This is a genomic window from Actinoplanes italicus, from assembly GCF_003001815.1.
Taxonomy (GTDB): domain Bacteria; phylum Actinomycetota; class Actinomycetes; order Mycobacteriales; family Micromonosporaceae; genus Actinoplanes; species Actinoplanes italicus.
In genome coordinates this window covers 168,992-280,903 of the sequence record NZ_PVMZ01000004.1, presented here as the reverse complement: position 1 = coordinate 280,903, position 111,912 = coordinate 168,992, and the positions used below count along the sequence as shown (strand labels likewise).

At 71.9% G+C, this 111,912-nt stretch carries 120 protein-coding genes, 1 pseudogene and 1 riboswitch (2 of these 122 only partly in view); of the genes and pseudogenes, 67 read left to right on the top strand and 54 right to left on the bottom strand.

The window, feature by feature from the left end; genetic code table 11:
- The 4 genes from CLV67_RS54215 to CLV67_RS12540 form a co-directional block, all read left to right on the top strand.
- On the top strand, positions 1-315 hold the end of the coding sequence (locus tag CLV67_RS54215) for a S8 family serine peptidase (protein WP_106317690.1). Its footprint begins 867 nt before the window's first position; only the last 315 of its 1,182 coding nucleotides appear in the window; its start codon lies off the left edge, out of view; it ends in the stop codon at positions 313-315.
- Positions 312-800, top strand: a complete 489-nt coding sequence (locus CLV67_RS12550; protein ID WP_106317688.1) for a suppressor of fused domain protein — start codon at positions 312-314, stop codon at positions 798-800. The genes CLV67_RS54215 and CLV67_RS12550 overlap by 4 nt, the downstream gene beginning before the upstream one ends.
- 64 nt (positions 801-864) lie before the next feature.
- On the top strand, positions 865-1,434 hold the full coding sequence (locus CLV67_RS12545; protein ID WP_106317686.1) for a TIGR03086 family metal-binding protein: 570 nt from the start codon (positions 865-867) through the stop codon (positions 1,432-1,434).
- A gap of 46 nt (positions 1,435-1,480) precedes the next feature.
- On the top strand, positions 1,481-2,272 hold the full coding sequence (locus CLV67_RS12540; protein WP_106317684.1) for a sugar nucleotide-binding protein: 792 nt from the start codon (positions 1,481-1,483) through the stop codon (positions 2,270-2,272).
- Here the strand turns inward: CLV67_RS12540 and CLV67_RS12535 are convergent.
- Positions 2,219-3,127, bottom strand: a complete 909-nt coding sequence (locus CLV67_RS12535; RefSeq protein ID WP_106317682.1) for a helix-turn-helix transcriptional regulator — start codon at positions 3,125-3,127, stop codon at positions 2,219-2,221. The two genes, CLV67_RS12540 and CLV67_RS12535, sit on opposite strands and share 54 nt — an antisense overlap.
- A gap of 55 nt (positions 3,128-3,182) precedes the next feature.
- On the opposite strand from CLV67_RS12535, the gene CLV67_RS12530 reads away from it, so the two are divergent.
- The gene (locus CLV67_RS12530) at positions 3,183-3,782 is read left to right on the top strand and encodes a class I SAM-dependent methyltransferase (RefSeq protein ID WP_106317680.1); all 600 of its coding nucleotides are present in this window, start codon (positions 3,183-3,185) and stop codon (positions 3,780-3,782) included.
- A gap of 24 nt (positions 3,783-3,806) precedes the next feature.
- Here CLV67_RS12530 and CLV67_RS12525 read toward each other — a convergent pair whose 3' ends face one another.
- The 4 genes from CLV67_RS12525 to CLV67_RS12510 form a co-directional block, all read right to left on the bottom strand.
- Positions 3,807-4,769, bottom strand: coding sequence for a hypothetical protein (locus CLV67_RS12525; protein WP_106317678.1), 963 nt, complete (start codon positions 4,767-4,769; stop codon positions 3,807-3,809).
- Positions 4,714-6,555: a glycosyltransferase family 2 protein gene (locus tag CLV67_RS12520; protein ID WP_106317676.1), complete on the bottom strand. Its 1,842-nt coding sequence runs from the start codon at positions 6,553-6,555 to the stop codon at positions 4,714-4,716. Before CLV67_RS12520 ends, CLV67_RS12525 begins: the two co-directional genes overlap by 56 nt.
- An 88-nt stretch (positions 6,556-6,643) precedes the next feature.
- A complete protein-coding gene (locus CLV67_RS12515; protein ID WP_106317674.1) occupies positions 6,644-7,516 on the bottom strand; it encodes a Vgb family protein in 873 nt (290 codons plus the stop codon).
- Positions 7,517-7,519: 3 nt separating this feature from the next.
- Positions 7,520-8,275 carry a phosphotransferase enzyme family protein gene (locus CLV67_RS12510; protein WP_106317672.1) on the bottom strand — a complete coding sequence of 252 codons (756 nt, stop codon included), beginning with the start codon at positions 8,273-8,275 and terminating at the stop codon, positions 7,520-7,522.
- Between the two features lie 251 nt (positions 8,276-8,526).
- Here CLV67_RS12510 and CLV67_RS12505 point away from each other — a divergent pair, with 251 nt between their 5' ends.
- Positions 8,527-10,626, top strand: coding sequence for a galactose oxidase-like domain-containing protein (locus tag CLV67_RS12505; protein ID WP_106317670.1), 2,100 nt, complete (start codon positions 8,527-8,529; stop codon positions 10,624-10,626).
- Here the strand turns inward: CLV67_RS12505 and CLV67_RS12500 are convergent.
- Both CLV67_RS12500 and CLV67_RS12495 read right to left on the bottom strand, forming a co-directional pair.
- Entirely contained in the window at positions 10,571-11,317 is a 747-nt protein-coding gene (locus tag CLV67_RS12500; RefSeq protein WP_106317668.1) for a GNAT family N-acetyltransferase, read from the bottom strand. The genes CLV67_RS12505 and CLV67_RS12500 overlap by 56 nt on opposite strands.
- 18 nt (positions 11,318-11,335) lie before the next feature.
- A complete protein-coding gene (locus tag CLV67_RS12495; protein WP_106317666.1) occupies positions 11,336-11,932 on the bottom strand; it encodes a TetR/AcrR family transcriptional regulator in 597 nt (198 codons plus the stop codon).
- A gap of 49 nt (positions 11,933-11,981) precedes the next feature.
- On the opposite strand from CLV67_RS12495, the gene CLV67_RS12490 reads away from it, so the two are divergent.
- Positions 11,982-12,968, top strand: coding sequence for a DUF2867 domain-containing protein (locus tag CLV67_RS12490; protein WP_106317664.1), 987 nt, complete (start codon positions 11,982-11,984; stop codon positions 12,966-12,968).
- Here the strand turns inward: CLV67_RS12490 and CLV67_RS12485 are convergent.
- Positions 12,935-13,525 carry a DinB family protein gene (locus CLV67_RS12485; protein WP_106317662.1) on the bottom strand — a complete coding sequence of 197 codons (591 nt, stop codon included), beginning with the start codon at positions 13,523-13,525 and terminating at the stop codon, positions 12,935-12,937. The genes CLV67_RS12490 and CLV67_RS12485 overlap by 34 nt on opposite strands.
- A 99-nt stretch (positions 13,526-13,624) precedes the next feature.
- Here CLV67_RS12485 and CLV67_RS12480 point away from each other — a divergent pair, with 99 nt between their 5' ends.
- Genes CLV67_RS12480 through CLV67_RS12470 form a run of 3 tightly spaced genes read left to right on the top strand, consistent with a single transcriptional unit; the run spans position 13,625 to position 16,661 of the window.
- Positions 13,625-14,560, top strand: coding sequence for an aminoglycoside phosphotransferase family protein (locus CLV67_RS12480; protein ID WP_170153823.1), 936 nt, complete (start codon positions 13,625-13,627; stop codon positions 14,558-14,560).
- Positions 14,557-16,182, top strand: coding sequence for a hypothetical protein (locus CLV67_RS12475; protein ID WP_106317660.1), 1,626 nt, complete (start codon positions 14,557-14,559; stop codon positions 16,180-16,182). The genes CLV67_RS12480 and CLV67_RS12475 overlap by 4 nt, the downstream gene beginning before the upstream one ends.
- On the top strand, positions 16,179-16,661 hold the full coding sequence (locus CLV67_RS12470; RefSeq protein ID WP_106317658.1) for an HAD domain-containing protein: 483 nt from the start codon (positions 16,179-16,181) through the stop codon (positions 16,659-16,661). Before CLV67_RS12475 ends, CLV67_RS12470 begins: the two co-directional genes overlap by 4 nt.
- Before the next feature lie 52 nt (positions 16,662-16,713).
- Here CLV67_RS12470 and CLV67_RS12465 read toward each other — a convergent pair whose 3' ends face one another.
- Positions 16,714-17,421 (bottom strand): hypothetical protein, encoded by a 708-nt coding sequence (locus CLV67_RS12465; protein WP_106317656.1) that lies wholly within the window; start codon positions 17,419-17,421, stop codon positions 16,714-16,716.
- A gap of 135 nt (positions 17,422-17,556) precedes the next feature.
- On the opposite strand from CLV67_RS12465, the gene CLV67_RS12460 reads away from it, so the two are divergent.
- The 4 genes from CLV67_RS12460 (at position 17,557) to CLV67_RS12445 (ending at position 21,523) form a co-directional block, all read left to right on the top strand.
- Positions 17,557-18,609, top strand: coding sequence for a sensor histidine kinase (locus tag CLV67_RS12460; RefSeq protein WP_106317654.1), 1,053 nt, complete (start codon positions 17,557-17,559; stop codon positions 18,607-18,609).
- A complete protein-coding gene (locus CLV67_RS12455; protein ID WP_106317652.1) occupies positions 18,606-19,271 on the top strand; it encodes a response regulator in 666 nt (221 codons plus the stop codon). The genes CLV67_RS12460 and CLV67_RS12455 overlap by 4 nt, the downstream gene beginning before the upstream one ends.
- A 139-nt stretch (positions 19,272-19,410) precedes the next feature.
- The gene (locus CLV67_RS12450) at positions 19,411-20,835 is read left to right on the top strand and encodes a sensor histidine kinase (RefSeq protein ID WP_170153822.1); all 1,425 of its coding nucleotides are present in this window, start codon (positions 19,411-19,413) and stop codon (positions 20,833-20,835) included.
- A gap of 7 nt (positions 20,836-20,842) precedes the next feature.
- Positions 20,843-21,523: a response regulator gene (locus tag CLV67_RS12445; RefSeq protein WP_106317650.1), complete on the top strand. Its 681-nt coding sequence runs from the start codon at positions 20,843-20,845 to the stop codon at positions 21,521-21,523.
- Between the two features lie 102 nt (positions 21,524-21,625).
- Here the strand turns inward: CLV67_RS12445 and CLV67_RS53295 are convergent.
- Positions 21,626-21,832, bottom strand: a pseudogene (locus CLV67_RS53295) (phosphatase PAP2 family protein); the annotation flags it as partial.
- Here CLV67_RS53295 and CLV67_RS53290 point away from each other — a divergent pair.
- The 7 genes from CLV67_RS53290 (at position 21,741) to CLV67_RS12410 (ending at position 33,303) form a co-directional block, all read left to right on the top strand.
- Positions 21,741-22,052 (top strand): hypothetical protein, encoded by a 312-nt coding sequence (locus CLV67_RS53290; protein ID WP_239166080.1) that lies wholly within the window; start codon positions 21,741-21,743, stop codon positions 22,050-22,052. The pseudogene CLV67_RS53295 and the gene CLV67_RS53290 overlap by 92 nt on opposite strands.
- A 314-nt stretch (positions 22,053-22,366) precedes the next feature.
- Positions 22,367-22,933, top strand: coding sequence for a sigma-70 family RNA polymerase sigma factor (locus CLV67_RS12435; protein ID WP_239166075.1), 567 nt, complete (start codon positions 22,367-22,369; stop codon positions 22,931-22,933).
- Positions 22,926-24,221 carry a sialidase family protein gene (locus CLV67_RS12430; protein WP_106317646.1) on the top strand — a complete coding sequence of 432 codons (1,296 nt, stop codon included), beginning with the start codon at positions 22,926-22,928 and terminating at the stop codon, positions 24,219-24,221. Before CLV67_RS12435 ends, CLV67_RS12430 begins: the two co-directional genes overlap by 8 nt.
- Before the next feature lie 91 nt (positions 24,222-24,312).
- The gene (locus CLV67_RS12425; protein WP_203736893.1) at positions 24,313-25,461 is read left to right on the top strand and encodes an acyltransferase family protein; all 1,149 of its coding nucleotides are present in this window, start codon (positions 24,313-24,315) and stop codon (positions 25,459-25,461) included.
- 98 nt (positions 25,462-25,559) lie between these two features.
- Positions 25,560-26,381, top strand: coding sequence for a hypothetical protein (locus CLV67_RS12420; protein WP_106317644.1), 822 nt, complete (start codon positions 25,560-25,562; stop codon positions 26,379-26,381).
- Positions 26,382-26,560: 179 nt separating this feature from the next.
- Entirely contained in the window at positions 26,561-30,259 is a 3,699-nt protein-coding gene (locus tag CLV67_RS12415; protein ID WP_106317642.1) for a fibronectin type III domain-containing protein, read from the top strand.
- Between the two features lie 110 nt (positions 30,260-30,369).
- Positions 30,370-33,303, top strand: coding sequence for an EAL domain-containing protein (locus CLV67_RS12410; protein ID WP_106317640.1), 2,934 nt, complete (start codon positions 30,370-30,372; stop codon positions 33,301-33,303).
- 126 nt (positions 33,304-33,429) lie between these two features.
- Here CLV67_RS12410 and CLV67_RS12405 read toward each other — a convergent pair whose 3' ends face one another.
- Positions 33,430-34,560 carry a tyrosine-type recombinase/integrase gene (locus tag CLV67_RS12405; RefSeq protein ID WP_106317638.1) on the bottom strand — a complete coding sequence of 377 codons (1,131 nt, stop codon included), beginning with the start codon at positions 34,558-34,560 and terminating at the stop codon, positions 33,430-33,432.
- 306 nt (positions 34,561-34,866) lie between these two features.
- Here CLV67_RS12405 and CLV67_RS12400 point away from each other — a divergent pair, with 306 nt between their 5' ends.
- On the top strand, positions 34,867-37,455 hold the full coding sequence (locus tag CLV67_RS12400; RefSeq protein WP_239166074.1) for a tetratricopeptide repeat protein: 2,589 nt from the start codon (positions 34,867-34,869) through the stop codon (positions 37,453-37,455).
- A 35-nt stretch (positions 37,456-37,490) separates the two neighbouring features.
- On the opposite strand, the gene CLV67_RS12395 is transcribed toward CLV67_RS12400, so the two are convergent.
- The 4 genes from CLV67_RS12395 to CLV67_RS12380 form a co-directional block, all read right to left on the bottom strand.
- Positions 37,491-38,633: a hypothetical protein gene (locus CLV67_RS12395; protein WP_106317635.1), complete on the bottom strand. Its 1,143-nt coding sequence runs from the start codon at positions 38,631-38,633 to the stop codon at positions 37,491-37,493.
- Positions 38,634-38,692: 59 nt separating this feature from the next.
- Positions 38,693-39,022, bottom strand: a complete 330-nt coding sequence (locus tag CLV67_RS12390; protein WP_106317633.1) for a hypothetical protein — start codon at positions 39,020-39,022, stop codon at positions 38,693-38,695.
- Between the two features lie 149 nt (positions 39,023-39,171).
- On the bottom strand, positions 39,172-40,029 hold the full coding sequence (locus CLV67_RS12385) for a hypothetical protein (RefSeq protein WP_106317631.1): 858 nt from the start codon (positions 40,027-40,029) through the stop codon (positions 39,172-39,174).
- Positions 40,030-40,045: 16 nt separating this feature from the next.
- Positions 40,046-40,219, bottom strand: a complete 174-nt coding sequence (locus CLV67_RS12380) for a DUF1877 family protein (protein WP_170153821.1) — start codon at positions 40,217-40,219, stop codon at positions 40,046-40,048.
- A 280-nt stretch (positions 40,220-40,499) separates the two neighbouring features.
- Between CLV67_RS12380 and CLV67_RS12375 the strand changes: the two genes are divergently transcribed.
- Complete coding sequence (locus CLV67_RS12375) at positions 40,500-41,642, top strand: DUF808 domain-containing protein (protein ID WP_170153820.1); 1,143 nt, start codon at positions 40,500-40,502, stop codon at positions 41,640-41,642.
- Between the two features lie 56 nt (positions 41,643-41,698).
- On the opposite strand, the gene CLV67_RS12370 is transcribed toward CLV67_RS12375, so the two are convergent.
- The 4 genes from CLV67_RS12370 to CLV67_RS12355 form a co-directional block, all read right to left on the bottom strand.
- Positions 41,699-42,448 carry a dienelactone hydrolase family protein gene (locus tag CLV67_RS12370; protein ID WP_106317626.1) on the bottom strand — a complete coding sequence of 250 codons (750 nt, stop codon included), beginning with the start codon at positions 42,446-42,448 and terminating at the stop codon, positions 41,699-41,701.
- Positions 42,449-42,587: 139 nt separating this feature from the next.
- Entirely contained in the window at positions 42,588-43,001 is a 414-nt protein-coding gene (locus tag CLV67_RS12365) for a hypothetical protein (protein ID WP_106317624.1), read from the bottom strand.
- Positions 42,998-43,177 (bottom strand): hypothetical protein, encoded by a 180-nt coding sequence (locus CLV67_RS12360; protein WP_106317622.1) that lies wholly within the window; start codon positions 43,175-43,177, stop codon positions 42,998-43,000. Before CLV67_RS12360 ends, CLV67_RS12365 begins: the two co-directional genes overlap by 4 nt.
- 10 nt (positions 43,178-43,187) lie before the next feature.
- Positions 43,188-43,712 carry a hypothetical protein gene (locus CLV67_RS12355; RefSeq protein ID WP_203736892.1) on the bottom strand — a complete coding sequence of 175 codons (525 nt, stop codon included), beginning with the start codon at positions 43,710-43,712 and terminating at the stop codon, positions 43,188-43,190.
- Between the two features lie 103 nt (positions 43,713-43,815).
- Here CLV67_RS12355 and CLV67_RS12350 point away from each other — a divergent pair, with 103 nt between their 5' ends.
- Positions 43,816-44,967 (top strand): hypothetical protein, encoded by a 1,152-nt coding sequence (locus tag CLV67_RS12350; protein WP_106317620.1) that lies wholly within the window; start codon positions 43,816-43,818, stop codon positions 44,965-44,967.
- Positions 44,968-44,988: 21 nt separating this feature from the next.
- Positions 44,989-46,137: a hypothetical protein gene (locus CLV67_RS12345; protein ID WP_106317618.1), complete on the top strand. Its 1,149-nt coding sequence runs from the start codon at positions 44,989-44,991 to the stop codon at positions 46,135-46,137.
- 82 nt (positions 46,138-46,219) lie between these two features.
- Here the strand turns inward: CLV67_RS12345 and CLV67_RS12340 are convergent, their stop codons facing one another.
- Complete coding sequence (locus tag CLV67_RS12340) at positions 46,220-47,068, bottom strand: RDD family protein (RefSeq protein WP_239166073.1); 849 nt, start codon at positions 47,066-47,068, stop codon at positions 46,220-46,222.
- Between the two features lie 23 nt (positions 47,069-47,091).
- Between CLV67_RS12340 and CLV67_RS12335 the strand changes: the two genes are divergently transcribed.
- A complete protein-coding gene (locus tag CLV67_RS12335) occupies positions 47,092-48,054 on the top strand; it encodes a stage II sporulation protein M (RefSeq protein ID WP_106317616.1) in 963 nt (320 codons plus the stop codon).
- On the opposite strand, the gene CLV67_RS12330 is transcribed toward CLV67_RS12335, so the two are convergent.
- The 5 genes from CLV67_RS12330 to CLV67_RS12310 are packed head-to-tail and all read right to left on the bottom strand — an operon-like array spanning position 48,021 to position 53,047.
- The gene (locus tag CLV67_RS12330) at positions 48,021-49,337 is read right to left on the bottom strand and encodes a DUF58 domain-containing protein (protein WP_106317614.1); all 1,317 of its coding nucleotides are present in this window, start codon (positions 49,335-49,337) and stop codon (positions 48,021-48,023) included. The two genes, CLV67_RS12335 and CLV67_RS12330, sit on opposite strands and share 34 nt — an antisense overlap.
- Positions 49,334-50,296 carry an AAA family ATPase gene (locus tag CLV67_RS12325; RefSeq protein ID WP_106317612.1) on the bottom strand — a complete coding sequence of 321 codons (963 nt, stop codon included), beginning with the start codon at positions 50,294-50,296 and terminating at the stop codon, positions 49,334-49,336. The genes CLV67_RS12330 and CLV67_RS12325 overlap by 4 nt, the downstream gene beginning before the upstream one ends.
- Positions 50,293-51,618, bottom strand: a complete 1,326-nt coding sequence (locus CLV67_RS12320; protein WP_106317610.1) for a DUF4350 domain-containing protein — start codon at positions 51,616-51,618, stop codon at positions 50,293-50,295. Before CLV67_RS12320 ends, CLV67_RS12325 begins: the two co-directional genes overlap by 4 nt.
- Entirely contained in the window at positions 51,615-52,196 is a 582-nt protein-coding gene (locus tag CLV67_RS12315; RefSeq protein WP_106317608.1) for a DUF4129 domain-containing protein, read from the bottom strand. The genes CLV67_RS12320 and CLV67_RS12315 overlap by 4 nt, the downstream gene beginning before the upstream one ends.
- Positions 52,193-53,047 (bottom strand): hypothetical protein, encoded by an 855-nt coding sequence (locus CLV67_RS12310; protein ID WP_106317606.1) that lies wholly within the window; start codon positions 53,045-53,047, stop codon positions 52,193-52,195. The genes CLV67_RS12315 and CLV67_RS12310 overlap by 4 nt, the downstream gene beginning before the upstream one ends.
- A 61-nt stretch (positions 53,048-53,108) precedes the next feature.
- On the opposite strand from CLV67_RS12310, the gene CLV67_RS12305 reads away from it, so the two are divergent.
- From CLV67_RS12305 to CLV67_RS12295, 3 genes are all read left to right on the top strand, one after another.
- Positions 53,109-53,993 carry a TIGR03560 family F420-dependent LLM class oxidoreductase gene (locus CLV67_RS12305; protein ID WP_106317604.1) on the top strand — a complete coding sequence of 295 codons (885 nt, stop codon included), beginning with the start codon at positions 53,109-53,111 and terminating at the stop codon, positions 53,991-53,993.
- Between the two features lie 239 nt (positions 53,994-54,232).
- Entirely contained in the window at positions 54,233-54,661 is a 429-nt protein-coding gene (locus CLV67_RS12300) for a hypothetical protein (RefSeq protein WP_146169071.1), read from the top strand.
- A 298-nt stretch (positions 54,662-54,959) separates the two neighbouring features.
- Positions 54,960-55,724 (top strand): DinB family protein, encoded by a 765-nt coding sequence (locus tag CLV67_RS12295; protein WP_106317600.1) that lies wholly within the window; start codon positions 54,960-54,962, stop codon positions 55,722-55,724.
- Between the two features lie 137 nt (positions 55,725-55,861).
- Here CLV67_RS12295 and CLV67_RS12290 read toward each other — a convergent pair whose 3' ends face one another.
- The 3 genes from CLV67_RS12290 to CLV67_RS12280 form a co-directional block, all read right to left on the bottom strand.
- Entirely contained in the window at positions 55,862-56,371 is a 510-nt protein-coding gene (locus CLV67_RS12290) for a GNAT family N-acetyltransferase (RefSeq protein ID WP_106317598.1), read from the bottom strand.
- Between the two features lie 168 nt (positions 56,372-56,539).
- Positions 56,540-58,702, bottom strand: coding sequence for an ATP-binding protein (locus CLV67_RS54210; protein WP_106317596.1), 2,163 nt, complete (start codon positions 58,700-58,702; stop codon positions 56,540-56,542).
- A 175-nt stretch (positions 58,703-58,877) separates the two neighbouring features.
- Positions 58,878-60,470: a methyl-accepting chemotaxis protein gene (locus CLV67_RS12280; RefSeq protein ID WP_106317594.1), complete on the bottom strand. Its 1,593-nt coding sequence runs from the start codon at positions 60,468-60,470 to the stop codon at positions 58,878-58,880.
- A gap of 90 nt (positions 60,471-60,560) precedes the next feature.
- Here CLV67_RS12280 and CLV67_RS12275 point away from each other — a divergent pair, with 90 nt between their 5' ends.
- From CLV67_RS12275 to CLV67_RS12245, 7 genes are all read left to right on the top strand, one after another.
- Complete coding sequence (locus tag CLV67_RS12275; RefSeq protein ID WP_106317592.1) at positions 60,561-60,929, top strand: GntR family transcriptional regulator; 369 nt, start codon at positions 60,561-60,563, stop codon at positions 60,927-60,929.
- Positions 60,926-61,792, top strand: a complete 867-nt coding sequence (locus CLV67_RS12270; RefSeq protein WP_106317590.1) for an ATP-binding cassette domain-containing protein — start codon at positions 60,926-60,928, stop codon at positions 61,790-61,792. The genes CLV67_RS12275 and CLV67_RS12270 overlap by 4 nt, the downstream gene beginning before the upstream one ends.
- Entirely contained in the window at positions 61,789-62,469 is a 681-nt protein-coding gene (locus tag CLV67_RS12265; RefSeq protein WP_106317588.1) for a hypothetical protein, read from the top strand. Before CLV67_RS12270 ends, CLV67_RS12265 begins: the two co-directional genes overlap by 4 nt.
- Positions 62,466-63,293: an SDR family oxidoreductase gene (locus CLV67_RS12260; protein WP_106317586.1), complete on the top strand. Its 828-nt coding sequence runs from the start codon at positions 62,466-62,468 to the stop codon at positions 63,291-63,293. The genes CLV67_RS12265 and CLV67_RS12260 overlap by 4 nt, the downstream gene beginning before the upstream one ends.
- Before the next feature lie 16 nt (positions 63,294-63,309).
- The gene (locus CLV67_RS12255) at positions 63,310-63,663 is read left to right on the top strand and encodes a DUF6204 family protein (RefSeq protein ID WP_106317584.1); all 354 of its coding nucleotides are present in this window, start codon (positions 63,310-63,312) and stop codon (positions 63,661-63,663) included.
- A gap of 52 nt (positions 63,664-63,715) precedes the next feature.
- Positions 63,716-64,375: a Clp protease N-terminal domain-containing protein gene (locus CLV67_RS12250; RefSeq protein ID WP_106317582.1), complete on the top strand. Its 660-nt coding sequence runs from the start codon at positions 63,716-63,718 to the stop codon at positions 64,373-64,375.
- Between the two features lie 121 nt (positions 64,376-64,496).
- A complete protein-coding gene (locus CLV67_RS12245) occupies positions 64,497-65,354 on the top strand; it encodes a sigma-70 family RNA polymerase sigma factor (RefSeq protein ID WP_106317580.1) in 858 nt (285 codons plus the stop codon).
- A gap of 40 nt (positions 65,355-65,394) precedes the next feature.
- Here the strand turns inward: CLV67_RS12245 and CLV67_RS12240 are convergent, their stop codons facing one another.
- Positions 65,395-65,898, bottom strand: a complete 504-nt coding sequence (locus CLV67_RS12240) for a GNAT family N-acetyltransferase (protein WP_106317578.1) — start codon at positions 65,896-65,898, stop codon at positions 65,395-65,397.
- Positions 65,899-65,977: 79 nt separating this feature from the next.
- Here CLV67_RS12240 and CLV67_RS12235 point away from each other — a divergent pair, with 79 nt between their 5' ends.
- Both CLV67_RS12235 and CLV67_RS12230 read left to right on the top strand, forming a co-directional pair.
- On the top strand, positions 65,978-66,406 hold the full coding sequence (locus tag CLV67_RS12235) for a MarR family winged helix-turn-helix transcriptional regulator (RefSeq protein ID WP_106317576.1): 429 nt from the start codon (positions 65,978-65,980) through the stop codon (positions 66,404-66,406).
- Positions 66,403-66,822: an organic hydroperoxide resistance protein gene (locus CLV67_RS12230; RefSeq protein WP_106317574.1), complete on the top strand. Its 420-nt coding sequence runs from the start codon at positions 66,403-66,405 to the stop codon at positions 66,820-66,822. The genes CLV67_RS12235 and CLV67_RS12230 overlap by 4 nt, the downstream gene beginning before the upstream one ends.
- Before the next feature lie 67 nt (positions 66,823-66,889).
- Here the strand turns inward: CLV67_RS12230 and CLV67_RS12225 are convergent, their stop codons facing one another.
- The gene (locus CLV67_RS12225; RefSeq protein WP_106317572.1) at positions 66,890-67,693 is read right to left on the bottom strand and encodes an AAC(3) family N-acetyltransferase; all 804 of its coding nucleotides are present in this window, start codon (positions 67,691-67,693) and stop codon (positions 66,890-66,892) included.
- A gap of 90 nt (positions 67,694-67,783) precedes the next feature.
- Here CLV67_RS12225 and CLV67_RS54205 point away from each other — a divergent pair, with 90 nt between their 5' ends.
- The 3 genes from CLV67_RS54205 to CLV67_RS12210 all read left to right on the top strand — a co-directional run bounded on the left by CLV67_RS54205 (position 67,784) and on the right by CLV67_RS12210 (position 69,832).
- Positions 67,784-68,656: an NAD(P)-dependent oxidoreductase gene (locus CLV67_RS54205; protein WP_170153819.1), complete on the top strand. Its 873-nt coding sequence runs from the start codon at positions 67,784-67,786 to the stop codon at positions 68,654-68,656.
- 73 nt (positions 68,657-68,729) lie between these two features.
- Entirely contained in the window at positions 68,730-69,056 is a 327-nt protein-coding gene (locus CLV67_RS12215; protein ID WP_106317568.1) for an ArsR/SmtB family transcription factor, read from the top strand.
- A complete protein-coding gene (locus CLV67_RS12210; protein ID WP_106317566.1) occupies positions 69,053-69,832 on the top strand; it encodes an SRPBCC domain-containing protein in 780 nt (259 codons plus the stop codon). Before CLV67_RS12215 ends, CLV67_RS12210 begins: the two co-directional genes overlap by 4 nt.
- Here CLV67_RS12210 and CLV67_RS12205 read toward each other — a convergent pair.
- The 5 genes from CLV67_RS12205 to CLV67_RS12190 all read right to left on the bottom strand — a co-directional run bounded on the left by CLV67_RS12205 (position 69,811) and on the right by CLV67_RS12190 (position 74,054).
- Positions 69,811-70,818: a hypothetical protein gene (locus CLV67_RS12205; RefSeq protein WP_170153818.1), complete on the bottom strand. Its 1,008-nt coding sequence runs from the start codon at positions 70,816-70,818 to the stop codon at positions 69,811-69,813. The two genes, CLV67_RS12210 and CLV67_RS12205, sit on opposite strands and share 22 nt — an antisense overlap.
- Before the next feature lie 169 nt (positions 70,819-70,987).
- On the bottom strand, positions 70,988-71,143 hold the full coding sequence (locus tag CLV67_RS51840) for a hypothetical protein (RefSeq protein WP_170153817.1): 156 nt from the start codon (positions 71,141-71,143) through the stop codon (positions 70,988-70,990).
- A gap of 24 nt (positions 71,144-71,167) precedes the next feature.
- The gene (locus CLV67_RS12200) at positions 71,168-72,115 is read right to left on the bottom strand and encodes a tyrosine-type recombinase/integrase (protein WP_106317562.1); all 948 of its coding nucleotides are present in this window, start codon (positions 72,113-72,115) and stop codon (positions 71,168-71,170) included.
- A 1,050-nt stretch (positions 72,116-73,165) separates the two neighbouring features.
- Complete coding sequence (locus CLV67_RS12195; RefSeq protein WP_106317560.1) at positions 73,166-73,465, bottom strand: hypothetical protein; 300 nt, start codon at positions 73,463-73,465, stop codon at positions 73,166-73,168.
- A gap of 55 nt (positions 73,466-73,520) precedes the next feature.
- Positions 73,521-74,054 carry a hypothetical protein gene (locus CLV67_RS12190; protein ID WP_106317558.1) on the bottom strand — a complete coding sequence of 178 codons (534 nt, stop codon included), beginning with the start codon at positions 74,052-74,054 and terminating at the stop codon, positions 73,521-73,523.
- A 71-nt stretch (positions 74,055-74,125) separates the two neighbouring features.
- On the opposite strand from CLV67_RS12190, the gene CLV67_RS12185 reads away from it, so the two are divergent.
- Positions 74,126-74,701, top strand: coding sequence for a hypothetical protein (locus CLV67_RS12185; RefSeq protein WP_106317556.1), 576 nt, complete (start codon positions 74,126-74,128; stop codon positions 74,699-74,701).
- Positions 74,702-74,721: 20 nt separating this feature from the next.
- Here the strand turns inward: CLV67_RS12185 and CLV67_RS12180 are convergent, their stop codons facing one another.
- Positions 74,722-75,384, bottom strand: coding sequence for a hypothetical protein (locus CLV67_RS12180; RefSeq protein WP_106317554.1), 663 nt, complete (start codon positions 75,382-75,384; stop codon positions 74,722-74,724).
- Positions 75,385-75,633: 249 nt separating this feature from the next.
- Between CLV67_RS12180 and CLV67_RS12175 the strand changes: the two genes are divergently transcribed.
- The 8 genes from CLV67_RS12175 to CLV67_RS12140 all read left to right on the top strand — a co-directional run bounded on the left by CLV67_RS12175 (position 75,634) and on the right by CLV67_RS12140 (position 80,929).
- The gene (locus CLV67_RS12175; protein WP_106317551.1) at positions 75,634-76,356 is read left to right on the top strand and encodes a fascin domain-containing protein; all 723 of its coding nucleotides are present in this window, start codon (positions 75,634-75,636) and stop codon (positions 76,354-76,356) included.
- Between the two features lie 72 nt (positions 76,357-76,428).
- Positions 76,429-76,998, top strand: a complete 570-nt coding sequence (locus CLV67_RS12170; protein ID WP_203736891.1) for a GrpB family protein — start codon at positions 76,429-76,431, stop codon at positions 76,996-76,998.
- Positions 76,998-77,192 carry a metallophosphoesterase gene (locus tag CLV67_RS12165; RefSeq protein ID WP_146169069.1) on the top strand — a complete coding sequence of 65 codons (195 nt, stop codon included), beginning with the start codon at positions 76,998-77,000 and terminating at the stop codon, positions 77,190-77,192. Before CLV67_RS12170 ends, CLV67_RS12165 begins: the two co-directional genes overlap by 1 nt.
- A gap of 177 nt (positions 77,193-77,369) precedes the next feature.
- Positions 77,370-77,999, top strand: coding sequence for a DUF998 domain-containing protein (locus CLV67_RS12160; protein WP_249037947.1), 630 nt, complete (start codon positions 77,370-77,372; stop codon positions 77,997-77,999).
- 75 nt (positions 78,000-78,074) lie between these two features.
- Entirely contained in the window at positions 78,075-78,671 is a 597-nt protein-coding gene (locus tag CLV67_RS12155; RefSeq protein WP_307833849.1) for an HD domain-containing protein, read from the top strand.
- A 12-nt stretch (positions 78,672-78,683) separates the two neighbouring features.
- Entirely contained in the window at positions 78,684-79,424 is a 741-nt protein-coding gene (locus CLV67_RS12150) for a metallophosphoesterase family protein (RefSeq protein WP_106317545.1), read from the top strand.
- Positions 79,425-79,438: 14 nt separating this feature from the next.
- Positions 79,439-80,128: a VOC family protein gene (locus CLV67_RS12145; RefSeq protein ID WP_239166072.1), complete on the top strand. Its 690-nt coding sequence runs from the start codon at positions 79,439-79,441 to the stop codon at positions 80,126-80,128.
- Between the two features lie 87 nt (positions 80,129-80,215).
- Positions 80,216-80,929 carry a hypothetical protein gene (locus CLV67_RS12140; protein ID WP_373873123.1) on the top strand — a complete coding sequence of 238 codons (714 nt, stop codon included), beginning with the start codon at positions 80,216-80,218 and terminating at the stop codon, positions 80,927-80,929.
- A 29-nt stretch (positions 80,930-80,958) separates the two neighbouring features.
- Here CLV67_RS12140 and CLV67_RS12135 read toward each other — a convergent pair whose 3' ends face one another.
- Positions 80,959-81,273 carry a DMT family transporter gene (locus tag CLV67_RS12135; RefSeq protein ID WP_106317541.1) on the bottom strand — a complete coding sequence of 105 codons (315 nt, stop codon included), beginning with the start codon at positions 81,271-81,273 and terminating at the stop codon, positions 80,959-80,961.
- A gap of 14 nt (positions 81,274-81,287) precedes the next feature.
- Positions 81,288-81,352: riboswitch (guanidine-III (ykkC-III) riboswitch) on the bottom strand.
- 63 nt (positions 81,353-81,415) lie between these two features.
- Between CLV67_RS12135 and CLV67_RS12130 the strand changes: the two genes are divergently transcribed.
- A complete protein-coding gene (locus tag CLV67_RS12130) occupies positions 81,416-82,162 on the top strand; it encodes a DinB family protein (RefSeq protein ID WP_146169067.1) in 747 nt (248 codons plus the stop codon).
- On the opposite strand, the gene CLV67_RS12125 is transcribed toward CLV67_RS12130, so the two are convergent.
- A complete protein-coding gene (locus CLV67_RS12125) occupies positions 82,149-82,742 on the bottom strand; it encodes a hypothetical protein (RefSeq protein WP_106317537.1) in 594 nt (197 codons plus the stop codon). The two genes, CLV67_RS12130 and CLV67_RS12125, sit on opposite strands and share 14 nt — an antisense overlap.
- 102 nt (positions 82,743-82,844) lie before the next feature.
- Here CLV67_RS12125 and CLV67_RS12120 point away from each other — a divergent pair, with 102 nt between their 5' ends.
- Positions 82,845-83,423 carry a cadmium resistance transporter gene (locus tag CLV67_RS12120; protein ID WP_106317535.1) on the top strand — a complete coding sequence of 193 codons (579 nt, stop codon included), beginning with the start codon at positions 82,845-82,847 and terminating at the stop codon, positions 83,421-83,423.
- Positions 83,424-83,793: 370 nt separating this feature from the next.
- A complete protein-coding gene (locus CLV67_RS12115; protein WP_239166071.1) occupies positions 83,794-84,744 on the top strand; it encodes a GNAT family N-acetyltransferase in 951 nt (316 codons plus the stop codon).
- Here CLV67_RS12115 and CLV67_RS12110 read toward each other — a convergent pair.
- Together CLV67_RS12110 and CLV67_RS12105 are read right to left on the bottom strand one after the other, a co-directional pair.
- Positions 84,638-85,408, bottom strand: coding sequence for a lysophospholipid acyltransferase family protein (locus CLV67_RS12110; protein ID WP_106318166.1), 771 nt, complete (start codon positions 85,406-85,408; stop codon positions 84,638-84,640). The genes CLV67_RS12115 and CLV67_RS12110 overlap by 107 nt on opposite strands.
- Before the next feature lie 89 nt (positions 85,409-85,497).
- Positions 85,498-86,097, bottom strand: a complete 600-nt coding sequence (locus CLV67_RS12105) for a DUF998 domain-containing protein (protein ID WP_203736890.1) — start codon at positions 86,095-86,097, stop codon at positions 85,498-85,500.
- 222 nt (positions 86,098-86,319) lie between these two features.
- Between CLV67_RS12105 and CLV67_RS12100 the strand changes: the two genes are divergently transcribed.
- Positions 86,320-87,555 carry an MFS transporter gene (locus CLV67_RS12100; protein WP_239166070.1) on the top strand — a complete coding sequence of 412 codons (1,236 nt, stop codon included), beginning with the start codon at positions 86,320-86,322 and terminating at the stop codon, positions 87,553-87,555.
- Between the two features lie 38 nt (positions 87,556-87,593).
- Here CLV67_RS12100 and CLV67_RS12095 read toward each other — a convergent pair whose 3' ends face one another.
- The 4 genes from CLV67_RS12095 to CLV67_RS54200 all read right to left on the bottom strand — a co-directional run bounded on the left by CLV67_RS12095 (position 87,594) and on the right by CLV67_RS54200 (position 92,136).
- Entirely contained in the window at positions 87,594-88,169 is a 576-nt protein-coding gene (locus CLV67_RS12095; protein WP_106317529.1) for a phosphotransferase-like protein, read from the bottom strand.
- A 38-nt stretch (positions 88,170-88,207) separates the two neighbouring features.
- A complete protein-coding gene (locus tag CLV67_RS12090; protein ID WP_146169066.1) occupies positions 88,208-88,879 on the bottom strand; it encodes a DUF998 domain-containing protein in 672 nt (223 codons plus the stop codon).
- A gap of 237 nt (positions 88,880-89,116) precedes the next feature.
- The gene (locus CLV67_RS12085; RefSeq protein ID WP_239166069.1) at positions 89,117-89,653 is read right to left on the bottom strand and encodes a LuxR family transcriptional regulator; all 537 of its coding nucleotides are present in this window, start codon (positions 89,651-89,653) and stop codon (positions 89,117-89,119) included.
- Entirely contained in the window at positions 89,650-92,136 is a 2,487-nt protein-coding gene (locus CLV67_RS54200) for a LuxR C-terminal-related transcriptional regulator (RefSeq protein WP_106317525.1), read from the bottom strand. Before CLV67_RS54200 ends, CLV67_RS12085 begins: the two co-directional genes overlap by 4 nt.
- 164 nt (positions 92,137-92,300) lie before the next feature.
- Here CLV67_RS54200 and CLV67_RS12075 point away from each other — a divergent pair, with 164 nt between their 5' ends.
- The 5 genes from CLV67_RS12075 (at position 92,301) to CLV67_RS12055 (ending at position 97,787) form a co-directional block, all read left to right on the top strand.
- Positions 92,301-93,773, top strand: coding sequence for a dynamin family protein (locus tag CLV67_RS12075; protein ID WP_106317523.1), 1,473 nt, complete (start codon positions 92,301-92,303; stop codon positions 93,771-93,773).
- Entirely contained in the window at positions 93,761-95,545 is a 1,785-nt protein-coding gene (locus CLV67_RS12070) for a dynamin family protein (protein ID WP_106317521.1), read from the top strand. The genes CLV67_RS12075 and CLV67_RS12070 overlap by 13 nt, the downstream gene beginning before the upstream one ends.
- Positions 95,542-95,979 carry a hypothetical protein gene (locus CLV67_RS12065; RefSeq protein ID WP_106317519.1) on the top strand — a complete coding sequence of 146 codons (438 nt, stop codon included), beginning with the start codon at positions 95,542-95,544 and terminating at the stop codon, positions 95,977-95,979. The genes CLV67_RS12070 and CLV67_RS12065 overlap by 4 nt, the downstream gene beginning before the upstream one ends.
- Before the next feature lie 72 nt (positions 95,980-96,051).
- On the top strand, positions 96,052-97,428 hold the full coding sequence (locus CLV67_RS12060) for an MFS transporter (protein WP_106318160.1): 1,377 nt from the start codon (positions 96,052-96,054) through the stop codon (positions 97,426-97,428).
- Positions 97,428-97,787, top strand: coding sequence for a GntR family transcriptional regulator (locus CLV67_RS12055; RefSeq protein ID WP_106317517.1), 360 nt, complete (start codon positions 97,428-97,430; stop codon positions 97,785-97,787). Before CLV67_RS12060 ends, CLV67_RS12055 begins: the two co-directional genes overlap by 1 nt.
- A gap of 55 nt (positions 97,788-97,842) precedes the next feature.
- On the opposite strand, the gene CLV67_RS12050 is transcribed toward CLV67_RS12055, so the two are convergent.
- Positions 97,843-98,304 carry a hypothetical protein gene (locus CLV67_RS12050; protein WP_146169065.1) on the bottom strand — a complete coding sequence of 154 codons (462 nt, stop codon included), beginning with the start codon at positions 98,302-98,304 and terminating at the stop codon, positions 97,843-97,845.
- 102 nt (positions 98,305-98,406) lie between these two features.
- On the opposite strand from CLV67_RS12050, the gene CLV67_RS12045 reads away from it, so the two are divergent.
- Positions 98,407-98,991, top strand: a complete 585-nt coding sequence (locus tag CLV67_RS12045; RefSeq protein ID WP_146169064.1) for a hypothetical protein — start codon at positions 98,407-98,409, stop codon at positions 98,989-98,991.
- 54 nt (positions 98,992-99,045) lie between these two features.
- On the opposite strand, the gene CLV67_RS12040 is transcribed toward CLV67_RS12045, so the two are convergent.
- The gene (locus CLV67_RS12040; RefSeq protein WP_106317511.1) at positions 99,046-99,513 is read right to left on the bottom strand and encodes a transcriptional regulator; all 468 of its coding nucleotides are present in this window, start codon (positions 99,511-99,513) and stop codon (positions 99,046-99,048) included.
- 62 nt (positions 99,514-99,575) lie between these two features.
- Between CLV67_RS12040 and CLV67_RS12035 the strand changes: the two genes are divergently transcribed.
- On the top strand, positions 99,576-100,061 hold the full coding sequence (locus tag CLV67_RS12035) for a hypothetical protein (RefSeq protein WP_106317509.1): 486 nt from the start codon (positions 99,576-99,578) through the stop codon (positions 100,059-100,061).
- 3 nt (positions 100,062-100,064) lie between these two features.
- A complete protein-coding gene (locus CLV67_RS12030; RefSeq protein ID WP_106317507.1) occupies positions 100,065-100,397 on the top strand; it encodes a hypothetical protein in 333 nt (110 codons plus the stop codon).
- Between the two features lie 111 nt (positions 100,398-100,508).
- On the opposite strand, the gene CLV67_RS12025 is transcribed toward CLV67_RS12030, so the two are convergent.
- Positions 100,509-101,222, bottom strand: coding sequence for a class I SAM-dependent methyltransferase (locus CLV67_RS12025; protein WP_106317505.1), 714 nt, complete (start codon positions 101,220-101,222; stop codon positions 100,509-100,511).
- Positions 101,223-101,288: 66 nt separating this feature from the next.
- Here CLV67_RS12025 and CLV67_RS12020 point away from each other — a divergent pair, with 66 nt between their 5' ends.
- Positions 101,289-101,777 (top strand): RBBP9/YdeN family alpha/beta hydrolase, encoded by a 489-nt coding sequence (locus tag CLV67_RS12020; RefSeq protein ID WP_170153815.1) that lies wholly within the window; start codon positions 101,289-101,291, stop codon positions 101,775-101,777.
- Between the two features lie 4 nt (positions 101,778-101,781).
- Here the strand turns inward: CLV67_RS12020 and CLV67_RS12015 are convergent, their stop codons facing one another.
- Positions 101,782-102,627, bottom strand: a complete 846-nt coding sequence (locus CLV67_RS12015; protein WP_106317501.1) for an undecaprenyl-diphosphate phosphatase — start codon at positions 102,625-102,627, stop codon at positions 101,782-101,784.
- 83 nt (positions 102,628-102,710) lie between these two features.
- Positions 102,711-104,297, bottom strand: coding sequence for an ABC-F family ATP-binding cassette domain-containing protein (locus tag CLV67_RS12010; protein ID WP_106318158.1), 1,587 nt, complete (start codon positions 104,295-104,297; stop codon positions 102,711-102,713).
- Positions 104,298-104,574: 277 nt separating this feature from the next.
- On the opposite strand from CLV67_RS12010, the gene CLV67_RS51835 reads away from it, so the two are divergent.
- Complete coding sequence (locus CLV67_RS51835; RefSeq protein WP_170153814.1) at positions 104,575-105,063, top strand: GNAT family N-acetyltransferase; 489 nt, start codon at positions 104,575-104,577, stop codon at positions 105,061-105,063.
- Between the two features lie 57 nt (positions 105,064-105,120).
- Here the strand turns inward: CLV67_RS51835 and CLV67_RS12000 are convergent, their stop codons facing one another.
- From CLV67_RS12000 to CLV67_RS11985, 4 genes are all read right to left on the bottom strand, one after another.
- On the bottom strand, positions 105,121-105,495 hold the full coding sequence (locus CLV67_RS12000; protein ID WP_106317499.1) for a VOC family protein: 375 nt from the start codon (positions 105,493-105,495) through the stop codon (positions 105,121-105,123).
- A 158-nt stretch (positions 105,496-105,653) separates the two neighbouring features.
- Positions 105,654-106,883 carry an MFS transporter gene (locus CLV67_RS11995; protein WP_106317496.1) on the bottom strand — a complete coding sequence of 410 codons (1,230 nt, stop codon included), beginning with the start codon at positions 106,881-106,883 and terminating at the stop codon, positions 105,654-105,656.
- A gap of 424 nt (positions 106,884-107,307) precedes the next feature.
- Positions 107,308-108,189, bottom strand: a complete 882-nt coding sequence (locus CLV67_RS11990; RefSeq protein WP_106317494.1) for a dihydrodipicolinate synthase family protein — start codon at positions 108,187-108,189, stop codon at positions 107,308-107,310.
- A 26-nt stretch (positions 108,190-108,215) separates the two neighbouring features.
- The gene (locus CLV67_RS11985) at positions 108,216-108,989 is read right to left on the bottom strand and encodes an endonuclease/exonuclease/phosphatase family protein (RefSeq protein WP_106317493.1); all 774 of its coding nucleotides are present in this window, start codon (positions 108,987-108,989) and stop codon (positions 108,216-108,218) included.
- Positions 108,990-109,139: 150 nt separating this feature from the next.
- Between CLV67_RS11985 and CLV67_RS11980 the strand changes: the two genes are divergently transcribed.
- From CLV67_RS11980 to CLV67_RS11970, 3 genes are all read left to right on the top strand, one after another.
- Positions 109,140-109,901: a sulfite exporter TauE/SafE family protein gene (locus tag CLV67_RS11980; protein WP_239166067.1), complete on the top strand. Its 762-nt coding sequence runs from the start codon at positions 109,140-109,142 to the stop codon at positions 109,899-109,901.
- Between the two features lie 52 nt (positions 109,902-109,953).
- On the top strand, positions 109,954-110,430 hold the full coding sequence (locus tag CLV67_RS11975) for a heme-degrading domain-containing protein (protein ID WP_106317488.1): 477 nt from the start codon (positions 109,954-109,956) through the stop codon (positions 110,428-110,430).
- A 65-nt stretch (positions 110,431-110,495) separates the two neighbouring features.
- Complete coding sequence (locus tag CLV67_RS11970) at positions 110,496-111,476, top strand: NAD-dependent epimerase/dehydratase family protein (protein WP_106317486.1); 981 nt, start codon at positions 110,496-110,498, stop codon at positions 111,474-111,476.
- Here CLV67_RS11970 and CLV67_RS11965 read toward each other — a convergent pair.
- Positions 111,473-111,912, bottom strand: partial view of an FAD-binding dehydrogenase gene (locus CLV67_RS11965; protein ID WP_106317484.1) — the end only. It continues 1,231 nt past the right edge of the window; the window shows 440 of its 1,671 coding nt (coding positions 1,232-1,671); its start codon lies off the right edge, out of view; its stop codon occupies positions 111,473-111,475. The genes CLV67_RS11970 and CLV67_RS11965 overlap by 4 nt on opposite strands.

The following is a 111,912-nucleotide window of genomic DNA, read 5'->3' as shown; positions in this document are numbered from 1 at the left end:
TCGCAGTTGACGCAGCGGTTGTTGCGGTCGGCGGATCCGGCGCCGGGTGGGATTCGCAGCAGCCAGTACGGGGCGGGGGTGCTGAATCCGTATCGGGCGTTGACGGAGGAGGCGGGTCCGGTGGCGGCGGGGGTGTCGCGGGTGTCGGCGGCGCCGGTGGCGGCGGCCGGTGGCGGGGAGTGGGCGCGGGCCGGGGTGTTCGCGGCCGGTGGTGCCGGGCTGGCGGTGCTGGCGGGTCTGGTCGCGGCGGTGGTGGCGCGGGGGCGGCGGCGGGGATGGCAGGCCGCCCACGGTCATGATCAAATGCCGGGATGATGTGGGACGCCGTTACCGAGGCAATGGGCCGGCTCTATCCGCGGGCACAGCCGTGGCACGTGTCGTATCCGGCCGAGGGGTTCACGTTGCAGGCGGCGTCGGCGTATCCGGCGGACGGGCACTGGCATTTCGTGACGTACGGGCTGGGTGAGCGCTGGGGTTTCGAGTTGACGTTCCGGCTGGCGCGTGGTGGTGAGCAGCAGCCTCCGCAGTGGCCGTTCGTGGTGCTGAACCAGGTGGCGGGGCTGGCGCAGGCGGCGGCCGAGCCGTTCGAGGAGGGTCAGTGGACGGATCTGGGGGCGCCGATCACCGGGTTTCCGCACACCGACGGCCCGCCGACCGGGTTGACGGTGCTGATCCTGACGGCCGACCCGCAGCTGGGGGATCGGTTCCTGCAGATGGTCGGGGTGACGGCGGCGGAGGCGGCGGCCGGCGACGTCGACAGTGACGACCCGCTGCTGGTGACCGATCCGGGCCGGGCCTGAACCGCCGGTCACCCGTCCGGGCCGGTGGTGGCCCGCGGTGGCCGGTGTTGCCTAGGGTGGACGGATGCCTACTGAGATCAGTGACCTGCTGCAGCGGGCGGTGCCGGCGGTGTCCGGCCTGGTCGCGGAGGTCCGTGACGAGCAGCTGCCGCAGGCCACCCCGTGCGCCGAGTTCCAGGTACGTGACCTGCTGAATCACCTGTTCCAGGTGGTCGCGAACTCCCGGCTGGTCGCTGCCCGCAAGGAGGTCGACTGGAGTGTCACCGCGGACGCGCTGACCGGTGACTGGCGGGCCGCGTTCGCCGCCGGCACCCGCGACATGATCGCCGCCTGGTCGGATCCGGGCGTGCTGGACGGGGTGTCGCCGGGCATGGGGCTGCCGCAGCGCACCCTGGGGCTGATGATGGTCGTCGACCTGGTGGTGCACGGCTGGGATCTGGCGCTGGCCACCGGGCAGCGCTACGAGGTGGACGAGACGCTGCTGGCGGCGACCGCCGAGTTCCTCGACACGATGGGCGACATGGGCCGGCAGATGGGCGCGTTCGGGCCGGTCGTGCCGGTCGGCGCGGACACCGGCCGGTTCGGTCAGCTGCTGGCGCTGACCGGCCGGGACCCGGACTGGCGGGCGGCCTGATGGCAATGGCGCTGACCGGCCGGGACCCGGGTCGGCGGGCGGGCTGATGGCGATGCTGGTGTTCGGCGGCACCGGCGGTCTGGGCCGGGAACTGGCCCGGCAAGCGCGCGCGGCGGGGGAGCGGGTGACGGCGGCCGGTAGCCGGGACGCCGACCTGCGCCGGTTCGGTGAGGTGGAGGCGCTGGTCGGCCGGGTCCGTCCGAAAGTGGTGATCAACGCCGGGTATCGGCAGGACGACTGGGCGGCCACCGCCGACGGGGCCGCGCACGTGGCGGTGGCCGCGGTGCGGGCCGGGGCCCGGCTGGTGCACGTGTCCAGCGATGCGGTGTTCTCCGGCGCGGACGGCACCTTCGACGAGGCGTGTGTGCCGGTGCCGGCGACGATGTACGGGGCGGCGAAGGCGGCCGCGGAGACGGCGGTACGGGCGGTCGATGCGGGTGCGGTCGTCGCCCGTACCTCGCTGATCGTCGGTGATGCGTCGACGGTGATCGTGGCGCGGGTCCATGCCCTGGCCGCGGGCACCGGTGACGGGCTGCTGTTCACCGACGACTTCCGCTGCCCGGTACATGTGCAGGATCTGGCGGCGGCGTTGCTGGAGCTGGCCGCGTCGCCGTATGCGGGGGTGCATCACGTGGCCGGGCCGGACGCGGTGAGCCGCTACGAGCTGGGGCTGCTGATCGCCGCCCGTGACGGCCTGGACGCGTCCCGGTTGCGGGCCGGGTCGCGGGCGGCGGCCGGGGTCGGCGGCGCCGGGGACATCCGCCTGGACGGGGTTCTCACCCGGTCACGGCTGTCGACCCGGCTGCGTGGCGCGGCCGAGTTCCTGTCCGCCGCCTGATGGCGGGGTTGCGGTGCGCCATTGGGCCGGGGTGAGCCCGTGTTCGGCGCGGAAACGTTTGATGAAGTACGAGGCGTCGGGGTAGCCGCAGCGGCGGGCGACGGCGGTGATCGGCAGGCCGGTGTCGGTGAGCAGGCGGCGGGCCTCCTGCAGGCGCCGCTGGGTGATCCACTGCTGGACGGTGCGGCCGGTCTTGCGGCGTACCACGGTGGTCAGGTGGCCGGGGGTCAGCGTGACCGCGGCGGCGACCCGCGACAGTGACAGATCGTCGGCGAAGCGGTCCTCGATGACGTCGAAGACCGCGGCGAGCAGCGGTTCGTCGGCGGAGCGCAGCTGGTCGGCGACGCCGGTGGACAGCCGCGCCAGGGCGACCAGCAGCAGGGTGAGGTGGGCCAGGGCGGCCTCGTGGTAGCCGTCGTGGCGGGCGGTAAGTTCGCTGTCGAGGTCGGTGAAGCGGCGCAGCCACCGGTCGCGGTCGGCGGTGGGGATGGTCAGGCGCTGGGCGCGGTCGGCGCCGCGGGCGAACGGGAACAGCAGCGGATGCGAACGCCAGGACGCGTACGCGCCGGAACGCACCACCTCGGCGGGAAACCACACCACCCAGCCCTCGGCGGGTGTGCCGTCGAACGCGACGACCTGGCCCGGGGCCACGACGAACAGGTCGCCGCCGGACACCGTCCACGGGCGGTCGTCGATCAGGGCGCTGCCGTCGGCGTGGTGGGCGTAGAACAGCACGATGAAGTCGTGGGCGTGCCTGCCCGCGTACAGCGGGTGGCCGGGCAGCCGCTCGGCGGAGATCCGCGGGGTGCCGGGCTGGTGGTCGAACCCGATCAGCGGAACCGAAGATCGTCGCATCGGTCCCGCAGAATCGCCGCTGACATCGGGCAGAGTCTGCATGAGGCTTGAGTGTATGCCCGAACTTCGTCATAGCCCCGATGGTGACTACCTGCCCGCGGCCGGGAAGGCCTGGCTGCTGCCGCTCTACGACCCGCTGAGCCTGCTGTTCGGTGTGCGCCGCCTGCACCGGGCACTGCTGGATCAGGCCGCGCCGGTGCCCGGCCAGCGGGTGCTCGAGATCGGCTGCGGGACCGGCAACCTGCTCGGTGTGCTGGCCCGCCGTACCCGCGGCCTGGACCTGACCGGTATCGACCCGGACCCGGACGCGCTGCGCCGGGCCCGCCGCAAAGCCGCCCGTGCCGGCCTGACGATCGACTACCGGCGGGGGTACGCCGGTGACCTGCCGTTCGACGACGCCAGCGTCGACGTGGTGCTGTCGTCGCTGATGCTGCACCACCTCGACGAGGCCGGCCGTGACCGGGCGCTGGCCGAGGCCCGGCGGGTGCTGCGGCCCGGCGGTGGCCTGCACGTCGTCGACATCGACGGTCACGGGCTGTCCACGTCGCTGGCGCCGCGGATGTTCACCGACGCCGGGTTCAGCCGGGCCGCGCAGACCGGCCGTGGCCGGCGCCGGCGGCTCGGCGAGTTCCGGTTCTTCACGGCCGTGCCGTAGCGGGGCAACCGGCGCGCCCACCGGTCAGGGCGGCCAGGCGACGACCAGGGCGGCCTGGGCCACGGCGACGGCGGTCAGCGCCGCCCACACCCGGCGCGGCAGCCGCGGCCGCACCGCGGTCACCGCCACCGCCGTGTACAGCAGGTTGACCACCAGGGGCGGCTGGGCGACGCCGACGGCGACCAGCAGCGCCACCATCACCGGCGGCAGCAGGTAGGCCGGCAACGCGGCCCGCGCCCGCAGCGCCACCCCGGCGGCGACCGCCAGGTACAGCGGGGCGTGCAGCAGCCCGGACCCGGCGGCGGCAGCGCCACGGGCCAGGTCCAGAGCGTCCGGTGCCGGGGCCACGGCCCCGCCGTCGAGGACGGTCGCGCCGAAACGCCACTGCACGTACAGCCAGCCCAGGTAGAGGGCGATGCTCGGAAAAGCCAGCACCGCCAGGATCGCGGTGGTCGCCGACACCTGCCGCGCCCACGCGCCGGCCACGAACGGCACCGCCGCCGCCAGCGCCGCGGCGTAACCCAGGGTCGCCAGGTCGCAGGCGGCGGCCAGGGCCAGGGTGATGCCGGCGACGAACCCGCCGAGGGTGTTGGCGTCGCGCACGAACCGCAGGTAGCCGCCGAGCGCGACGGTGACCAGCACCAGCCCGATGACCGTGGACAGGTCCCAGCGGTCGACCGGCACGGCCCAGAAGATCGCCAGGACGGGGGCGGCGACCAGCAGTGCCGCGGCGGGGCCGGGGACCTGGCGGCGGGTCAGCCGGCCGACCAGGACGTGGCACATCAGGCCGGCGGCGGCGGCGGCCAGCAGGTGCACCCAGCCGGTGCCGAACCGGTCCAGCAGCGGCCCGGCGACGTGCTGCTCGCGGGCCTGCACGACCAGCAGGAGCGGCAGCGGCAGGATCAGCAGCGCCCGCGGCCACCGCCAGCGGTCACTGGACAGCCGCAGGCGCGGGGTGGGCGCGAGCGGGAGCGACGCTGAGGCCATGGGTGGTCTTCTCCCAGTAGTGCGGCTTGGTGATCAGCTGCCAGACGGCCTTGTACGCGGCGATCGCGTGCAGCAGCCAGTACAGCGGATTGAGCAGCGCCCACAGCATCAGTCCGTAGCGGCGGCGGCGGAACGCGCCCATCATCGCCAGGTACACCATGGTCGCGTTGCCGACGATCAGGTTGAACACGCCGAACAGCAGCACCCAGTCGGGGAAGAACTGACCGATCGGCAGATCCGGTGACAGCAGCGACAACCCGAAGATCAGGTACAGGGGCGGGGTGAGCAGGAACGACGCCGGTGTCCCGCCGATCAGCAGGACGAACGACAGGCTCTGCTTCCAGCCGGCGCCGCGCACGATCGTGCCGGGCTGGCGCAGGTGCACCAGCAGGGTCTGCAGGTAGCCCTTGATCCAGCGGGAACGCTGGCGGATCCAGTTGCCGACGGCCCGGTTCGCCTCCTCGAAGGTGGTGCTGTTGATGACGGTGACCCGGTAGCCGAGCACGGCGGCGCGGATGCCGAGGTCGGCGTCCTCGGTGACGTTGAACGGGTCCCAGCCGCCCAGTTTGCGCAGCGCGCGTACCCGGAAATGGTTGGAGGTGCCGCCCAGCGGGATCGGCAGTCCCAGATCGTCGAGGCCGGGCAGCATGTAGTCGAACCAGAACGAGTACTCGAGCGTGAACATGCGGGTCAGGGCGTTGTCGTCGACGTTCCAGTAGTTGAGGGCGGCCTGCACGCAGGCGGTGTCCTCGCCGGCGCGGCGGAACGCGACGACGGCCTTCTTCAGCTGGTCGGGTTCGGGGCGGTCCTCGGCGTCGTAGATGACGACGTACTCGCCGCGGGCGAAGAACAGGCCCACGTTGCAGGCTTTCGGTTTCGTCTTCGGCAGCCGGTCGGGGACGATGACGAACCGGACGGTGGCCGGTGGTGCGGCGGCGCGGGCGGCGGCGATGGTCTCGGTGTCGTCCTCCTCCATCAGCAGCAGGATCTCGAGCCGGTCGCGGGGGTAGTCGAGGTCTTTGAGGTTGTTCATCAGGTCGGCGACGATGTTGGCCTCTTTGTAGACCGGCACGAGCACCGTGTAGACGGGCAGGTCGTGGTCGCCGAGCGCGGCGACCTCCTCGGCGGTGATCGTCTCGTGCTGTTCGTGCTGGGCGCCGCGCAGGCACACGACGAACTTGAACACCACACTGATCAGGAAGAACACGCTGATCAGCATCGAGGTGACGGTGAGGGTGGCGACCGGGTCGATGTTGATGCTGGCGACGAAGCCGGCGAGCAGCAGCCCGAGGACCCACGCCTGCCGGGCGTAGAGGACCTTGCGGGCCGACTGCGCGGCCGAGCGGCGCCACAGGCCGGTGGTCGCGTCGTCGACGAGGCGTTCGCGGAACGAGCGGTGCACGGCCTGGTCGATGTCCCAGTCGGTGGTGACGGCCTGGGTGATCCGCGCCCCGACGGCGGCCTCGATCGTGCGGGCCCGGTCGGGGGAGGGTTTCTCGGCGGTGGCGATGAGGATCCGGCCGTCGCTTTCGCGGCGCACCGGTACCCAGCCCGCCTGGACCAGGTCGGTCGGGTCGTGTTCGGTGAGCAGGCCGGGGTCCAGTTCGACGTCGGTCAGGTCGAGGAACGGCAGGCCCCACTGCTCGGCCAGCAACTCGTACAGGTCCAGGCGGCGCACCAGGCCGCTGGTGATCAGGATCGCGCCGAGGCGCGAGCCGGTGGCCTCCTGCACCTGCAGCGCTTCCGCCATCTGCCCTGGGGTGATGACCCCGCGGGAGACCAGCATGTCACCGAGCGTCGCCGGCGGCGCTTGTACTGATCGCACCACACCGTGAAGATCGGCCGGCCCGGCGGATCGCTTAGCCGGGCCGGGGTCAGACCGTGACGCGGGCCAGGAAGCCGTTCTCCAGCGCCACCCACACCGCGCCGTCCGGCCCGGCGGTCAGGCCGTGCGGCTCGCTGCCGGGAGTCGGCAGGTCGAAGGACTCCACGACACCGTCGGTGGTGATCGCGCTGATCCGGTTGCCGGCCCACTCGGTGAGCCACAGCCGGCCGCCGGGGCCGGTCGTGATCGCGTGCGGGCGCCCCGCCCGGTCCGGCAGCGGGAACTCGGTGATCTCACCGTCACCGGTGATCCGGCCGGCCTGCCCGGCGAGGATCTGCACGAACCAGACCGCCCCGTCGGGCCCGGCCGTGATACCGACCGGGCCGGACTGCGCGGTGGGCAGCTCGAACACGGTGATCTTGTGGTCGGGGCCGATCCGGCCGACCGCGTTGGCCTGGTTGAGGGTGAACCACAGCGACCCGTCACCGGCCGCGGTGATCGCCGAGGCGAACAGGCCCGCGCCGGGCAGCGGGAACTCGGTGATCTCCCCGCCGGTGGTGATCCGGCCGATCCGGTCGGCGGCCGACTCGGTGAACCACAGGGCGCCGTCCGCACCCGCGACGATCCCGAACGGTCCCGCCGCAGGTGCCGGCAACGCGAATCTGCTCACCCGGCCGGCCGTGGTGATCCGGCCGATCTCGTGCGAGCGGTAGCAGGTGAACCACAGGGCGCCGTCCGGGCCCGGTGCGATGATCGTCGGCCCGGCGCCCGGATCGACGTCGAAGGTCACCGGCTCGCCGCCCGGCGCGAGCCTGCCGATGCGGCCACTGTGCACGAGGGTGAACCACAACGCGCCGTCCGGGCCGGTCGTCACCGCGTACGGCCCGGCACCCACCGGATACTGCTCGATCGTCACAGACATGTACTACCTTTCGTCTTCTGTCAGCCGGCCGGTGTTCGCGCTGATCCACGCCGCGTCACACCGGTACAGGGCGACGTGGGGATGCAGATGTTCGTGGCCATCGGCGGCGCGGGCGGCGGTGAACGCGGCCAGATCGTGCAGGCGCGTCACCGCCACGGCCACCACCTGTGCCGGTGACGGCCCGCCACCGTAGGTGTCGCACAGCAGCCGCAGCCGCCGGGCCCGCTCGGTACGGCCACTGCGGATCGTCTCGGCGTTGGCCGGGTCGGTCAGCGGCACCAGCCGGTACGCCAGATAGGCCAGATCCCACACCCGCGGGCCGGGCGACGCCGTGTCCCAGTCGATCACCCCGGTCAGGTCGTGGCCGGTGAAGACCATGTTGTACGCAGCGAAGTCGTTGTGACAGATCACCTCGACCGGCTCGTGCACCGGAATCCGCCACACCGCGCCGCCGGTGCCGAACCCGGCGCTCGCGGCGTGCAGCCGGGCCAGCAGCCGGGCGGCCGCGACGAGGATGCCGTCGTGCCACACCCACGGCGGCAGGTCGCCGTCCAGGACGTCACCGGGCAGATAGGACGTGACGTCGCGGCCCGCGTCGTCGACGCCGAGCGGCTCGGGAACCTCGCTCACGCCGTGGGCGCGCAGGTGGGCCAGCAGCCGCTGGATCGTGGGCGTCCACGGCCCGGCCGGGCGGCGCACCGTGTCGCCGGCACGAACCGCGCCGCCCATGTTGCCCCCGGAAAGCGTCTGCTCGTGCATTGATCCATTATGAGCACTCCTGGCCGTTCGGCTGAACCGGGCGCGCCCTAAAGTGCCACCAATCAATATTGATGGTCCACTTAGTCAACGTTATGGTAAGCACACTGAACACTGACGGGGGCGGCACGAGATCAATTAACGGGGATGAGCCGGTTCGCATTTCGCGTGCGATATTTGCTTGATGCAGAAAATGTCCCGGACTCGCTGTCGCAAGCAACAGCTGCTTGAGATCGGTGAAGGGACGAAATCCCATGCGCCTGCGCCGCGCATTAGTCGCGTCATGCCTTTTATCCGCATCATTCCTGGTCGCCACTGCGAATACACCCGCGGCCGGCGCGCACGCCGGCCACCCGCACACCCACGAACACGCCGGCGCCCACGCGCACGGCGCCGAGGACGACGCCGAACACCGCGCCCAGGACCTGGTCGGCGTCCCGCTGCACGAGATCGAGAAGAGCACCGCCGACAACGCCGCGCGCATCGCGCGCCAGACCGGCCGGCAACCCGGCAAAGCCCAGTCCAAAGTGCAGGCCGACGCCGACCCGGGCGTCTCCGGGGCGTGGAGCGCGGTGCTGCCCACCGAGGTGGTGCCGGTGTTCACCGCCGTGCTGCCCAACGGCAAGGTGCTGATCTGGGACTCGGTCGGTGACAACCCCACCGAGAGCTACCCGGACCACAGCTTCACCCGGGTGATGGTGTGGAACCCGGCCGACGACAGCCACCGGCGCGTGGACCTGCAGGGCGCCAACCTGTTCTGCGCCGGATTCGCGCACCTGCCCAACGGCAACATCCTCATCGCCGGCGGCAACGCCAACGCGGCGATGGACGGTATCGTGCGCACCTACGTCTTCAACTGGCAGACCGAGACGTTCACCCGCGGCCAGGACATGGCCGGCGCCCGCTGGTACCCGTCGGTCGCCGAGACCGCCAACGGCGAGGAGGTGATCATCGGTGGTGGGCCGACGACCGCCGAGGTCTACCAGGCCAACGGCGCGATCCGGTCGCTGACCGGCTTCACCAGGTACGGCGCGCGGGTCTACCCGTTCCTGGTGTCACGCCCCGACACCCAGCTGGCGCTGATCGGGCCGACCAACCCCGGCTACACGATCAACACCGCCGGCACCGCGGCGATCACCGGCACCGCCGACCGCGACACCATCAACCGCCAGTACGGCAGCTTCGTCACCTACGACGTCGGCAAGACCCTGGTCGTCGGCGGCGGCGCGCTCACCGAGGGCGGCGTGGCCAACGTGCCGACCAAGACAGCGGTCGTCGTCGACACCAACGCCGGCCTCAACCCGACGGTCGCCGCGACCGGATCGATGTCGACCGGACGCCGCCAGCACAACGCCACCGTGCTGGCCGACGGATCGGTGCTGGTCACCGGCGGCTACAACAGCGGCGCCGGACTCGTCGACCTGGCCAAGGCCGTCTACGCCGCCGAACGCTGGGACCCGGTGACCGGGCAGTGGACCGCGCTGGCCGGCGCCGACCGGGCCCGGCAGTACCACTCGACGGCCGCGCTGCTGCCCGACGGGCGGGTGCTCACCGGCGGCGGCGGCATCTGCAGCGACTGCCAGAAGGTCGGCTACCTGGAGAAGAACATCGAGTACTACAGCCCGCCGTACCTGTTCAAGAAGGACGGCAGCGGCCAGCTCGCCGCCCGGCCGGTCATCTCCGCCGCACCCGCCGCCATCGGCATCAACCTGCCGTTCACCATGACCAGCCCGCAGGCCGCGAACATCCGCAAGGTCGCGCTGATCTCCTACGCCGACGTCACCCACAGCGTCGACCAAGGCCAGCGTTACATCCCGCTACGGTTCACCGTCTCCGGCACCACCCTCAACGTCACCGGCCCGCAGACCGGCGGCGTCGCCCCGCCCGGGCAGTACATGCTGGTCGTCACCGACAACGCCGGCGTGCCGTCGGTGGCCCGCAACATCGGAGTCAACAAGGGTTACATGCCGGTGATGAGCCCGATGAAGAACAGCACCGGCCGCTGCCTGGACCTGCCCGCCTCCAACCTGGCGCCGCGCACCTACGTGCAGACCTACAACTGCAACACCAGCAAGGCCCAGGCCATCACCCGGCTGTTGTACGACTCCTCGATCCGGATCCTGGGCAACTGCCTCGACATCCCGAACCAGAGTTTCGTCAACGGCACCCGGATCTGGATGTGGGGCTGCAACACCAGCGTCGCCCAGGACTGGGAGTACCGCATCGACGGCACGATCCGGCCGATCCGCAACACGGCCCTGTGCCTGACCGCGGCGTCCAGCGCCAACAGCGCCCAGATCAAGCTGGCCACCTGCTCGGCGCCACCGGCGGCGCTGCAGAAGTGGACCTGGTGACGGCGGTCAGGGTGTGCCACGTCGCCATGGTCCGCACCGTGAACCCCAGTGACTCGTAGAGAGCACGGCCCGCCTCGGTCGCCACGAGGGTGAACTCGTGATCGGGGCGGGCCGCGATCGCCGCCGACAGCACCGCCCGGCCCAGGCCCCTCGACCGGTGTGCGGACAGCGTGGCCAGCCAGTACAGGCCGGTGGCGTGGCCGTCGTCGTAGGTGTAGGCCGCGGCGGCCGGCTCGCCGTTGCGGTACGCCAGCCACACCCGCCAGCCCGGCAGGTCCAGCACCTGCGGCGGCAGCGCCTGTCCCCGTACCCAAGGCTGAAGCTGGGGGAAGGGAAAACCGTCGACCATGACCCGTTCCGCGTCGGCGAGCGCGGCCGGATCACGCACCTCGATCACCGGCACCGCCGGCGCACCGGGTGGCGGGCCGGGCGGCCGGTTCATCACCGGCATGCACATGGCACGCGCCGACGCGAACAGCGGCGAGGCGTCCGGGCTGGTGAACACGTCCTCGACGACGACCGTGCCGGCGCGGTCCAGCGCGGCGATCCCGGCGACGGTGGCCGCGTCCGGTGGCTCGAGCAGGATCACCCGGGTCGCGACCGGCCGGTCGACGCGCAGCAGGCGGTCGTCGAGGTGCGCCGCCGGGAACCGGGCTGTCCACATCGCCACCGCGTTACGCAGGTAGATCACGCCCGGCAGGTTAGCCGATCAGCGTGCCGTCAACAGGCCGATGATCCGGTCCACATACCTGCCGCGCTCAGCGTCGCTGCCCGGCACCACCTCCGGCGTGGCGTGCGCCAGCTGCGCATGCCCCAGATAGGCGCTGACGGCCAGCAACGCCCGGTGCCGGGCCTCCTCGGGCGGCAGGCCCAGACCTTCGAAGAGCTCGGCGGTGTACGCGACGCGCCGCGCCGTGACCCGGGCCAGCACCGGCGCCACGTGCGGATGGCCGGCGGTGGCCAGCATCGCCAGCTCGATGGAGTCGGCGCCCGGGATGGTCGTCGACCCGATCACCACGGCGATCAGCGCCCGCAGCTTCGACAGCGGGTCCGGCTGCGCCTCGACCTCGGCGATCACCGCCTCGGTGTGCTCGGCCTCCCAGCGCTGCAGGGCCGCGGCGATCAGCGCGTCCCGGCTGGCGAAATGCCAGTAGAAGCTGCCCTTGGTCGCGCCGAGGCCGGCGGCCAGCGGTTCCACGGCCACCGCCGCCAGCCCGCCGCGGCCGATCGCGGCGAGCGCGGCGGCGGTCCAGTCGCCGGCAGTGAGCCTGGTCGCTGTCTGTTTGCGGGTGCGGCGTCCAACCATTTCCATACGGTACGGTACGGACAAACATACGCCACCGTATGGAGGAGTCATGGCCGTCATCGACAACATCCACGAACGGATCCTCGCCACCCCGGCCGCCGACGCCGGGCGCCTGCTGGACCGCCTCGGCGCGCCCGGCGACCCGCTCTGGCCGTCACCGACCTGGATCCCGATGCGTTTCGACCGGCCCCTCGCGGTCGGCGCCGACGGCGGCCACGGCCCGGTCCGCTACCACGTCACCGCCTACGAGCCCGGCCGACGCATCGAATACACCTTCCACCCGCGCATCGGCCTGACCGGCACCCACACCGCCGAGATCCTCGACCACGGCCCCGGCAGCTGCGTGCTGCGCCACCGCCTGGTCGCCACCCCCACCGGCCGGATGCGGCTGCTGTGGCCGGCCCTGATCCGCGTCTGTCACGACACCGTCGTGGAACACCTGCTCGACAACGCCGAACACGCCGTCACCGGCACCGTCGCCCAGCCCGTGCGCTACGGCCGGCGCGCGCGGCTCGCGGTCGCGGCCGAAAGCGTGCGGCTGCGGACCGTACCCGTACCGGAAAACGCCCTTGCACTGCACGCCGCGCTGCCGCACCCCGACCTCGCCGACGCCTACGCCGCGCGCGTCCCGCCGGGCACCACCCCCGACCCGCAGGCCTGGGCCGACGCGATCTTCCGTGACCCGCCGGCCGCCGTGACCGCCCTGCTACGGCTGCGCAACGCCGTCGTCGCGCCGTTCGGCATCGAACGCGGCGACCGCAGCGCCTTCGACACCCTCACCCGCACCGACCGGGAAGTGCTGCTCGGCACCGACGCCGGCCACCTCGACTTCCGGGCGAGCGTCCTGGTCGAACCCGACGACGACGGCACCACGATCACCCTGTCCACCCACGCGACCGCCCGCAGCGCGAGCGGCCGCGCCTACCTCGCCCTCGTCAGGCTGTTGCACCCGGTCGTCGTCAGGGCCATGCTGCGCCGTGCCGCCCGCAACGCCGTCGCCCCTCAGACCTCGCGGAACGTCTCCGCGACCTTCTGAAGCCGATCCCGGTAACCCGACCACCAGGCCGCGTCACCCTCGGGAAGGTTGCCGATGTCGCGGCGCATCCCGGCGGCACCGTCGATGAGCTCCCGGACGATGTCGGCGTGCCCGGCGTGCCGGTGCGTCTCGGCGGTCACGTGCACCAGGATCTGATGCAACGTCACCTCGGCGTCGGCCTGCGGCCACCACGGCACCCGGCCGGTCGCGTCCAGCTCCAGTTGCTCGAACGTCTCGTCGGCGTGCGCCCACACCCGCCGGTAGAAGCCGACGACCTGATCCCGGGACTCCCCGGCGGTGGCCCACATGTCGGCGTTCGGCTCCGCGTCGTCCTCCCACCCGGGCAGCACATCGGCCAGCGGCCGGCCGAACGTGTCCCCGAAATAGCCGACCTCGACCAGCGCCGCGTGCTTGACCAGGCCCAGCAGATTCGTGCCGGTCGGCGTCAGCGGGCGCCGCAGGTCGTAGTCGCCGAGCCCGTCCAGCTTCCACAGCAACGCGTCCCGCGCCACCTGCAGATAGTGCCGCAGGTCAGACTTCGGATCCGAAACGGTCATGCGTCTTCCTCCCGTGGACGAACATGAAACACCACGACATCCTTGCCGGTACGGGAAAACGGGTTGCCGCGGGGGAGCAGGACCGGACAGATTGTCCCGGTGACCACCGAAGCGGACACCGTGCCCCTGCCCGATCGCCGCCTGATCGACGCAGACGTCGTGCGCCGCCTGATCGCCGCCCAGTTCCCGCAGTGGGCCGGCCTGCCCGTGCGTCCCGTGGCCGTCAGCGGCTGGGACAACCAGACCTTCCACCTCGGCGACACCATGTCCGTACGGCTACCGACCGCCCACGAGTACTCCCTGGCCGTCGCGAAGGAACACCGCTGGCTGCCGGTCATCGCCGCCCAGGTGCCGCTGCCGATCCCGGTCCCGATCGCCCAGGGCGAACCCGGCGAGGGTTTCCGGTTCGACTGGTCGGTCTACGAGTGGATCGACGGCAGCCCGGCCCGCCCCGGCACGATCACCGACCTCACCGCGTTCGCCACCGACGTGGCCGGCTTCCTCGTCGCGCTACGACAGGTCGACCCGGCCGGCGCTCCGCAACCGGGCCTGCACAACTGGTTCCGCGGCGGCCCGCTGGCCCGGTACGCGCCCGCCGCCCGCCACGCCGCCGGCACCCTCGGCGACCGGATCCCGGCAGCGGCCGTCGCCGCGGTCCTGGACTCCGCACTCGAACCGACCTGGGACGGGCGGCCGGTGTGGTTCCACGGCGACATCGCCCCCGGGAACCTGCTGGTCCGCGACGGTGCGCTGGCCGCGGTCATCGACTTCGGAACCTCCGGCGTCGGCGACCCGGCCTGCGACCTGGCGATCGCCTGGACGATGCTGACCGGTCAGAGCCGTACGGCGTTCCGCGACCGGCTCGGCGCCGACGCCGGCACGTGGGCCCGCGGCCGCGGCTGGGCCCTGTGGAAGGCCCTGATCCTGCTCGCCGACGCGGTCGAGGACGACGACCCGCGGGAGGCCGCCGAGCAGCACCGCATCATCACCGAGATCCTGCACGACCACGCCGTGACCGGATCACCGCCACGATGACCGTGCCCCCGGCCCGCATCGACCGGGTCCTCGGCGACGGACCGTTCCGCGAGATCGGCCTGCCCCGCGTCACCGCCACCTCACCCGACCGGACCCTGATCGCGGTCGGCGGCGCCCACGTCGCCGCGCAGTGGCACGGCCGGGCGGTCGGCAGCCGGTCCCGGCCGCGCCCCGGCCGGCATCCGGTCGCCGTGCACCGGACCGCCGACCTGGCCTGCCTCCACCACACCACCACCGGCTGGCCGGTCAACGCCCTGGCCTTCCACCCCACCCGGCCGCTGCTGGCCATCGGCGCCGGCGCCTACGACGGCGGCTACCTGCACGAGGGCGAACTGCTGCTGCTCGACCTGAGCACCGGCGACACCGTGTCGCTGCTGCAGTACCCCCGCGAGGTCCGGCAGATCACCTGGCGCGACCCGGACACCCTCGACCTGGTGCTGGCGATCCCCTGCGACGACGACCAGCACGAGGGCGGCAGCACCTCCCTGGCCTGCTCGCTGCGCCGCGACGACTGGGACCGGCCCGCCACCGGCATGCTGCGGGTGCCCTACGCAGAGGCACCCCACGCCGACCCGCCCGGCCCCGACCCGGCCGCCGCCGCCGACGCCGTGCGGCGGCTCAGCCCCGGCTGGGCGCCACGCCGCGCGGTCTGGGCGGTCGAAGGCCTCGCCGACGGCCGGATCCTCGCCGCGCACGAAGGCGTCGCCCTGGAATGCTGGGCACCGGCATCCGCAGACCCGGACTGGCAGGTCACGGCCGGCGGCACCGGCTACCAGGTCCACGTGGCTCCCGGCGGCCGCACCGCGCGCGTGCTGACTCAGGCATCCCGCGCCGGCCGGCGCACCCTCGCACCGAGCCTCGTCCAGGACGTCGACCTCGACGACGGGCGCGTCCTGTCGACCCGGCAGGCGGCCACACCCGCGATCATGGTCGGCCGGGCCGACGGCCGGTGGGCGCTGCGCGGCACCGGCTTCGACGCGGACGCCTGGGCCGGTGAGGTCACGCTGATCCAACCGGATGAGGTGACCGTCCGGGAGCTGGGCCGCTACGACCTGTTCAACCACTACTTCGACATCCGGTACGCCCCTGACCTGCTGTTCCTCAAAGGCCGGGGCGACAAGCCCTGGGCACGCAAAAGGGTCGTGGCCGTGGACACGCCGGCCGGGCAGATCCGCGAACTGTTCCCGCTCGAGTGGGACCCCGCCCGTGGCGGCCACCTGTCCGGCGGGTGCGGCGCCTACCTCGACGACCGGGACGGTCCGGCGATCGTGCACACCGGTGAGGTCCACAACGGCCGGGGACCGCTGCCCGGCAACGCGTTCGTGGTGCGCCGTGCCTACCCGAGCGGGCAGGCACGGTGGGTGTTCACCGCCGACAGCCAGGCCACCGCCCTCGACGCGGACGCCGAGCACGTCTACGTCACGTTCAACTCCGGTGAGCTGGTGATCCTGCGCACGGCCGACGGCACGGCCGTCTCCCGGCAGCATCTGCGCGTCGGCGGCCACCCGGTCGTGCCGCTGTCGCTGGCCCGCGCCGGCGCCGGCCGGCTCGCGATCGGCACCCTGGACGGCCGCGTCCTCGACTGCCGCGTCTGGCGCGAGCCGATACGGTGCCGGACATGACCGACCGCCCCCTGATCTTCCTCGACGTCGACGGGCCGCTGATCCCGTTGCGGGCCCGGCCCGGCACCCCGCCCGGACCACCCGCACCGGACGCGTCCGGGCACCCGCTGATCCACCGCCTCGACCCCGCCGACGGGCCACGGCTGCAGGCCCTCGGCGGTGACCTCGTGTGGGCGACCACCTGGATGGACACCGCCAACGAACTGCTCGCACCCCGGCTCGGGCTGCCGCGGCTGCCGGTCGTCGCGTTCGGCGACGACGACAATACGTCCCACGGCGGCCTGCACTGGAAGACCGCAACGATCATCGACTGGGCCCGCGGGCGGCCGTTCGTGTGGCTCGACGACGAACTGACCGGAACCGACCGGCACTTCATCGCCGACCACCATCCGGGCCCCGCCCTGGCACACCGCGTCGACGGCCACCTCGGACTCACCGGCGAGGACTACCGGCAGGTCGCCGCCTGGCTGCGGACCTGACACCCCACGAGAGCTCAGACGATCGCAGGCGCTCTGCACAGTCCACCCATGGTCACCCGAGCCTGCCGAGGACCACCGAACCCGCCACCGCCAGGACCAGCAGCGGCACCGTGCGCAGGACCGCACGCCGTGACGGCCGGGCGGCCTCGCGCAGGATGGCCACCCCGAGCGGCACCAGCGCCACCGCAAGCCCGGCGACCTGCACCACCGACGCCCACGTGCTGCCCTTGAGAACCCCGATCATCAAACCCGACATCAAGGCCAGGGCGATCGCGTACGGCAGCCGCAGCGTCCCGGACAGATAGCAGCCGGCCGCCAGCACGATCCAGCCCGCCATCACCGGCAGCGACAGGCTCGACACGACCCACTCCGGATAGCGGTAGTAGGCGCCGACCGCCTGCTGCGCCACCGGCACCCCATGACTGCCGGCCAGCGAGAACGCGAACGTGTTCACGCCGTAGTGGAAAGCCCGCGCGAACAGGCCGAACATCACCAGGGCACCGCCCCACACCGCCCAGCCCGGCCGGGTGGCGCCGACCCGCACGGCGACCGTGACGACGCCCGGCCACAGCATGACCGTGCCGAGCAGGAACAGCGCGTACGCCGTACCCCAGAGCAGGGGTTGCCGCTGGTGGGCATCGAGCTGATCGGGATAGAAGAACGGCACGCCGAGCCGCAGGACACTGCCCGCGAGCAGCAGCAGAGGCCCGGTGATCAGGGACACGCCGCCCAGCCACGGGCCGGGAAAGGTGAACGTCATGCCGGGAGACTCTGCCGCCGCCCGGCGGCCCGGCACATCGGCCCACGGAACGCACCCGCGGGCCCGCCGCTCATACCGGGGGATGACCCACCGTGGTCTGATGGCGGCAACGGCCGCCCTCGATAGGCTCGGCCCGTGACCAGGATCCGAGGACCAGCCGCCGACACGGTCGCGGCCGTCGCCGTTCTCGCCGTGTGCGCCGTCGCGGCGCAGGAGACCGGCCCGACGGCCTGGTGGCAGTGGCTGCTGGTCTGCGCCGTCGCCGCGGGTGTCGCCGTGCGCCGCCGGTGGGCGCTGCCCGCCGCGCTGGTGACATTCGCCGCGTCCGGTGCCGTCCTGGCGTCCGGCGTGATCGCGCCCCATGCCGCACCCGGCCTGTACGCCGCCGTGGCGCTGACCCAGTATGCCGTGGCCGCCGCCCTGCCACCGTCGCGGTCGGTTCCGGAACTCGTCGCCGCGACCGGCGCCGCCGCGGCCCTCGGGCCGCGCTGGCCCACGGCAGCGGCGATGGCCGCGCTGACCGTCGCGGTCTCCTGGGCGGCAGGCCGGCTGGTCCGCCACCGCCGGCACCTCGCCGAACACCTCTTCCAGGAACGCACCGCCCGCGCGGTGACCGAGGAACGGCTACGCATCGCCCGCGACATGCACGACACCGTCGCCCACAGCCTCAGCATGATCGCGATGAAGGCCAGCGTCGCGCGGCACGTCGCCGGCGTACGCCCCGAGGAGAGCGGCCACGCCCTTGAGGTCATCGAAACCGCGAGCCGGGAGGCGCTGCTCGAGATGCGCCGCACGATCGGCCTGCTGCGCGCCGACGACGACCACGATCTGCGGACCCTGACCGACGGCGCCGAGCAGGCCGGGCTGCGGGTGCGGGCCAGCATCCACGGCGAGGAGAAGCTGCCGGCCGGGGTACGCCTGAGCGTGTACCGCATCGTCCAGGAGTCACTGACCAACGTGATCCGCCACGCGCAGGCCACCTGCTGCACCGTCGAGGTGACCGCGTCGGCGGACGCGGTCACCGTCCAGATCGCCGACGACGGCACCGCCACCCCCGCCCACGGGATGACCGGCTACGGGCTGCGCGGCATGCGCGAACGCGTCACCGGCCACGGCGGCGACCTGCACGCCGGACCCCGCGACGGCGGCGGATTCGTGGTCACGGCGACGATCCCGTACCGGCCATGACCGACCCGATCCAGGTCCTCATCGCCGACGACCAGACCCTGCTGCGCGACAGTTTCCGGGTCCTGCTCGACGCCACCCCCGGCTTCACCGTCGTCGGCGAGGCCGGCACCGGCCGCGACACCGTCAGCCTGGCCCTGCAACGGCGGCCGCACGTGGTGCTGATGGACGTCAGCATGCCCGACATGACCGGTATCGAGGCCACCGCCGAAATCTGCCGGCAGACCACCGGCATCCGCGTGCTGATCCTCACCACGTTCGACCTCGACGAATACGTGTACGGGGCGTTACGCGCCGGCGCCAGCGGCTTCCTGCTCAAGGACGCCACCGCCGCCGACCTGGTCGCCGCGATCCGGATCGTCGCCGCCGGCGAGGCACTGCTCGCCCCCACCGTCACGCGCCGGCTGATCGCCGCGTTCGGTGCCCAGCCGCGCCCGTCGCAGGTCTTCCACCGCGCCCTCGACGGCGTCACCGACCGGGAACGCGAGATCCTGACCCTGATCGCCCGCGGCCTGTCGAACACCGACATCGCCGCCCACCTGACCCTGAGCCTGGCCACCGTCAAGTCCCACGTCGGCCGGCTGTTGACCAAACTCCACGCCCGCGACCGGGCCCAGCTCGTCGTGGTCGCCTACGAGACCGGCCTGGTCACCGCCGCAAAATGACGTCACCGACGCCGCCCGCGTCGGCAACGGTATGCCCGGCATCTCCGGACCGGACCCGACCACGGGCACCGCCCCGCACGTACGCCTATCTGTCTTTCGGCAGTGTCGCGCGGCACCCGCGGCCCGTACGGTCGCCGGGGTGAAGCGCGCGACGATCAACGCAACGACTGCCGGCGTACGGGCTGCCGACCCGGGACTCCTTCTGATCGGGGCCGCGGTCGTGTTCTGCGGTCTGAGCATGGTGAGCGGGTGGTGGTCGCTGCCGGCCCTGGTCACGGCGTTCCTGGCCGGACGGCACCCGGGGCGGACGGGACCGGCGGTGCTCGCGCTGGTGGCGGTGCTCTCCGCCGGCGTGGTGGTCTTCTCGGTCGTGCCCGGCTGGCTGCCGCTGGCCGGCCGGTTCCTGATCGTGTTCGTCGCCGGCACGATGACGCCATGGTTCGTGGGACGGTTCTGGCGCCAGTATCAGGACCTGGTCCGGGCCGGTTGGGACCGGGCCGGGCAGGCGCAGCGTGAACAGCGGCTGGTCGCCGAGCAGGCCCGGCTGCAGGAACGGGCGCGGATCGCCCAGGACATGCATGACCTCCTCGGCCACGACCTGAGCTTGATCGCGTTGTCCGCGGGCGCGCTGAAACTGGCGCCCGGCCTGGAGGATCAGCATCGCCGAGCCGCCGCAGACATCAGGGCCCGAGCCGGAGCCGCGGTGGAACGACTCGGCGAGGTGATCGGCGTCTTGCGTGAGCGGACCGACAGCGTCCCCGTGGACGTGGACAGCCCCGATCTCGCGGCGCTGACGGCTGCGGCTTGCGCATCGGGGCTGATGGTGGAACTGCACATCGACGGCACGGCGGGCGATCTGCCGCCGATGGCCGAGCGGGCCATGCATCGGGTCGTGCGGGAAGCGCTGACCAACGTGGCCAAACACGCGCCCGGAACGACGGCGACCGTTTCCGTGACGCACACGGCGACCGAGACGACGGTCGTGGTGGAGAACGGCCCGCCACGGTCACCGGCCGGCGTGCAGGTCCCGCCCCGCGGCGGCGGGCGTGGTCTGGTCGGCCTCGCCGAACGGATGCGGCTGGTCGGCGGCACCCTCGACCACGGCCCGCACCGTGGAGGTTTCGCCGTCACCGCGCGGATCCCGCAGATCCCGGCGCCACCGCCGGTGACCCCGTGGACGGACCCGGCGCTGCCGCGGGAACATCGCCGCGCCCGGCGGCGGGCAGGCCGGGCCCTGGTCATCGCGGTCATGGTTCCGCTGGTCACCGGTGGCCTGCTGAGCGGGGCCCTGGCGGGCTGGGAGACGCTGTCCGCGTCACAGGCGGTCCTGGACCCGGGCGACTACGCCCGCCTGCGGATCGGGCAGGATCGTTCCGAGGTGGAGCGTTTCCTGCCGGACAGGCAGACACGCTACCGGCCGCTGACCGCCGGGCCGACCGACCAGGGACTGACGTGCGAGTACTACGCGATGACGGCCGACCGCTTCGACGACCGCTCCGGCGATGCGTACCGGCTCTGCTTCCGCGACGGCGTGCTGGTGTTGCGGGACACGGTCACGCCGTGAGCCGCCGATGATCCGCGTACTGATCGCCGACGACGAACCGATGATCCGGGCCGGGCTGCGCGCGGTTCTCGCCACCGCCGCGGACATCGAGGTCATCGGAGAGGCCCGCGACGGACAGCACGCCGTCGAGCTGGCGCGGCGGCACCGGCCGGCGGTGGCCGTCCTCGACATCCGGATGCCCGGCATGAACGGCATCGAGGCGACGGCGGAACTGCGCAGGACCGTGCCGGTCACACGAGTGATCATTCTGACGACGTTCGGGGAGGACGACTACATCCTGCAGGCGCTCGGCGGCGGCGCCGCCGGCTTCTTGATCAAATCCGGCGAACCCGAGGAACTGATCATCGGGGTACGCGCGGTGGCCGACGGCGCCGCCTACCTGTCACCGACAGTCGCGGCCCGCGTCGTCGCGCACCTCGCCGCGACGGGCGCGGACACCCTGGCCACCCGGCGCTCCAGCGCCCGTGACCGGGTCGGCACCCTCAGCCCCCGGGAACGGGATGTGCTGGCCTTCCTCGGCAGCGGACTGTCCAACGGGCAGATAGCCCGGCGCCTGCACGTGGTCGAAGGAACGGTCAAGGCGCACGTGAGCTCCATCCTCGCCCGGCTGGGCGTGGACAACCGGGCCGCGGCCGCGGTGGTCGCCCACGAAGCGGGGATCGCTGTCCCACCACCCGCGCAGCAGTGACGACACCACCCGCTGGGCCGGCGGCGTGAGCCCCAGCAGCCCGGCCGCCACCACCGCGCCGCCGAGCAACGCACCGGCCAGAACGTCGTGCGGGTAGTGCACCCCGACCAGGACCCGCAGCAACGCGGCCGCCCCGGCCAGGGGCAACGTCAGCGCGGCGAGGCGCGGCCACGACAGCGCCAGCCCGGCGGCCAGCCCAGCGGCCAAGGTGGCATGGTTGCTCGGGAACGACCAGTCCCCGCCGGCGGGACAATCGGCGATGATCTCGATTCCGGTGCGCACCGCACGGCACGGCCGTTCCTCGTCCACCACCAGCTTGACCGCCTCACTGACCGCGTACGCCACGACGGTGCCGAGGCCGGTCAGCGCCGTCCCGGCAACCCCGCGCACGTCACGGCGGCGCATCGCCGTCCACCAGCGCGCGACCAGCAGCACACCCAGGATCACCAGCGTGCCCTCGGTCGCCACCTCCAGCGCCGGACCGGCCCACGACGGTGCACCCGCCACCGCCTCGATGACCGCCCGGTAGGCGGACACCGACACCCCGTCGGTGACCTGCACGGCCCCGGCCCGGCCCCACCCGCCCGGAGAAAGCGGGGCGATCGCCGCCGCGGCCGCTGCCAGGAGGCCGACAGCAGCCAGCGACCGGCGGGGCCCGCTCGTTGCTCGCGTTTCTCGTTTCATGGGGCTCGACCGTAGAAAGGAACGCAGCCGCAGACCCGAGCCGAACGGCAACCACGCACCCCCGACGATCGTCGGGTTGACCGCTGCGCCACCATGCCGGCAGCCGGCCGGGAGGATCTCCGAAGAAATCCTGGAAACTGATGCAACCGTACGGTCGAGGTGTTGGTCCTTCCTGGGACGAGCGGTGACGGCGGGGAGGGCGATTTGAATGCCGAGGAATCGGTACGGCAGGCGTACGAGGCCTACTACCGGCGGCTGGTGATCCAGGTGTACGGGCTGGTCGGCGACCTTGCCGAGGCGGAGGACGCGGTCCACGAGGCGTTCGCGCGGGTGCTCGCCTCGCCGCGATCCTTCCTGCGCGCCGACGACGCCGAACGCTGGCTGCGCGTCGCCGCTCTCAACGTCGCCCGGACCCGGTACCGGCGGCGGTGGCTGTTCGACAAACTCGTGCGTTCCGGGCGCGTCGAGATCGCCCCGGCGGCGATGTCCGGCCTGTCCGGCGACCGGGTGGCGCTGGTCGCGGCGCTGCGGCAGCTGGCACCGCCCACCCGCGAGGCCGTGGTCCTGCACCACCTGGCCGACCTGTCGGTGGCGGAGGTCGCCGCCACCCTCGACGTACCCGTGGGCACGATCAAGGCGCGGCTGACCCGCGGCCGGGCGGCGCTCGCCCGTTTCCTCTCCGACGATGAGACCGTCGCGCACGCCGAGGGGGTACGTCATGCGTGAACCACAGTTCGACGGACTGCGCTCCGCCGTCGGCGACGCGGTACGCCAGCCGGACTTCAGCAGCGTACGAACCAGGGCCGGCAAGGTCCGCCGGCGCCGCGCCGTCACCACCGCGGCTGCGTTCCTCGCCACCGTACTGAGCGTGACCGGCCTCGGATACGCCGTGCAGGGCGCCCCCGACGAGCTCGACCCGGCCGACGACCCGGTACCGACGATCACCGAGAGCCCCGGGGGCATGTGGTTCCTGTCGACCGAGGTCACGAACGTCGGCACCCAGCTGTACCGCGCCTTCCAACGGTGCCACGACTGTGACCCGGAGCTGCAGGTGTCACCGGACGGCGACTCCTGGCAGGAGCGCCAGGTCCCTCCCGCGCCGGGCGACGTCGCCGGCCGCCTCTCGCCGACCCTGACGGCCCTGGGCCCGGGCGTGGTGCTGTGGCGCGAGCGCCGTACCCTCACCGTCGCCGAGGTCGAGGCGATCGCGTCGGGAAACCCGTCCGGTGAGCAGAGCCCCACGAACCGGCCGTGGATCTCGCGCAACGGCGGCCTGTCCTGGCAGCAGGTCGTCGTCGACACGCAACCGGTCGCCGCGGTCCCGGACGGCGTCAAACCGATCGACTGCGCCCTGGTGGACTTCACCTGCCGGGTCGGGGTGATCGACCCGGTCACCGCCCGATTCGCGCCGCTGGCGGTCCAGCCCAGCGGCATCACGGCCGCGGACCGATGGACCGACATGGTCAACGTGCCGTTCGACGGGCGCCTGTGGGTGCCCGGACTGGACCCGGCCACCGGCAAGCCCGCCGTGGCGACCAGCTCCGACGCGGGACGCACCTGGCACACCCACGTCTTCACGGAGGCCGTACGCGCTCCGCAAGGAACCGGAGGGCCCGCCCAGCCGAGAGTCGCCGCCGGACCGGGCAAGGTCGCCTACGTCCTGACCTACCGCTCGAACGACGCATACGACGTGCACTACACCACCGACGGTGGGTCGACCTGGCGTGACGGGGACAAGATCGGCACCAGCCTGCCGTCGACCGGGTTCGTCGCCGCCGACGGTTCGCACATCGTCACGTCGGACCACGACGGACTCATCGCCGGCCGCGGCACCGGCCGATACGCGCCCGTCACCCTGCCCCGGTACCCGATGGACCCCAGCGGTTCGCCGACGGATCCCGCACTGGTCCAGGTCGCCTCGGGCAAGGACGGGCCCTACCTGGTGAACTCGGACGACGGGCCCTTCCTGTCCGACGACGGCCGGAACTGGCGCAGCGTCCGCCTCCTGCCCTGACGCTTCCCACCTGACCTCACACCCCCGACGGGCCGGCCACAGGCCACGCCCGTGGCCGGCGTGCGCCCAAAAACAGACAGGAACAGACCACGTGACTGCCGCCCCCGTGCAGGATCCACCCCTCACCGCCGCCCCGGCACCGCGTGCCGACCACCGGATCGCCGGGCTCGACGGCCTGCGTGCCCTGACCGCGCTGTACGTCGTGGTGCATCACTGCTGGCTGCTGTCGTTCCCCGGCTACCCGGCCAACACCGGCCCCGGCTGGCTCGGATGGCTGGTCCACGGCCGGCTCGCGGTCGTCGTGTTCATCGTCCTGTCGGGGTTCTCCCTGGCCATTTCCCCGGCCCGCAACGGGTGGCGGCTCGGCGGCACCCGCGGCTATCTGCGGCGGCGGGCGCGGCGGATCCTGCCCGCGTACTGGGCCGCCCTGGCCGTCAGCGCCCTGATCGCGGCGCTCGTGCCGTCGCTGCCGCTCAGCGCTCCACCGACACTGCGGTCGATGGCCGTCTACGGCCTGCTGCTGCAGGACGTCATCGCCGCTCCCGCACCCAACGGCGCGTTCTGGTCGATCGCCGTGGAAGCCGGCCTGTACCTGGCGTTCCCCCTCCTGCTGCTCGCCCGCCGCCGGGCCGGCACGGTGGTGACGCTCGCCGCGGTCACCGTGCCGGTCGTGGTCGCGGGCCTGTACGTTCCCGGCTGGTCCACGTCCGCGAGGGCCATCGGGTACACCTTGGAACTGGCACCCCTGTTCACGCTGGGCGCGCTGGCCGCCGGCATCCTCGCCGCGCGCGATCGGATCCGCTGCCTGCCCTGGCTCGGCCTGGCCGCGCTGGCCGCCGCCCCGGTGCTGACACTGATCGCGGTGCGGGGCCCGGCCTGGACGGGCAGCCACTACTACTGGATCGATCTGGCCGTCGGACCGGCGATCGCACTGCTGCTGGCGTCGCTGGCCACCGGCCGGCCCACCCGGCTCGTGCGGTTGCTGAGCTGGCCGCCGTTACAGGCTGCCGGCGGGTTCTCCTACAGCCTGTACCTGATCCACATGCCTGTCGTCGCCCTGGTCAGCACGCTGCTCGTGGCCCCGTACACCGAATCCCGCCTTTGCGTCTTCGCCCTCACCGTGACCCTGGTGGTACCGCTCTGCCTGGCGTCGGCGCGGGTGTTCGCCGCCGTTTTCGAATCACCGTTCCAGCGCCGCAACCAGTCAGACGTTTCCTCCGGATCCACGGAGTCGAAGTAGAGGGATGCACCCGGCGCCGTGCGGGTCGTGAAGCGGGGACACCTGTCGAGGTCGGGCCAGTCGAGTGTTCGAACGCCTTGTGAGCGAGCATCGAATCTGTGGAGATCGTGGAACAGTTCGTGCAGGGTAAGTACGGGGATCCGGAAGTGTGCGAGGACGCGATCATCGTGACCGCTGAGCACGCAGCGGTCATCGATGGCGCTACGGACGTGAGTGGCCGGCGTTACGGGGACATGACGGGTGGATGGTGGGCCATGGTGGCTTGCCGGGATGCCGTGCGGCGGCTTCCGCGTGACGTCGACGCGCACACGGCTGTTGCGGCCATGACCGCGGAACTGGCGGCCCGCATCGACTCGGAGTTGATCGCATCCGAACGGCCGAGCGCGGCGGTTACCGTCTATTCGCGAGCGCGGCGCGAGATCTGGCAGGTCGGTGACGCCGGATTCGCGTATCGAGGGCTCTGCGCGTCGGTCGGTCAGCCGCGCAAACTGGTCGATGAGGTCGCGGCGTCCTTCCGCGCCGCGGTTCTGGCCGCGGAGGCCGCCGCCGGAACGATCAGCATGGATCGGGTAGCGGAAGTCGATCCGGGCCGACTCGCGGCGCGAGCTCTGACCGGGCGGCAGGGCGCCCTGCGTAACAGCATCGGACCGTATGGGTATGCCGCCATTGACGGACGGCCGATTCCGCCGTCGTTGGTGGTAGTGCATCCGGTGCCCGATGACATCGACGAATTGGTGATCGCCAGCGACGGCTATCCGGTCATCGGCGAGACCTTGGCCGAGTCCGAGTCGAAGCTTGCCCTGCTCCTGGAGAAGGACCCTTGGTGCGTGGCCGAACTGGCAGGAACCAAGGGGGTTCTGCCGGGGCAGGGCAGCTTCGATGACCGTGCCTACCTGCGTATCCGCTTCCCGGGGCGGTGACGAACGCCGACAGTGCGACCTCCGTGAACCGCGGCGCATGACAGAGCCGCCGTTTGCGGAGTGCCGTCGGCGTGTCCGGCCGAGACAGGCGTCCGCAACCAGTCAGACGTTTCCTCCGGATCCACGGAGTTGAAGTAAAGCGGTGATGAAGTGCGCCCCGCCGTGATGGTGTCAGGGACGTGCTGCGAAAGACCCTGTCAACGGTCGGGACTCTGGCAACGCTGGCGGTGATGATGACGGCGACGGCGGCTGCGCTGCCGGCCATGGCTCAGCCGCCGGGCGGCTCGGGAAGCCAGGTGACCGCCGGCCTGTACCACACCTGCGCGCGCGACGGCGCCGGCCGGGCGTACTGCTGGGGCGAAAGCGGTGCGGGCCAGACCGGCAGCGAAAGCGACGACGGGCTGCGCGTGGCTCCGGCGGTCGTGGCCGCCGGAGCGAGACCGGCCGGGGTGACCTACACGCAGATCGCCGCGGGACACTACCGTACGTGCGGGCTGGGCAGCGACGGCAAGGTCTACTGCTGGGGCGCCAGCTCGGAGCCGGACAACTTCGTTCCCGTGGCGGTGAACACCGACGTGATCCTCACGTCGGTCGCCGCCGGCAACCGGCACATCTGCGGCCTGGGCGAGGACGCCAGGGCCTACTGCTGGGGCGGCAACGCGCACGGGCAGCTGGGGGACGGCAGCACCACGGACCGGTCCGCTCCGGTGGCGGTGGACACCGGCGTGACCTTCACCCGGCTCGCCGTCGGTGCCGACCACACGTGCGGGCTGGGCACCGACCAGGTGACCTACTGCTGGGGGCAGAACACCGACGGCAGGCTCGGGGACGGCAGCACCACGAACCGGTCGGCTCCGGTGGCGGTGACCGGCGGCGTGACCTTCACCGAGCTCACCGCCGGCGGCTACCACACGTGCGGCCTGGGCAGCGACGAGGTGGCCTACTGCTGGGGTGGCGGCGTTCTGGGGCAGCTCGGCGACGGCGACGTCCAGGACCGGCCGGCGCCGGTGCCGGTGGCTGCCGGGGTCGTGCCCTCCGGGGTCACCTTCACGCAGCTCTCCGCCGGTGGAACCTTCACGTGCGGGCTCGGCAGCAACGCCGCGGCGTACTGCTGGGGCTTCAGCTATGCGGGTCAGGTGGGCGACGGCGGCACCACTGACCAGCCGAGACAGGAATCGAGTCCGGTGGCGGTGGTGGCCGGGGAGATTCCGCCCGGGGTGACCCTCACCAGGCTCAGCGCCGGTGGCGGTCACACGTGTGCGACGGGCAGCGATGCCAACATCTACTGCTGGGGCAACGGCGGCGCCGGCCAGCTGGGCGACGGCGACGGCCTGTCCAAGTCCAGCCCGGTGGCGGTCTCCACCCTCGCCCAGCCGCCGACCGGCGTGACGGTGACACCCGGTGACCGCCAGGCGGTGGTGTCGTGGACCGCGCCGGCGAACTTCGGCAGCGGGACGCTGACCGGCTACACCGCGACCGCGTCGCCGGGCGGCCGGACGTGCGCGAGCCCCACACCGACGACCTGCACGATCACCGGCCTCACGAACAGTACGGCCTACACCGTGACGGTCACCGCCACGACGACGGCCGGTACGTCGGCCGCGAGCATCCCGTCGGCCCCGGCGACCCCGTTCGCCGGCCCGCAGCCGCCGACAGCCGTGACCGCGACACCCGGCGATCAACAGGTCGTGGTCTCGTGGACCGCGGCCGGCCTGGGCAGCGGTGCGCTGACCGGCTACACCGCGACCGCGTCGCCGGGCGGCCGGACGTGCGCGAGCCCCGCACCGACGACGTGCACGATCACCGGCCTCACGAACAGTACGGCCTACACCGTGACGGTCACCGCCACGACGACGGCCGGTACGTCGGCCGCGAGCGCCCCGTCGGCCCCGGTGACCCCGTTCGCCGGCCCGCAGCCACCGACCGGGGTCACCGCCACACCCGGCGACACCCAGGCGGTCGTCTCGTGGACCGCGCCGGCGAACCTGGGCAGCGGAACCTTGACCGGCTACACCGCGACCGCCTCGCCGGACGGGAGAACGTGCATCACAGCAGGGCCGACGAACTGCACCATCACCGGACTCACCAACAGCACGCCCTACACGGTCACGGTCACCGCGACCACGACCGCCGGAACGTCAACGGTGAGCACCCCGTCGGCCCCGGTGACCCCGTTCACCGCCCCGCAGCCGCCGTCCGGTGTCACCGCCACACCCGGCGATGAGCGGATCACGGTGTCGTGGACCGCGCCGGCGAACCTGGGCAGTGGAGCGTTGACCGGCTACACCGCGACCGCCTCGCCGGGCGGACGCGACTGCACCACACCCGCGGCGACGACGTGCACGATCACCGGCCTCACGAACAGTACGGCCTACACCGTGACGGTGACCGCCACGACGACGGCCGGCACGTCGGCCGCGAGCGCCCCGTCGGCCCCGGCGACCCCGTTCGCCGCCCCGCAGCCACCGACCGGGGTCACCGCCACACCCGGCGACACCCAGGCGGTCGTCTCGTGGACCGCGCCGGCGAACCTCGGCAGCGGAACCCTGACCGGCTACATCGCGACCGCGTCACCCGGCGGAAAGTCCTGCACCACGACAGGAGCGACAACCTGCACGATCACCGGACTCACCAACGGCGCCGCCTACACCGTGACGGTGACCGCCAGCACGACGGCCGACAAGTCGGCGGCGAGCAGCCCGTCGGCGCCGGTCACCCCCAGCGCCGGTCTGAAGGCGCCGTCCGGTGTGACCGTCACCGCGGGGGACCGGCAGATCACCGTCTCCTGGGATCCGGCGCAACCCGGCACCGAGACGCCGATCAAGTACACCGCGACCGCCTCGCCGAGCGGAAAGACCTGCACGATCAGCAGTAGCAGCATCCACGGCGGCCTCTGCACCATCCACGGCCTGACCAACGGCACCGCCTACACGGTCACCATGATCGCCACCAACAAGTCCGGGACGTCGCCGCCCACCGCCCCGTCCGGCCCGGTCACGCCGGTCGCGAGTCCTCCGGCGGGCCGGCCGCAACCACCGGTCGTCACCGCCGCGCAGCCCCAGAACGAGACGATCGCCGTGTCCTGGAACCCGGGTTCACCCGGCGCCGGAACGCTGCTCGGCTACACCGCCACGGCGACCGCCACCACTGATCCGTGCGCGGCCACCACCACGCCGTGCGTCACCACCGCCTCCAAAACCGCCACCCGGCTAGCGGCGGCGTCGGCCGACCCGGCGGCCTGCTCCACCACCGACGCTCAGACCTGCACCATCACCGGCCTGATCAACGGCACCAGCTATCTCATCACCGTCACCACCCACACCACCACGGGCGACTCCGAGGTGGACAGCACCGGGCCCGTCGTGAACACCACCCCTCACAACGGGGCTCTGGTACGGGGTACGCGTTTCACCACCACAGTGAAGGCCCAGGACCCGGCCGGTATCGGCCGCTCCTACCTCACCGGTCCGGATGGAGTCGGGCGCGCTGACTCGTACACCGAAGCCGAAGTCCCCACCGGTAAGGACGGCAACCGGACCGTCACCTGGATCGTGCTCGACAGACTCGGCAATCAGACCACCGCCTGGCGCACCGTGACCGTCGACAACACCGCACCTGCCGTGGCGTTGCGCAAGGCCCCCAAGAACGGCGCCAAGCTCACCAAAGCCACCACGATCACCGCCACCGCGAACGACCGTAACGGCATCGCCCGCGTGCAGCTGATCGTCAACGGCAAGCCGGTGGCCAGCGACACCCGGCCCGAGTACGCCTTCGCCCTGAACCCGGCCAGGTACGGCAAGAAGCTGACCGTGAAGATCCGCGCCTACGACCGGGCCGGCAACGCCCGGGACACCGGCCGGCGCACCTACCACCGGTGAACGACCTCCCGGGCCGGGTGACTTGCACGAAAACCTCAGACGGCGGCGGTCCCCGACGAAGTGCAATGAGGATGAGCCTCAGCCGCTCGCAGCGAGAGGAATGACCGCAGGTGTCGCGACCTTTCACCCTGGGTGTCCTGTCGCCATTCATCGGCGGCTGGTACTTCGGCGGCCTGCTCAGAGGCATCAGCAGGGTGGCCCTCGGCGACAACGCTGTGATGGTGGCGGTGCACACTCTCGACGCCGGCACCGAGCAGAGCGAGGTGACCGAACCCCCGTTGACGGGCAACCACATCGGCACCGCTCATGCCGACGGATTCATCGTTCTCATCAATGCGGCACGCGCGGACTATCTCGCCGAACTGCGGGCCGCCGGCAAGCCCGTCGTCACCGTCAGCCACGAGTATCCCGGGATCGGGTGTCAGCTGGTGCTGCCGGACAACGCCACGGGCGTCCGGGAAGCGGTCGATCATCTGATCGGGCACGGCCACCGGCGGATCGGATTCGTCGGATATCTCGACGCCGACGACGTACGCCTCCGGCATCAGGGGTACTTCCAGGCGCTCACGGACCAGGGCATCACCCCTGACCCCGACCTGCTGTTCCCCGCCCCCGACAACCTGATCGAGGGCGGCGAGCAGGCGGCACGCCTGATGATCGCGCGTGGCATGCCGTCGACCGCGGTGATCTGCGGTACCGACGCGAACGCGCTCGGCGTGATGCGTGTGCTCACCGAGTCGGGCTGCGCGATCCCGGCAGATCAGGCGATCGTCGGTTTCGACGACATCCAGGGCGCGTCCTACTGCCACCCCCGCCTCTCCAGCGTCAAACAGCCCGTCACCGAGCTCGGCATGACCGCCGCGCGACTGCTGTTGCAGCAGCTGCGGGAGGGCCCGGTCGGCGGCGAACGCCACTACGTCGACACGAAACTGACCGTGCGGGAGTCGTGCGGCTGTGTCGGCGGCGCACCCCGGATACAGCTCCCGCCCGACCTCGCGGAGCTGCTGACCGGCCCGATGAGCCCGGACGCCCGGCACAGGCTGGCCAGGGACCTCGACGGCGGACGTCCGGAAGAACTGCTCGGCATCGCACACCACCTGCGCAAAGCGGCCCTGTCGGCGGTGGGCGACCTCAGCGTCGACACTCCCGCCAGGCGGCACGCCGTGACCAACGTGGGTGAACTCATCCTGTCGCTCATGGAGGCACAGGGCCGCGCCCAGTACGCCGACTCCGACTATCTGCAGAAGTCGGCCAGCATGCAGTACGAAGTCAGCCTCGGTTTGCTGCGCAGCTACGAGGAGGATCCCCGTGGGTTGGCCTGGCTGTGCCGTACGCCGGTCTGGGCCGGCTGCCTCGCCCTGTGGCGCGACCGGGACGAGCCGTCAGGGCCCAGCCGATCACTCGAGATGGTCGGCGCGTTCTGCCGGGACGACGACGCGACGGCCGGCCACCGGCGACCGGTCTCCGCCCTCGTCGGCACGACCCTGCCGGTCACCGCATTCCCGCCGCGTGAGCTGCTCGAACTCGCGTGGGCCCATCCACAACGGGCGCTGACCGTGGCACCGGTCAAGGTCGACGACAGCGATTGGGGGCTGCTCGCCGTTGTCGACGGCATCGAAGACCGGGTCAGCAGCGGACGCGAACCCCTCAACCAGTGGGCGGCGCTGCTCACCTTCGCGCTTCAGCACCAGGCGGTGCTCGCCACGCTGCGCGTGCAGGAGGAGCGGTTCCGGATCGCCGCGCTGTACGACCATCTCACCGGGCTGCCCAACCGTTCCCTGTTCGTGCAACGGCTCGGCGAGACCCTTCAGCGGATCCGCCACCGCGGCGGCGCCCGGTTCGGGGTGCTCTTCCTGGACCTCGACGGCTTCAAACTGGTCAACGACAGTCTCGGCCACGACGCGGGTGACGCCCTGCTGACGCAGGTGGCCGCCCGGATCTCCAGCCAGTTGCCGGCGGGCGACACCGCGGCCCGCTTCGGCGGTGACGAGTTCCTGATCCTCGTCGAGGAGGTCGGCGACCCGCGTGCGCTGAGCGAGATCGCCGACCGGCTGCAGACGGTGCTGTCCCAGCCGTACCTCCTGGAGGGGCACGACGAGACCGTGGTGGTCGGCGCCAGTATCGGTATCACCGTGGGCACCGACCGGTACACCAATCCGGAGGACGTCCTGCGGGACGCGGACATCGCCATGTACTACGCGAAGACGCGCCGTAAGGGCTCGAGCGCGATCTTCCACGAGGCGATGCACACGCGGGTCGTGGACCGGATGCGTGTCGAGACCGATCTGCGGGCGGCGCTGGAGAAACAGGAGTTCGAGCTCCATTACCAGCCCATCATCGACCTGCGCACCGGCCGTACCCGATCGTTCGAGGCCTTGTTGCGGTGGCGGCATCCGGGCCGGGGTCTGCTGGCTCCGGAGCAGTTTCTCGCGGTTGCCGAGGAGACCGACCTCATGCGGCCCATCGGGCTGTGGGTGATGGAGGAGTCCTGCCGGCAGCTCGCCGCCTGGCAGCTCGGGGGACATGGTCCGCAGCCGTCCCGTCTCGCCGTCAATCTCTCGGTCTCCGAGTTCTGGGATCCCGAACTCATCGACAACATCGCCGCGTGCCTGGCGGCGCATCGGCTCACCACCGGAAGCCTCGCGGTCGAGATCACCGAGAGTGTTCTGCTGCGCGATGCCGCCGAGGCGCGTGCGGTCCTCGACCGATTGCACGCACTCGGCTGCGAGCTGCACATCGACGACTTCGGCACCGGCTTCTCCTCGCTGGAGGCGCTGCTCAAGCTGCCCATCGATGCTCTGAAGATCGACAACTCGTTCGTCGCGGGGCTCGGTCACGACCCCAGCAGCGAACAGCTGGTGCAGACCATCCTGCGGATGGGACAGGACCTCGACCTGGATCTGATCGCCGAAGGCATCGAGACCGAGGATCAGCGCCAGATGCTCTCCGGCCTCGGTTGTGACTACGGGCAGGGGTATCTGTTCTCCCCACCGGTGCCGCCCGAGGTCGCCATCATGGTGGTCGGACATCCCGCCTCGGCGTGAAATCCCAGGAGAATCGTTCTGACAGAATCACCGGCGCTCACGACGAGTCGACGCCGGTGTTGGCCCAGCGGGCCGGCAGTTGCCCGCTCCCCGCAGGCCACCGGCATCCAGGTCCTGGGTGCAGGGTCAAGGCCTGCGGCTGGCGCGACGGGCCCCGAGAAGGAACGCCGGGTCACGGTCTAGGTTGAACCGATCGCGGTCGTAGCGGCGAGTGGTGCGCGGGTCGGCGTGCCCCATGGCGTCCTGGACGTCTTCGAGAGGGATGCCCGCCTCGCGAGCGCCGGTGGCGAAGGCGTGCCGCAGCGAGTGCGGGGAAAGCCGGTCTGCGGAGGCGATACCGGCCGACTTCGCCAAGCGGCGAAGGGTGATGAAGATGTTGGGCTCCGCGAGGCGGCCGTCGGCACTGGCGCCGGTAGTGGCGAAGAGAGGGCCGGTGAGCTGATCGGCGCTGGTTCCCGTCGCGGCGGCGCGGGCGGCGAGGTATTCGTCGAGGGCCTGCAGCGTATGTGGGGTAAGCGGGCGCTCACGACTCAGACCGCCCTTGCCGACGAACCGCAGCGTGCGGTGTCCGGCGTTGTGGCTGAGGTCGTCAAGTTCGCGGTCGAGTGCCTCACTGATGCGTAAGCCCAGATCAGCGAGCAGGCGCAGCAGTGCCCGGTCTCGTAGGGCGGCCAGGTAGCGGGCTTGGCCGGTGGGTGTGCGGCTGGCGGCCACGATGCGGGCATCGGCCTGAGCGTCGGCGGCGGCCAGCAGCGCATCGACCTCGTCGAGAGTGAGGCCGGCGGTGGTTGAGGTATGCCGGTTGACTGCGGGCCTTTTGACGGCGGCGACTGGATTGCGAGCGATGGCACCGTCGGTGTTGGCCACCAAATGGGTGTACCAGCTCGAGATCGACGCCAGAGCGCGAGCGACAGTACTGGGCGCGGCCGGTCGGCCCGCACTGCCGGCGCTGCGCCAGACCTTGAACTGAGCCAGATCGGTGGGGCGGGCTGTGAGCGGATCGAGGCGTTCGCGGTCACACCAGTCCAAAAAGGCGCCGAGGTCCCGACCGTGGGCGATTTCGGTGTGGACGGACTCAGCCTCCAACAGCCAGGCGACCGTCAGACGGCGAGGGCTGTACCGGCTGCCGTCGTCTGCGGGCAATGCCGGGAGTGCGGCGACGAGCGCGGCGATCCGGGTGATACGGGCGGCGAGCGGGGCCGGCTCGGCGACGGCGACCGCGTCTCGTGGGGCCGGAAGTCCGGAGGGGACTGTCATCGTCGTCCGATCGCTCGCAGGAAGGTACTCATAGGATAACAGTAACTATTCTATGAGTACCTGATGCGACGCGCGGAGGCAAAGTCGGCCTATTATCGGTTTACCATTACCAGTAATCCGTTAGTTGGTGGTGAGTGGTGAGAAGGCAAACTCGTCAGACCCTTGGGCCTTGGGCTAGGCCGCCCGAATGTTGGTCCCCAAGCGCCGGGCAGGTGCCGGACCGTCGCGTGCTTGATATCGCCGGTTGCGCGTGGCTCGGTAGCATCGAATCCCGCCATACCGAACCTCGCTTATGGACGGTGAGTGGTGACGCTGTCAGAAGACGCGTTCGGCACGCTGCCCGATCCGGCACAGGCCAGTAGCTTCGACGACCTGGCCGATTGGTTGCGCCGGTTGAAGGTCTGGGCCGGTGATCCCTCCTACGAGACGATCAAGGACCGGGTCAACGCGGCCTGGACCGCGGCCGGCAGGCCGGCCGGTGAGCTGGCGACCAAGTCCACCGTCGCGTATTGCTTCCGGCCGGGCCGGCGACGCCTGGACACCGACCTGGTGCTCGCGGTGGTCCAGGCGATGCATCCCGACACCGGGTACGTGGCGTCATGGCGCCAGGCGTTGCGGGTCGTGAGTGGTGAGATCGAGGCGGTGTCCCAGGTCCGGGTTCAGGACAGCCTGCCGCAGGACCTGGCCGGTTTCACCGGCCGCGCAGGCGAAATCGAGCGGCTCCACCATGCTCTACGGGGCGGGGACGCGGTGGTGATCTCGGCGATCGCGGGGATGGCCGGGGTCGGCAAGACCCAACTCGCCGTGCACGCCGGGCACCTGCTGCACCGGGAGCGTCCGTTCGATCAGGTGTTGTTCGTCAACCTGCGGGGGTTCGATCCCGACCCGGCGCAACCGCCGGCCGGCCCGGCCGCCGTCCTGGAGGGGTTCCTGCGCCTGCTCGGGATGCCCGGCCAGCAGATCCCCCACACCCTCGACGCGCGGGCCGCCGCCTACCGCAAGTGCCTCACCGGTATCCGCGCCCTGGTCGTGCTCGACAACGCCGCCGCCGTCGAGCAGGTCCGCCCGCTGCTACCGGCCACACCGGGCTGTCTGACCCTGGTCACCAGCCGGCGCAGCCTGGCCGGCCTGCAGCCCGCCACCCACCTGTCCGTGGACGTGTTCGCCCCCGACGAGGCCCTCGCGTTGCTGGCTCAGGCCGTGCCCGGCGTGCCCGTCGGCCAGGATCCGCACGCCGCGGCCCGGATCGTCCAGCGCTGCGGCTACCTGCCCCTGGCCCTGAGCCTGATCGCCGGGCACATCCGCAACACACCCGGCTGGACGCTGACCGACCACGCCGACCGGCTCGACGAACGCCACCAGGACCGGCGTCTGGACACCGCCGTCGAACTCGCTCTCAACCTGTCCTACCAGCATCTGCCCGCGCAGCGGCGGCGACTGTTCCGGCTGGCCGCGCTGCACCCCGGCGAGGACCTCGACGCCTACGCCGCCGCGGCCCTCGCCGACATCGATCTGCCCGCCGCCCGCGATCATCTGCACCACCTGTGCCGCGACCACCTGCTGCAGCAGAGCGCCCCCGGCCGGTACACCTTCCATGACCTGGTACGCGTCTACGCCACTGTCCGGGCCACCGACGAGGACCGTCCAGCGGAACGCCGTACCGCCCTGACCCGCCTGTTCGACTTCTACCTCGCCGCTGCGGCCACCGCCATGAACACACTGCACCCCGCCGAGGCCCACCGGCGGCCCGTGATCCCACCGGCCGGCACCCCGGCCCCGGACCTGACCGATGCGGACACCGCCCGGGAGTGGCTGGACACCGAACGGCCCGCCCTGGTCGCGGTCGCCGTCCACACCGCCGGTCACGGCTGGCCCAGCCACACCACCCGGCTCTCGCGCACCCTGTTCCGATACCTCGACGGCGGCCACCACACCGATGCCTTGACCGTGCACGGCCACGCCCACCACGCCGCCCGTGACAGCGGCGACGCGACCGGACAGGCCCACGCCCTGACCAACCTCGGCGCCGCCCACTCGTCGCTGGGCCGGCACGGGCCGGCCATCGAGCACTACCAGCAGGCCCGGGAGCTGTTCCGGCAGGCCGGCGACCCGGCCGGCGAGGCCCGCACCCTGATCAACCTCGGCGCGGTCGCGGCGCAGACGGGTCAGTACCGCACGGCCACCGACCGATTCGAGCAAGCACTGATCCTGCACCGGCAGACCGGCGACCGGACCGGTGAGGCCAGCGCGCACAACAACCTCGGCGACGTCGAGGGCCGGCTGGGCCACCACCGGGTCGCCGTCGAGCACTTCGAGCAGGCCCTGGCCCTGCACCGGCAGGCCGGCAACCGGGACGGCGAAGCCCGCACGCTGAACAGCCTCGGCGAGGTCGAACTGCGGTGGGGCCGCAACGGGCCGGCCGGCGATCACCTCCGGCAGGCCCGGACCCTGTCACGGCGACTCGGCAACCATGCTGGCGAAGCCTGGGCGCTGGACAGTCTCGGCACCCTCGACACCCGCCTCGGACGGCCCGCCCAGGCCGCCCGGCACCACCAGCAGGCTCTGACCATCTTCCGCGACACCGGCGAACGAGATGGCGAAGCCCAGGCACTCAACGGCCTCGGCGAAGCCGCCCACACCACCGGTGACACCGCCGACGCCCTCACCCACCACACCGCGGCCCACATCGCCGCCGCCGACACCGGCAACCGCGAGCAGCAGGCCCGCGCCCTCACCGGCCTCGGCCACGTCCACCACACCCTCGGCGACCCGGCCCTCGCCCGCGAGCACTACCGGCACGCCCTGGCCCTCTACACCGACCTCGGCATGCCCGAAGCCGATCAGGTCCGCACCCACCTCGCCGCCCTCGACGACAACGCCGCCGAACAGCGGTAACCGGTGCCCGCCGATCCGGCGGCCGGGTGGCGCGGTCAGGAGCCCGGGGTGACCAGGGTGCCGGCGCTGGCCAGGATCGCCAGCATCACCAGGACGGCGGCCATGGCGACCGCGAACCTGCGGGCCTTGCCGGTCTTGCGGCGGCCCGGCAGCACGGCCGCGATCATCGCGGCGATCAGGCCGCCGATGACCAGCGGGACCAGGACGACGGCGTTGCCGACATGCAGCGGCAGGATGTCGGAGGCGTCGTAGAGGGCCAGGATCAGCGCGGGCACACCGAACATGACGCCACCGACGGCCGCGACCATGTTGAACGTCTCCTGCGCCTGGGCCTCGCGTGTCACGGCGATCGTGGAGGCGGCGTTGAGCAGGCTGTGCAGCAGTGGCGCCTCGGCGCACGCCTCGGTCTCCATGGCGCGGCACTGGCGTACGCCGGCGTCCAGGATGGGGAACCACGCGGCCCGTTTGGCGCGCCGCCCGCCGGGCCGCGACGGCAGTGCCGGATCCTGCAGGCGGCGCTGGGCGTGGTAGGCGGCCGGGTTGGTGATCCACGCACCCATGCCGCCGCGAGCCGCCTCGCGGGCCTCGTCGGCGACCCGGCCGATCAGGGTGGACAGTTCGACGACGTCGGCGAGGATGCCTTCCAGCTTGTGGGTGCTGCCGCGCAGGCTGGAGCCGACCAGGTGCTCCATGCAGTACCGGAAGGACCGCAGCGCGCGGATGCCGTCGCGGGACCGTTCGGCGTGTGCCTTGGCGATCTCGGTGGCCAGGCCTTCGGGGTCAGCGTGGCTGCCGTACGGCACGGCCCGGATCGCCGTGCCGAGCAGGTCGGTCAGCCGGTCGTCGGTCATCTCCATGCGCCAGTTGGTGGCGGTCGGCCCGGCGGGGCTGTCGCCCGCGTCGGTCAGCCACAGGCCGCGGACCACGACGGTCAGGGTGGTGCGCAGATCGCGGTGCACCGTCACCCGGATGTCGCCGACGACGATCAGCCGTTGCTCACCGGAGTTCAAAATCGACAGCAGCGGTACGGCCCGGACCGCGGCCCCGTCCGGGACGGTCACGTCGTACGAGTGCGGGTAGGCGCTTGCCTGCTCCGGTCCGACGATGTCGACCGTCACGCTGAACGGGGCGGTGGGCCGCCGGCGGGTATTGATCGTCATCGCCCCGAAGAGTGCCATGACGGCAGGGTAGAGCGTGCTGTCAGCCCGGCCGCACCCGCCTGCGGCAGCGCGTCCGTCTATTCGTAGAACTCGCAGGGATCGCGGAAGTAATATCTGGTCTCCCCGGACGCGTCGAGTTCGGCCCAGCAGGCTTCGTAGTCCTCGGCGGTACGCCGTTGCGGGCCGGTCTCCTCCTGCGACGTGCCCTGTTCCTGGTCCTCGGAGCCGGTCAGTTCAGCGATATCGTCCGCGGCATCATTGATTGCGTCCTCGATGTCCGGGAGAGTGCAGCATTCCTGAGCCGGTACCGCGTGGATCGTCGCAGCTCCTGCCGGTGCTGCCAGCACGGGAACGATACCGATGGCCGCCGCGGCCGCGAGGCCGGCTCCCGTGGCGAGAAGTCGCATCAATCTGTGCATCTCGAGTCCCCTCCGACCGGCGCCGCATTCTCACGAAAATGGGGCCCGCGCCGTTTCAAACATCGACTTGGTCCCCAAAATGTAGGGGCGCTGCATCGGGACGGAGACCGGTTCGAAGAATTCGATACGTCTGTCTTTCAGGAGCGCGACGGCCCCGCGGTGAGATGCTGTTCCGCCCGCCGCCGGGTGCTGTCGTCATCGGACTCGCGGGCCACTGCCAGCAGCCGGGCGCGTACGTCGTCGGGCAACCGGGCGATATCGCGTCTCAGGTGCGCGCGGCTCTTCCAGGCGCACAGGTGCCGCACGGCGCCGGCGGCGACGCGGTCGTCCGGGAAGCGTTGCAACGCGTCGATGATCTCGGCGATCGGGGTGTCGGCGAGTGCGGGTGCGGGCAGCGTCTCGTACACCGGATAGCCGGAGTAGCGCCCGGTCCCCGAGCCGTACCAGGTCAGCAGGGCGGCGGCGCGTTCGGCCGGGTCCGGGAAGGCCTGGGCGAGACGGTCCGTGACGAGGGCGTGCACACTTGGCGCGATCACTCCGGTGGTGTGCGCGGCGGCGATCGCCAGATCCAGAAGGTCGCGTACGGCGGCGGGCGCCGCAGCTGTCCAGGCCTGCCTGCCGAGCAGTTCCCGCTCGCGTTCGGCCTGCCGGTGCTCGGCCTGGACGAGTGGGCCGTCGACGCCGTGCCGGGCGAGCCAGTGCAGCACCCGGTCGCCGTCGCGCAGGAGGGCGTCGCCGTTCCAGCCCGTCCAGCGCAGCGCGACGCCGTGGTGCAGTCCGACGACGGTCCGCCGGTCGTCACCGCCGGTGAACACGAACTCCAGGTCACCGTGGCACATGCAGTAACCGTCGGTGACGCGCTCGACGGTCAGGGCCTCGCGCAGCAGCTCGAGCTCCGCCGGATCGGCGACATCCAGTACCGGGTCCCCGGGCGCGCCGACCGTGGTCACGCGGACCCGGATCGCGCCGGAGAGCAGTTCGTCGAGCGTTGCCAATCGGGGTGTCCGTCCTTCAGGTGGCGGTGAAGAGCACGGACCGCCCGGCGGTCGCGGCGCGCTGGAAGAAGTCGCGCAGGTCGACGAAGTTCGCCCACGTGTATTCGAAGTCGGTGTCGTCACCGGCCTCGTCGGCGGCGAGCAGCGCTCGTTCCTGTTCCCGGGTGATCGCGAAGTGGACGCCCAACACGTCGAGGATCTTACGTGTGGCGATGGCGCGTCGGGCGTACCCGATGAGGGTTTTGAAAGGTTTGAGCGGCAGGCGCAGGACGCTGGTGCCGCCAAGGCGGTCGTGTTGTCTGTGATGGTGGCCGGGTGGGTATTGGCGACCACGGTGATTGCCGGAGCCGGGCGCACCCTGGGCCGTGGCGGTCCGGGAGCGTGATCACCGGGGTGGGTCATGCGTGGCTCGCCCGGCTGGACGAGAATGAGCCTGCACGAATGCATTTCGACTTGAAGGGACCTCTTCCTTGAGCGCTGGACTCGCAGCCCTGCTGGACGACGTGGCGGTTCTGGCGCGTGCGGCGGCCGCGTCCGTCGATGACGTCGGAGTGGCCGCCGCGAAGGCCGGGGCCAAGGCCGCCGGCGTGGTCATCGACGATGCCGCCGTGACCCCGCAGTACGTGCGTGGTCTCGCCGCGGAGCGGGAGATCCCGATCGTCAAACGCATCGCCATCGGCTCGTTGCGCAACAAGTTCCTGATCATCCTGCCGGTGATCCTGCTGCTCAGCCAGTTCCTGCCGGTGCTGCTGACGCCGCTGCTGATGGTCGGTGGCGCCTACCTGTGCTACGAGGGCGCCGAGAAGATCTGGGAGCGGATCGCCCATCACGAGGAACACGCCGCCGAGCAGCAGCCCGAGGAGAAGGTCCTGGTCGCCGGCGCGATCCGCACCGACCTGATCCTGTCCGCCGAGATCATGGTGATCTCGCTGAACGAGGTCGCCACCGAGACGTTCTGGGCGCGGCTGGCGATCCTGTCGGTCGTCGCGGTGATCATGACGGTGCTGGTGTACGGCGCGGTCGGCCTGATCGTGAAGATGGACGACGTCGGGCTGCGCCTGGCCGAGAAGGACAGCAAGGGTGCGGCCAAGTTCGGCCGGGGCCTGGTCAAGGCGATGCCGAAGGTGCTGACAGCGCTCAGCGTGATCGGCACGGCGGCGATGCTGTGGGTCGGTGGTCACATCCTGCTGGTGGGTGCCCACGAGCTGGGCTGGCACGGCCCGTACTCGCTGGTCCACGACGCCGAGCACGCCGTGCACGAGGCGACCGGCGCGCTCGGCGGTGTGTTCGGCTGGACGGTGAACACGCTGCTCAGCGCGGTCGTCGGTCTGATCGTCGGTGGTCTGATCGTGGCGTTCATGGCGGTGACCTTCCACCGCAAGAAGTCCCACGGCGACGACACCCCGCCGGCCTCGGCGGCTGCTGCTCCATCAGCCGCCGATTCGGCGGCCACTGAACCGGCGGCCACTGGTTCGACCGTCGCTGGTTCGACCGTCGCTGGTTCGACCGTCGCTGGTTCGACCGTCGCGCCCGAGCAGGCCGCTCCGGAGAAGCCCGCGGCGAGTCCGGCCGCCGATGCCGGACCGGCGGAGACCGATCCGCCGCAGAAGTGAACGGCTGACGACGGCCCGACCTGCCCCGGCAGGCCGGGCCGTCGTCGTCTACCGGATCAGGCGACCGGGACCGGGGTCAGGTGCCGGGCGAAGAAACGGACCGCGCTGTCGAGCTCGAACTCCGGCATCCGGTCGCCGTGGCGGCCCGGGTAGGCGTGCAGGGCCTTCTCCGTGGAGCCGAACGCCTCGTACAGGGCGAGGCTGTCGGCGCGCGGGACCCGTTCGTCGTCCCAGGCGATGACGAACTCGACCGGAACCGTGATCGCGGCGGCGAGTTCGGCCGAAGCCGCGCCGCCGCCCAGGCCCAGCACGGCCGCCCGTACCCGCGGCTCGGCGGCCACGAACGGGACGCCGAGGCCGCATCCCAGCGACACACCCCAGTAGCCGACCGGCCCGGCGCCGACATGCTCGAGTTCCTGGACGGCGTCCAGGACCGAGCGCCATTCCGGAACGGTGTACCCGGCGGCCATGCGCTGGAAGGCAGCCAGCAGCGGGGCCACGTCCTCGCCGGCCTCGATGCGGGCCTGGTTCTCGGTGGCGATCCGGTGCAGTTCGGGATGCGGGGGCCGGTCGCCGTGGCTGGGCACGTCCACGGACACCACGGCGACGCCCAGGTCGGTGACGAACCGGTGCGCCCGGTACAGCACGGCGGGGTGCTTCTTGTGCTGGCCGCCGCCGTGGCCGATGACGATCAGCGGGCGGGTGCCGGTGGCGCCGGCCGGGGTCCACAGGACGCCGGGAAGCCGGCCGAGGGTGAACAGTTGCTCGTGAATACCGTCAGACGAGCTGGTGGAGAGAACGCGCATAGGGAATCGAGCCCTTTCGGAATGCCTGTACGGGCACTCCCCGGGCCATGCGAGGCGGGGAGTCCCGATCGGTCACAGCGTTGATCGGTCTCACCTCCTCAGGTCGTCCTTCGTGCACGGCGCCGGAAAACTACCACAGCTACCGGATCGTTTGTACGGCAACCTCGTGGCCGCCGTAGGCCTCGGGGACGCAGGTGACGATCACACCGTTCAGCATTCTCGCCTCGTGCAGCACCTGAGCGGCCATCAGCGGACCGATCAATGCCGTCTGCACGGGGTGATGCTGCAGCCTGGGCGCCGCGATGCGGCCGATCTCGACAGCGACATGCGGGCTGAGGTCGATCGTCAGCAGGCTCCGCACGCCGAGAATCCGGTCCCAGTGCGACGGCTTCGCTCCCAGAACGGCCTGGGCCTCGGCGATCGCCAGGGTCGGCACGATCACGAACCGGTCACCGGCGTCAGCGTCGTCGAAGAGCCGCATGAGCGTCTGATGGCCGGAGAAGAGCTGGACCAGGGCGGAGGCGTCGAGGATGTGCGGACGAGCCAGAGTCATGCAGCGCGCTGCCGGCGGCGGGCGATGATCGCCTCGACCTGGGCGTCACCGTCAGCGAGCCACTGCTGGTAGGCGCGTTCTTCTTCCTCGGTGAACGGCTTCGGCTCGGGCAGACCCAGCAGTTCGGCAAGGCGGCGGCTGGGCGGCACGTCGGGCTTGTCGGCGTCGTCGGTCACGCCGCGAAGTCTAATCACCGCGAGGCGACCCGAGCAGGTCTTGTCCACCCGTTCGAGTGACGGTCAAGGGATCGATAAGGCTGCCGTCGCACACGGCACAGGTGTGGTCGTCGTCCTTGACCAGGTTCACATGGCCGCAGCCGGGACAGCACCGGAACGTGAAAGCGCTGGTGAACCCGCCCGGGTGCGTGATGCCAGCGGCGTCGAGGGCGGCTGCCGCGTCGGGCCAGCAGGACGGGTCGGGGCCGTATCCGGTCGACTGGTTGGTGATGTCGGTGACGTCGCCGTCCGTACCGAAGGTGATCTCCCCGGCGGCCAGGACGTCCTCACCGCCCGCGCAGGCGACGTGCTCGCTGCGGCGTGGGGCCAGCCGCAGCACGCCGTCGGCGGTGACCACGTAGGTGAACGGTTCGTCCCGGTCCCGCGGGTCGGTGTCGGCCAGCCAGGCCCACAGGTCGGCCGCCGAGCGGAGAGGCCGTCCGGGCGGGGCGTCGCGGGCGGCTATCTCGGCCGGTCCGAGGTACCGGTAGCGCATCGGTCCTCCAGGGGCGCGGTGATGGCGAAGCTGCGGCACGGCGGTATTCAAGCCGCTGAGCCGGGGCTGAGGGAATCGATTATCGATCTCTACGCTGCGGTGCATGGGTGGCAACGGTGCGGTGGCGATGTTCGTGGGACTGGTCGACCACTCGGTGGAGCGGATCCGGGAGATCGCCGCTGATCCGCGGCGTTTCGACCGGCAGGAGGTCGCCCGGATCGCCGACGTGTGGGACAACAACACCTCGCATTTCTTCGCCGTGCTGCAGGCCCGGCCGTGGCGCCGTGACCTGCTGGCCAGGCGGGCGTTGCGCTGGATGGCCGCGTTCGGGTCGCAGCGGCGGGCCTGGATGATCCGGCAGGGCGGCGAGCCGATGCTGCGGCTGCTGGGGCCGGCGCGACCGGAGGAGTTGTTCTACCGCGACTATCAGGGCCACGTCCGCGCGAGCCCGCTGCCGCTGGAGTTGTCCGGGCTGGCCGTCGACTACGACCTGCCGCGGGCGACGGCGACGCTGGTGCGGGTCGAGCGCGCCGGTGCCGGGTTCGACGGAATCGTCATGCTGCGGGTGCCGCGACGGTACGCCGACGGCGACTGCACCGTGCAGCTGCGGCTGTCCGGCGTCCGGCAGGCGCGAGTCGACAGCGGCGATGTCACGGGGGCCGACGTCGGCGCGGGCCCGGCCGGTATCGAGGTGCGCGTCGGGTCGGCGGGGACTCTGGTGGCCGGCAGTGTCGAGGTGTGGCCGTACGACGACGGGCTCTGGCATCTGTCGCGGACCGGCCGGGCCGCCGACGCGATCACCGCCCCGTGGGTGAAAGCGCGGCGGCGCCTGCCGGTGCCGGGGCCGGCCGGCGCACCGAAGGCGGCGGCGTTCGCGTTCCACCAGTCGATGATCCAGATCCGGCGGGTACGGTCGGAGACCGCGGTCGCGCGGGTGCGGATTCTCGAGCGGTGTGCCGTGCTGGCCGATGCCGGTACCCGGGCGGTCGCGGCGGCGCGGACGCGAACGTTCGCTGATCTCGGCGAGCAGTGGTCGTCTGAGCTGCCCGACCTGGACGGTCCAGCGGACCGGATCCCGGCGGGGGCCGTGCTGTCGCTGGCCGCCTGCTCGCCGGACAGCACGACGGTCAACGTCGCCGAGCCGGTCGAGGGCCGGTGGCGCCTGGGCGCGGCCCGCCTGCCCGGACCGGGCCGGATCGTGCTGGCCGACGATCGTCTCTCACTGGACGGCGAAGGGGACAGCGAAAGCCCCTGATCGATCTCTACGCTGCCGGGCATGGGCGGGGACGGTGCCATGTCGATGTTCGCCGGGCTGATCGACAGCTCGGTGGAGCGCGTCCGGAGCATCGCCGCTGATCCGCGGCGTTTCGACCGGCAGGAGGTCGCCCGGATCGCCGACGTGTGGGACAACAACAGCAAGCATTTCTTCGGGATCCTGCAGGTACGCCCGGACCGGCTGCGGGAGCGTCTGGCCCGGCGCGGGCTGGAGTGGATGGCCGGGCCCCGTGCGGCGCGGCGGGCGTGGATGGTCGATCACGGCGGCCCGGCGCTGGAGCGGCTGCTCGGCCCGGCCGTGCCGGCGACGCTGTTCTTCCGTGACGGTCTCGGGCAGGTCCGGGCCGGTCTGCTGCCGCCTCCGGTCGCCGGGCTGGACGTCGACTACGACCTGCCGCGGGCGCGCATCGTCGCGGTGCGCGTCGAGCGTGGCGGGGCCGGTTTCCGGGGGCTGGTGACACTGCGGGCGCCACGCCGGTTCGGCGGCGGTGAGGGCGATGTTCTTCTGCATTTCACGGGGGTACGGCTGGCGCGCTTCGACAGCGACGACCTGCTCGCTGCGGTCGTGTCCGATGGTGCTGAGCTGCGGTTCGGGACCGCCGGGGTGGTGCTGGCCGACGAGGTGACGGTCAGCTTCGACGATCCGTTCTGGCATCTGTCGCGCACCGCCCGGGCCGTGGAGGCGGTCGCGCTGCTCAAGGATCGGCGGCCGCCGGTGGTGCCGTGGGCGGCGGCGTGGGAGCCCGGGCACCGGTTCCGCGACGCGATGGTGCGCGTGCGGCAGGTGCGGTCACCGACCGGGGTGTCGTGGGTTCCGCTGCTCGAGCTGTGCGATCTGCTGGCCGGGGCCGGCAGCCGTGCGCTGGCCGCCGGGAATCTGCACGGCCGGGCCCGGCGGACGGCGTTGCACGAGCTGGCGGTGGCGTGGGGTGCCGAGGTGCCGGATCTCGGCGGCACGGCCGATCGGGTGCCGGACGCCGCGGTGCTCACCCTCGCGGCCTGGCACGAGCAGCCGTCGGAGATGCTGGCGAACTACGCCCTCCCGGCGCCGGGCCCGCCCGGCTGGTCGCTGGGCGCGGCCCGGATCTCCCGTCCGGCCCGGGTCCGCCTGACGTGCGAGGGTGACGTCCTCTCGGCACACACGCGGTGAGCACCGGAACGCAAGTCACCGCGCTGCGCGTACCACCGGCATGGCGGGAGAGAGCCGCCCTGCCGCACCACCGCGGAGGGTCTCAGCGGCGGGTGCCGGCCGGGATCACGCCGAAGCCGGGCAGGACGCGCTGGGTGACCGCGCGGGTGGCGGCGAGCTGGACGGCGGCGCGGCGGCGGCGTTCGGCGAGGACCGCGACCAGGAACAGCCAGGGTGGGGTGCCGGACGGGGGTGCCGGGGAGACCTTGGCCTTGACCTCGGCGTGCAGGCTCTGGCCGAGGACCGAGCGGTACGGTTCGGCGAAGTGGTAGGAGCGGGCCGCGAACTGGCGGATCGCCTCGGCCAGGTCGTCGTCGACGGCGGACAGATCGGCGTCGGCGGCCCACAGGGCGAGGCCCGCGGGCATGCCGGGGACCAGGTTCCACGGCACGGGACGGCGCTCGTGGACGACCAGGGTACCGGCGGCGAGGTCGCCGAGGCGGCGGCCGCGGCGGGAGGCGAGCATGGTGCCGAGGCTGCCGGCCCAGGTGACCATCGGCATGAGCAGGCCGGGCCATTCGACGGCGAGGCCGATCAGCGAGCGGGTGAAGGCGTGCCGGGCGCGGATGGGGCCGCCGTCCTCGCGGATGACCCGCAACCCCATGATCATTTTGCCGAAGCTGCGGCCGTTGCTAACGGTCTCGACGATCGTCGGGTAACCCACGGCGACCAGGGCGACGCCGATCAGGTAGACGGTCTCGGGGCGCAGCAGTTCACCGTACGGCTCGGGCAGCAGATCGGTGATGATCAGGTAGGCGGCCGTGAGGAAGCCGAGGACGACCATCTGCATGAAGATGTCGAACATGAGCGCGATGGCGCGGGAGCCCAGGCGGGCGGGGCGCACGTCGATCTCGACGGCTTCGGCGGTGGTGAGCACCCGGACAGTCAACACGATGCGTTGTCTACTCTGCGAGGGTGGATCTCGATGCGTACGTGGCCGAGCACGGCGGTGAGTGGCGCCGGCTCGAGGTGCTGGTCGCCCGCCGCCGGCTGAATCCGGCGGAAGTGGACGAAATGGTCCTGCTGTATCAGCGGGCGGCCACCCACCTGTCGATCGTGCGCAGCCGGACCCCGGACGCGGTGATCCTGGCCGACCTGTCGCGGCTGGTACTGGCCGGCCGGGCGGCGATCAACCGCAGTGAGCGCCTGTCGTGGCGGCCGGCCGCCGATTTCGTGGCGTTCGGGCTGCCCGCGGCGCTGTATCGGACCCGCTGGTGGTGGCTGACGGTGTCGGTGCTGATGGTCGGCGCGGCGTGGGGGCTGATCGAGTACGCGCTCAACGATCCGACGGTGCTGCAGGACTGGTTCGGGGCGCATCCGGACGAGGCGCAGCTGGTCGACGACTTCGTCAACTACTACAGCGAGGACCGCGCGGCGACGTTCTTCAGTGCGGTGTGGGTCAACAACGCGATGCTGGCCGCCCAGTGCCTGGCGGCGGGTGTGCTGATCCTGCCGGTGTTCTACCTGCTGGGCACCAACCTGATCAACATCGGGATGATGGGTGCCGCGATGTTCGACGCCGGTGCCGGTGACGTGTACCTGACCTACATCGCCCCGCACGGGTTCCTGGAACTGACCGCGCTGTTCATCGGTGCCGGGGTGGGGCTGCGCATCGGCTGGTCGTGGATCGCGCCGGGCCCGCTGATGACCCGCCGGGAGTCGCTGGTGCACTGGGCCAAGCAGGGCATGATCGTCGCGGTCGGCATGGTGTTCGTGCTGCTGGTCTCCGGCATCCTGGAGGCCTATGTGACGCCGTCGCCGCTGCCCGCACCGGTGCGGGTCGGTATCGGTGGCGTGCTGTGGGTGCTGTTCCTGGCGTACGCCCTGGTGTGGGGTAAGGCCGTTCAGAGCCGCCCGGAGGCCTTGAGCAGCAGGTAGACGTCGGCGACCTGCCCCGCGAAGGTGCCGGCGTCCGCGTCGACGACGGTCGCCCCGGAGTGGGCGAGCACGTCGCGGACCCGGTCGCGTTCGGCCAGCACCCGCTGGGCGGCCGCGGCCCGGTGCACGTCGGCGGCGCTCGCCCCGTCGGGCAGGTTGGCGAGCCGGCTGACCAGCGGATCGCGGACGCCGGCGACGATCACCTTGTGCCGGGCGGTGAGTTTCGGCAGCAGCGGCAGCAGCCCGGCGATCATCGGTGCGGTGTCGAGCGCCGTGAAGATCACCAGCAGGGCGCGTTTGCGGTCGCGGCGCAGCATCTCCTGGCCGAGCAGGGTGAAGTCGGTCTCGGCGAGCTCCGGGTGCAGCGAGGCCATGGCGTCGATGAGCCGGCCGAGTTTCGCGCGCTGGCCGCCGCCTTCGACGCGGGTGCGGACCTTGGCGTCCATGGCGAGCAGGTCGACGCGGTCGTCGGCGCGGGTGGCCAGCACCGACAGCAGCAGGGCGGCGTCTATGGACGCGTCCAGCCGGGGTGCGTCGCCGATGCGTACGGCCGAGGTCCTGCCGGTGTCGACGATGCAGAACACCCGCCGGTCGCGTTCCGGGCGCCAGGTCCGCACGACCACGTCGTGGGCGCGGGCGCTGGCCCGCCAGTCGATCGAGCGGACGTCGTCGCCGATCACGTACTCGCGCAGCGCGTCGAACTCGGTGCCCTGCCCGCGGCCGCGGGTGACGACGGTGCCGTCGACGATACGCAGCCGGGCCAGCTTCTCCGGCAGGATGCGCCGCGACGGGAACCGGGGCAGCACCCGCAGTGACCAGGCGGGGGTGTTCTTCTCGTTCCAGGTCTGCCGGCGCTGCCGGTAGGCCAGTCCGAGCGGCCCGGCCGAGCGCAGCGTGACCCGCACGGCGGGCCGGTCGCCGTGCCGGGTCGGGGTCAGGATGCTGGTGAACGCGTGTTCGGCGCCTTCGCGCAGCACGGCGGTGTGGAACAGCGGCCCGGCGCCGGCCGACGGCACCCAGCTGTCGCGCAGGTGCAGCCGCACGGTGCGGCGGCCGGTGTTGGCGACGGTGAGCACGACCCGGGCGGTGTTGCCGAGCCAGACGGTCCGGTCGCCGTCGCGGCGCAGCCGCAGCCCGGTCAGCGGCCCGGCGATCGCCAGGTCGAGTCCGGCCAGCAGCGCGGCGACGGCGAGGACGGCTCCCAGGGTGGGCCAGGGCGCCGGGCCGAGGGCGACCAGCGGCAGCCCCAGCGCCGGCAGCAGCGCGAAACGCCGCGTGATCATCTCGGTGCCGGGACGGCGGCCAGGACCGCGGCGAGCACGCCTTCGACGGTGGCGCCGTCGAGTTCGGCGTCGGCGCGCAGCCGGACCCGGTGCCGCAGGGTGGGCACGGTGAACGCCTTGACGTCGTCGGGCACCACGTAGTCGCGGCCGTTGAGCCACGCGTTGGCCTTCGACACCGCCAGCAGGGCGGTGGCGCCGCGCGGGGAGGCGCCCAGCTCCAGCGCGGGCGCGGTGCGGGTGGCGCGGCACAGGTCGACGATGTACGCCAGCACGGTGTCGGCGACGGCGACGCGCTGCACCGCGTACCGGCCGGAGATCAGGTCGGCGGGCCCGGCGACGGGCTGCACGCCGGCGGCCTTGAGGTCGCGCGGGTCGAAGCCGTGGTGGTGGGCGCGCAGGATGTTGAGTTCCTCGTCGCGCTGCGGCAGCGGCACCGACAGTTTCAGCAGGAACCGGTCGAGCTGGGCCTCCGGCAGCGGGTAGGTGCCCTCGTACTCGATCGGGTTCTGGGTGGCGGCGACCAGGAACGGCTGCGGCAGCGGCCGTGGCGTGCCGTCGACGGTGACCTGCCGTTCCTCCATGGCCTCCAGCAGCGCGGCCTGCGTCTTCGGCGGTGTCCGGTTGATCTCGTCGGCGAGCAGCAGGTTGGTGAACACCGGCCCGGCCCGGAAGTTGAACGCGGCGCTGTGCGCGTCGTAGATCAGCGACCCGGTGACGTCACCGGGCATCAGGTCGGGGGTGAACTGCACCCGTTTGGTGTCGAGGTCCAGTGCGGTCGACAGGGCCCGGACGAGCAGGGTCTTGGCGACGCCGGGGACGCCTTCGAGCAGCACGTGCCCGCCGCAGAGCAGCGCGACCAGCACCCCGCCGACGACCGCGTCCTGACCGACGACGGCTTTGCCGACCTCGATGCGCAGCCGGCCCAGGGCCTCGCGGGCCTGGTGGGAATCGGTTGTCACGACTGCTCTCCTTCATGCGGTGGCGTTGGTGTGCTGGTGACGTCACGGACCAGGTGTTGCAGCAGGGTGGCGGCCTCGACGAGGTCGCTGTTGCTGCCGGCCGAGTCCCGGTCCAGGATGTCGCGCACGTAGCGGACCGGCAGACCGGCCCGGTGGGCGATCTGCTCGCTGTCGGCGTGCGGCGCCAGCCCGAGGTGGGTGGTGAGTTTGCGGCGGGCGGCGGCGCGCAGGATGTCCAGCGACGAGTCGCGGGCGCGGGCCCGCTGGTAGAGGCGGGCGTGGCCGAGCATCGTCTCGTTGGCGGGCACCTTCGACGGCAGCGGTTCGGCCACGGGCGCGCCGAGGCGGCGGGCCGCGGCGATCGCCAGCGCCAGCAGGATCAGCGCGAGCAGGATCAGGGTGGTGATCAGGGCCGGTGGCAGGCTCTGGACCAGCGGGTCGGACGGCAGTCCTCCGCCGCCGGCCTCGCTGTCACCCTCGGCTCGCCCGTCACCGTCGGCCTCGCCGTCGCCCGGGTACGGGGAGGCCTCGTCGTCGTAGTAGCCGTCGTCGGCGTAGCTCTCGCCGGGCCGCAGCGGCCCGTCGTAGGTGTCGTCGGGGTCGGGCCGGTCACGGGTCCGCGTCGGGGTCGGCGGCGTGGGGCTCGGGGTGGCCCGGTCGCGTTCGTGCACGTCGAGCCAGAGCACGCGCTGGTGCTGGGCGAGCAGGCCGACGACGAGGGTGGCGTTGCCGTGCTCGGCGATGCGGTCGTCGCGGAACGGGTCGGGCGAGCCGACCAGGGTGACGTTGTACCAGCTGTGCCTGAACACGGCCACGGCGCCGTTGTAGCAGACGCTGCCGCGGCTGGTGCGGTACTCGGTCTTGCGCACGGCGGCCGGCCCGGCGTCGTTGGCGATCTTGTCGCCGCAGATGGGTGCGGCCACGCCGGTGTTCCAGTACGTGTTGGCGACGGTGGCGGGCCAGCCGCTGCGCCGCAGCGCGGACGCCGACGGGTTCACCGCGACGATCGTGCTGCCGGCGGGCAGGCTCCGGATGCTCTCCAGGTCGGCCAGGTCGGGGGTGGCCAGGAACAGGGTGACGGCGGCGCTGCCGGAGTTCGCGGCCTTCACGGCCTGTTCGGTGCTGGTGAACCGGTCGACGGCGATGCCGCGGGCCCGTAGCCGCTCGGCGAGGGTGCCGCCGCTGATCTGCTGGACCTGCTGGGGGGTCAGGTATTCCGGGTCGTCGTCGTCGGGTGTCTCGACGGCGTGGACGATCAGGGTGCCGGTGATCAGGGCGGTCAGGGCGGCGAACGGGATCGCGGCCCGTAGCCAGCGCTTCATCGGGCGGCTCCGTCGTCGATGCCGGCGCGGACCTCGGCGGTCAGGTCGCGCATCCGGTCGTCCTCCGGTCGTCCGGCGGGGCGGTGGCCGTACCACACCTCGGAGAACAGGCCGGTGGCGCTGGTCAGGGCGGGTGCCACGCCGGGGCGGCCGGTGCCGGCCTCGGTGGTGATCTCGTGGGCGGTGGTGCCGGGTTCGGGGGCGACCACGCCCGCGCGGGTCAGGACGGTGACGGTGTCGCGCAGCCGTTCGCGGATCGCCTCGGCGTAGCGGCCCTCGGCGGCGAGCCGGTCGGCCAGCGACAGCGCGGCGCCGGCCGGCGCCGGTTCGGCGGGTTTGCCGCGGGTGGCGGCGGCCCGGGTGACCGGTTGCTGGCTGTGCCTGGCCTTCTTGCGGCGCTTGATCCGCGGCAGCCGCAGGCGGGGCATCCGCAGGCGGGGCCAGCGGCGCGGCACCCAGGCGGGCCACCAGTACCAGCCGGCGGCGATCAGGCCGGTCACGGCGAGCAGGATCAGCAGCATCACCGCGGGCGGGACGGTGTCGAAGATCCGTCCGATGAACTCGTCGTAGCCTCTCATCGGCGTACCACCAGCGCGGCGGCGGTGTCGCGGCCCAGGCTGCGGGCTCGGTTGACCGAGATGTCCAGGCCTTCGGTGCGGATGCGGATCTCCAGCAGCAGCACCGCGTCGAGGCAGCCCAGCGCCGCGTAGGCGACCGTGTTGGCCAGGGTCCAGGCGATCGGCACGGCCCAGGCCAGCCACCAGTCCCAGCCGGCGACCGAGGTGAACATGTCGGCGGCGAAGATCCAGCCGCTGCCGAGGGCGAGCCGGATGACCAGCCACACCAGGTAGCCGAGCAGCCGCAGGAACACCCCGCGCATGCCGCCGCGGGTGGCGCGGCCGACGGCGCGGCCGATCGCGGTGAACGGGTTGGCGGTGCGGTCGACGGCCAGTACGGCGGTGGCCATCCCGGCGAGCCCGTAGACGAAGATCACACCGATGAATCCGGCCAGCGCGGCGCCGAAGGTCAGCGCGCTGAGCAGGGCGGCGATCATCAGGGCCGGCAGTGGCCGGGCCCGTTTGAACAGGTCACGGTTGCGCAGCCGGTGGCCCAGCAGGGCCGGTCCGGCGGCGGCGCCGGCGAGCGCGCCGAGCACGGCGATGATGAACGCCTCGGTGGCCAGGCCGGTCGCCACGACCGGCACCCAGTCGAGTTTCGCGGTGCTCAGCTGCCAGTAGTAGAGCGGCGGTGCCAGTTCGGCGCCCTCACGCAGCCGCGACAGCAGGATCTGTTCGCTGGTGGCCAGCACCAGCGACAGCGACAACAGGGGCAGGGCGCGTTCGCGCAGCAGCGCCACCGCCGCGTCCAGGATCTCGCCCGCGGTCATCGCCCGCAGGGGGATGATCCCCGTGTCCCCGTCCACCCGCATGGCGGGGATCCTAGGTCACCGGGCATCGGCCGGTTGCGCCTGGTCTGGCAAGGTTACGCACATGCGACTCTCGATCTGGCCCAGTGCCGCCCAGCCGTACGCCGACATGCTCGAAGTGGCCCGGCACGCGGCCGGCACCGGCTGGGACGGCGTGTGGGTCGCCGACCATTTCATGCCGAACCTGCCGGCCGGGGTACGCCCGGACACGCCGGTGCTGGAGGCCGGGTCGCTGGTGGCGGCGCTGGGTGCGGCGGTGCCTCGGGTTCGTGTGGGCACGCTGGTGTACGGCAACACGTACCGGCATCCGGCGGTGGTGGCCAACATGGCCGCGACCGTCGACCACATCACCGGCGGCCGGTTCGTGCTGGGTGTCGGTGCGGGCTGGCAGGTCAACGAGCATGAGCAGTACGGCATCGAGCTGCCGCCGGTGAAGCAGCTGCTGGACCGGTTCGTCGAGGCGTTGCAGGTGCTGCACGGTCTGCTGCGCACCCCGGCGACCACGTTCCACGGCGACTACTATCAGCTCACCGACGCGGTCTGTGAGCCGAAGCCGGTGCAGGACCCCCTGCCGATCATGATCGGGGCCAAGGGCGAGAAGCGGATGCTGCGGGTGGTGGCCGAGTACGCGGACCAGTGGAACACCTGGGGCCTGCCGGAGCTGATCACCCACAAGTCGCGGGTACTCGACGAGCACTGCGCCACGGTCGGCCGCGACCCGAAGGCGATCGCCCGCACGGCGCAGGCGCTGGTCGTGGTGGACGGCCCGGTGCCCGGCGATCTGACGGCCCCGGTCTACGGCGGCACGCTCGCGAAGGTGGCGCAGACCGTCGAGGCCTACCGTGAGCTGGGACTCGACGAGCTGATCATCCCGGACGGGCTGCTCGGCACCGGCCCGGCGCGGCTGAGGGCCCTCGACACGATCTTGAAAATCACCAAGAACATCTAGATTTCGTACGGCTACGCGAACCCACCGCGGCGGCCCCGCGGGAGGTGCGATCCGTCCCGGCCCGGCCGCGCCGCACGGGCTGAGGGCGGTACGTCACCGCTACACCCGGCGCCGGTAGGCCAGTGGCCCGTCAGTCACCGGATCCGCCGGCACCGTTGCTGAACTCCGCGTCCGAAATCGTCCGAACCACACCAGGCCCAGGCATCGACGCCCAACACTCGACGACAACGCCACAAGTCGTGGCGATCGTTGAAAGCGGAGGGATTCACATGCTGAAAGACAAACGCCGGATCGGGAGGTCGTTCGGTCTGCTGGCCGCCCTCGCGCTGTTCGCCGGCCTGCTTCCCGGCGGCGCGGCACAGGCGGCCGAGGGCGGGACCCGATCCTCGTCCGCACTCGCCAGCGCAAGCTGCGTGGTGGCCGTGAGCAGTTGCAGCAGCCCCGCTGTCGCCGCCGGCTCGGACGGGGTCGTCGAGTTCGAGGCCTACATCCAAAACATCGTCGCCTGCACCGTCAACGTCCGAGACATGACCTTGAATCCGACCAAGCAGATCTTCAGCACAGGCTTCGCCAAGTACTACCGCGGCCGAATCACTGGCCTGACCAACACGTACCGGGTGGAGCTGCGGTTCTGCCTCTCGCCCGGCAGTTATGCACGTATCTGGTGACGGGATCGCTTCTCACGGCCGGCCTTGTTGCCGGCACCGCCCACGCCGCCACCGGGTTCTGCATTGTGCCGTGGGGATGGCTGCCGGATGACTCGGCCGCAGTCCGGTGCTGGACAAGGAGTTTCGTGACGTCCGCCCGTGTTTTCGGCGGTGGTGTTACGAAACTTGGTAAAGCTGAGCAGGTCGCCGGTCGCGTCGGTGGCCCGGAGTGGACGGTTGGACCAGAGTAATTCGGTGCGCTGCTGCCAGGTGCCGCCATTCACTGGCGCGGGCGGGACGGATACGAGAAACTGTCCCGATGCCCGCTGAGTACACCCAAAGTGACCAGTTCCGTGGTGCCCGCATCCACCTGGGCGACCTCTCCGGCCTCGAGATTCGCGATTGCGACGTCACCGGTCTGAGGATTGTGGACTGCTATGGGGGCAGCGTCTCCCTCGGTGGCGGCTTCGAGCGTGTCGTTGTCAACGACGTCGACGTGACCGCCTACGTCGAGGCCGAGCTCGACCGGCTGCATCCCAACCGGGTGCTGGCCCGTGAGGCCACGTCCGTCGCCGAATACCGGGCCGCTTGGGATGCCATCGAGAAGCAATGGGAGGAGACGCTCGACCGCGCCGGGCGCCTACCCGAGGCGAAGCTGCACGAGCAGGTCGACGGCGAGTGGTCGTTCGTCGAGACGCAGCGGCATCTGCTGATGGCCAGCGATGCCTGGATCGGCAACGCCGTGCTCGAGGAGGACGCGCCGTACCACCCGTGGGGCCTTCCTGGCGGCGGGATGCCGGCCGAGGCATCGGCGAAGCTGGGGCTCACCCTCGATGCCACCCCGACGCTCGACGAGGTGCTCGCGCCGCGGCTCGCCCGCATGGCCACGATGCGCCGGGTAGTCGACGAGCTCACCGAGGCCGAGCTCGACCGGGTATGTGGTCGCAAGCCGGCCGACTCCTACCCGGACAAGGACTACGTCGTACGCCGTTGCCTCACGGTGGTGTGCAAGGAAGAGGCCGAGCATCACCGGTACGCGGTCCGCGACCTCACCGTGCTCGAGGCCGGTGCCCGAACCGAGTGAAGGCGCGTCCCGGCGGCTCCCCGTCTTGAACGCGGCGGCGATCTGTTCGACGGTGTGCTCTCCGGAGTCGTACATGGCCTGCATCTGGCGGATCGCCGCTGCGGTGAGCGCGGAGAACGCATCCCGCCACCACCTGTTCAGACGCCGAAGGCAGCGGCGTAGCGGATCTGCCCGCCCGGAACCGGCTGCGACGGGTCCAGGGCCAGCGCCATCAGCGCCTCGTCGGGCACGTCGAACGGTGCGGTGATCCCGAATCCGGAGGCGCGGGTGAACCCGAACCGCGGGTAGTAGCCGGCGTGCCCGAGCACGACGACGAGGTTCTCCCCGTGGGCGCGGGCGGCGTCGAGGACCGCGACGATGGCCGCGGATCCCGCGCCGGTGCGCTGGCGGGACGGCAGAACGGCGCACGGCGCGAGGGCCAGTGCGGGGGTGTCGCCGACGTGGCAGCGGGTGAGCAGCGCGTGCCCGGCGGCCGTGCCGGCCTCGTCGGTGGCGAGCATGGAGAGCCCGTCGATCCAGGCGTGCGGGTCGGTGCGCAGCGCGTCGACGAGGTCGGCCTCGGCCTCGGTGGGGAACGCGGCGGCGACGATGGCGTGGACGGTCGCGATGTCGGCGGGCGTCTCGGGGCGGGTGCTCCAGGTGGTCATCGCCGCTGACGCTAACAGGCGCCGCCGCGGCCGCGGCCGGGCCTGCGTCTCGGCGTCACGAATACCGGGCCCTGCGGTGAGGGGACGCCCTCAGCCCGTGCGCCGCGGCCGGGCCGGGACGGATCGCGGTGGTCGCGGGCCGCCGTGGTGGGTTCGCGTAGGGCGTACTCAATAGAGGTTCTGGGTTGCCCAGGCGGCGATGGCGGCGCGGTTGGGAAGGCCGAGTTTGCCGCCGATGTTGCGGATGTGGGTGTCGGCGGTGCGGGCGCTGATGCGGAGCCGGCCGGCGATCTGAGGGCTGGTGAGGCCGTCGGCGACGAGGCGGGCGATCTCGGACTCGCGGGTGGTGAGGCCGCCGCCTGCGGGTGCGGAGGCGCGGCGTGAGGTGGGTTCGTCCAGGGCGATGCGCAGGGCGTGGGTGTGGCCCTGCTGGCCGGCGGCGAATTCGTCTGCGGTGACGGTGGCACCGAGCAGGGTGTCGAGGCGGTGGCGGGCGTGGGTGTGTCCGTCGGCGAGCAGCCGCATGCCGCCGAGGTCGATGCCGAGGTGGCGCTGGCGGGCGTGGGCGGCGCCGAGGAGCCAGGCGGCGCGGCGGGCGGGGCGTTCCTCGGTGGTGCCGGCGAGGATCCAGGCGGCCAGCTCGATGCTCCAGGTCTGGCCCCACTGGTCGTCCATGGTGCGTTGCAGGCGCAGGCAGCGTCCGATGAGGTCGGTGGCACGGGTGGGGTCGGTGGTGCGGTGGGCGGCCAGCGCGCAGGCCCACAGGGCCCAGGAGACGGCCCAGGGCGCGCCGGCGGTTTCGGCGTCGGCCAGGTAGATCGCGGGTGCGGTGGTGTCGGCGGCGCTGGCGGCGCCGATGGCCCACATCATGGTGGCCATGTGCCGGTCGGCGCCGGTGAGCCGGTCACGCAGGCGGGCGAGGCGGTCGACGGCGCCGAGGTCGCCGTCGAGCAGCAGGCTGCCGGCGGCGGTGGCGAACTCCACCGACGGGTGGGGTGTGCCGCGGACGGGGTCGAGCAGGTCGTGGGCGGTGGCGTGGCGGCCCTGGGTGGCGGCGATGTAGCCGGCGGCCGCGGCGGTGGCGGCGTGGTCGGCGGGGTTGCCGTCGCCGGGCAGGGCACGCAGCAGCTGGGTGCGGGCGAGGTCGAGGAAGCCCCAGAAGTAGGGGGCGCGGGTGCGGGCGAGGTCGCGGCACAGGGCGCGGGCGTCGGCGAGGGCGCCGGTGGTCAGGCTGTGGTCGACGGCGGTGACGATGTCCGGCAGTTCGCGGCGCACGCTGTCCATGACCTGCAGTTCGTCGGGGCCGAACCAGGCGCGGGCGGCGTGTTCGAGCCAGTCGCGGTAGTGGTCGCGGTGCCGGTCGCGGGCTTTGCTCTCGTCGGGCAGCCGGCGTAGCCCGTATTCGCGCAGGGTGTCGAGCATGCTGAAGCGGGCGGGGTGGGTGTCGGTGGCGGCGGTGAGCACGGATTTGTCGACGAGGCCTTCGAGGGCGGCGGCGACGTCGCCTCCCGCGGCGACGTCGCCTCCCGCGGCGACGGCGGCGGCCGCGGTCATGGTGAACGGTCCGGCGAACACCGAGGTGGCGGCCCAGAGGGCCTGTTCGTCGGGGGTGCAGCGGTCGTAGCTGAGGTCGACGACGCGTTGCAGGGCGCTGAGCAGGCTGAATCGGTCACCGATGCGGTCGATGAGTTCGGGCAGGCTCATGGTGCGGGCGCGGCCGGCGGCGAGTTTGACGGCCAGGGGCAGGCCGTCGAGGTGGCGGCAGAGTTCGTCGACGGCGTGCCGGTTGCTCAGGGCGGCGGGCAGTACGCCCGCGGCGGCGGCGAGTTCGGTGAACAGCCGGGCGGTGTCGGCTCTGTTCAACGGTGGCACGGCGAGGGTGTGTTCGCCGTCGACGCCGAGGCGCTGGCGGGAGGTGGCCAGGATCCGCAGGCGGGGTGCGGCGCGCAGCAGGTGGGTGGCGACGGCGGCGGCCTGGGGGACGAGCCGGTCGCAGGCGTCGAGGATGAGCAGGGTGGGCCGGTGGGCGAGGTGGGTGAGCACGACGTCGGGTCCGGCGGTGCCGTGGTGGTGGATGCCGAGGGCGAGGGCGAGGTGGGCCCACAGGTGGTGCGGGTCGGGGTCGTGCAGGGCGGCGAGGTCGGCGACGCAGGTGTGCTCGAGGCCGGCGGCCAGGCGCAGGGCGAGGCGGGTCTTGCCGACGCCGCCGGTTCCGGTGAGAGTGAGCAGGCGGACGCGGCGGATCAGGCCGGCGGCGGTGTCGAGCAGGTCGTCGCGGCCGACGAACGGGCCCAGGTCCAGCGGCATGCTGACGATCCGGTCCGTGATCATCGGCGCACCATACCGTCATCTACGTAGACGTGGTGACGGCCCCTACGTGATTGATCAGATGCGACAGTCGCCGCGTTCGGGGAACAATGCGGACGCGTCCGCGGCCGGTGCCGCCTGGCTGCCCCCCAGAGCTGGGCCAGGCGGCACCGCCCGCGACGTGTGTCTCAGGCAGTGATCAGAATCGGAAACGGGCGACCAGGCTGCGCAGTTCCCCGGTGACCTGGCCGAGTTCGCCGACGGCGCGTTCGGACTGATTGACCAGTTCGGTGGTGTTGCGGGCGACCGAGGCGACGGTGCCGATGTTGGCGGCGATGGTGCTGGAGCCGCTGGCGGCCTCGCCGACGCTGCGGTTGATCTCGTTGGTGGTGGCGTTCTGTTCCTCCACGGCCGAGGCGATGGTCGTCTGGTACGAGTTGATCTGTTCGATGACCTCGGCGACCTCGCTGATGGCGCTGACCGCGCCGGCGGTGTCGGTCTGGATGGTCTGCACGCGCCGGACGATGTCCTCGGTGGCGCGGGCGGTCTCCTGGGCCAGGTCCTTGACCTCGCCGGCGACGACGGCGAAGCCTTTGCCCATCTCGCCGGCGCGGGCGGCCTCGATGGTGGCGTTGAGGGCGAGCAGGTTGGTCTGCTCGGCGATGCTGGTGATCGTCTTGACGACGTCGCCGATCTCGCGGCTGGACTCGCCGAGGCGCGAGACGCTGGCGGTGGTGGTCTGCACCGCGGTGACGGCGCGCGACGCGACGGTGGCGGCCTCGTTGGCGCTGGTGGCGATCTCGCGGATGGAGTTGCCCATCTGCTGGCTGCCGGCGGCGACGGTGTGCACGTTGCGTGACACCTCGTCGGCGGAGGCGGCGACGACGTCGGCCTGCATGGACGATTCCTTGGCGCCGTCGGCGAGCTGGGCGGACAGCCGGCCCATGCGTTCGCTGGCGGCGGCGAGGGTGTCGGTGCCGGCGGCGATGCTGCTCATGGCGGAGCTGATCGATTCCAGGGCGGTGTTCATGGAGCGGCTCATCCGGCCGACCTCGTCGTCGTTGTGCACGTCCAGGCGTTTGGTGAGGTCACCGCCTTCGACGGCGGCGAGCACGTCGACGGCCTGGCCCAGCGGGCGGGTGATGGTGCGGGTGACCCACCAGGCGATGGCGACGGCGACCGCGACGGCGGCGGCCAGCAGCAGGATCATCAGCATCCGGAAGTTGTCGGCGATGCTGCGGGCGGTGCCGGTCTCGCCCTTGTTCATCGACTCCTCCAGGTCGATGAACACGTTGATGACTTTCAGCCATTCGATGAAGGCGGGTTTGGCCTCGGCGTTGAGCAGGGCGACGGCCTGGGTCTTCTGGCCGGCCTCGCGCAGTGTGGTGACCTGGTCGACCAGCGGGTTGGTCTTGGCCTGGACCTCGTTGATGCCGTCGAGGGCGGCCTTCTCCTGGTCGCTGGTGAGGCTTTCGTCGGCGAAGATCTCGTTCATCTTCGTCTCGGAGTCGGCGTATTTGGCGGCGAGGTCGGCGATCAGTTTCTTCTCGACGGCGACGTCGCCGTCGGTGGTGGCGTAGACCAGGTCGCGCAGGGCGATGGCCCGGTCGTGGACGCTGCCGCGGAAGTTGATGGCATATCGCTGTTTGACGGCGTTCTGGTCGTTGATGACGGTGAGCTTGTCGTTGATCCGGTTGACCTGGACGACGCCGGTCACCACCAGCGCGACCATGGCAACCACGACGACGAGGAACCCGGCCCCGAGTCGCATTCCGATGGTCAGATTCTTCATACCCCTCTATCGGCGCAAACCGGTCGCACTTTACTGTTGCCCCCATGCTCTATGGTTAGTTGGTGAAGTAACGAACCAGGGAGGTGGCGGGTGTTCGACGATCGCAGCCCGATCTACCGGCAGATCGCCGACCAGATCAAGGACGACGTGCTGCGCGGGGTGCTGGCCGCCGACGAGCAGGTGATGTCGACCAATCAGTACGCCGCCTACTACCGCATCAATCCGGCCACCGCGGCCAAGGCGTTCCAGCAGCTCGTCGACGAGGGCGTCATCTACAAACGGCGCGGGGTCGGCATGTTCGTCACCGCCGGCGCGCAGGCGCGGTTGCGCGACGGGCGGCGGGAGCGGTTCTTCGCCGAGGTGCTCGAGCCGATGGCGGCCGAGGCCCGCGCCCTGGGCATCGCGGCCGCCGACATCGTGGCCCGTATTCATCAGCTCATCCCGGGAGACAGCCGATGATCACCACCAGTGCCCTGCAGGTCCGGTTCGGCGACACCACGGCCCTGCATCCCCTCGACCTGGATCTGCCGGGCGAGCGCATCTACGGCCTGCTGGGCCGTAACGGCGCCGGCAAGACCACCCTGCTGTCCGTGCTGGCCGGTTTCCGCAAGCCCAGTGCCGGCGCCGTGCTGTTCGACGGTGCTCCGGTGTTCGAGAACGTGCGGTCCACGTCGCGGATCTGCCTGATCCGTGACGACGGCATGGTCGGTGACGGCACCGACAACCTGCGCGACGTCCTGGACATGGCCGCGATGCTGCGCCCGGCCTTCGATTCCGGGTACGCGGCCGAGCTGCTGGACCGGTTCGGGCTGACCCGCAAGCAGCGTCTCGGTGCCCTGTCACGCGGGCAGCGGTCGGCGTTCGCGATCGTCGTGGGCCTGGCCTCGCGGGCGCCGCTGACCATGTTCGACGAGGCGCACCTGGGGATGGACGCGGCCAACCGGCAGCTGTTCCACGACGAGCTGCTGCGCGACTATCTGGCGCACCCGCGCACGTTCGTGCTGTCCACGCATCTGATCGAGGAGCAGAGCCCGCTGTTCGAGCAGGTGCTGATCCTGCACGAGGGGCGGCTGTTGCTGCAGTCCGATCTCGACGAGCTGCGGGAGCGGGGTGTGTCGGTGACCGGCCCGGCGCAGGTCGTCGACGACTTCGTGTACGGGCTGAAGGTGCTGTCCGAGCGCACGCTGGGCCCGACCAAGCAGGTCACCGTGTTCGGCGGTCTCGACGACGAGCGCCGTGCCCTGGCCGGCAGGTATGCCCTCGAGCTGGGCCCGGTGGCGGTGCAGGACCTGTTCATCCACTTGACCGGAGGTGTGCCGTGAGACGTTTCCCGATCGCCCGGTTCCTGCTGTCGACGCATCTGCCGTTCCTGGTGATGGTGCTGGCCGGGTCCTACCTGCTGGTCGCTGTGATCCTGGGTGTGGCGGTGCTGGTCAGTGGCCCGGCGAGTGTCAGTGCCGTGGACGTGGCCGGTCAGGTGCTGCACTGGCTGGCGGTCGGCTACGGCTACGGTGCGCCCGCCCTGCTGGCCACCGTGGTGGTGCACGGCCGTACCCGCCGGGAGTTCGTCGCGCAGCATCCGGTGTATCAGCTGGTCGCCGCCGTGGTGCTGGCCGCGCTGATCACGGGTGTGTACGCGGCGGAGGCGGCGCTGTACTCGGCGGCCGGCTGGACGCAGGCGATGCAGCCGGATCGGCCGTTCGCCGCCGGCGACTATCCGATGATCTTCCTGGCGAACGTGAGCATGCTGTCGATCGCCCTGGTGACCGGCTCGTTCGCGGGTGTCGCGGTGTACCGCCGCGACGGTGCCGGGGCGCTGGCGCTGGTGCCGGCGGCGGGGCTGCTGGTCTACGGTGGCGCGGTGCACGGGTTCTTCAGCCTGCCGTTCGCCCAGCAGGGCCTGCCGATGGCGGTGACGCTGCCGGCGGTCGCGGCCGGCTGGGTGCTGCTGTGGGCCTGCGCCCGCGAGGTGCCGCTGGGTAATAGGGTGCCCGCGTGAGACGACGTCTGCTGGTCACCGGGGGAAACGGCTCGCTGGGCCGCCGTGTCATGCTGCGCGCGGCGGCCGCCGGGTGGGACGCGACCGGTACGTACGTGTCGGCGTCCGCGCCGACGGCGACGGTGCACCTGGACATCCGTGATCCGGCGCAGGTGCGGCGGGTGGTCGCCGAGGTCCGTCCGGACGCGATCGTGCACGCCGCGGCCGGGCGTGACCGCAACGACTGGCCGGCCACCGCCGACGGGGCGGCGCACGTGGCGGTCGCCGCGGCCGGGATCCGTCTGGTGCACGTGTCCAGTGACGCGATCTTCTCGGGCCGGCTGGGGGAGTACGACGAGGACGCGCTGCCCGATCCGGTGTACGCCTACGGGGCGGCGAAGGCGGCGGCCGAGACCGCGGTCCGCGCGATCGATCCGGGCGCGGCGGTCGTGCGGACGTCGCTGATCATGGGCGATGGGCGGGGCGCGCACGAGATCCTCACCCACGACCTGATCGCCGGGCGGGTCGAGGGCGCGCTGTTCACCGACGAGATCCGCAAGCCGGTGCACGTCGACGACCTGGCCGACGCGCTGCTCGAGCTCGCCGGAAACGATCACGCCGGAGTGCTGAACGTGGCCGGCGCCGACGCGGTCAGCCGTTACGAGCTGGGTGTGCTGGTGGCGCGCCGCGACGGCCTGGATCCGGCGGCGATCCCGGTCACGTCGCTGGCCGCGCTGGGGTTGAGCCGGCCGGCGGATCTGCGGCTGAGCACGGCAAAGGCGGAGAAGCTGCTGGGCGTACGGCTACGTGGGGCCCGGGAATTCGTTGGAGGCCCGGCGGTGTAGTCACGATACTGGCGCGATGAGCACCAGCCGCACGATCCGCGTCACCGTCCGCGGGTCCTTCGACAACCTGTCCGACGCCCAGAAGGCGCAGCTGATCGCCGCCGGGGACGCCCACGCCGACATCCTCGCCGTCGAGTACACCGCCGAGGGCCACCTCACCTACGACCTGGCGGCCCGGCCGTTCTTCACGTTCCGGTTCGCCGAGCAGGTCGACGACGAGCGTGAGGTGGCGAAGGTGACGGCCCGGTCGGAGGCCAAGGCGGCGGCGTGGATGACTGAGCGCGGGTACGGCTTCAAGCGCATCACCTCGCAGACGGTCGACCTTTCCGAGGTCCCGCTCGGCAAACGCGGCCGCAAGCTCCAGTCCTAACCTGGTCAACCCTAGGTTGACGATCCCCAGTCGTCAACCTAGGGTTGACGCCATGGAGCCTGTACGCCTTGATGACCTCATCCACGCCGTCACCGCCGGCCACCCCGGCGACCCGCTGCAGCGCCTCTCCGGCGCCGTCGCGCTCAGCGACCACCTCGGCGACCTCGCCGACCATCTGATCGGCCACTTCGTCGACCAGGCCCGCCGCTCCGGCGCCTCCTGGACCGAGATCGGCCGCAGCATGGGCGTCAGCAAACAGGCCGCCCAGAAACGCTCGGTGCCCGCCGGCGACCCGTCCAAGGGTTTCGAGCGCTACTCCGATCTGGCCCGCGCCGCCGTGGTCACCTCGATGAGCCACGCCGCCCGCCTGCGCCACCCGCAGATCAGTCCCGCGCATCTGGTGCTCGGCCTGCTCGATCAGGCCGACGGCCTGGCCGTGGCCGCGATCGTCGCCCAGGGCCACACGGCCGACGACCTGCGTGCCCGGGTGACGCCACCGGCCGGGCAGGCCGAGGTCACGCCGCTGATCCCGTTCGACGCCGCCTGCCGCAAGGCCCTGGAGCTGACCTTCCGCCAGGCGCTGCGCCTGGGCCACGACCGCGTCGGCACCGGACACGTGCTGCTGGCGGTGCTGGAGATCGAGGACGGCCCGCTCGAGCTGGACCGCGACGCGGCCGAGCAGGTGGTGCTCGCCGGGCCGCAGGAGCCCTGATCCCGACTTGAGGAGAATTTCCCGGTGCAACCAAGCGGCAACCGAGAGTGCCCGTCTGTTGCACCCGTAGCCGCGAAAAGTTCCCCCTGTCAGCCGGTCAGCCGACACAGGGGGAATCGAAATGACCGCAACCGTCCAGCTCAAGTCCGTCACCCGCGTTCAGGAAGACCTCATCCGCGAGAACATGGCGCTGGTCGGTCACATGGTCCGCGAGATGCTGTTCAAGGTGCCGCCGCACGTGCACCGTGACGATCTCGCCTCCGCCGGCTACGCCGCCCTGGTGACCGCGGCCCAGGCCTACGACGCCGACCGCGGCATCCCGTTCGGCCGGTTCGCCGCCGTCCGGGTGCGCGGCGCCCTGCTCGACGAGCTGCGCAGCATGGACTGGGCGAGCCGATCGGTGCGGGCCCGGGCCCGCCGTGCCGACGTGGCCCGGGAGGAACTGACCCGGCAGCTGGGCCGCACCCCGACCGGTGAGGAGCTGGCCGAGCTGCTCGGTGTCGCTGTCGGGGAACTGTCCAGCGTCGACGACGACGTCCAGCGCGCCGCGGTGCTGTCGCTGCAGGGTTTCGCGGCCGGCGCGGCCGAGGACATGGTCACCGAGTCCGCGATGAACCCCGAGGAGATGCTGCTGCACCGCGAGCGCCTGGGCTACCTGCACGACGCGGTCAACGTGCTGCCGGAGCGGCTGCGCTATGTCGTGGAGGCGTCGTTCCTGCAGGAGCGGCCGCTGTCGGAGGTCGCCGCCGAGCTCGGTGTCACCGAGTCGCGGGTGTCGCAGCTGCGCACCGAGGCCCTGGCCCTGCTGCGCGACGGCCTCAACACCCACATGGAGCAGAAGAAGTCGCCGGCGGCCAAGGACGGCTGCGTGGCCCGGCGCCGGGCCGCTTACGCCGCGCAGATCGCGGCCCGGTCCACGATGAGCAGTCGCCTGTCGGCCACCGACCTGCACGGTCAGAGCCTGGCCGCCGCCGCCTGATGCGCGGCCGGCCGGCACGGTGAGAAGCGGACCCCGCTTCTCACCGTGCGCCGCGCAGGTAGACGTCCTCCAGCCCGTCCTCGGGATCCCACTGCTCGCCGATCTTGCGGAAGCCGAAGCCCGCGATCACCTTCTTCGAGCCGATGTTGTCCGGCCGGATGCTCGCGCGGACCGCCGTGACCCGCGGATCCGCGTCGGCGCGCTCCAGCAGCAGCGCCAGCATCGCCTTGGCGTAGCCACGCAGCCGGTATTGCGGCGCGACCGTGTACGCGACCTCGACCACCCCGTCGGCGTCGGGCGGGCCGTGGAAGCCGCCGTGGCCGACGATCACCCCTTCGGGTTCGGCTATCACCGCGGCCGCGATCCAGTCCGCGGCCTCCGGATTGCGCGAGATGTCGTCGAGACGGATCTCCCAGAGCCAGTTCTCGTCGACCAGGAACGCGCTCAGCGGATGCCCGGCGGCCCTGCTCGCGGCGTCGAGGTCACCGGCGACGAGCGCGGCCAGGACGGTGGGGGAGAGCTTCAGGAATCGGATGGACGCCATGGCCGCATGATCACACACCGTGGTGACCTGCGGCACGAATCAGTTGTGCACAACTGAATTGGGCACTACCGTTCCGGGCATGCAGGAGAGCACCGCCCTCGACCGGATGATCTGCTTCCAGCTGTATGCGGCCAGCCGGGCGATGACCGCGCTCTACCGGCCCCACCTCGAACCCCACGGCCTCACCTACCCCCAATACCTCGTCATGCGCGTGCTCTGGCACGACGGCCCCACCACGATCCGTGACCTCGGCCGCACCCTCAGGCTCGACTCCGGCACCCTGAGCCCCCTGCTCAAACGCCTCGAAACCCAGGGCCACATCCACCGCCGGCGCGCCACCCACGACGAACGCACCGTCTGGATCCACCCCACCGACACCGGCACCCGCCTGCACGCCGACATCGGCGACCTCAATCAGGCCCTCGCCTGCGCCACCGGCCTCACCACCGGCGAACTCACCCAGCTGCACACCCTGCTGCACCGCGCCCTCAGGAAGGACCCCTCATGAACGCCCTCTACACCGCCTCCGCCACCGCCACCGGCGACGGCCGCAACGGCCACGTCCGCTCCACCGACGGCGTCCTCGACTTCGACCTCGCCGTCCCCAAGGAGCTCGGCGGCGCCGGCGGCGCCCTCACCAACCCCGAACAACTCTTCGCCGCCGGCTACGCCGCCTGCTTCCACAGCGCCCTCAAGCGCGTCGCCAGCAGCCAGAAACTCACCCTCACCGACACCGCCATCACCGTCGACGTCGGCATCGGCCCCCTGCCCACCGGCGGCTTCGGCCTCACCGTCGCCATCGAAGCCGAACTGCCCGGCCTCGACGAGACCACCGCCAAAGCCGTCCTCGACGCCGCCCACCAGCTCTGCCCCTACAGCAACGCCACCCGCGGCAACGTCGACGTCCAGCTCACCCTCGCCTGAGCACCACACACGAGAAAGGCCGGGCCACCGCACACCGCGGTGACCCGGCCTTCGCCATGCGACCCGCCTAGACCGCGGCCTCACCCGCACGCCGCCGCGCGATCCACGCCGTCGCGAAATCCACCAGCGCCCGCTGCGACATCAACCGCGACGGCGCATCACCCACCAGGCCCACGGTGACCGGCCCCACCGCCTCGAACGCCGCACCCAGCTCATCGAAGTCACAGATATCGGTGTCCGGCGCCGTCCACGTCACCCACCGCACCGAACCGTCCGGATCCCGCACCGCCGCCGCGTTGTCGAACATCGTCGGCTGCTCCTGCCGGACCTCCGCCAGATGCAACGACGTGTTGTTCGCATGCCCACAGCCGATCAGCAGCACCTTGCCGTCCAACCGGTACACCGCCCCCAACGGCGACCCGTCACCCAGCTCGTCCACCGGCGGATGCTCCCCGACGATCTCCGCCGCCCGCGCACCCAGCGCCGCGGCCGACACCTGCGGATGCCCACTGCGCAACGCACCCGGCCACGTACGCACCGACTCGGCCAGCGCACCCATGTACCGGCTCGGCGACAACGCCCGGTCATACCCCGGATTCCCGGCCCGGATCACCGGCCACCACGCCTCCGGCACCGGCGGATTACTCCACCCCGCCGGATCGGAGTTGTACGACGTGTGCGTCGGCACCACCAGAGTCCCCTCCGGCCCCAGCACCTCCAGCAGCGCATGGACCACGGCCTGCACATGACCGGCCACGAACCCGACCGACCGCAACGCCGAATGCACCATCACGACGTCCCCGGACACCAGCCCCAGCTTCCGCAGATCAGCGGCCAGCGACGTGACCGTGTGCGGCATCTCCTGATTCACCGCGCCAGTATCCCGATCCGCCCACCCGCTGTCGCCGCAATAACCGCCCGCCTTGACCTCAACCACGCTTGACATCCCACGATGCCCCTCATGACCACCACGCTCCCTATGACCACTGCCGACCGCATCGCCGTCATCGGCACCGGCGCCATCGGCACCGCCATCACCCACCGCCTGCTCACCACCGGCCACCCCGTCACCGTCTGGAACCGCACCCCAGACCGCACCACCACCCTGACCGCCGCCGGCGCCCACCGCGCCGCCACCCCCGCCGAAGCCGTCACCAGCGCCACCCTGACCCTGCTGACCCTCACCGACTACACCGCCGTGCACCAAGTCCTCGACACCCTGCCGCCCGGACTCGACGGCCACACCATCGCCGCGCTCTGCACCGGCACCCCCGACGACGCCCGCACCGCCGCCCACCAGGCCACCCACCGCGGCGCCCGCTACCTCGACGCCGGCGTCCAGGCCGGACCCGACGCCTTCACCACCGGCACCGCCACCGTCCTCTACAGCGGCGACCGCACCGCCTTCGACCAGCACACCGAAACCCTGGCCCGGCTCGGCCCGCCCCGCTTCGTCGGCGACACCCCCCACGCCGCCGCCGTCTGGGACCTCACCCTCTTCGGCCTCTGGTACGACGCCCACCTCGGCCTGCTCCGCGCCCTCGACACCGCCCGCACCGCCGGCATCGACCTCGACGAGTTCGCCGCCACCGCCACCACCCAGCTCGGCCACGTCGTCACCGCCGTGCCCGCCACCGTGAGCGAACTGCGCACCGGCCACCACCCACCCGGCCCCGCCACCCTGCCCGAACACCTCACCGTCGTCCGGCAGCTGCTCACCATGCGCGCCGGCACCACCCTCGGCGACGGCGGACTGCCCGCCGTCGCCGCCAGGATCGAGGCCCTCCTCGCCCAGGGCCGCCACCAGCAGGGACTGACCGCCACCATCGACTGAACCGCCTAACGCAAACAGCCGTTTGCACAAACATCTGTTTGTGCAAACGGCTGTTTGCGTTACGGTGACACCCGTGCCCACCGACCTCGACGCCACCTTCGCCGCCCTCAGCGACCCCATACGCCGCGCCCTCGTCACCCGCCTCGCCCACGGCGACGCCTCCGTCACCGAACTCGCCGAACCCTTCCACCTCACCCCACAAGCCATCTCCCACCACGTCGGCGTCCTGCGCCGCTGCGGCCTCGTCGAACAACGCCGCGAAGGCACCCGCCGCCCCTGCCGCCTCAACGTCGACCAACTCACCCGCCTCGGCACCTGGATCGACGAACAACGCCAAACCTGGAACTACCGCCTCGATGCCCTCCACCAGCACCTCACCGACGACGGAGACACCCCATGACCCACACCCGCCCGCACAACGACGAACTCATCGCCCACCGCCACCTACCCGCCACCCCCCAACGCGTCTGGACCGCCCTCACCACCCCCACCGGCATCGCCGCCTTCTGGGGCGGCACCCACGCCACCGTCCCCGCAGACTCCGTCACCATCGACCCCCGCCCCGGCGGCGAACTCACCCTCGACACCCGCGCCCCCGACGGCACCACCCACCAGCTCCGCTTCGTCTACATCACCCTCACCGCACCCAAAGAACTCGTCTTCGACGAACCCCACACCGGCATCCGCACCACCATCACCATCGACGCCACCGACCACGGCAGCGAACTCACCGTCCACCAGCGCCGCCTACCACCCGAACTGCAAACCACCCAGGCCACCGACGGACTCACCGCCATCCTCGACGCCCTCGCCACCCACCTCACCGCCACCGCCCAACGCCACCTTGTCGCCGAATACTTCGACGGCTTCCGCACCAGCGACCACCCCCGCATCCTCGCCACCCTCACCGACGACATCACCTGGGTCATCCACGGCCACCGCACCACCCACGGCAAAACCGACTTCGACAGCGAGATCGAGAACCCCGCCTTCACCGGCAGCCCCCGCCTCGACATCCACCGCACCCACGAAGACGGCCCCGTCGTCATCACCACCGGCGAAGGCCACGGCACCAGCACCGAGCACGGCCCGTTCCGCTTCGCCTTCAACGACCTGTTCACCTTCCGCGACGGCCTCATCGCCCGCGTCGACTCCTACGTCGTCCCACTGACCTGACCAGCACCCACCCGCGGCGGCAGACCCCGCCCCAACCGCCGATACGCCACCACCAGCACCGACACCACGATCACCGCACCGGTCACATCACTGACCACCATCAACCAGCCCGGCGCCGCCGCATACGGCGGAGCCAGGAACGCCGCACCCGCCGCCGCCACCAGACACGCACCCCACACCGCCAGCACATGCCGCTCCGACACCGCCCACCGCACCACCAGCACCACGACCACCACCAGCACCGCCACCCGCAGACCCGTACCCCACCAGTCCGTGCCGAAGAACCACGTCACCAGCTGCGCCCCCAGCACCCCGGCACCCAGCACCAACGGCCCCGGACCACCCTCACGCGCCAGGACACCCTCCCGCCGCCCGCACACACCCTCGCGTCGCCACCGCACGCCGGGACGCCACCACAGCGCCGCCGACACCAGCCCCACCACGACCACCACCACGAAGCCGACCTGAACCGGCGACGGGTCATAACCGGTGTCCGACCGGATCAGCAGACTCGCCACCACATACAGCACCGCGAACACACCGGCACTCCACCGGCCCAGCCAAGGCTCACGACGCCGCCCCGGACTCGAACACGCCTCCACCACGGCGATCGGCGCACAGATGCTCAACCACACGTGATTGCCGACGAAGCCGAACAACTGCTCCGCACTGAACCCCAGCACCGGCACCCACGTCCGCACCGCCGACTCGTTCCAGGCGGCGAACTCCGTGTCAGCCAGCGCCCCGCGATCGAACAACGTCACGTCCACCAGCCCGGCCTGCACCAGCCCGAACGCCGCCGCCATCAACACCATCGACGGCCACCCACCACCCCGGCGCCGCACCACCTCACGGATCAGCACCGCCGCCGAGCCATACAACGGCCCCAGGAACAGCACCACCATCGGATAGTCGGCGACCGTGAAACCGCCCCACACAACCTCGGCGCACCAGGTCGCCAGCACCCACAACGCGAAAACCCGCATGAGGACACCGTGCCCGGCCCCGGCCGACGCGAACAGTTGCCGAAAGTCGACGATCCCCGCCATCGGTATCGACCCCGGCATAGACGAAAGTCAGGCCCCAACGACAACCGCCGCACCCCCGGACCGGGGGAGCGGCGGTCACCGGAGCACGGGACTCACCCGTACCCCATCAATCGTCGTCGTCTCCGTCGCCACCATCGTCATCGTCGTCGTCACCCTGATCGCCACCCGGACAACCGGCCAGCGTCAGCAGCGTCGCCGTGCCACCGGCCACGAGCAACACGCGCCCGAACAGCGACCGCCGGCTGAACTTCTCCTCACTCATGCCCGGATTCTGACAGACCCCACGTCACCCCAACTCGCTCAACACCCGATTGGTCCGGTTCGCCTGAACCGCCGCACGCTGCTGCTCCGCCGTCACCTCGATGTACGACTGCGACGTCGCCAACGACGCATGCCCCAGCAGCCGCATGATCTCCGACGCGTTCGCCCCGTCCTCCGCCAGCCGCGTCGCGAACGTATGCCGCAACGCATGCAACTGCGCACCCCGCGGTACCCGATCACCGACCCCTGCCCGCCGGTAACACGACCGCACCAGATACTGCAGCCCACCCCGCTGCAACGCCGCACCACGCCGATCCACCAGCAGGGGAGCGGTCGACCCCACCCGCCCGAACCGCACCCGCCGGCTCTCCAGATAACGCACCACCGCCGCATCCAGCCCGTCCTCGATCGGCACCGTCCGCGGCCGCCCACCCTTACCGGCCACCTCCACCCGCCGCTCACCCGCACGCCCCGACACCGAACCCACCCGCAGCGCCAGCATCTCCGACAGCCGCAGCCCCGCACACAACGCCAACGCCAGCACCACGACGTCCCGCTCCGGCCACGGATCACGCTGCGTATCGTCCTTGCGGCTCACCGCCTTCAGCAGCACCTCCGGCGTGTCCTCACCCCGCAACGGCTTCGGAATCAGCGCTGTCTGCCGCGGTTTGTCCACCGCCGACATCGGATTCCCAGGAATCACCTGCTCGGTGACCAGAAACGTGAAGAACGCATTCCACGACGACCAGGCCCGGGACACCGACGCGGGGGAGCGGGTCGCCGCGAACCGCGCGAACGCACCCCGCAGCACGCGAGGGGAGAGGTCACTCACCGTGAGCGGCGCGGGTTCCGCCAGCCGCACCACAGAACCCAGATCCCTGCGGTACGCATCAAGCGTGTGCACCGACGGTTTCCGAGTCGCCCGGGCCGCCAGGAACTCGTCGATCAACTCAGCGATTGATACATGCTGCATAAGGCATATTATGCAGCAAATACCACCGTTTGCGCATGTCCGGCCCTTGATCAAACTTGTCACGTATTAACGCGCCATAAAGCACGACATGACCGAATCACAGACAGCGGACGCCGGGGCCTCGGCGCCATGGGCCGCGCAGCCGCGCGCCATACACGGCCCGCACCCGACCGGGGAGCGAGGCATCCCGACCGGCCCCGCCCAGGGCCGCCGGGGGCACCTCACGCCCACCATGCGGCCGTCGAAGCCTTGCCCAGCTCCGGCCGACAGGGCGGACTGACCTTTCCAGGACAGGTCGAACCCGCGTACACCGGTGACCGTCTCACCCGGATCCAGCTCGCGAGCCGTACCTCGGCCATGGACATTTCCCAGCGATCAGCCGCCTCGAGTACGGCTCGCAGGCCCTGGCACGCTCGCTGGGCAGCTTCTGGAGATCAGGATCCGGCCTTCCGCGGCGGTCACGCCGAACAGGAAAGCCACTGCCGACAATTCGATCAACCAGCCGTGGCTCACACACCTTTCCCGGCCCGGTAAGCAGCCACCGGGGCACAGCCGGCGTCCAAAACCGGCCCAGATGATCGTCCAGCACAGCAGTGTGGCGGTTATCGAGGCCCTGACCCGTCCCCGGCACCGGCTGATGTCCGGGGCAGCTGATGTCGAGCGTCAGCGTCGGCTCGCGCACGCCCCTGACCGCGAAGGCGCCTGGAGAGCTTCGGGCCACCTCGGGGCCGGAAAGGGAAATTCCGGCTCATGGCCGGTGGCTTCGGCCGCCTCGATGGCCGCTCATAGCTGGTGGCTTCGAACGCCTCATGGCCGCCCATGATCACTGCTGGCGGAGCCTCTCGTTTCCGGGGCCGCCCGATGATCACGATGTTGGCGGAAGAACGTCGCCGCCATTCACCGACGCCGCAACCCCCGAGGTGCGCAACGCCCGGGACGGCGGCGCGGGCGTTCTCAGGGTGTCGTGAGCGTTGCGGGGAAGGGTGCTGGGGACCCCCTTCCGGAGCCTGGTTGACATAATATTGATTATCGACCTGAGAAATATCGGCCTCAGGAGGGCTGGAAAAGGCCTAGCTGGCCGGGAATCTCCTCCAGGCCCGCACCGCGCTGCGGGCCTGATATCTCGGTGCGGCCCGCCCGGAACAACGCACTGACGGTGGCGTGCGGGCTGGTGTCGTCGAGCTCCCCGAGTTCGAGTACGTCGTCGCTGCAGGTGAGCCAACGCCCGGGCGTGGCCGCGGGACGGATCGCGTTCTGCTGCATCGAGTGCGGGTAGGTCATGCTGCCGCAATAGCGCAGGCTACGTGCGGTGAGCAGAATGTGCTCCTCATAGTCGCCGTCGGCCGACACGGCTACGAGCGTCAGGTCGTCCCCTACGATCGCGGCCGCCTCCTACAGCGCTCGGCTACGGCCGAATTCGGAAATGTCCGAAATCGATCGGGTGGCGCTGCGAGCCGTCGAGGCGCTGGGTGGCGATTGTTCCGTAGCCGAGGATGACGGCCTGGTCGCCGGCGAAGCCGATGAGGTGGCCGTCGGTGGCGAGTGTCCGGATGGTGATGTGGTCGCCGGTGAGTTCGGGCGGGACGATGTGGATGTCTTCGGGTGGGCGGGCGGCGAGGTTGAGGACGGGCCACTCCCCTCGTTCGTGCGGGGTGAACCAGCCGTCGCCGCCCGGTACGGCGGTGCGGGCGCGCTCGCGTCCGGTGACGGCGTCGAGGGCCAGAAGCTGTCGCCTCTCCCCCAGGTGTGTCCACAGGGTGCCGTTGTCGTCGAGGTGGCAGCCGGGTGGTGTGGTCTCCCCCGTGATGGGGCGCAGCGTGTCGTCGTACAGATGTGCGAGACCTTGATCGGGTGTTGTCGTCAGCCATGCGCCGGTGCTGGTGATCCGGGTGCGCGGAGCGCCTGGCAGTGCGGTGCGGTTGATCAGGCGTGGGCGCATCGTCGCAGCGTAGGGGTGTTGGCGGGTGGTGGCGGTTCGGGGTGGCTGGGGGTCGTTCTTATGATCGTCGGATGCAGGCGGGTCCGGTGGTGCAGCCGTGGGTGGTGGATCCAGTGCCGGTGTTGCCGGCGACGCCGGTGCGGGTGGAGTGGCCGTCGGGTGGGCTGGATCCGTTCGATGTGGCTGATCGGCGTACGCAGTGGTTGATGTTCTCGTCGGGTTTCACGCGGGCGTGGCCGGCGTCGGAGGGTATGCAGCCTTCTCGTGATCCGCGGCGGCCGGTGGATGTGATTCCGAGCGGTTATACGGGTGTGTCGCTGCTGGAGAAGCTGGCGGTGGTGCATCGGGGCCGTCTGGTTGCGGAGTGGCCGCGTGCTGCGGTGGGCCGGTCGGATGCGCCGCGGCGGTCGCCGGTGTTCTCGGTGCAGTTTCAGAGCACTGTCGATGTGTGGCGTGCGCGTGAGCCGCGGTGGTTGGAGGCGGCGCGGGCCGGTGGTGAGCCTGGTGGTTCGGGGTTGGGGGCGTTGTCGGTGGGTGGGCGCTTCGACTACGGGTCGACGCTGGATCTGGCGATGGCGTTGTCGGTGGTGGTGGGTGATGAGCCGCTGATGGTTGTCGAGTTGCTGGATTCGTGGTCGTGGCACTGAGGTGGGTGGCTGCCGCTCCCCTACGGTTTGCTGCGGGCTCTGGTGGCGGTGAGGCCGCTGGCGCCGATGGTGAGGTATGCGGTGGCGAACAGCCAGAAGGCGGCGAACAGGAAGCCCTGGTCGACGATTGATGCGGCCATGACGAGGGTGCCGGCCAGGGCGGTGGCGGCGTAGCCCGCGGGGATGGCGAGCGCGCAGAGGGTGGCGAGTGCGAGGGGCGTGATGACCCACAGGCCGACGGCGTACCACGCGATGCCGGTGTCGTCGGTGAGGATCGCGGCGCCGGCCGGTAGGGCGGGCAGGGCCAGGAAGGCTGCGGCGGTGAGGTGCCAGGCGCGGGTGGCGGTGCGGCCGATGCCTCGTCGCAGTGTCCAGGGCACGATCGTGGTGGCCCAGAGCATGAGGGTGACCGGGAGGTAGTACAGGCCGAGGTTGCCGGCGACAGGGGTGAGCGCGGTCAGTGCAGCTGCGGCGGCGGTGGTGGCCCAGGTCCGGATGTGGGCCGGGAGCATGGTGGGGATGGCGGCGAGCAGTGCCGGTAGCAGGGTGAGCAGTGTGGCGGCCGGCCCGTACCGCTGGATGATGGTTTGCCCTTCGGGGGCGGTCAGGGCTGATTGCAGGGGTAGTTCGTGGGCCGGCATGTCGAGGCTCACGTAGGTGGCGATCAGGACGCCGAGGGTCACGGTGATGGTGCGCAGGGTGCGGTCGGGGTTCGTTGCCCGGTGCGGCTGTCGCGTGGGAGGCGCTTGGGTTCGAGGCCTGTCGGTCACGCTTGGCTCCGGGTTGTTCGTGGTCGTGGAGCGGTGAGCGTAGTGATCGCCGGTGGGTGGTGGTCATCGTGTGAGCTGGTGGTTCGGTGCGCTGATCGGGTGAGGGTCGGTGGCGTTTCCGGTGGGGTACGGGTTTGGTATGGGCAGTGTTCTGTCGGTCCGGTGAAGGTCGGGTTCGTCATTGTCGTGACGAATCGCTTCGTGGAGAGGATCGGCATGGCGGGGATTCGGTGGTGGCGGCGTCTGGTGGGACTGGGCGCGTTGTTGGCGGTGGTGTTCGGTGGTACGGCGGGTGCGGGGGCCGCGCAGGCGGGGCCGGTGCCGGTGGAGCAGTTGCGGTGGCGTGCGGCGCTGGGGCTGGCCGACGGTGATGTGGCGCGGGCGAAGGCGTTGGCGGCTTCGCTGTCGTGCTGGCAGAACGTGACGATCCGGGCGGCGAACGGTCTGTATGTGAAGGCTGATTTCGGTGTGGTGGGGGTGGACAAGGGTCTGTTGCGGGCGGCGACGCCGAAGTCGGCGATCGGGGCGTGGGAGTTGTTCTACGTGTGCCGGGATCCGGCTGATTGGCGTACGTATCTGATGTCGCAGTACAACGGTCTGCCGTATGTGAACACGGAGACGTCGGCGGTGGATTATTCGGGGGTTCGCTACGGGCTGTTGCGGGCGGGCAACTACGCCGATCACGGGAAGCGGAACTATTTCTCCACGTTCACGGTGCCGGCGTCGAACGGGCCGTTGGGTGCGGGGAACGGGACGTGGTTCTGGTCGTGGTGGAACGAGTTGTACGTTTCGGCGCAGCTGGATTATCCGGATGCGTCGTTGCGGGCGCGGCTCGGTGTGGTGGGGCCGTGGGAGCAGTTCTCCTGGTCGGGTATCACGGCGTAGGTCGTGGGGTGACGGGCTGCGGGCGTTTGCTCGCGGCCCGTTCGGCTGTGGTGGGGCCGTTAGGGTCGTCGGGTGACTGAGGCGTTCATCGTGGTGCACGATCCGGGGTGGTCGGTGCGGGGTGCGGAGTTGGCGGCGGGGCTGCGGGAGGCGTTGGGGCCTTTGGCGGTACGGGTGGAGCACATCGGGAGTACGGCGGTGCCGGGGATGGCGGCGAAGCCGGTGTTCGATCTGCAGGTGAGTGTGGCCGATCTGGTGGCTGCGGCCGGGGTGTTCGATGGGCCGCTGGCGGGGTTGGGGTTCGTGCGGCTGCCGTACGAGGGTGATCATGTTCCGGCGGGGTCGGGTGATGATCCGGGTCGGTGGGTGAAGCGGTTCTGGGCGCGCCGGGGTGCTGGTGTGGTGCCGGTGAATCTGCATTGCCGGGTGGTGGGGTCGCCGAATGAGCGGCTGGCGTTGTTGTTCCGGGATTGGTTCCGGGCGCATCCTTCGGCGGTTCCGGCGTATGCGGCGTTCAAGGTGTCGCTGGCGGCGGCGGTCGGTGAGGATGTGGGGCTCTACACGGATGTGAAGGATCCGGTGGTGGATCTGGTGGTGGTGGTGGCCGAGGAGTGGGCGGCGGCGACGGGTTGGGTGCCGTAGTGGGCACGGTGGTGATCGTCGGGGATGTCGGCGGGTGTGCCCGGCAGCTGGAGCAGGCGTTGCAGCCGTGGCTCGGGGTGCCGGATGTGGTGGTGATCCAGGTCGGTGATCTGGTGGATCGTGGTCCGGACAGTCCGGGGGTGTTGCGGCTGGTCGGGCAGCGGCTGGCGGGTGCGGCGCCGCGGTGGGGGTGAGGAGTGGATCCCAAGCACGGCCGTGAGGGTGCGGATCGGTGGGCTCCGTTGGTGTTGCCGGGGGCGCGGCTGCTGGTGTGAGCGGTATGGCTGGGCATACCGCGGGTTGGGCTGGTGGGTGTAGTGCCTGTTCGACTGCTCGTTGGTGTACTCGGTGGCATGAGATTCGGGCGGTTGGTGCTGGTCGGTGCGGTGTGTTGGGTGCTGGCCGGGCCGGTGTTGCTGGTGGCTGATGTGGTGGTGGGCCTGGGGTGGCCGGAGCCGGGTTACCGCTGGTGGTCGTACAACATCAGTGATTTGGGGAATGTGACGTGTGGGGTCTGGGACACTTCCCGGCCGCGGTACGTGTGTTCGCCGTGGCATGCGGCGATGAATGTGGCTCTGGTGGTGGCGTCGGTGCTGGTGCTGGCGGGGTTGGTGCTGGCGCGGCGGTTGCGGGCGGTGGGTCCGGTGGCGTGGTGGTTGCTGGCGTGTGGGGCGGCCGGGTTGGGGTTGGCGGGTCTGTTTCCGGCGGACGTGAACGAGAACGTGCATGTGCTGGGGGCGTTTGTGTTGTTCGTGTGCGGTAACGCGGGCCTGGTGGCGGCGGGCCGCCGGGCGGGGGTGTTCACGGCGGGTCTGGGTGTGCTGGGTGCGCTGGCTACCGTGTTGTTTCTGTCGCGCCCCGGGCTGGTTCTCGGGCCGGGTGTGATGGAGCGGCTGGCGGCGTATCCGCTGTGGGTGTGGGCGTGTGTGGCGGGTGTGCGTCTGCTGGTGCTGGGTGCACCGGTTCGCGGGAGGAACGTGCCGGTTGCTCGGATGCGGTGAAGGCGGCCGAGGCGGTTTCGAAGGCCGGCATGTCGATCATGGTGTCGTCGGGTGGCGGTGTGCGGGGTCGTACGCTTGCCGGTTGGGGTGATGGGGTTGTCTTTGCGGTTGGCCCTGTCGGGGGCGGGTGGGCCGGTGCGGGAGTTGCCGCCGGAGGTGGTGCAGCTTCTGGTGGCGGTGGGTGCGCCGGCTCGGTTGGGGGCTCATCTGCGACTGGTGCATGACGTGGCGTGTGATCTGAGCAGCTGGCTGGCGTCGGCGCATCCGGGGGTGGTGTTCGACGCTGAGGCGGTGGTGTTCGGGGCGGCGACGCATGACGTCGGCAAGGTGGTGTTCCCGCGGGAGTTGTCGGTGCCGGGGTCACGGCATGAGGCGGCCGGGCGGCAGCTGCTGTTGGGGCGGGGTTTCCCGGACCGGCTGGCGCGGTTCGCCGGGACGCACGGGTCGTGGCAGGCCGCGGGTGTCGGTGTGGAGGATCTGCTGGTCAGCGTGGCCGACAAGGTGTGGAAGGGTGCGCGGGTCGAGGATCTGGAGCGGCTGCTGGTGGATCGGATCGCGGGCGCGGACGGGATCGAGGTGTGGGCGGCGTTCGTGTCGCTCGACGATTGTCTGCAGCGGTTGGCGGAGGCCGCGGATGGGCGATTGGCGTTTCAGAACGGGTTCGCGGTCTAGCAGGATGTCCGCATGCGTATTGCGGTGATCTCCGATGTGCACGGCAATCTGCCGGCGTTGGAGGCGGTTCTGGCGGCGATCGGCGCTGAGGGTGTGGATCTGGTCGTCAACTGCGGGGATCTGCTGTCGGGTTATGTGGATCCGGCGGGGACGGCGGATCGGTTGATGGTGCTGGGGTTGCCGACGGTGGCGGGTAATCATGAGCGGCAGCTGCTGACGTTTCCGGCGCAGCGGATGGGGATGGCGGACCGGCTGGCGCGGCGGGTGCTCTCGGAAGATCATCTGGGGTGGTTGCGGTCGTTGCCGGCGGTCCTGTCCCCCGCTGCGGGGGTGCTGGCGTTTCACGGTACGCCCGGCGACGACCTGCAGTATCTGTTGCACACGGTGGATCCGTCGGGAGCGCGCGAGGCGTCGCTGGACGAGGTCGTGGCGCGGCTGGGTGACGTGGCCGGCTTCGGGTTGCTGTTGTGCGGGCACACGCATCTGCGGGGGCAGTTGCGGTTGCCGGGTGGGGCGCTGGTGGTGAATCCGGGCAGTGTGGGCTGGCCGGCCTATGAGGATGACGTGCCGTTCGCGCATCGGATGCAGGCGGGGTCGCCGCATGCGTGGTTCGCGGTCGCCGATGACGTGTCGGGGCGGTGGGAGGCGTCGTTTCATGCGGTGGAGTACGACTGGGAGTCGGCGGCGTTGCTGGCCGAGGGGTTCGGGCGTGCGGATGTGGCGGCGGCGTTGCGTACGGGGCGGGTGGTGTGATGGCGGTGCGGTGGGTGACGGCGTTTCTGGATTCGCCGTCGCGGGTGGCGGAGCCGTTCTGGCTGGCGGTGACGGGCTGGTCGATGTCGGCGCGGCGCGGTGGTGGCATGTTCGCGACGCTGCTGCCGGAGTCCGGGGACGCTTGTCTGCGGGTGCAGGTGGTGGGTGACGGTCCGGCGCGGGCGCATCTGGATCTGCATGTCGATGACGTGGAGGACGCGGCGCGGCTGGCGGTGGTGGCGGGTGCGCGGGTCACGTTCGCCGAGCCGGGGCTGGTGGTGTTGCGGTCGCCGGCGGGGATCGCGTTCTGTCTGGTGTCGTGGGAGGGCGAGGCGCAGCGGCCGGGCTGGTCGCACAGTGTGGTGGACCAGGTGTGTCTGGACATCCCCGATGCGGTGTACGAGCGGGAGGCCGCGTTCTGGACCGCGGTGACCGGGTGGGGTCTGCGGGCGACGGATCTGCCGGAGTTCTCCTTCTTGCGGGGTCCGGCGGGGATGGCGGTGCGGCTGATGTTGCAGCGGATCGGGCCGGGTGTGCCGGGGGTTCATGTGGATCTGGCGTGTGATGACGTGGATGCCGAGGTGGCGCGGCATGTGGGGCTGGGTGCTCGGGTGGTGCGGCGGGTGCCGGGTGATTGGACGACGCTGGCCGATCCGGCGGGGCGGGAGTACTGCGTGACGGGGCGGTCGCCGAACCCTTCATGATCACTTCGGTGTGGCGGGGAGGTTGTTGTCGGTGGGTGCTGGTAGAAAGGACCCGCTCTCATACAAACGTACGAAGGTGGTGGGGTGATGACGGCGGCAGGCGTGGAGACCGGTGGGCTGTCCGAGCAGGAGCTGCAGCAGTTCCGGGAGGCGCTGGCGGCCGGGCGTAAGCCGCGGGTGCAGTTCACCGAGTCGGCGGGGCAGATCTCCGGGCAGATCGGTCAGGTGATCGGCCTGGAGGATCCGGCGGTGTCGGATGAGTGGGTGGTGGTCAAGTTCGGGCGTGACGAGCTGCCCTTCTCCCCCGGTGATCTGCGGGTCGCGCCGAAGGGCCCGGTTCCGAAGAAGGTGGTGGCGCCCGCGCCGGAGCCGGTCGAGCCGGTGCTGTCCGGCCCCGAGTTCATGATCGACAAGCCGTTGCCGCCGAAACCGCCCGCCCCGCGTAAGAGTGAGGAAGTCGTGGTCAATCCGAAGGAGGCCGGCGAGGCCGCGCCCGCACGCAAGGCGGCCCGGCCGGCCAAGGCGAAACCGTCGCCGAGCCTGACGGTGACGCTGGCCTACGCCGAGGGTGAGTGGACGATCGCGGCCAATCAGGGTGCCAAGGCGCTGGCCCGGCCCTATGTGATCCGTCCGGCGGAGGCGTTGAGGATGGTGTCGCTGATCGACATGCCGGGGGTGCAGGAGGCGGTCGATCAGATCATGGCCGCGGAACGGGCCGAGGCCGAGCAGCAGGCGCAGCGGCTGCGGGAGCAGCTGGCCGAGGTGGAGGCCCGCCTGGCCGAGCTCGGCGAGGCGGGCTGACTTCCCCCGGTGGGCGTGGCGCCGGGCTTCTAGTGGAAGTACTTGAGCCCGGCGACACCGGCGAGCACGAGCAGCAGGCAGACGATGCGCGGCAGGCTGGCCGGCTCGTTGAGGGCGATCATGCCGACCAGGGCGGTGCCGACAGCGCCGATGCCGACCCACACGGCGTATCCGGTGCCGACCGGGATGGTGCGCAGCGCGTAGCCGAGGCCGGCCATGCTCAGCACCAGGGCGGTGCCGAACACCACGGTCGGTGCGGGGCGGGTGAAGCCGGCGCTGCGGTCCAGGGCGATCGCCCAGACGGTCTCGAGCAGGCCGGAGACGATGAGAACGAGCCAGGCCATGACAGATCACCTCGTGGGCGGTCGTCTTGTCAGGCCGGGTACGACACGCAACTCGTCCGGGGCGATGCCGGGGCTTTTCCCGGCGCCATCTGCACGACAGTAGCCACTCGACGATCCGGGCGCAGGCGGGCAGGCTGTCGTGGTGACCGAACACACTTTCGAAGATCAGGACTTGAGTGGGGCGCGGTTCCGGATGGTGTCGCTGCGCGGGGCGCGGATGCATGCCGTCGACCTGGCCGGCGTGAAGATCACCGACGCGTGGGCGGTCGGCGTCGACATCAGTGGCATGCTGCGTGACGTGCGGCTCAACGGTGTCGACGTGGTGCCGCTGGTGGAGGCCGAACTCGACCGGATCCATCCTCAGCGGGCGAAGATGCGCCCGGTCGACGCCGACGGCTACCGCGAGGCGTGGGCGATTCTGGAGCAGCTGTGGGCGGCCACGATCGCCCGGGCACGGGGGCTGGACGCCACGCTGCTGCACGAGCGGGTCGACGGTGAGTGGTCGTTCGTCGAGACGCTGCGGCATCTGAACTTCGGCACGGCGGCGTGGGCGCTGCGGGCGGTGCTGGGTGAGCCGGCGCCGTGGCATCCGACGGACCTGCCGCACGACGAGATGCCCGAGCTGCCGGGCCTGCCCCGCGACCGGCGGATCCAGCCGTCGCTCGACGAGGTGCTGGCGGTCCGTGCGGGGCGGGTGGCGCGGGTCCGGGAGCTGCTCGCCGGGCTCACCGACGAGCAGCTGCGGTCGTCGACGACGCCGGTGACCGAGCCCGGCTATCCCGAGCCGGAGAGTTTCGCGGTGACCCGCTGCCTCGGCGCGGTGATCAACGAGCATTGGGAGCACCGGCTGTACGCCGAACGGGACCTGGACGTGCTCACGGGCAGATGATCCGCGGGTTCTCGTTGGTCAGCTGACCGGCCGGGTTCGTCAGGTACAGCCAGACGTGCAGGTCGTAGTGGGCCGGCATGGGCGGTGCGCCGGGCGGCATCTCGTGTCCGGCCATCGGCCCGTCGAACGGGTGACCGAACAGCGTCGGCCGGTCCGTGTCGGTGTTGAGGTCCTGGTCGGCGTCGGCTTTGAAGTATTCGACGCCGACCAGCCGTGGGGTGCCGTCGCGGCCGGGGACGTAGAGCAGCACCTCGGGCCAGACCGGGTCGATGGCGTCGCCGGCGGACAGGCCGGGGTGCGCGTAGTGCCAGCCCATGCCGGGCACGCACTGGTCGGTGGCCAGGTAGCCGGCGGCCAGGGCCTCGTCGACGTCACGGAACCGGCGGGTCGCGTCGGTGAGGACCTTGCGCTGGGCGGGGCTGAGTTTCGCCGGCGGCGCCGGCGCGGTGGTGGTCTCGTCGGCCGGTGGCGGGGACTGCGGGGCCGCGTGGGCGACGGCCGCGGTGGCCGGCAGCAGGCAGGTCACGGCCACCGCGCAGTGGCGCAGCAGCCGGGGGACGCGAAGGTGCGGGATCGTCATGGGGCCAAGCGTCGGGCACGTGCTGGCCCGTGGGTGCGGGTTTCGGCTGCGATCCACCCTTGCCGACCGCGGTGATCACGGGGCGTGGGATGCTGCTGACCCATGAGCGGGGGTGTCGTCGGGCAGGCGATCGGGTTGTTCGCCGTCACGAACATCGACGACATCGTGATCCTGGCGCTGTTCTTCGCCCGCGGCGCCGGGCGGCCGCACAACACCCGCACCATCGCGGTCGGCCAGTACCTGGGGTTCGCCGGGATCCTCGCCGTCGCCGTGGCGGCCGCGTTCGGGGCGACGCTGCTGCCCGAGCGGCTGCTGCCGTACCTGGGGCTGCTCCCCCTGGTTCTGGGGATCAAGGCCGGGGTTCAGGCGTGGCGCAGCCGCGGCCGGGACGACGAGGATGAGACGCGGGCCGCGTCCGGGATCCTGGACGTGGCGGCGGTGACGTTCGCCAACGGCGGCGACAACATCGGCGTGTACGTGCCGGTGTTCGCGACCGCCGGCACGGCCGCCATGACCGTGTACGGGCTGGTGTTCCTGCTGCTGGTCGGCGTGTGGGTGGCCGCGGGCCGGTTCTTCGCCACCCGTCCGGTGATCGCCCGGACGTTGAGCCGCTGGGGTCACGTCGTGCTGCCGGTCGTGCTGATCGGGCTGGGCCTGCTGATCCTGTCCGGGGCCGGGTAGCCGGCGGGGCGCGTGGGCGCGGGCTCCGGGAGGCGGCGTACCCGATCAGCTTCGCTGTCGTCCTGATCGCCATGACGGCGGCCTGCGCCATCGGCCTGCGCCATCGGCCTGCGCCGGGCGGCGGCGTCCTGAAAAAGCGCGGCGTCCAGGTGCGGGTCAGGGTGATGTTGCGGTCCCGGTAGGCCGCGTCGCCGGGGTCGTTGCCGGCATCGCCGCCTGCCGCACCGGCCGGGCCGGTTCACTGCCGTGGGCCTCGAACAGCTGCGTGAGGGCGTCGAGGACCACCGCGCCGGCGCTGCTGGTTTCGTGACGGCAGCCGCGCAAGCGCATATGTCTGACTCCGATCGGGGCGGGAATCTAGCATCGGCTGGTGGAGGTCGAGCAGATCGCGCGGGTGCGTGACTTCAACCGGTACTACACCCAGCGCCTGGGCATGCTCACCGACCGGTTCCTCGGCCAGGACCGGCCGTTCGGGCAGGCGCGGCTGCTGTTCGAGATCGGCGACGGCGGCAGCACCCTGCCGGTGCTGCGTGACCGGCTGGGTCTCGACGAGGATTACCTGCGCGGGCAGCTCGACGCGCTCGCCGGGCAGGGCCTGATCGTGCTGGCCGGGACGCGGGCCGCGCTGACCGACGCCGGGCGCACCGAACGCGCCGACCTCGAGCAACGCTCGAACGCGGGCATCGCCGCGCTGCTCGGGGAGCTGACCGCCGGGCAGCGGGACCGGCTGATCGCCGCGCAGGAGGAGATCCGGCGGGTGCTGCGGGCCGCCGCGGTCGTGGTGGAGGCGGTGCCGCCGGACTCGCCCGCCGCCCGCGGCTGCCTGGCCCGGTATGCCGCCGAGCTGGACGTCACGTTCCCCGAGGGGTTCGACGCCTCGACGCTGACCCGGCCCGAGGACGTCACCGGCACCCAGCTGCTGGCCGTCGAGGAGGGGGTCCCGGTCGGCTGCGGGCTGTGGATCCGGCTCGGCCCGGGCGTCGCCGAGATCCGGCACCTGTGGGTGGCGCCGGAGGCGCGGGGGCTAGGGCTGGGCCGTAAGCTGCTGGGCCGGCTGGAGGTCGACGCGGCCAACAACGGCATCGCCACGGTACGGCTGGGCACGCACCCGCGGCTGACCGAGGCCCTCGCGCTGTACCGGGGCAGCGGATACGACGACATCGGCGGGTACAGCGACATCCCGTACAACCAGTTGGCCTTTGAAAAGGTCCTGGTCAGTGCCGTGGCCGCACCCGCGACAGGTCGTGCGGCCGTGACGAGTCGATCACTTTCGGCGTCTGCATCTCGTCGCGGCGCAACGGCGTCAGGGTCTCGTCGATAGCGTCCATGATCAGCCGGGTGGCGTGCATCGTCTGCGCGCCCGGCGTGCCGGTCTGCGCCGCACTCAGGTCGACCGGGCGGTCACCGAAGCCGACCCGCACCACCGGCCGGGTCAGCAGCGCGGTGAGCAGGGCCCGGCCGGCGCGTTTCGGGGCTCCCCACGGCATGACGGCGTGGGTGCCCCACTGGGCGACCGGCAGCACCGGTGCCCCGGACATCTGCGCCATCCGGGCGGTGCCGGTCTTGCCGCGTTCCGGCCACATCCACGGGTCCAGGCCGATGCGGCCTTCCGGGTAGATCAGTACCGCCGAGTTCTCGGCCAGGGCTTTCGCGGCGGCCGGCAGCGCGTCGGCGACGTGCGCGGTGTTGCGGTCGACGCGGATGTGCCCGCAGTGCCGCATGATCGCGCCGACGACCGGGGTGCGGAACACCCCTCCGGTGGCCATGAACCGCGGCGCGATCCCCACCCGGTGGCAGGCGGCCATCAGGATGACCGGGTCGACCGGGCTGATGTGGTTGGCCGCCAGGATCACCGGCCCGCCGCGCAGCTGCGGCGGCAGGCTGCCGGTGACGCGCAGCCGGGCCAGCGGGAACACCACGATCCGCGCGAGGACGAGCAGCAGCCGCCACAGCCGCGGCACCCGCCAGACAGGTGAGATCTCCATCAGGTCCGAATGATCGCACGCCTGCGCGACCGTCGTGCATCCCCGGTCACCGCGGCGCCGGCTCCCGGACACCCGGACGTCGGCGCCCGTCAATCCCGGCGCCGCGGGGCCACCGCCCACCGGCTCGACAGGGCCACCACCAGGGGCCAGCATGCCTGCGCGCCCGCGGCGACGCGTTCGGTGAGACCGGCCCGCCCGCCGAGCACCAGGGTGACCGCGAACCAGGCCACCAGGGCGAGCAGCACCGCCGCCGCGGCGCACGACACCAGCGGGCGCAGCGTCACCGGGGCGGGGACGTGACGGCGCCAGGCGAGCGCCGGCCACACCGACAGGGCCGCGAACGCCAGACCGGCCGCGGCCCCGTGCGCCGGTGCCGGGCCCGCCACGGGAAGCGGGAACACCGCGACCAGCATCGTCGCGACGCCGCCCGCAGCGAGCACGGCCCGGCCCGCCCGCGCCGCCGGGTGCAGGCCCGCGGCGGTCACCAGATGGCAGATCCCGACGCACACCAGGGCCGCGGTCATCAGCCACCGGCCGGCGGCGCCGTGGCCGGCCAGGGCGCTGATCGTCTCGACCGTGCCGTCGAATCCGCCCGGCTGCCGCCGCGCGGCCAGCGTCCAGCCGCCGATCAGCGCGACCGGCGCCACCGCCGACGATGTCAGCACCCACCACGGCACCCGGGATGTCACGGGCCCACTGTGCCCTGCCGCCGCGCGGCGGCATCCGGCGGCCTGCCTTGCCGCTGATATTCGCGATGCTCACGCCGTCGTGATCCGGTACCGTCCGGGGTCGCTGCCCCGTCACGGAAAGGTAGGTCATGCCCGGTCAGCCCGGCACGCCCTGAGCGTGCCGCCTTCGAACCGTGCGGCACCACGAGCTTCGTCGTGTCCGCAACTGTTCGAGGAGTCCGCGTGCCGGGATTGTGGCGCCGTACCGATTTTCGTCTTCTCTGGGCCGGTCAGACCGTCTCCCAGCTCGGTGAACACACCGCGCTGACCATCCTGCCGCTGCTGGCGGTGCTCACCCTCGACGCCGGCGCCGACCAGCTGGGGCTGCTACGGGCCGCCGGGCAGGCCCCGCAGCTGCTGCTCGCGCTGTTCGCCGGTGTGTGGGTGGACCGGTGGCGTACCCGTACCGTCATGGTCTGCTCCGATCTGGGCCGTGCCGTGGCCCTGGCAGTGACCGGTGCCGCCGCGGTGTCGGGCACTCTGGGCCTGCCGGCGCTGCTGGCCGTCACCGTCGTGGTCGGGGCGTTGTCGGTGTTCTTCGACATCGCCTATCAGGCGTCACTGACCCGGCTGGTCGAGCGGGACCTGCTGCTGCCGGCCGGCAGCGCGATCGAGGCGAGCCGGTCGGCGGCGCAGATCGCCGGGCCGGCCGTCGGCGGGGCGGTGGCGTCGCTGCCGTTCGCCCCGGCCGCGGTCGCGGTCGCGTTCCTGGCGTCGCTGGCGGCGATCGCACCGATCCGGGAGGCGGCACCGCCGGCACCGGCGGTACGGCCGCACATCCGGGCCGGGCTGCGGTTCGTGGCCGGCGACGGCGCGTTGCGGGCCATCTGCGCGGCGTCGGGGGCGTTCCAGTTCTTCCTGGCCGCCACGATGACCGGCTACCTGCTGTTCCTGCCGCGGGAACTGGGCCTGTCGGCCACCGCGATCGGCCTGACCCTGGCCGCGGTGGGCCCGGGAGCGCTGGCCGGGTCGCTGCTGGCGGCGCGCCTGCCGCGGCGTCTCGGGCACGGCCCGGTGCTGGTCGGCGCGGCGGTGATCGGCAACGGCGCCATGCTGGCGGTGCCCGCCCTGCACGGCTCGTCGGCGGGCACCCTGGCCGCCCTGGTCGCGGTGAACCTGGTGTCCGGCACGTTCGGGCAGCTGGTCAACGTCACCGTCATCGCGGTACGGCAGGCGCTGACGCCGGACGCGTTGCAGGGCCGGGTCGCCGCGACGATCATGTTCGCCGGGATGGGGCTGACACCGTTCGGGTCGCTGTTCGGCGGGCTGCTCGCCGACCGGTGGACGCTGCGGGCCGCGCTGCTGATCTGCACGGCCGGGATGATGCTCTCCCCCGCGATCATGCTGGTGTCGCCGCTGGCCCGGCTGGGCCGCACCGTCCCGGCCCGGGCTGCCCGCCCCGCCGGTTCGAGGCCATGACGCGCCGCGCCGTGACGGCGGAGCCGCGTGCGGGGGTATCAGCCGCCGGCGGGCAGGTGGGCGGCGACCCGCTCGGCGGCGGCGGCCGGGCCCGTGGTCGTGGTGTCGATGCTCACGTCGTAGCTCATGCCGTGGTGGGCGTGCCGGGCCGACCAGCGGGCCAGGCCCGGCCGGTTGCCGCGGGCGTGTTCACGGCGGGCGAGTTCGTCGTCGTCGCAGAACACGCCGACCAGCAGCGGCCGCCACGGCCGCAGCACCGTCAGCCAGTCGTCGCGCACGTCGGCGCCGAGCAGCATCTCGTCGACGATGACCGGGTTCCCGGCGGTGAGCAGCGCGGCGACGGCCCGGTGGAAGCCGGCCATCATCCGCAGCCCGTCACTGCCGTAGGTGATGCGCAGCATCGCATGGCCGCCGTCGTCGCTGAGCCGGTCGTAGGCGAACCCGAGGTGCCGCAACTCGCCGCGCGGGCCGCCGGCCCACCGGTCGGGCACCATCGCGAAGCAGGTGTCCAGGCCCAGCAGCAGGTACGGCTGCGCGGTCAGGTCCTGCAGGGCACGCCCGAGGGTGGTCTTGCCCGCGCAGGACGCGCCGTTGAGGAACACGACCGATGGCATGAGCCCATCCTGGCAGCCGCGAGCGTCCGGCGTGGACGTCACCGGGTGACGTGCTCGCCGGTGGGCTGCCGGGCCAGCCGTGGCAGTCCGGCCGCGGCGGCGGCGAGCCACGCGACGAAGCTCCACAGGGTCAGGCGTTCGGCCAGGCCGATCAGGCTCTCGTACGCGCCGACGGTCAGCGACGGGCCGTCGGTGACGTCGGCGAACAGCACCGCCAGCACCGCGCAGGTGACGGCGCTCAGCGCCGCGGTGACGGTCAGCGCCCGGGTGACCGGCTGCCATCGCGGGTCGCGCCGCCAGGTGCGGGTGAGCAGGATCGCCGCGACCGGCAGGGTCAGGAACGCGACCATCGCGGCGGTGCCGTGCAGCATCCCGGGGACCGTCGGCGGCTGATCCCACCGGCCGTACGGGTCGGCCGGGAACACCGCGCCGGTGACCAGCGCGGCCGTGAAGGCGCCGAGCAGCCACCGCCCGGTCCGGGTGCCGGCGGCGGTCCGGGTCAGCAGGGTCAGCAGCAGTGCGGTGGCGGCGGCGAGGCTGAGCAGCCCGGCCGGGATCAGCCGGCCGGCCCGGGCGTGCACATAGTGGCTGACCATCGTCTCCACCGGGCTCCAGCCGGGGTTGGCCAGGTCGGCGGCGCCGGTGAACAGCACGTACCCGCCGAGGGCGGCGAGAACCAGGGTGCTGCGGCGTTCGATCGGGGTGCGCATCGGGGCCTCCTCGTTGTCGGTCGGCCCGACGTTAGGGAGAAGGCGGTACGGCACGCGTCGTCCCGGTGGCGTCACTGCCGGCTGCGCCCGGGGAGTACGGGCGTGCACCGTTCGGCGTAGGGCGCGCGGTGGTGCCGGGCCTGCGAATCCGGCCGGCGGGGGCGGTCCGCGGGGGCATCGGCGGAGGGCGGCGGGGCTGTTGCTGGTGCGCGACGAGGGCCCGGCGCGCTGATGTCGTTACTCGGGTGAGCGCTGCCGCTGGCGCAGGTAGGCCAGGACGGCTTCGCGCGTGGTGCGTACCCCGAAAAGGGCTCGGGCCTCGGCGATGCGGCGGTTGGCGGTGCGCAGGGACAGGAATTCGGCGGCCGCGGCGGCGGCGATGGTGTCGCCGGCGGCGAGCCGGTCGAGCAGGGCCCGTTGTTCGGGGATGAGGTTGGCGATCAGGTCGGAGCCGTCGATGCCGCGGTGTACCGGGCCCAGGCGTGACAGGTCGTCGATCAGGGCACGCCCGGCGCCCGATTCGGGGTCGCAGACGGCGACGATGCCGGCGCCGCGGGCCGCGGCGAGGACGGCGAGTTGCGCGGATTCGAGGTCGTCGTCGCCGATACGGCCGTGCAGCACCAGGTGGGCGGCGCCGACGTCCCAGGAGGGGTCGGGCAGGGCGAATCCGGCCCGGGCGGTCCAGCCATCGCGGGCCAGCCGCCGCAGGACGGTCTCGGCCTCGGACGTGGTGGCTACTACGTGGCGTGGAGCGTCGTCGGGCTGTCGTATCACCGGCCATCCTCGTGGGTGTCGAAGGGTTCGGGTCTCGCCGGGGTGGTGGCGAAGGCCAGTGCGGCGGCCTCGGTCCGGGTGCGTGCTCCGAGTTTGCGCATGCTCGCGCGGATGTGGGTGTCGACGGTTTCGGCGCTGATGCCGAGCTGCCCGGCGATGCGGCGGGTCGGTTCGCCGGCGGCGACCAGGCGCAGCACGTCCAGTTCGCGGCGGGTGAGCCGGCCGTCGGAACGGGGGCTGCGGGTGTCGCGCTGGATCTGGTGGCGGCGCAGGCCGCGCCGGGCCCGGCCGGCCAGGACGGTGAGCCCGGCGGTGTCGGCGAGTTGTTCGGCGCGCAGCAGGGCGGTGACGGCGGCGTCACGGTCGCCGCTGGTCAGGCCGGCGGCGATCAGGCAGCGGACCTGTTCGCGCAGGGCGACCGGCTGCCAGCTGTCGGCGGCGGTGTCGAGGCCGGCGCCGACGGCCCAGGCGGTGAGGGTGCGCCGGGCGGGTACGGGCAGGTCGACGGGGATGGCGGTGTTGCCGGGCAGGCCCAGGTCGTAGGCGGCCCAGCGGGCGGTGATGGCGTGCAGGCCGGCGAGCAGCCCGAACCCGGCGTCGGCGGGGGCTGCGGTGGCCCGGTCGGGTTGCCCGTCGAGCCAGGCGGCCTCGCGGGCGACCCAGGCGGCGGCCGGGTGGGCGGGGGCGGTCTGCAGCCGGGCGCGGGCGGCGGCGAGCAGCCCGGTGTCGGCCTCGATCAGGGCGGTCGCGGCGGTGGCGTAGGCGCGGGCCTGGTCGGGCAGGGCCCGGTCGGTGAGGTTCGCGGCGCGGCGCAGCACCCCGTCGGTGCCGTCCCAGGACAGTTCGGGCGGGAAGTCGGGGCCGTGCAGCGCCAGCGCCCAGTCGGCGACGGCCAGGAACCGGGTCTGCCAGCCGTACGCGAGCGCGTCGCCGGCGGCGGTGGCGGCGTGCAGGGCGGCCGCGGCGGCGTCGACGAGCCGGCCTTCGGCGCCGAGGTGTTCGACGAGCAGCCACGCCGACCAGCGGGCGATCAGCGGGTCACCGGTGCCGGCGGCGGCCTGCAGGGCGCTGTCCCAGCCGGGTAGCCGGTGCGTGGCGCGGACCGCGGCCAGCGCGGCGAGGATGCCGGGGGTCGGCTGCGGATGCCGTACGGCGATCTTGTCGGCGAGTTCGAGGGCGCCCATCGGTTCGCTGGCCAGCGCGCACAGCAGCACGACCCGGTCACGGGCGGCCACGACGCTCGCCGTGGCGGTGTCGGGTACCGGGCGCACGCTGTCGCGGGCGGCGGCCGGGTCGCCGGCCTGCAGCAGGGCCTCGCCGCGCAGCACAGCCGCTTCCAGGGCGAGCGGGTCGGCGGCGGCGCCGGGGGCCACGGCCGCGGTGGCGGCCAGCGGGCGCAGCACGTCGGCGGCGTCGGCGGCGCGGCCGGTGGCCAGGGCGGCGTCGGCGGCGGCCAGCCGCACGCGCGGGTCGACGGCGGCCGGCAGGCCGCAGGCGAACAGCAGCAGCGCGGCACGTTCGGCGCCGGCGGCCCGGTCGGCGGCGGCCAGCGCCTTGCGGTACGCGCCGGCGGTGTCGCCGGCGGCGGCCAGGTGCCGTGCGGCTTCGGCCGGTGGGGTGAGTTCGGCGAGCCGGCCGTGCAGGTCGGCGCGGGCGTCGGTGTCGAGCAGGCCGGCGGCGGTCTCGGCGACGTACGCCGACACCGGCAGCAGTGAGCCGCCGGCTTCGGCGGTGACCAGGCCGGCGGCCAGCAGCTCGGCGGCGCCGGTGCCCAGCAGTGCCGGGACGGCGGGCCGGCCGAGCAGGCCGAGCGCGGCCAGCGCGGTCCGTGCCGGGCGCGACAGGTCGGCCAGGGCGGCGGCGATGGCGTAGGCGACCTGGTCGATGTCCTCGCCGATCGGGGCGCGGCCGGAGGCGGCCTGCCGGGCCAGGGCGATGACGGCCAGGGGGTTGCCGCCGGCGCGGGCGGCGACCGCGGCGGCGGTGGCGTCGCTGAGACCGCCGGCGGTCTGCCGGGCCAGGGTGCTCGCCTGCTCGCCGGTCAGCGGCGGCACGGGCAGCCACACGGTCGCGGCCTGCCGCAGGACGTCGGCCAGCGCGTCGCTGAGCCGGTGCGGGGTGCGCAGCGCGACCAGGACCCGGCAGGTGCGGGCCAGATGCGGCAGTGCGGCCAGGGTGGCCGGGTCGGCGTGCTGCAGGTCGTCGAGCACCAGCAGCCCGCTGCGCACGCGGGAGCGCACGGCTTCGGCCAGCAGCGGCACGTCGTCGGCGGGCAGCCGGGCGCGCACGGCCCGCGACAACGCGAGGGCCGGGACGTTCGACAGCATGGCCAGGCCACCGCCGAGGTGGGCGGGGCCACCGACGGCGGCGGCGATGCGGCGCAGCAGGGTGCTGCGGCCGCAGCCGGGCGGGCCGGTGAGCACGACGAGGGCGGGTCCGTGGCGCAACGCGGTGCGGGCGGCCTGTTCTGGCTCGTCCGTCACCTGCGCTCCCCCTTCACTGGCACGATATCGGGATCCCGGTCGCGGCGGATGCGTCCGTAGGCTCTACTGCGAAACTGCGGTGACCAACAGGAGGGCCTTTCCGTGACGCCGACTGCCGCGATACGCACATTGTCGCCGACGGTGTGCTGCGCTGACGAGTCGATGTGACCGGCCCACTCACCTCCGGCATCGCGACTCTGTGTCACGAGATCGTCACCCGGGTTTCCTCCGATGCTGGTCAACAGGTCCGGCGGATCAGTAATCGCCTTCACGATCCGTTACGGGTGGCGATCGCGGGCCGTCTGAAAGCCGGAAAGTCGACACTAGTCAACGCCATGATCGGCCGTCGTGTCGCCCCCACGGCGGCCGGCGAGTGCACCCGCGTGGTCACCCGGTTCCGTTACGGGCCCGCCGACCGCATCGACGTGGTCACCCGCGACGGTGACCGGCGCAGCCTGCCGCTGGACGAGGACGGCATGGTCCCGGCCCGCCTCGGTGTGCCCGCGGCCCGTATCGCCTACGTCGACGTCGCCCTGACCAGTGACCGGCTGCGGGACCTGACCGTCGTCGACACCCCCGGCCTGGCCTCGACCGACACCGCCGGCAGCGCCCGCGCCGAACAGGCCGTCGGCATCGACGACGACTCCGCCGGGGAGATCACCGCCGCGGAAGCGGTCGTCTACGTGTTCACCCAGGCCGTGCGCGCCGACGACGTGCGCGCCCTGGAGGCCTTCCACGTCGCCTCGGCGCGGCTGGCGACCAGCCCGATCAACGCCATCGGCGTGCTGGGCCGCATCGACACCCTCACCGGCGGAGCCGGCGACCCGTGGCCGGTGGCCGAGCCCCTGGCCCGGCAGCAGGCGGCCCTGCTGGCCCGTACCGTCGGTGACGTCGTGCCGGTCGCCGCCCTGCTGGCCGAGACCGCCGAGGCCGGCCGGCTGACCGGCGCCGACCGCGACGCCCTCGCCACACTCGCCGCCATGGCTCCCGCCGACCTGCAGCTGCTGCTGCTGTCGGCCGACCTGTTCCGCACCCGGCCCGCCCCGCTCGGCGCCGGCCAGCGCGAACGGCTGCTGACCCGCCTCGACCTGTACGGCATCGGCTTCGCCTGCGCGCAACTGGCCGCCGACCCGCGGCTGGGCACCGGCGAACTGGTACGCCGGCTGTCGGCGGCGTCCGGGCTGGCCCGGCTGACCGCCACCGTCGACCAGACGTTCCGCTGGCGCTCCGACGCCATCAAAGCCGGCTGGGCACTGACCCGCCTGGAACGCCTCGCCTCCCTCGACCAGCGTTCCCGCAGCGTCGTACGCGACGCGATCGAAGGCGCGCTGCGTGATCCGGCCTACCACCGGCTGCGGCTGCTCGACGCCGCGCAGCGCGCCGCGACCGGCACCGTGCCGCTACCCGCCGGCTGGGAGCAGGAGCTGATCCGGCTGGCCACCTCCGACGATCCACGCTGGATCCTCTCGCTGCCCGCAGCCGACCCGGCCGCGCTGGCGTCGGCGGCGGTCGCCGCGGCCGGCCGCTGGCGCGCCTACGCCGTCGACGGCGCCGGGCCCGCCCAGGCCCGCATCGCCCACGTCGCCCACCGCGGCTTCCATCTGCTCGCCCAGGAGGTGCGCCGGTGCAGGACCTGACCACCGTGCTGGACTCCGCCGTACGCGACACCATGTCCTACCTGCGTACCGCCGACCCGGACGCCGCCGCCGACCTGGCCGAGCTGCGCCGCGCGCACCTGACCCGGCCCGGCGTGGTCGTCGTCGGCGAAACCAAACGCGGCAAGAGTTCCCTGATCAACGCCCTGCTCGGGGTGCCCGGCCTGTCACCGGTCGACGCCGCCGTCACCACCGCCGCCTACCTGCACTTCACCCCCGGTCCCGCGTTCGCGGCCACCGCCTGGCTGCCCGGCGGCGAGGAGGTGCCCGTCGACGACCTGCAGCAGTGGGCCCGCGGCCGGCAGCGGGCCCGCCGCATCGAGGTCACCCACCCGGCGCCGCTGCTGCAGTACCTGACCCTGCTCGACACCCCCGGCGCCGGCGGCCTGGACCCGGTGCACGCCACCATCGCCCTCGACGCGGTGCGCCGCGGCACGGCCCTGCTGTTCGTCGCCGACGCGTCCGCGCCGCTGTCGCAGCCGGAACTCGACTTCCTGGCCGCCGCCACCGAACGCGTCGACGCCGTCGTGTTCGCCCTCACCAAGATCGACGCCTTCGGGCAGTGGCGCACCATCGCCGAGGACAACCGGGCCCTGCTGCAGGCCCACGCCCCCCGCTTCGCGGCCGCACCCTGGTACCCGGTGTCGTCCCGGCTCGCCGAACTCGCCCTGACCGCCGGCCCCGCGACCCGCGACACCCTCGCCGCCGAGTCCCGGGTGCCGGCACTGCAGCACGCCCTGGTCGAACTCGCCGGCCGCGGCCACCAGCTGCGCCTGGCCAACGTGCTGCGCGCCGCCCACCGCGACCTGACCCGGCTGCGCGACGCCGCCGGGCAGCGGGTCGAGGCGTCCGCCGCCGACGCCGCCGCCCAGGCCGCGACCCGCGCCGAACGCGCCGCCCTGGCCGCGCGGAAACGTACCGAATCCCGGCAGTGGACGTTGAGGTTGAACACCGAGATCCAGCACGCCCGCGTCGCCGTCGTCGGCCGGCTGCGGACCCGGATCACCGAGGTCCAGCACGACTACGCCCGCCGCATCGACGCCGCCCGCGGCGACGCGCTCACCGCACTGCCCGACGACCTCGACACCCAGCTGCAGGCCGTCGCCGCGCAACTGTCGGCCGTGCTGGAGGACACCTACCGCGACGTCGCCGAGAAGGTGCTCGCCGACACGTTCGACCCCGCCCTGGTCTCGGCGACCCTGCGCCACCAGCTGACCGCCGGCCCGCCCCGCGACGGCTCCGGCGACAACATGCTCATCGCCCTGTCCGCCGGCGGTGTCGCCCTGATCGCCGGCCGCGGCGCGATGCTCGGCGTCTCCGCGCTCGGCATCGCCGGCGCCGGGCTGCTGATCCCGGTCGCCGGCATCGGCCTCGGCCTGGCCGCCGGCGGCTACGTCATCTGGCGCCGCCGCGTGCACACCGACCGCCGGCACGCCCACACCTGGCTGCGTGACGTGCTCGCCGAGGCCCGCGCCGCGCTGACCGACGAGATCAGCAGCCGCTTCACCGACCTGCAGTACGCCCTCGCCGTCGCCCTCGACGACGCGATCGAGAAACGGCTCCGCGAACTCGACGCCCTGATCGCCGAGATCGACGCGGCCGCCGCCGAGGACGCGGCCGGCCGCGCGAAACGCCGCGCCGCGGCGACCGCCGACCGCGACGCCGCCGACGCCCGGCTCCGGCAGGCCGGCGAGGCGCTGCTACGAGCCCGTTCCCTGACTCCCGCGCCCACCGACGGAGGACTGCTGACATGACCGACCACTGGGACCCCGACGACTTCGACTTCGACCTGCCCGACGACGTGCACCTGCCGCCACCGCTGGCCGACGCCGGCCTGGACCTGCACCTGCCCGACCTGGACCTGCCGGACCTGCCCGACGACGTACCCGACCTGCCCGACGTCACCGACCTCGCCGACCAGGTCACCGACGACACCGCGTTCCCGCCCGCCCTCGACGTGGACCTGCCCGAACCCGTCGACGGTTTCCCCTGGATCGACACCACCACCCTCGGCACCGCCGACCCCACCGGCTTCCTGCCGCCGGTCGAACACGTCACCGCCGACGAGCTGGCCGCCTACGCCGGCATCGACATCCCCGAAGGCGCCGACCCGTGGACGGTGCTCGCCGCCTCCGACGACCCGGCCACCGCGGCGCTCGCCAAGTGGTGGACGCAAGGTGAACAGTGATCCACGTCTCCCCTTATCGCCTGGCAGGTGACATCATGTCCGCGCACCGACCCACATTCAGGAGCGCGTTTGATGGCCGTCACCGGCACCCCACCTCTCGCGAGTAAGCGGGAACGCACCGGCTGGTACTTCTACGACTGGGCGAACTCGGCCTTCTCCACCACCGTCATCACGGTGTTCCTCGGCCCGTTCCTGACCACCGTCACCGAACAGGCCGCCGGCTGCGCCATCGACGCCGACACCTGCGACGGCACCGTGCACCCGCTGGGCATCCCGGTCGCGGCCGGCTCCTACTACGCCTACCTGGTGTCGCTGTCGGTGCTGCTGACCGTGTTCGTGCTGCCCGTGATGGGCGCCATCGCCGACCGCGCCCCCCGCAAGAAACCGCTGCTGGCCGGGGCCGCGTTCACCGGCGCCACCGCCACCGTCGCCATGGCGTTCGTGACCGGCGACCGATACCTGCTCGGCGGCCTGCTGTTCATCATCGCCAACATCAGCTTCGGCGCCGCGATCGTCGTCTACAACTCGTTCCTGCCCCAGCTCGGCGGCCCCGACGAACGCGACAAGATCTCCTCACGCGGCTGGGCCATCGGCTACCTCGGCGGCGGTGTCCTGCTGCTGCTCAACCTGATCGCCGTGCTCAGCCTGTCCGAGGACGGCAACCCCCAGCGCACCATGGACCTGGCCCGCGCCTCGATCGTGTCGGCCGGCATCTGGTGGGCGGCGTTCACCATCGTGCCGCTGCTGTGGCTACGCGAACACCCCGGCGGCGCCTCGGGCGAACCCGGCACCGGCGGCAACGTGCTCACCGACGGCTTCAAACAGCTCGGCCACACCATCAAAGGCATGCGCGCCTACCCGCTGACGCTGGCGTTCCTCGGCGCGTACCTGATCTACAACGACGGCATCCAGACCGTCATCGCCCTGGCCAGCCAGTTCGGCGACAAGGAACTCGGCCTCCAGCAATCCGACATGATCATGACGATTCTGATCGTGCAGTTCCTCGCCTTCGGCGGCGCCCTGCTGCTCGGCGCCCTCGCCACCCGCATCGGCGCCCGCAAGACCATCCTCATCGCCCTCGGCGGCTGGCTCGCCGTCGTGGTCGCCGCGTTCTTCCTGCCCGAAGGCAAACCGATCCCGTTCATGCTGCTCGGCGCCGGCATCGGCATCGTCATGGGCGGCAGCCAGGCCCTGTCACGCAGCCTGTTCTCCCAGCTCATCCCCGCCGGCAAAGAAGGCGAGTACTACGGCTTCTACGAGATCAGCGACAAGGGCACCAGCTGGCTCGGCCCGCTGTTCTTCGGCCTGATCTTCCAGCTCACCAACTCCTACCGCGCCGGCATCGTCTCCCTGGTGGTGTTCTTCCTGCTCGGCGGCGTGCTGCTGGCCCTCGTGCCGATCCGGCGCGCCATCATCGCGGCCGGTAACACCCCACCCAAGCTGGTCTGATGGACATCACCATCGACCCCGCCTCGGCGACCCCACCGTACGAGCAGGTCAGGCTACGCATCGCCGCGCTCGCCGCCGACGGGGAACTGGCCGCCGGCACCCGCCTGCCCCCGGTCCGGCAGCTGGCCGGTGACCTGCGCCTGGCGGTCAACACCGTCGCCCGCGCCTACCGCGAACTCGAACAGGCCGGCCTCGTCGAGACCCGCGGCCGGCACGGCACCGTCGTCACCGCCAAGGCCACCGGCACGTCCGGGCAGGCCCAGCGCGCGGCCGCCGCCTACGTGATGCGGACCCGGGCTCTCGGTGTCCCGCCCGAGACGGCTTTGGCGATGGTCAAGGCCGCATTGGAAGACCATTGAGCAGTACGGCCACGCGTGCACGTCCCAGCCGGTGCGGGGAGCGGGCACGCGTGGCTCATGACCAGGTCAGTGCCTGAACGGCGGCGTCGACCGCCGGGGTACGGAAACCGCACGCGGTAGCCGGAAGGGCCGGCAGCACCGTACGCCCGGACGCGTCGGTCAACGCCAGCACGATCGGCGCCTGCATCATCGCCGGACACGCAAACTCCCCGCGCGGCGGCTCCGGCGGCGGCTCCCGCAGCGCCGTGAGCAGGTCGCCGAACGGTCCTGTGGACCGCCGCGCCGACGGCTGCGCGGCCGGCGCCCCGGACGGCAGTCCCGGCAGCCCGCTGTGGCACAGCACCGCGGACACCGCGACGAAGTCCGCGGGCAGCGGCCGATCGGTCAACCGTTCGGCCGCGGCGTCGACACCCGGGCACGACCCGGCCGGGTTGAGATAGCGCGGCGGTGCCCCGCCACCGGCACACCCGGCCAGCGCGAACAGCACGACCGGCAGAACCACTCGAATCAACCGCATACCCGCTTCGACTGCGCGGCCCGCACCACGGTTCCACCGTCACCCGTGGCAGCGCTCCCATCACCGAGGTGAACGTTGCGGGGGCGGGGCAGGATGATCGGTGTGCCACGCAACCGCCTGATCCGGCGACAGCTCGCCCTGTCGCTGGCGACCCTGCTCGTCTGCCTGCTCACCTGGGGTACGACAGGCATGCTCGCCGCATCGGGCTCGGTCGTGGCGGTCACGCTGGCGGGCCTGCCGATGCTGCTCGGGATACCCGCGCCGATCCTGCTGTGGTTCCGCGGCGAAGACGAACTCGACGTCACCGCACGCTGGATCACCCCGATCGTCGCGGCGGCCGCCCTGCTGGCCGTCGCCGCCACCATCGCGGCACCGGCCGCCTACCATCTGAGCGCCGCCGGCGACACGCTCGGCTGGTTCGCGCCCGGCACAACCGCACCGCCGCCACGCCTGCAACGCCTCGCCCTGCTCACCGCCGCGGCCGGACTGACCCTGCTCGCGCTGGTGACCGCGTTGCGCGTACGCCGTGATCTGCGCCGTTATGATCTGACCGGAAGCCGCCGCCCGCCGCAACGCGTCCGCGACAGCCGCGAGAGACGCCGCCACGAACGCGAGCAACGCATCGAACGCCTCCGCGCCCGCCGCCGCGGCGACACGTCGCCGTCCGGCACCGCGGGCCTCACCTAGCGGCCCGGCGGCACGCCTTCCGCAGCGTGTCCCGTCCGGCTCCGCCGGCCCGGCCTAGAGGCCCGCCAGCGTCTGCCAGAACGTCGACTCGTACTCGTGCAGCAACCGCCCGTACACCCGCGCCCGCTCCAAGGTCTCGCCACGGTCCAGCGCGGCCTGCGCCGCCGCGACCGCCTGAGCGTCCAGATCAGGACCCGGCCCCGCGAAGAAATCCAGGAACCCGCACGCCACATCGTCGAACCCATACCGGTCGCGCAGCCCACCGGCCAGGCCCGCGCAGTAGCCGCCCCACGCCGCGAAGTTCGCCGCCAATGCCAGCGCCGCCGCACCAGGCTCGGCGTTCAACGCCAGCCACGCCACATACGACGGATACGCCTGGCAACCGGCCAGCGGCACATGAGCGTCGAGCGCGGCCTGATCCAGGCCCGCCGCCGCGGCGAACGGCTCCAGCAGCGGCAGCACCGCGTTCTCCCCCTGTGCCAGCCCCGCGAAGAACCCGGCACCGGCCGCATCACCGGCCATCCCGTCATGCTCACACGCCTGCGGTGCCGGCCGCCAGAGCGGCCCGCCGTAGGCTGGCGCCCATGGCTGCAGATCTCCGGGCGCTGCTGTGGAACGCCGCCGACCACGGCGACACCCCGCACCTGCCGGTCGTGCCCCTGCCGGCCGGCCTCGTGCTGCTGCCGCTGACCGGCGACGTCATCGCCACCGTCACCGGCGGCGACAGAGGCGACCCGCCCGTCGACGGGTTCTACGAGCTCACCACACCGATCGCCGGCTGGGCCCGCCGGCACTCACACCACGGCACCGTCGCGTACCTGCACAGCGAGTTCTTCGGCAGCGGCGGCTTCCAGGCCGCCGTGGCCTGGAAGCACGGCGACGTCGTGTGGGGGCCGCTGTTCACCGCCACCTCACCCGGCGAGGCCGAAGACCACTACACCGTCGCCGGCGACCACCGCGACATGGCCGCCAACGTGCTGCTGCGCCACCTCGGCGTCGACCGGGGAGAGGCATTCGACGAGTACGCCGCCGCCGGCCTGCAACAGCAGCGCTGGACCGGGGACTGGTGAGGCGTGGACCCCCGCACGCTCACGCCCCGCGAACGGGCCGTCCTCGACGCGCTGCTGGCCGCCGCCGACGCTGACGGCCTGCACACGCAGGCCGGCCTCGTCCGGGTGGTTGAGGGCTGCCCCTGCGGCTGCCCCACGATCGGCTTCACCGAGGCCGCCGGGCGCCGCATGACGGTCGCCGTGGACGCCACCGTCACCGGCACCCACGACACGCTGTTCCTCTACACGTTCGACGGTGAGCTCGGCGGCATCGAATACGCCGCCATCGACGAGCGGCCGGCCGAGTTCCCGGCTCCCGAACGGCTCGAGATAACCGTGCCCCACACCCGGCAGTGACAAGCCGGCCACCCTCCATTCCCGTGGCGGAGACAGAACGTTGCGTCTCCGACTCCGTGCGGGAACGCGCCCCATAAAGGCTTCCGCGGTCCGGAGACAATCTGCCCGGGCTCACGGTTTCTCGCACAGCAACACCCGCTCCCGCGCCGGCCGGTCCGGTGCCTGCCGCACCTCGACCACCCGGAACCCGGCAGCCGTCACACCGGCGTCCAGCTCGTCACGGTCCCGGAACCGCAGAGTCGACTCCGACGTCAGCACCTCACCGTCCGCGAACGTGTACGTGTCCCGGAACGACACCAGCGGCAACCGCACCGACGTCAACTCGAACCGCTGCTCCACCAGGCCGACACCGGGCACCTCGCGCACGACCGGCTCGCTGCGGGCCGCCCACTCGTCCCACGCCCGGTACTCCGGCCGCCGCGTCTCGAACACCAGCCACCCACCCGGACGCAACACCGCGTGAATGTCACGCAGCACCGCCGCCCACTCGTCGTCGCCGAGGAACACCTGCGCCACGTTGCCGGTCATCACCGCCAGGTCGAACACCTCACCCGACGGGATCTCCGCGCGCCACTCGACCGTACCGCCGCCGGGTTTGCCTTTCGCCACCTGCAGCGACGCCTCCGCCGGATCCACCCCGGTGACCCGCAGACCCTTCGCGGCCAGCCGCAACGCCAGACAACCCGTCCCGCAGCCGACATCCAGCACACTGCCGGCCCCGGACTCCGCGACGATCTCCTCGTACGCCCCCAGATCACCGCGGTCACCGTCGAACGTGTCATAAACGGCCGCCAGCCGCGGATGAGCGAATTTCAGATCAGGCACGCCTGCGACGATATTCGACACCCGCAGCAACGTCAGGCATTCACGATTACCGTTACGCTCGCGCGGGTGACCCGATACCTGCTCATACCCGGCCGCGGCATACCGTTCCCCAACCACTGGTCCCGGCAATGGGCCCGCGCCCACCGCAACTACACCTGGGCACCCGAACCGCCCGGTCCGCCCTACGTCGCCGAGGACCGCGTCGACGCCCTGCACACCGCCATCGCCGCCTCCGACGAGCCCGCCATCCTCATCGCCCACAGCGCCGGCTGCATGACCGTCTGCCTCTGGGCCGCCGAACACACCGGCCCCGTCACCGGCGCGCTCCTGGTCACCCCACCCGCCCACGACCACGCACCCCGCGGCCGGCTGCCGTTCCCCGCCATCGCCGTCATCAGCCGCAACGACCCGCACTGCCCCTACGACGACGGAGTCCAGCTGGCCCACGACTGGGGCGCCGAACTCCACGACGCCGGCCCCGTCGGCCACCTGGACTCCAAATCCGGCTTCGGACCCTGGCCCGAAGGCGAGAAACTCCTCGCCCGCCTCACCTGAAGGCTCAGACCCCGCCCTTCGCGTCGATCGTGCCGGTCGACAACAGCACCAGCAGCAGCGAACCCAACGCGATCCGATAAAAGATGAAGATGCTGTACGAGTGCTTCGCCACGAACTTCAGCAGCCACGTCACCGACGCGTACGCCACCACGAAACTCACCACCGTCGCCACGATCGTGTTCGTCCAGCCCACACCGGTCGAGATGTTGTCGAACTCCTCGACACCCTGCAGCAGCGACGCACCCGTCAACGCCGGAATCGACAGGAAGAACGACAACTTCGTCACCGTCACCCGGTCGAAGTCACGCAGCAGACCCGCCGACATCGTCGCCCCCGACCGCGAGATCCCCGGAATCAGCGCCATGCACTGCACCACACCGATGATCAGCGTGTCCTTCCACGTCACGTCCTCCTCATGCCGGACCTGCGTGGCGGCGTGATCAGCGAACGCCATCACCCCCGACCAGACGATCAACGCCCCGGCCACGAACCACAGACTCCGCAGCGTCGTCTCGATGTCATCCTTGAAGATCAACGCCACGATCACGATCGGGATCGAACCCAGCAGCACCGCCCACCCGAAACGGAAATCCGCGTGCTCCCGCGCCTCCTTGTTGAACAACCCCCGCAGGAACGCCGGCACCACCCGCGCGATGTCCTTACGCAGGAACAGGATCGTCGCCAGCACCGCACCCGACTGAATGATCACCGTGAACGCGGTGATCGCCGGATCATCGACCCGATGACCGAAAAGGTTCTCCAGGATCGTCAGGTGACCGGTGCTCGACACCGGGAGGAACTCGGTCACACCCTCGACCGCGCCGAGGATGACCGCCTCGACGATACTCATGTCCGAACTCAAAACCCCGCCCGCTTTCCGTAGCCGGGTTCAGAGCATAGGAGACCAACTCACCCGCCCGGCCGCCGGGCGACTCAGTTCTCCGACACCCGCCCATCAGCCACATCCCAGCGCCGGGTACACCCGATCGCCTCCGCGAAATACCGATCGTGACTGACCACCAGCAGCGTCCCCCGATACCGCCGCAACGCCTCCTCCACCACATCCAGAGCCGCGAAATCCAGGAAATTCGTCGGCTCGTCCAACAGCAGCACCCGCGACTCACTGTTCACCAGCACCGCCAGCAGCAACCGCCGCAACTCCCCCGCCGACAGATCCCGCACCGGCGCCGACCACTGCTCCGCCTCGAACTGATGCCCCGCCAGCAACCGCTCCGCATCATCGACGTACACCGGCACCCGCGCCCGGAAGAAATCCATCACCGACGTACCGTCCCGCAACCCGTCATCGGTCTGCGGCAACACCGCCACCTCCGGATGACGCCGCGCGATCGCCCGCAACAACGTCGTCTTCCCCGCCCCGTTACGGCCCGTCACCAACACCCGGTCACCGCGCCGCACCTCCACATCCACGTCACGCAACAGATCCCGCACGGTCAGGCCCCGCACCTTCAGCAGCACCTCACCCGGATCACCGTCGTCACCGGGAAAAGCCAGCGTCAGCGGTGGCCGGGTCCGCGGCCGCGCGATCCACCGCACCGACGCCATCTGCCGCCGCAACCGCCGCTCCCGCACCTTCGCCTTACGCGCCACCAGCCGCGCCACCCGCCGCAGATGCGGCGCCTCCACCCCCGACCGGACCGTGTTCTCCACCCCCGAAGCGAACCCCTTCGTCCGCTCGATGTCGGCCTCCCACCGGACCCGGTCCTTCTCCTGCGCCTCGAAATCGGTCAGCAGCTTCTCCCACCGCCGCTGCTTCTCCGCCCGGTACGCCGTATAACCGCCACCCGGATAGTCCTGCGGCTGCTCGTCGATCCCGTCAAGCTCCACGATCCGGCCCACGACCTCGTCCAGAAACGCCCGATCGTGACTGACCGCCAGCACCCCACCCGCGAAACCACCCAGCCACTGCCGCAGCCACGCCGCACCCTCGGCATCCAGATGGTTCGTCGGCTCGTCCAGCAGCAACAGATCCGGCCCGGCCAGCAACGCCCGCGCCAGCAACAACCGCGCCTGCTCACCACCACTGACCGATCGCAACGGCCACTCGTCAGCCAGATGATCGATGTCCAGCCGCTGCCGCACCTCCGTCAGCCGCGACTCCGCGTTCCAGCCCTCCAGCACCGTCCACCGCTCCTGCACGGCCGCGAACTGCGCCAGCACGTCCTCACCACCGGCCAGCCGCCGCTCCAGCTCCCGCATACCGGCGATCACCGCGGCCAGCTCACCCAGCCCCTCGGCCAGGAACGCCCCGACCGTGCCGTCCGGATCCGGCATCCGCTGCGGCACGTACCCGATCCGGGTGCCCGCCGCGACACTCAGATGCCCCTCACCCGGCGCCAGCTCACCGGCCAGCACCCGCAGCAACGTGGTCTTCCCGGCCCCGTTCGGGCCCACCACCCCGATCCGGTCACCGGGACGCAACACCAGATCCAGACCGGAGAACAACAGATCACCGTCGTGGGAGAAACCGAGACGGGCGGCTTTGAGATGCGCAGACAAGATCAATTCCAGGAGGGGTGACACCGACAAGGACACGAAGTCGGGTCTCTCTCACAGCACCGGAGCGCACTCCCACATCTCGACGACACAACCGCGCCCCACTCTGCCCCCGCCACCGCCGCCCCGCAACCGATATCCGGCCAACCCGCGATACCCGCCACCACCGGCATTCCCACACCGCCCCGCCCCGCACCGCCCCGCCGACGGCACACGACGGCGGACCGGCAGCGGCACCGCCAAGCCGAACCTGCCGCACCGGCGACCGGAGAATGTCACCGTGACCCACCCGCCGCAGAACCTCCGGATCCGCCCCTACCAGGACACCGACGCCGACGACACCTGGCAGGTCTTCCGCGCCGCCGTCCACGGCACCGCCAGCCGCGACTACAGCACCGCACAGATCGAGGCCTGGGCGCCCGCCACCGTCGACCAGACCCGATGGCGACAGCGCCGCTCGAGCGCGCACACCTACATCGCCTGCCTCGAGACCCGGATCGCCGGATTCAGCGACTTCACCGACGAGGGCCTGCTCGACATGCTCTTCGTCCACCCCGACGCCGGCGGCCGCGGCGTGGCACGCGCACTGGTCACACACGTACTGCAGGAGGCCGCGGCGGCCGGCCACCAGCGTTTGCGGGTGCACGCCAGCCTCACCGCCCGGCCCGCCTTCGAACGTTTCGGCTTCACCGTCGACGCCGAGCGCCAGGTCGAGCTCCGCGGTCAGCATCTCCGGAACTTCGCCATGAGCATCCGCCTGGACTCCTGAAACGCCGGCGCAGCCGGAAAGATCGAGACGTGCCACGCACGGGGCCACCGAGGACCGTCAGGCCCGCTCAGCCGCCGAGCGGGTCAGGCAGAACTCGTTGCCCGCCGGGTCGAGCAGCACCACCCAGCCGTCGCCGCCCGGCGTGCGACGGTCGTCGAACACCGTCGCACCCAGCGCCAGCAGCTGGTCGACCTCGGCGTCGCGGTCCCGGTCGGACGGCTGAAGACACACATGGACCCGGTTCTTGACCGTCTTGTCCTCAGGCACGGCCTGGAAGTACAGGCGCGGGCCGTCCGGTGCCTCGATCACCACCTCGGCGTCGCCGGGCGCGAACCCCGGGTCGAGCCGGTGACCGACCACCTCGCTCCAGAACCCGGCCAGCGCGTACGGATCAGGGCAGTCGAACGACACGTTCCTGATGAAAGACGTCATGGCCGCACAGCGTAGGACGTGCCGGGGCATGGTGCTCGGGTCCGGCACGCGTGGGCGTACCGGATCCCCTGTCCTGTGGTTTGTCGGCGAAGCCGTCGTTTTCAGGGTTTGTAGTGCGGCTTGCCGCACTACGTCTAAGCCGTCCTAGGATGAAAGGTTCAGGCGGCGACCGGGACGGGTACGGGCTCGGTGACCCGCGGCCAGGACGCCGCCACGACACCGACCGCGACCGTGGCGGCCAGCCCGGCCCCGCCGACCACCAGGGTCGGGCGCAGCCACTCGGCGGCAGCGCCGGCGGCGAACATGGCCAGGCCCTGGACCGCGCAGAGCCCGGACATCGCGACGCCGAACGCGCGCGCCCGGTAGGCGGCCGGTACGGCCCGGCCGAACAGGGCGTTGAGCGGGATGCTGAACGAGCCGGCCAGCCCGCTGACGAAGAACAGCGTGAGCACGACCGCCAGCGGCGGCCTCGCGGCGATCGGCAGCAGCACGGCACACGACAGCAGCGCGAGCGGCAGCATGATCCGTTGCCGCAGCCGCGGCGCGCAGACCCGGGTCAGCAGGACACCGCCGACGGCGACGCCGGCGGGCATGGCGGCCAGCAGCAGGCCCCCGGTCCAGGCGCCTGCCCCGTATTCGGCGGCCAGCGGCGCGGCCACGCCCTCGGCGGCGTAGACGAGGCAGGACAGCCAGAACAGCAGCAGATAGGAACGCAGCGTACGGTCGGCGAACACCACCCGGGCACCGGCGGTGGTCTCGGCCCACCACGAGCCGGACGGTTGCGCGGTCGCCCGTGTCGCCGCGGCGCTGCCGCGCAGGCCGGTGGCGATCAGCGCGGCCGACAGCAGGAACGTGGCCGCGTCGGCGGCCAGGACGGTCTGCGCGGACCCGGCAGCCACGAGCAGCCCGCCGAGCGCGAACCCGGCGACCTGGGTGATCTCGGCGACGATGTTGTCGAGGCCGTTGGCGACGGTGTAGCGGTCGCCGTGCAGGATGTCGGGCATCAGCGACGCCCGCGCGGACTGGAACGGCGGCCGGAACAGGTTCGCGACGAACGCCATCGCCACCAGCGTCCACACTCCGATGCCGGGGATCAGCATGAGCAGCACGATCGCGGCGCGGGCCAGGTCGCCGACGAGCAGCACCCGCCGGCGCGGCAGCCGGTCGGCGAACACCGACAGCAGCGGCCCGCCGATCACCCACGTCGCGTACGAGCCGGCGAACGTGAGCGCGGCCAGCAGCGGCGAACCGGACCGGGCGTACACCAGGAAGGACAGCGCGACGGCCGTGAGCTGGTCGCCGATCAGCGACAGCAGGTTGGCCGCGAAGAGGTGTCGGTACTCGCGGACCGCGAAGACGTCGCGGTACGAGGCCGGCTGTTCGGACATGCGGTTCCCAGGGGATAGTGCGGACACCGAGCGACGGCGGGCCGCAACACGCGGCCCGCCGTCGCGAGCAGTCACTGCTGTCGTCTCAGACCTCTCGGGGAGAGGCAGGTCTCACGACCAGGTACGTCCACGCACAGGGCGCCTCCTTCGCGGGTGGCCGGGTTCGGCAGTGGGGGCGCTCAGCCCCAGCTGCGTCCACGCACAGGTAGTACCTCCTTCGCCAGGGTCGGGGATCGCTGCCGGTAGGGGGCGCTCAGCCCCAGCTGCGTCCACGCATCGACAACCTCCTTCGCCGGTGGCGGGCTGCCGGGCGGTCCGCCCGGTTGCTTACCGGCATTACAGTAGGTATCCCCGGAACCCCGGCATATCGGTCGCCGATCCAGGGGCGGCCGCCCGGTAGTCGCGAACCGGACACGCCACCGCGTCAGCCGGCCGTGACCTCGTCCACGGCCCGCCGGACCGCGTCGAGACCGGCCGCGTCCAGACCGCGCAGCGGGCGGGGCAGGCAGTCGGCGCCGGTCAGGCCCAGAACGGCGGCTGTCGCCGCGACGACCCGCAGGCTGCCGTACGCGGCGAACAGTTCCCAGAACGGCCGCAGCCGGTCGGACGCGGCCCGCGAGCCGGCCGCCGTGTCCGCGCGGGTGATCGCCAGCGCCAGGCCGGGCAGGATCCCGCCGATCACCGAATACCAGGCGTCGCAGCCGGCCCGCAGCGACACCGCCGCCACCGGGTCGCCGGACACGCCGATCCCGACGTGGGCCGGCAGCCGGCCGCGCAGTCCGCTGACCCGGTCGGCGGCGATGGCCGGGTCGGCCGGCAGCGGCGGCACCTTGATCGACTCGACGTGCGGGAGTTTCGCGACCGCCGCGTACAGGTCGTCGGTGAACGTGAAACCGGTCGTACGCGGGTTGTCGTACACCACCAGCGGCACCGACAGGTTCGCGGCGACCTGCTCGTACAGGTGATACACCTCGTCGGGCAGCAGCGGCTGGTACGACACGGGCGCCAGCAGCACCCCCGCCGCCCCGGCCCGCTGCGCGTCCTCGGCGTGCTCGAGCACGTGCCGCAGCCGCACCGCCCCGATCCCCACGATCACCGGGACACCGGCGGCGCCCCGCACGGCCAGGGTGGCGGCGCGGGCCCGTTCGGCGCGGGTGAGATAGGCGTACGACCCGGTGGAGCCGAGCGCGCCGATGCTGTCGACGCCGGCCGCGGCCAGCCGGGCGATCAGCTTGGCGTAGGCGCTCTCGTCGAGCTGGTCGTCGTCGAGCGGGGTGAGCGGGAAGGCACTCAGGCCGGTGAACACGGGTGTGTCTCCTTGTCTGCGAACGATCAACGGTCCAGGCGTACCACCAGGGGCCGATGGTCGGAGACCGGAACCGGCGGGGTCCGGACCTGGACGACACGGCCGAGCGCGGCGACACCGCGCGGGTCCGCCAGGACATGGTCGAGCTGGGTCTTCGGCGACGGGCTCGGGAACGTCGCGGCCCGCGCCAGCGGCTGCCAGCCGGTGAACGCCCGCACCGGGCCGGCCGGCATGTTCAGATCACCGAGCAGCACCCGCGGGCCGGGCAGGCCACGCAGCGCCCGCACCGAGGCACGCAGCTGGCGCACGTTCCAGCCGGGCACGAACGACAGGTGGGTGGTGGCGACCGTCAGCGGCCCGTGCGGGGTCTCCAGGACGGCGGTCAGCAGCACCCGCGGTTCGTCGCGCAGCAGCAGCAACCCCCCGCCGGGCACGTACACCGGCGACCGCACCGGCGCGCCCGGCAGCTCGGTGATCTGCCATCGTTGCACGGGGAACCGGCTGACCAGCGCGATCCCGTACTGCGGGTGCCCGATGTCGGCACCGGAGTGCCACGGCTCCCACGTCTGCCCGGGCGTGCCGACGACCGCCGCGGCGAACCGGTGGGTCTTGGCGCCCAGCGCGTCGGCGGCCAGCGCGGTCAGGTCGAGCAGGCCGCTGCGCGGCTGCGCCCGGTCCACCTCCTGCAGCCCGAGCACGTCGGCGTCGAGGTCGGCGATGGCCGCGTGGATCCGGTCGGCGTGTACGGTGCCGTCGGACAGGGAACGGCCGTGCAGCAGGTTGAAGGTCGCCAGTCGCACGTGCCGACCCTAGCCCCTGCCCGGTGACGCGGGCGGCAGCGGATCGACGGGATGAGGTGGGATGGTGTTCAAGGCGTTGCTGTGCCTGGCGATGCTCTTCGTCGTCGGGGCCCTGTTCGGGATGTGGCTGACCAAGCAGCGGCGCGGCCGGTGATCGCGACCCTGCTGCTGGCCGCTCTCGCGGCCGGGTGGGTCGACGCGGTCGTCGGCGGTGGCGGCCTGCTGCTGCTGCCGGCGCTGCTGGTGGTCGCGCCGCAGCTGGGCACGGCCACCGCGCTGGGCACCAACAAGCTCGCGGCGATCTGCGGCACGTCGACGGCGGCGCTCACCTACGCCCGCCGCACGAAGATCGACTGGGGGGTGGCGGGGCCGTCGGCGGCGCTGGCGCTGATCTGCTCGGGCTGCGGGGCGCTGCTGGCCGGGACGATCCCGGCTGCGGCGTACCGTCCGGTGATCATCGGTGTGCTGGTGGCGGTGGCCGTGTTCGTCACGGTACGCCCGCAGATGGGCCTGGCCGAGCACATGGAGAAACGCACCCCGTGGCGGCGCGGCACCGCGGTGGCCGTCGCCGGTGGGCTGATCGCCCTCTACGACGGGCTGGTCGGGCCGGGCACCGGCACGTTCCTGGTGCTGGCGTTCACGACGATCGTCGGCGCGGACTTCGTGCACGGCTCGGCCATGGCGAAGATCGTGAACACGGCCACCAACCTGGGCGCGCTGGTGGTGTTCGCCGCGACCGGGCACGTGGCGTGGAAACTCGGCGCGGCCATGGCGGTCTGCAACATCATCGGCGCGGTGATCGGGGCGCGGATGGCGCTGAGCCGCGGCGCCGGGTTCGTGCGGATCGTGCTGCTGGTCGTGGTGCTCGCGTTGATCGCCCGCCTCGGGTACCTGCACTGGTCCGAAATGTGAACCGGTGACGGTACCCGCTGAGGGCCGAATCATGACCCGACACAATGGGCCCATGAGTGCCGAGGACCCGCAGAAGCTGATCGCCGCCATCGAGGAGCAGGAGAACCGCCTGGTCTTCACCAGTTTCACCGAGACCGACGCGTGGCGGCTGGGCAGCCTGCTGGTGCGCCTGGCCACCGAGCGCTCACTGCCGGTGGCCCTCGACATCCGCCGCGGGCAGCAGCAGCTGTTCCACGCCGCGCTGCCCGGCGCCAGCGCCGACAACGACGCGTGGATCGACCGCAAGGTGCGGGTGGTGTACCGGTACGCGGCGTCGTCGTACCTGGTGGGCCGGCGCCTGGCGGCCAAGGGCCGGGAACTCGACGCCTCCCAGGGCGTCGACCCGGCGCGGTACGCCGCGCACGGTGGCGCGTTTCCCGTACGGCTGCCCGGCGCCGGGGTGATCGGGGTGGTGACCGTCTCGGGCCTGCCGCAGGCCGACGACCACGCCCTGGTCGTCGAGGCGATCGAGACGTTCCTGGCAGGCTGACGCCCGCTCTGCTGTCGGCAGAGTCCGCTGGGCGTGTCGCGCGGGCGTCGGGCAGGCTCGGCCTCATGCGGATTCTGGTGCTGGGCGGTAGCGGGTTCGTCGGCCGGGCGGTCGCCGAGCTGGGGGTGGCGCGCGGCGACGACGTGACGGTGTTCAACCGGGGCCTGCGTTCGCCGGTGGCGGGGGTGCGGGTGCTGGCCGGCGACCGCACGGCCACCGGTGGCCTCGGCGCGCTGCGCGACGGCACCTGGGACACGGTCGTCGACACCTGGTCGGCCGGCGCGGAGGTGGTGGGCGCCGCGGCTGAACTGCTCAAGGGCAGGGCGGGGCATTTCTCGTACGTGTCCAGCCGCTCGGTCTACCACTACGACGAGAACGCCGCGGCCGTGCCGCGACTGAACGAGGACGCCCCGCTCGTCGCCGGCGACGAGCCCGGCTACGCCGGTGACAAACTACGTGGCGAGCGGGCGGCCGAGGCGTTCGGCGGCCCGCTGCTGCTGGCCCGCGCCGGGCTGATCCTCGGCCCGCACGAGGACATCGGCCGGCTGCCGTGGTGGCTGGGCCGGCTGCACCGCGGCGGCCCCACCCTGGCGCCCGGCCCCTACGACCTGCCGTTGCAGTACGTCGACGCCCGTGACTTGGCCGCGTTCCTGCTCGACGCGGCCGCCGCCGGCACGACGGGTCCGTTCAACGTGGTCAGCGAACCCGGCCACACCACCATGGGCGAACTGCTCGAGGTCGCCGGCCAGGTCACCGGCGGGCACGCCGACCTGCGGTGGACCGCGCCGGAGACGATCCTGGCGGCCGGGATCGAGCCGTGGATCCAGCTGCCGTGCTGGCTGCCGCCGGGCCCGCTGCACACGTTCCTGCACGACGGCGACGTCCGCCGGGCGTTCGCGGCCGGGCTGCGCTGCCGTCCCGTACACGAGACGGTCACCGACACGTGGGCGTGGCTGCAGTCGCTGCCCGGCGGCGCCCCGCAACGCGCCGACCGGCCCGTCGTCGGCCTCGATCCGAAGATCGAGGCCGACGTGCTGGGACTCTAGAGCGAACGGGCCACGTGCCGGCCGGCGGCACGGCCACTGAACAGGCAGCCGCCCAGGAACGTGCCCTCCAGGGCGTTGTAGCCGTGCACCCCGCCGCCACCGAAACCGGCGACCTCACCGGCGGCGTACAGGCCACTGATCGGGCTGCCGCCGGCACCCAGCGCGCGCGAGTCCAGGTCGGTCTGGATACCGCCGAGGGTCTTACGGGTCAGGATGTGCAGCTTCACGGCGATCAGCGGCCCCGCCGCCGCGTCGAGCAGCCGGTGCGGCGTCGACGTGCGCCCGATCCGGTCACCGAGATAGCGGCGCGAGTTGTGGATGCCCTGGATCTGGGCGTCCTTGGTGACCTTGTTGGCGATCTGCGAGTCACGGGCCTCGACCTGCGTACGAACCGACGCGGCGTCCAGCAGCGGCTGCTCGGTGAGCTTGTTCATGC

Coding starts and splice junctions, on each gene's coding strand:
- CLV67_RS12505 (WP_106317670.1), top strand. CDS start 8,527: ATGCGCCTGCGCCGCGCATTAGTCGCGTCATGCCTTTTATCCGCATCA.
- CLV67_RS12525 (WP_106317678.1), bottom strand. CDS start 4,769: ATGGCCTCAGCGTCGCTCCCGCTCGCGCCCACCCCGCGCCTGCGGCTG.
- CLV67_RS12320 (WP_106317610.1), bottom strand. CDS start 51,618: ATGAAGCGCTGGCTACGGGCCGCGATCCCGTTCGCCGCCCTGACCGCC.
- CLV67_RS12015 (WP_106317501.1), bottom strand. CDS start 102,627: ATGAGTATCGTCGAGGCGGTCATCCTCGGCGCGGTCGAGGGTGTGACC.
- CLV67_RS11995 (WP_106317496.1), bottom strand. CDS start 106,883: ATGTCCGAACAGCCGGCCTCGTACCGCGACGTCTTCGCGGTCCGCGAG.
- CLV67_RS12120 (WP_106317535.1), top strand. CDS start 82,845: ATGAGCGGGGGTGTCGTCGGGCAGGCGATCGGGTTGTTCGCCGTCACG.
- CLV67_RS12095 (WP_106317529.1), bottom strand. CDS start 88,169: ATGCCATCGGTCGTGTTCCTCAACGGCGCGTCCTGCGCGGGCAAGACC.
- CLV67_RS12430 (WP_106317646.1), top strand. CDS start 22,926: ATGCGTGAACCACAGTTCGACGGACTGCGCTCCGCCGTCGGCGACGCG.
- CLV67_RS12060 (WP_106318160.1), top strand. CDS start 96,052: ATGGCCGTCACCGGCACCCCACCTCTCGCGAGTAAGCGGGAACGCACC.
- CLV67_RS12355 (WP_203736892.1), bottom strand. CDS start 43,712: ATGCGCTACCGGTACCTCGGACCGGCCGAGATAGCCGCCCGCGACGCC.
- CLV67_RS12290 (WP_106317598.1), bottom strand. CDS start 56,371: ATGACCACCTGGAGCACCCGCCCCGAGACGCCCGCCGACATCGCGACC.
- CLV67_RS12475 (WP_106317660.1), top strand. CDS start 14,557: ATGACCGTGCCCCCGGCCCGCATCGACCGGGTCCTCGGCGACGGACCG.
- CLV67_RS12135 (WP_106317541.1), bottom strand. CDS start 81,273: ATGGCCTGGCTCGTTCTCATCGTCTCCGGCCTGCTCGAGACCGTCTGG.
- CLV67_RS12040 (WP_106317511.1), bottom strand. CDS start 99,513: ATGGCCGGTGATGCGGCCGGTGCCGGGTTCTTCGCGGGGCTGGCACAG.
- CLV67_RS12065 (WP_106317519.1), top strand. CDS start 95,542: ATGACCGACCACTGGGACCCCGACGACTTCGACTTCGACCTGCCCGAC.
- CLV67_RS12370 (WP_106317626.1), bottom strand. CDS start 42,448: ATGCGCGTTCTCTCCACCAGCTCGTCTGACGGTATTCACGAGCAACTG.
- CLV67_RS12270 (WP_106317590.1), top strand. CDS start 60,926: ATGATCACCACCAGTGCCCTGCAGGTCCGGTTCGGCGACACCACGGCC.
- CLV67_RS12485 (WP_106317662.1), bottom strand. CDS start 13,525: ATGACCGTTTCGGATCCGAAGTCTGACCTGCGGCACTATCTGCAGGTG.
- CLV67_RS12390 (WP_106317633.1), bottom strand. CDS start 39,022: ATGCGACTTCTCGCCACGGGAGCCGGCCTCGCGGCCGCGGCGGCCATC.
- CLV67_RS12110 (WP_106318166.1), bottom strand. CDS start 85,408: ATGGAGATCTCACCTGTCTGGCGGGTGCCGCGGCTGTGGCGGCTGCTG.
- CLV67_RS12190 (WP_106317558.1), bottom strand. CDS start 74,054: ATGCGCCCACGCCTGATCAACCGCACCGCACTGCCAGGCGCTCCGCGC.
- CLV67_RS12350 (WP_106317620.1), top strand. CDS start 43,816: ATGGGTGGCAACGGTGCGGTGGCGATGTTCGTGGGACTGGTCGACCAC.
- CLV67_RS12345 (WP_106317618.1), top strand. CDS start 44,989: ATGGGCGGGGACGGTGCCATGTCGATGTTCGCCGGGCTGATCGACAGC.
- CLV67_RS12315 (WP_106317608.1), bottom strand. CDS start 52,196: ATGAGAGGCTACGACGAGTTCATCGGACGGATCTTCGACACCGTCCCG.
- CLV67_RS12205 (WP_170153818.1), bottom strand. CDS start 70,818: ATGCGGGTTTTCGCGTTGTGGGTGCTGGCGACCTGGTGCGCCGAGGTT.
- CLV67_RS12490 (WP_106317664.1), top strand. CDS start 11,982: ATGGCCGTCATCGACAACATCCACGAACGGATCCTCGCCACCCCGGCC.
- CLV67_RS12495 (WP_106317666.1), bottom strand. CDS start 11,932: ATGGTTGGACGCCGCACCCGCAAACAGACAGCGACCAGGCTCACTGCC.
- CLV67_RS12470 (WP_106317658.1), top strand. CDS start 16,179: ATGACCGACCGCCCCCTGATCTTCCTCGACGTCGACGGGCCGCTGATC.
- CLV67_RS11975 (WP_106317488.1), top strand. CDS start 109,954: ATGAGTGCCGAGGACCCGCAGAAGCTGATCGCCGCCATCGAGGAGCAG.
- CLV67_RS12540 (WP_106317684.1), top strand. CDS start 1,481: ATGGCGATGCTGGTGTTCGGCGGCACCGGCGGTCTGGGCCGGGAACTG.
- CLV67_RS12330 (WP_106317614.1), bottom strand. CDS start 49,337: ATGATCACGCGGCGTTTCGCGCTGCTGCCGGCGCTGGGGCTGCCGCTG.
- CLV67_RS12210 (WP_106317566.1), top strand. CDS start 69,053: ATGACCCACACCCGCCCGCACAACGACGAACTCATCGCCCACCGCCAC.
- CLV67_RS12280 (WP_106317594.1), bottom strand. CDS start 60,470: ATGAAGAATCTGACCATCGGAATGCGACTCGGGGCCGGGTTCCTCGTC.
- CLV67_RS12230 (WP_106317574.1), top strand. CDS start 66,403: ATGAACGCCCTCTACACCGCCTCCGCCACCGCCACCGGCGACGGCCGC.
- CLV67_RS51840 (WP_170153817.1), bottom strand. CDS start 71,143: ATGAGTGAGGAGAAGTTCAGCCGGCGGTCGCTGTTCGGGCGCGTGTTG.
- CLV67_RS12520 (WP_106317676.1), bottom strand. CDS start 6,555: ATGCTGGTCTCCCGCGGGGTCATCACCCCAGGGCAGATGGCGGAAGCG.
- CLV67_RS12150 (WP_106317545.1), top strand. CDS start 78,684: ATGCGTATTGCGGTGATCTCCGATGTGCACGGCAATCTGCCGGCGTTG.
- CLV67_RS12035 (WP_106317509.1), top strand. CDS start 99,576: ATGGCTGCAGATCTCCGGGCGCTGCTGTGGAACGCCGCCGACCACGGC.
- CLV67_RS12090 (WP_146169066.1), bottom strand. CDS start 88,879: ATGCGCACCCCGATCGAACGCCGCAGCACCCTGGTTCTCGCCGCCCTC.
- CLV67_RS12515 (WP_106317674.1), bottom strand. CDS start 7,516: ATGTCTGTGACGATCGAGCAGTATCCGGTGGGTGCCGGGCCGTACGCG.
- CLV67_RS12200 (WP_106317562.1), bottom strand. CDS start 72,115: ATGCAGCATGTATCAATCGCTGAGTTGATCGACGAGTTCCTGGCGGCC.
- CLV67_RS12305 (WP_106317604.1), top strand. CDS start 53,109: ATGCGACTCTCGATCTGGCCCAGTGCCGCCCAGCCGTACGCCGACATG.
- CLV67_RS12535 (WP_106317682.1), bottom strand. CDS start 3,127: ATGCGACGATCTTCGGTTCCGCTGATCGGGTTCGACCACCAGCCCGGC.
- CLV67_RS12055 (WP_106317517.1), top strand. CDS start 97,428: ATGGACATCACCATCGACCCCGCCTCGGCGACCCCACCGTACGAGCAG.
- CLV67_RS12140 (WP_373873123.1), top strand. CDS start 80,216: ATGACGGCGGCAGGCGTGGAGACCGGTGGGCTGTCCGAGCAGGAGCTG.
- CLV67_RS12445 (WP_106317650.1), top strand. CDS start 20,843: ATGATCCGCGTACTGATCGCCGACGACGAACCGATGATCCGGGCCGGG.
- CLV67_RS12240 (WP_106317578.1), bottom strand. CDS start 65,898: ATGGCGTCCATCCGATTCCTGAAGCTCTCCCCCACCGTCCTGGCCGCG.
- CLV67_RS54210 (WP_106317596.1), bottom strand. CDS start 58,702: ATGATCACGGACCGGATCGTCAGCATGCCGCTGGACCTGGGCCCGTTC.
- CLV67_RS12545 (WP_106317686.1), top strand. CDS start 865: ATGCCTACTGAGATCAGTGACCTGCTGCAGCGGGCGGTGCCGGCGGTG.
- CLV67_RS12310 (WP_106317606.1), bottom strand. CDS start 53,047: ATGCGGGTGGACGGGGACACGGGGATCATCCCCCTGCGGGCGATGACC.
- CLV67_RS12510 (WP_106317672.1), bottom strand. CDS start 8,275: ATGCACGAGCAGACGCTTTCCGGGGGCAACATGGGCGGCGCGGTTCGT.
- CLV67_RS12295 (WP_106317600.1), top strand. CDS start 54,960: ATGCCCGCTGAGTACACCCAAAGTGACCAGTTCCGTGGTGCCCGCATC.
- CLV67_RS12550 (WP_106317688.1), top strand. CDS start 312: ATGATGTGGGACGCCGTTACCGAGGCAATGGGCCGGCTCTATCCGCGG.
- CLV67_RS12465 (WP_106317656.1), bottom strand. CDS start 17,421: ATGACGTTCACCTTTCCCGGCCCGTGGCTGGGCGGCGTGTCCCTGATC.
- CLV67_RS11970 (WP_106317486.1), top strand. CDS start 110,496: ATGCGGATTCTGGTGCTGGGCGGTAGCGGGTTCGTCGGCCGGGCGGTC.
- CLV67_RS12125 (WP_106317537.1), bottom strand. CDS start 82,742: ATGACGATCCCGCACCTTCGCGTCCCCCGGCTGCTGCGCCACTGCGCG.
- CLV67_RS12405 (WP_106317638.1), bottom strand. CDS start 34,560: ATGACAGTCCCCTCCGGACTTCCGGCCCCACGAGACGCGGTCGCCGTC.
- CLV67_RS12185 (WP_106317556.1), top strand. CDS start 74,126: ATGCAGGCGGGTCCGGTGGTGCAGCCGTGGGTGGTGGATCCAGTGCCG.
- CLV67_RS12050 (WP_146169065.1), bottom strand. CDS start 98,304: ATGCGGTTGATTCGAGTGGTTCTGCCGGTCGTGCTGTTCGCGCTGGCC.
- CLV67_RS12250 (WP_106317582.1), top strand. CDS start 63,716: ATGGAGCCTGTACGCCTTGATGACCTCATCCACGCCGTCACCGCCGGC.
- CLV67_RS12365 (WP_106317624.1), bottom strand. CDS start 43,001: ATGACTCTGGCTCGTCCGCACATCCTCGACGCCTCCGCCCTGGTCCAG.
- CLV67_RS12395 (WP_106317635.1), bottom strand. CDS start 38,633: ATGGCACTCTTCGGGGCGATGACGATCAATACCCGCCGGCGGCCCACC.
- CLV67_RS12455 (WP_106317652.1), top strand. CDS start 18,606: ATGACCGACCCGATCCAGGTCCTCATCGCCGACGACCAGACCCTGCTG.
- CLV67_RS12255 (WP_106317584.1), top strand. CDS start 63,310: ATGAGCACCAGCCGCACGATCCGCGTCACCGTCCGCGGGTCCTTCGAC.
- CLV67_RS54205 (WP_170153819.1), top strand. CDS start 67,784: ATGACCACCACGCTCCCTATGACCACTGCCGACCGCATCGCCGTCATC.
- CLV67_RS12000 (WP_106317499.1), bottom strand. CDS start 105,495: ATGACGTCTTTCATCAGGAACGTGTCGTTCGACTGCCCTGATCCGTAC.
- CLV67_RS12245 (WP_106317580.1), top strand. CDS start 64,497: ATGACCGCAACCGTCCAGCTCAAGTCCGTCACCCGCGTTCAGGAAGAC.
- CLV67_RS12235 (WP_106317576.1), top strand. CDS start 65,978: ATGCAGGAGAGCACCGCCCTCGACCGGATGATCTGCTTCCAGCTGTAT.
- CLV67_RS12530 (WP_106317680.1), top strand. CDS start 3,183: ATGCCCGAACTTCGTCATAGCCCCGATGGTGACTACCTGCCCGCGGCC.